Here is a 115,343-nt window from a genome sequence, read left to right on the forward strand (position 1 = left end):
GCCATTCGCGCAAATGTTCACGGTTCTCTTCCACCATTTGATAAAGTTTTACGGCGTGATGCTGTTGAAATAGCTGAAGTTCAATCTCATTATCCACCTTTAATGTAAACATTAGCCTAATCTCCCGATAAAAAATTTTTAGTTCATCATATGCATAACAGGTTGTTAGCGGGAAGATTTATTAATGACAATTAAAAAAATCCCGGCTTTAAATAAAGTGGGATTGGCATTCGTGCTATTATATTCTTGTTTATTAGTTTAAGGAGTTAGGGCTGCAACAGGTAAGAGAATCGAAAATGTAGTTTTATCTGGAGATGAATCACATTCTAAATTTCCCTTGTGTTTTTCAATAATTTCTTTACAGACAAACAAGCCCAGACCTGTACCTAGTTTTTTTGTCGTAAAAAATGGTTCGAAAATGGATTTTCTTAGTTCTGCGGGAATCACAGGACCATTGTTTGAAATATTGATTTTGATGAATTGATCTTCTAGACTGCTATTAATTTCGATTGTTGGATTCGGATTTTCATCATGATTCAATACATCAATCGCATTAAAGATAATATTAATTAAAACCTGCCTAATTTCATCTGCATACCCATTAAGAATAATATCTTCTCGTAGTTCTTTTCTTATTTTTACTTTTCCGTCAAGTATGCTTGGATAAAGGAAGTTTAATACTTCTTCCACTAATGTATTTAAATTGAAGTTATCTTTTTCTTTACCAATTAACTCTTTCTTTGATAAAAGGAGGAATTGCGATATACGAAAATTAAGTTGATCCAATTCACTTGAAATGATATCTAAATATTTCATCTCCGGATAATCGGCTTTCAGCAATTGGATAAATCCTTGAACAGATGTCAAGGGGTTTCTAAACTCATGTATAAAGCTTGAAGTCATCTGCCCAAGTAATGTTAATCGATCCTGATGGGTAGAATCAATGTGCATTGTCTTTTCTTCAATAATTTTATTCTTTGCTTCAGAGTAATGGGAAACTGCATAGTATAAAAATTTGTCGAAACAAAAATTTACTTTGTTTAATGCTTCCTGCAGGGCTGCCCATGGAATACCCGTAGTACTTAATTGACTGTATAAAACTGTTCTGCCAAGATTAACATTATAAACAAAATCACCCAGGTTAATATCAGCCAAAACTCTTTCTTCCGATACTTCAATAGCGAGTTTTTCAATGATATCTAAAAGCTCTTTTTCCGTCATTTTATGCATATTAAGTAAAACTTCGAGTAACGCCTCGCCGTTTTCGTGAATTTTTAATTTAAAAGGATCAGTATTAGTGGTAACAATGGCATTTTCCCAATCTTGAATTAACTTCTGTTTATTTTGATTGAAAAAATCAATTAAATCTGTTTGGTCTTCCGTGAACATGCCGTTTTCCCCCTATGTTATTGACAAAAAACTGCTTATAATATCTATTCGAGGTTAAAATTGAAAATCCTTCTTTATTTTAAAATAAAAGTCTTTTTGCCATTGGTTTTCTGGAATCGTATTCTTCGGTGAATATGCACCCAAGGGACAGCCTGTGGCCATTTACTCACTCCTATATAATGGAACCTTCATGCCGCCAAGCTTCATTATCAGTGCAATCATTATCATCATTGTAATGAGTGCGGTACCAAAGAAATTATTTTCAAAATAAAATTATAAAAAATCGAGAAAGGAAAAGGGCTTTTAGCTCTTTTCCTTTTTTACTATATAGTGCTTGCGGTTGATTCTTATAAATTCTTCAAACTTTAGACAAAATTATTAAGCTTTTTAGCTTAAAATAAGTGTTAAAATACAAGAAAGATAATCATTCTCAATTAGCGAAGATAGGGTGATATACATGTTTGGTTCTTTAAAAGCAGGAGAAAAAGGGAAAATTATTGATATTTCTCTAGTAGGTCACCTAGTTCAAAGACGTTTACTAGACTTAGGGATCACTGAAGGCTCAGAAGTGTGTGTGAAGTGTGTCATGCCATTTGGCGGTCCTGTAATGATTGAATCATGCGGACAATGTGTGGGTATTCGCCGAAGAGAAGCAGATCGAATTGAAGTGGAGAGAATATAATGGAAATCGCCCTAATCGGAAATCCCAATACAGGGAAAACTTCATTGTTTAATAATCTTACCGGTTCTTATGAGTATATTGGTAACTGGAGCGGTGTAACCGTTGAAAAAAAAGTTGGGGTTTTTAAAAATAATTTTGGCCATTTAATTGATTTACCTGGTGTGTATACACTTAATCCGTTATCGAAGGACGAAGGGGTGGTTACATCCTTCTTTCTTAATGAATCAGTGGACCGCCTGCTGAATATATTAGATGCTTCACAATTAGAACGAAATTTACACCTGACCTTACAATTGCTAGAGTTTGAAAAACCAGCACTTATTGGACTTAATATGGTCGATGTAGCAAACAAACGCGGGATTCAGATAGATGGATCTAAACTTTCAAACCTTCTCGGAGTGCCAGTTGTTCCTGTTGTGGCAAGAAGTGGTAAGGGCTGTGATAAATTAGTTGATGTTATATCGACTCAATCAATCCAGCCTGCTAAAAAGAACCTTGTTTACTATGGTAAAGAGGTTGAAGCAGCAATTGTCGCTTTAACGGCTGAGATAAATGGCAAAACCGGCCTTTCTGGACGATTTCTTGCCATTCAGTATTTTGAAGGAAATGAATATGTTAGAAATTATGTAAATAGTATTGTTAACGAGCAAAAGCTTAATGAACTAATTGTTAACTTGGAGTCAACCTTACAAACACTTTACAATGTAAAATCATTAGCAAACTATATTTATCAAAAAAGAAGAGAAGTAATAGAAAAAATCGTCGTCGAAGTGGCTATTAAAAGTAACTTTGACATTCCACTTTCTGAAAAAATTGATATGATCGTTACCAATCGTTTTTTAGGAATGCCCATTTTCTTACTGCTTATGTATGTCATGTTTATGCTGACTTTTGATTGGCTCGGAACACCATTATCTGATGCTTTGGACGGTTTTTTAACAGGGCCGATTACGACAGGATTTGAGTTGGTTTTAACCGCCATTCATGCTTCAAGTTTTATTCATGCATTAATTATTGATGGGTTAGTTGCTGGTGTAGGCGGTGTACTCGTATTTGTTCCGCAAATTTTTATCCTATTTTTCTTTATTTCTTTATTAGAAGATTCCGGGTACATGGCCCGTGTTGCATTGGTAATGGACCGAATTATGGAGTCAGTTGGGTTAAATGGGAAGGCGTTTATCCCTATGATGATTGGCTTCGGCTGTAATGTACCAGGAATAATGGCAGCCAGAACAATAGAGACACCACGGGAAAGGCTGGTAACTATATTGCTTACCCCGTTAATGTCCTGTTCAGCACGATTGCCAGTGTATGCGTTATTTGTAGGAGCTTTTTTTGCAGGAAATAAGGCGTTAGTTGTTCTAAGCCTTTATGTCCTTGGGATTGTAGTTGCATTGGTCTTGGCAAAGATCTTTTCGTCTACATTACTAAAATCGGAGACTTCATTATTTGTTATAGAACTGCCCCCTTACCGTCTTCCACAGTTTCAATCACTGTGGAGGAGTACTTGGGATAAAGGAAAAGGGTTTGTTAGAAAAGCTGGAACATTTATTTTTGCGGGTTCTGTTTTTATCTGGTTATTATCTTATGCTGGCCCCAATGGTTTAAAGGCTGACATGGATGATAGTTATTTAGCCGCGATTGGGAATGTAATCGCCCCAATTTTTGATCCAATTGGATTTGGAACATGGCAGGCATCTGCCTCGTTAATTACAGGGTTCTTGGCAAAAGAGGCCATTATTTCTACCATGAATATTATTTATTTTGTTCCGAATGATGCAAGTTTGCAAGGGTTATTAGCGGACTATTATACTCCGCTTGCTGCCTATAGTTTCATGGTTTTCATTTTGTTATACATCCCATGCCTTGCGACGGTAGCAACTATCTATAAAGAAACAAATTCAAAAAAATGGACAGCTTTTTCTATGATTTATGCATTTGCAATTGCTTATGTGCTTTCTTTGATTATCTATCAAGGCGGCAAATTGTTAGGACTTGTTTAATTCTAGAAAGAGGTGGAGCAAATGATTGCCAATATTTTAATTGGAGCAGCTATTTTTGGATACGCGACATGGGCTTTAGTTAGGTTTATTAATAAATCGAAAAAAGGAAAATGCGGGGCATGCGATTTGAAAAATTCATGTTCTAGCAATTGCGGAATACCGCCTAAATCACTATAAATAATTAAAACTGCTATCAATAAAGGTAGCAGTTTTTTGATGCTAGGATTTGAAGATTTAAGTAAACTAGTGTAAAATTACACTAGTTGTAATTGAAGGAAGGGCTTAATTTGACCAGAGATGAAATTATAATGCAGGTTTCTGAAAAGCTTCGCCTCATACGGACGGAAGTCGGCTATACACAGGATAAAATGGCAGACATTATTGGTGTCTCAAAGAAAACACTTGTTCAAATTGAAAAAGGTAGAGTTTTAGCCAACTGGTCTACTGTAGTTTCGATTTGTGCACTATTTCGTGAAAGTGAAACAGTACAATTTCTATTTGGGAATGAGCCGCTTGAGGTGTTAGAAACGGTTGCCCGCGAAGGAATAGATATTCGGAAGTCAAAAACACTCGGCGGCCGGATATGGTGGAGAGTCGTATCGAAAAAGAACGGGTATATTCTGCAACAAAATATTCTCAGTAAACATTTTCGGATTTTGGATGAAGAAAATTATCGGATTTTTAGCAGCATTGATGAAAAGGTATCGAAACACCGTTTTAAAGAATTGACGAAAAATGAATAAACGACATGAAAAAGATGGGAAACCGCCATCTTTTTTCTTTTTTTTGGAATACTAAATATTGTCATAAAAACTCTCCCTATCTTCGAAAATTAACTGGATGATAGATTACAGATAAAGGATGTTTTTCATTTGGTATTAAAAGAGAAAATTAAGACCATATTCAATAACTTGAAAAAGTGGCACTTGTTCCAAACTATTGTACTTTCTATGTTAATCATCATCTTGTGTTTTTTTGGACTACTTTATTATTTTTCCAAGGATGCTGATATATCAGGACTTAAGAACGAACTGCCACAGGCTACCTTGTTTTATGATGTGAATGGGAATGTAGCAAGTAAAGTATCCGCAAATAAAAATGAAGGTGTCTCTATTAAGCAAGTTCCTGATTCATTGAAAAACGCGATTATTGCTATTGAGGATCGTCGATTTTATCAACATAGCGGTGTAGATTTAATAGGGACATCAAGGGCTCTCATCCGAGACCTAAAAGCTAGAGGAATGGTTGAAGGCGGCAGCACCATAACGCAACAATTGACTAAGAATACACTTCTCACCTCACAAAAAACCTTAAATAGGAAGATGGAGGAGGTTTTTTTAGCACTACAAATTGAACGTGAATATTCAAAACCAGAAATCTTGCAAATGTATCTAAATCAAATTTATTTTGGAAATGGTGCATGGGGGATTAAAACGGCCGCAAGCAAATATTTTGCCAAAGAGGTTAATGACCTAACGATCAGTGAATCTGCATTACTTGCAGGACTGATTAAAGCACCATCTGCCCTGAATCCTTATGAAAATATGGAAAAGGCGACCGAAAGGCGAAATCTAGTATTAGTACAAATGAAGAAGCAAGGGTATATTTCGGATTCTCAGTATGAAAAAGCCATACATGAAAAAGTAATTTTGAATGATAAGGGCGGTGACCCGTTCCGGGGGAAATTTCCATACTATGTTGATCAGGTTTTAGAAGAGGCTATAAACTTATATGGATTAACACAGGATGAATTACTAACAGGCGGCTATCAAATTTTTACAGAACTTGAACCTGAAATGCAAACAGCCATGGAAGAGACCTATCAAAATGACTCCTTATTCCAAGAAGGAAAAGACACCCTAGTGCAGAGCGGTGGTGTCCTCTTAGATCCCAAGACAGGTGGAATTAAGGCAATTGTTGGCGGCAGGGGAAAACATACGTTTAGGGGTTATAATCGAGCCTCGCAATTAAAAGCTCAGCCTGGTTCCTCCTTTAAGCCATTAGCGGTTTATACACCTGCACTGGAAGAAGGTTGGAAGATGACGGATATGTTAAAAGATGAACCAATGACCTTTGGGAGTTATCAACCGAGTAATTACGATAATCAATATGCTGGTCAGGTGCCCATGTATGAAGCTGTAAAAGAATCAAAAAACGTATCTGCTGTTTGGCTGTTAAATGAACTTGGGATTGAAAAAGGATTAGATTCAATTAAGCGGTTTGGAATTTCATTGGACAAAAATGACCGTAATTTATCTCTTGCCTTAGGCGGTTTGCACAATGGTGTCTCTCCTTTGAACATGGCAGAAGCTTTTTCTGTTTTTCCAAATAACGGAGTAAGAATGAAGGCGCATGCAATTAAGAAAATTGTTAATGCTGACGGAAAGGTTGTCGCTGTCTGGAAAGCAAAAAAAGAAAGAGTCACAACAAAAGCCGTAACCAACAATATAACGACCATGCTCCTTGGTGTAGTGGAACAAGGAACGGGTAAGGCTGCACAAATACCTGGCCGAGAAACGGCAGGAAAAACTGGTTCAACTCAGGTTCCAATAGAAGGAATAAATGGCTTGAAGGATCAATGGTTTGTTGGGTACACCCCGCAGCTGGTCGGGGCGATCTGGGTTGGCTACGATAAAACAGATAAGGATCATTATATTACGCCTGTCAGCAATAAAGGTTCAGCAGTTATTTTTCGGGAAGTTATGACGAAAGCATTAACGAATGAGCCTGTTGAAAGCTTTAATGTCCAGCATATCTCCACATTGATTGAAAAGAAAAAGCAAGAAGAGGCTGCTAAGAATCGTTTTAATTTTCAAGAGAATTTTAATAACGAGGTTCAGAAGTGGGAAGAAAAATGGAATAAGCAAAAGGAAAAATGGAGGAAGAGATGGAATGATAAGGGAAAAGGTCATTAATGTTCTCCTATGAGACGAAAACTATTCGAAACAATTCAGAAAAATGAGAATTGACTTTTAAAAGAACTGGTGATAACCTAACAAAGGAAGAAAAAAAAGGAAAGGGAGGGTTACAAAAATGACTACATTCAATCATGTCTCTTTAACAATTGAATATTTGAATGTAACCTGTCCTGAAGAAATTTCCTGTTAATTTATCAATGTGAAATAATTGATTAATGACAAAAACACAGGTTACGTTTTATTTAATACGTGACGTGTGTTTTTTTGTCCCTTTTTTTAAAAGGAGGCATACTGCACTGTTGCGGTATGTCTTTTTTTATAGTTCAAAACAAACTTGAGGGAGGAAATTTGGATGAGATATTTAGAAGGGTCTTGGACAGGAAATACAGCAGGAGCAATAGACGGCGGATAGTAAAACATAAGGGGGAAGTCAGTTATGTTTGCGGTGTTAAAAAAATTAAGTTGGTTCTTTAAAGAAAATTGGCAGCGATATGCCATCGCGATTACCCTATTAATTTTAGTCGGCATATTGGATGTGATTCCGCCTAAATTAATCGGTTTAGCGATTGATGATATTCATGAAGGCAGTATTAGTAATAAGAAAATAATCCAATACCTTGGCATTCTTTTGGCAATCATGGTTTCTTCCTATGCAATAACCTATATATGGATGTACCGACTGTTTGGAGGAGCCTTCCTTATAGAAAGGAAACTTAGGTCCAGTTCGTTGCTCATTTACTAAAAATGACTCCGATATTCTATGAAAAAAATAGGACTGGGGATTTAATGGCGCGTGCCACTAATGATTTAAAGGCCATATCAATCACAGCAGGTTTTGGGATCCTGACACTCGTAGATTCAAGTGTATGGATGCTGACATTACTTTTAACGATGGGAATTTTAATTAGTTGGAAGTTAACGCTGGCGGCAATTATCCCGCTGCCAATTATGGCGATTTTAATGCAAATGTATGGAAAACGAATTCATACTCGCTTCATGGAAGCCCAAGATGCGTTTGGTGAACTGAATGACCGAGTACTTGAATCAGTTGCAGGAGTTAGAGTCATCCGTGCTTTTGTTCAAGAATCTGCAGATAGCAAGCGGTTTCATCAGCTGACAGAGGATGTCTATTACAAGAACATTAACGTTGCAAAAATTGACGCATTATTCGACCCAACAATTAAGGTGCTTGTTGGTATTAGTTACTTAATTGGGCTCGGGTATGGTGCCTATTTAGTTTTCCATCAATCGATCACATTGGGCAATCTTGTTTCGTTTAATGTGTATCTAGGGATGCTGATCTGGCCCATGTTCGCAATTGGTGAGTTAATCAATGTGATGCAGAGGGGGAATGCTTCACTTGACCGTGTAAATGAAACACTGAGCTATCAGGAGGAAGTCGTCAATCCTCTAAGCCCTGTTTCAATTCCACATGCAGATCAAATTGATTATCGAAAGGTAACTTTTCGTTATCCCTCTTCTAAGAATGTTAACCTTCATCAGGTTAATGTTAGGCTTCTCCAAGGACAGACATTGGGTATTGTCGGTAAAACAGGTTCAGGAAAGACCACCTTTATTAAACAGTTATTAAGACAATATCCACTAGGCGATGGAGAGGTATCTATATCAGGGGTATCTTTGGAGAAACAAACCTTAGATCAGGTTCGCGACTGGATTGGTTATGTGCCACAGGATCATGTACTGTTTTCTCGAAGTGTGAAAGAGAATATCCTCTTTGGCAGCAAAGATGCCAGCGAGGAGGAATTAGAAGAGGCCATTGATTTAGCTGCGTTTCGAAAAGATCTGGCCCTCCTTCCAGAGGGATTAAGTACACTCGTTGGGGAGAAGGGTGTGGCCTTATCAGGAGGGCAAAAACAACGGATTTCGATTGCACGCGCACTGATCAAAAATCCAGAAATCCTAATCCTCGATGATTCCTTATCGGCAGTTGATGCCAAAACAGAAAAACGAATCATTGATAATATTAGAAAGGTTAGAAATGACAAGACCACTATCATTACCACACATAGAATGTCCGCTGTCCAACATGCCGACCATATTATTGTTTTAGATGATGGCAAAATTGTCGAAGAAGGGACACATGAACAGCTCCTTGAACATGATGGGTGGTATAGGGAACAATTTATTCGCCAGCAGATTGCAGGGAAGATAGAGGAAGAGGTGCAAGCATGACAACAGGAAAACGATTAGCTAAATACGCCTTGGCGTATAAAAAAATTATTTTCGCAGCATTGATCATGCTGACCATTTCTGTCGGAACCGATCTCGCTGGCCCGTTTATTGCTAAAAATATCATTGATCAGCATATTTTAGGAATTGAATCTGTTTGGTATGAAACATCAAGCGGCAAAAAAGCAGTAAATTATGACGGGAAATTTTATAAAAGAGAAAAGTATGTATCTAGTCGTGAACAAAAGGGAAGGCAGATCCAAATTTTGCAGGTCGGTTCTAAGTTTGTTTTCATCGACGAAAAGCTTGAATTTGACGGAAAGCGGACCTTGAATGCCGGAACATTGGAGATAAAAAATGGTGTTAGAAGGGTTGAATATCAGGCCAAGGTCCTTAGGTTGTCTGAAATCTTAGCCTTTTATCAGCCTGAGATTCTCCCTATCGTTCAACTTTTAGCCATTTATTTTGGACTCTTGGTAGTATCAGCTGTTTTTCAGTACGGTGAACGTTTCTTATTGCAAAAATCTGCAAACCGCATCATTCAAAAAATGCGGGAAGATGTGTATGGGCAAATTCAACGTCTGCCAATAAATTATTTTGATAACCTGCCTGCTGGTAAAGTAGTAGCAAGAATTACGAATGATACGGAGGCAATCCGTGAATTATATGTTACCGTTCTCGCTACCTTTTTTACAAGTTCTATTTATATTACTGGCATATATGTAGCTTTGTTTATTTTAAACGTAAAGCTTGCAGCAATTTGTTTATTGTTATTGCCAATTATTTATGTATGGATGTTGATTTACCGTAAGTATGCTTCAAAATACAACCGTGTGATTCGATCGAAGAATAGCGAAATAAATGCAATGATTAATGAGTCAATCCAAGGGATGAGTATTATCCAAGCGTTCAGTCGAGAAAAAGAAGCAAAAACAGATTTTGAGAAACTTAACCATGAGCATTTTAACTACCAAAATAAATTATTAAGTCTCAATTCATTAACCTCGCACAACCTTGTCGGAGTCCTAAGAAATCTTATTTTTGTAGCATTTATTTGGTATTTTGGCGACCAGGCACTAAATGCTTCTACGATTCTTTCACTAGGAATGCTGTATGCCTTTGTTGATTATATTAATCGGCTTTTCCAACCGGTGCAGGGGATTGTTAATCAATTGGCCAATCTAGAACTTGCTCTTGTGGCGGGAGAACGTGTATTTAAACTGATGGATGAACCTGGGGAAAATGTAAGTAGTGAGCGAATTGCTCGTTTTAAAGGATATGTAATATTTGACCATGTATCATTTGGTTATAAAGACGGGGAATACGTTTTAAAGAATATTGATTTTGAAGCCAAACATGGTGAAACAGTCGCCCTAGTTGGCCACACGGGATCTGGAAAAAGTTCCATTATGAATTTACTTTTCCGGTTTTATGATTGTCAAAAGGGAAAAATTACGATTGATGGAAGAGATATTGAAACGATTCCCCGTCAATCTATCCGTAACCATATGGGAATTGTTTTACAGGATCCCTATTTATTTACCGGAACCATAGCCTCAAATGTAAGTCTTAATGATTCTGCGATAACCAAAGAAAAAGTAGAAAAAGCATTAAAGGATGTAGGGGCTGACAAGGTATTCAAGCATTTAGAAAATGGTTATGATGAGCCAGTACTAGAGAAAGGCAGTACCCTCTCAAGTGGGCAGAGACAGATCATTTCCTTTGCACGAGCGCTGGCATTCGATCCAGCTATACTTATACTTGACGAAGCTACGTCAAGTATTGATACAGAAACGGAAACTGTGATTCAAGAGGCAATGGAAGTTCTGAAAAAGGGGAGGACCACCTTTATCATTGCCCACCGGTTATCAACGATCCGTAACGCTGACCAAATCATTGTCTTAGACCGCGGGATGATTGTTGAAAAGGGCACACATGATCAATTAATGGAGAAAAAAGGGAAGTATTATCAAATGTATGAACTTCAGCAGGGCAACACAGATTTGGCCGGCTAGCAAAAACTTTTCTCGAGTTCGGGAACTTGGGTCTGGTTGTTTCTAAAAGCGACCGAACTCTCTCATTCTTAGGTCTTCATCTTCTTTAAGTATGATGACCTTTTTAAATGGTTATTCGGAAGAATTAGGTCATCATCGCCCTTATGATGACCTTTTTCACTAGTTATTCGGAAGAATTAGGTCATCATCGCCCTTATGACGACCTTTTTCTCTAGTTATTCGGAAGAAAATGGTCATCATCGCTCTTATGACGACCTTTTTCTCAAGTTATTCGAAAAAATTAGGTCATCATCGCCCTTATGACGACCTTTTTCAATGGTTATTCGGAAGAATTTGGTCATCATTTAGTCATGGAGAGTTCAATCGCTTAGACAAGTAACCCCCTTAACCAAGTTAAGGGGGTCTTTTTTAATAAGTAATCCCTACTCGTGAACCGATAAATTCATTGCTAAATAGCTGATTATAGGCAAAATCCGCTGTATCGTAAATAGAGATAGAAGAAGGATCATCAGGAAGGAAATCTTTTTCATATCTGTAATGTCCTATTCTCTCCCCAATAGGAAGGTATGTCGGACATACAACTGTCCATTCGAGCCCTGAATCTCTTAATAATAAAAAGGCGCGTAAATGTTCCTCCGCATCACGGGTGCTTTTCCTTTTCGACTCAGACGATTGAAACCGATATAAATGTGGTGCAGATCGAGCCTGTAGAATTCCAGCAGTTCCAATCGTAATAATCCGGTGTATTCCTTGGGCTTTCATATGTTTAATAATAAAGGGCATCGAGTCAGACAGTACCGTGGTACCCGCTGTATTTAGAGAACTAATCACTACATCCGATCCTGTTAAACTACTCGCAATGTCCGTTTCATTTAGTACATTACCTTCCTTAACAAGAAGGCCATCTCTTTTAATGTTTAGTTTACTGCTATCCCTCACCAGTACTCGGACGGAATGTTGATTGGATAAAGCATTTTCTAATATAACCGACCCAACTCTGCCCGTTGCTCCAAAAAGGGTAATGTTCACAAAAAGTTCACCTCCTGATCAATAAAGTGTAATATTCGTCACTTGCAAACCCGACAGCCTATGATATTTTAAAAATGTTTAAGTATTTACTATTATAGGGGTGGGATGTATATGTCAGAGTATTCAGTTGTGCTTTTGATTGGTAGTTTTTTAATCCTTTCTTATTATATCGGATATACAATCATTAAACATTAATTTGGTAACTGCAGACAAGTGTCTGCAGTTTTTTTTTGATTACCACCCTCATTGCTTTAATAAAATGGATAGGAATGGGTATATATATTGAAGTATATGAATTTGTGAGGTGTGTTGATAAGTGGAGAATTATCGAATTGAAAAGGATACACTTGGTGAGGTTCGTGTGCCCATTGATAAATATTGGGGTGCTCAAACACAACGGAGCAAGGAAAATTTTAAAATTGGCTCAGAGAAGATGCCATTGGAATTAATATATGGTTTGGTCTTTATTAAAAAGGCAGCAGCCATAGTAAATTTCCAATTAGGAAAGCTCAGTGAAAATAAAGTGAAGGCCATCCAAAAAGTATGTGATTCTATTCATGCCGGAGATATGGATGAACATTTTCCACTGGTGGTCTGGCAAACAGGTAGTGGTACTCAATCCAACATGAACGTAAATGAAGTGATAGCCAATAAGGCAAATGAATATTTAAAGGATTGGGGTGCTGCACATGAAAAAATTCATCCAAATGATGATGTCAATATGTCACAAAGTTCTAACGATACCTTTCCAACAGCCATGCATATTGCTGCATATCAAAAGATCGTAGTAGAACTTCTTCCGGCATTATCAGAACTTAAAGATACTCTCCTGCAAAAGGAAAAGGATTTCTCTAAAGTCATTAAAATCGGAAGGACACATTTACAGGATGCAACTCCACTGACATTGGGACAAGAAATCAGCGGATGGCGGTGGATGCTTGAAAAATGTGAAAAGATGATAAAGGAGGCAAGCCAATATCTACTTGATTTAGCGATCGGAGGGACGGCGGTTGGGACAGGAATCAATGCACCCCCTTTGTTTGGTGATAAGGTCGCTGAGCAAATTTCCATATTTACCGGATACCCATTTCGGTCCTCAGAAAATAAATTTCATGCTTTAACAAGTCACGATGAGATTGTCCATGTTCATGGTGCGCTTAAAGCTTTGGCCGCTGATTTAATGAAAATAGCTAATGACATCCGTTGGCTGGCAAGTGGACCGCGTAGTGGGATTGGAGAGATTAGTATCCCGGCGAATGAGCCTGGGAGTTCCATTATGCCCGGAAAGGTAAATCCAACTCAAAGCGAAGCATTGACGATGATAACATGCCAGATATATGGAAATGACGCTGCAATTGCTTTTGCAGCGAGTCAAGGAAATTTCGAGTTAAATGTCTTTAAACCAGTTATTATTAATAATTTTATTCAATCGGTTAGACTCCTCTCAGATGGAATAAGGTCCTTTAATAAAAATTGTGCCGTAGGTCTTCAGGCAAATGACGAGGTTCTTAAAGAACATTTGAATCGCTCATTGATGCTTGTTACAGCATTAAATCCTCATATTGGCTATGAAAAGGCAGCAGAAATTGCCAAATTAGCTTTCAAAGAAAATGGTTCCTTAAAGGAAGCAGCGATAAAATTAGGTTATCTTACTGAAGAGCAGTTTTCCAAATGGGTTAAGCCAGAGAATATGATTTGAAATTGAAAGCCCCTTCCAAATGGAAGGGGCTTAGCCATAATATTTATTTGTATTTACTTGGATTACTTAAAATTAGCGTTGGAATCCGCCAAGTTGAGACTCAGCCATTGCTACTAGACGTTTTGTAATTTCTCCACCAACAGATCCGTTGGCACGTGAAGTAGTGTCTGCACCAAGATTTACACCAAATTCTGAAGCAATTTCATACTTCATTTGACTAAGAGCTTGCTCGACGCCTGGTACTAGAAGTTGATTAGAGTTGTTGTTACTTGCCATAGTTGAATAACACTCCTCTTAATAAGTTTGGGGTCAGTATGGAGTTGAACCATAATGGAGATTAAACCATTGCCGCCTAGGCCTAACCCATGCTATCAATAATACTTTGATAAACTTTCTACAAATTGGAGATACATTCATAAAACTTTGGTTTTGGCTGGATGAGTCGGACTTGCACCGGCTATTACCCTTCTTGGTTTCATCCATCGTGTTGTTGAATGGTTGCTTGCTTTGTAATACTTATTATGATTAAAACGGAAAGACTTATTCGAGAAATTAATTAGTAATTTATTCCATTACATATGGCATGTAAGTTAACACAAACTAAGGTTATCAAATAAACAAAAGGGTGAATGGAATGTCTGAATGCCCAGTATGTAATGGTTTTCGTGAAGCCTATTTATTATGTACAAATTGCGGTGAGCCTATGATGGAAAGTGGTCGTCTAATGGATTTTTATGATGATTATAGTCCATATATGGAGATAGACTTAATGAAAATGGAAGATGGATATCCTGATACAAATTTAGGTCATAAGTGTCCCCATGTGTATCGATGTCCTGCTTGTCATCTTGAAGAAGTATTTTTTATAAAAGAATAAGCCCCGCTAAGAAGCAGGGCTTATTGGTCCATATTCTCTGAATCCAGTTGCAGCGCCCAGCGGCGTTTCCACCTTTAATATATTAAGGGCGGATTCTTGATTCTGTTTCTTCATCAAAGAAATGTGCTTTATTCATGTCAAATGCTAATTCTAATGTATCGCCTGGATGGATATCACCACGAGAATCAACGCGAGCCACAAAATCTTGACCGCCAATGCTTGAATAAATCATTAATTCTGCACCAGTTAACTCGGCAACATCTACCTGAGCTTTAATTTTTGATCCAGCAGATGCATCAATGAAAACTGGTTCATCATGAATATCTTCTGGACGAGTACCTAGGATGATTGATTTTCCAACATATCCTTGTTCGCGTAAATATTTCATTTTTCCTTCTGGAACAGAAAGAGCAGTATTTCCAATTACGAATTTTCCATCCTCTAATTTTCCGTTAAAGAAGTTCATCGCAGGAGATCCGATAAAGCCGCCGACAAAGACATTCTCAGGCTTTTCATAAACTTCTTTAGGCGAACCTACTTGCTGTATAATCCCATCTTTCATAACGACTAGACGTGTTGCCATTGTCATCGCTTCTGTTTGGTCATGAGTAACATAGATTGTAGTAGTATCTAAGCGGCGGTGAAGTTTAGCGATTTCCGCACGCATTTGCACACGAAGCTTTGCATCAAGGTTTGATAATGGTTCATCCATTAAGAATACTTTTGCATCACGTACAATTGCACGGCCTAATGCTACACGCTGGCGTTGTCCACCTGAAAGAGCCTTAGGTTTACGAGTTAAGTAAGATTCTAAACCAAGTATTTTTGCTGCGTCTTTTACCCGACGGTCAATTTCATCTTTTGGGAATTTACGAAGTTTTAAACCAAACGCCATGTTATCATATACAGTCATATGTGGATAAAGGGCATAGTTTTGGAAAACCATCGCAATATCACGATCTTTTGGAGCTACATCGTTTACTCTTTTACCATCAATGTAGAAATCTCCTTTTGAAATATCTTCAAGACCAGCAATCATTCGAAGTGTCGTAGATTTTCCGCACCCTGATGGTCCTACAAAAACGATAAATTCTTTATCTTCAATATGTAAATTGAAGTCTTGTACAGCTGTTACTTTATTATCATAAATTTTATAAATATGATCTAATTTTAACTCTGCCATTCTAATTCCTCCCTTTATCTTGTTAGTAATAGTTTACAAGCGGCAGAAGAAAATAGGTATGGACAGACTGCACAAAGAATGAAAACGCTTTTTTGGGCACTTTGTTACCTTTTTTGACTTTGTTCAAAAAGGAGACAAGCTAAAAAGACTGTAAAGGCTCCATAAAAATCCTTTAATTGGATTCCAGACTTATCGATAAATTTATCAATTCGATATTGAAGTGTATTTCGATGGATGTATAACTTTTTTGCCGTCAAACTGGCATTTAAATTATTCTCAAGAAAAACTTTAATGGTCGAATACATCTCAGGATCATCATTAAAAACTTCGAATATTCCTTGATGAATCTTAGGTTTTAAATCCATCGGCAAGTGAAAAGCCACATATGCAGGAAGAACCCGTTCAAATGTAAAAATATTCATAAGGGAGTCAAGATTGGTCAGACCGAAGGAAAAATATTCCTTTTCAAGCAGGAACTTTGACCGAAGTTGGTCGTTAAAGGAATTGAACTTTCCAATAAAAAAAGCGATTTTGACATAAAAGTCACTTTCTATGGTTTCTGACATGGAAATCAATTCTTCTTCTGTAAGTAAGTCTATGGTGTCCTCTTCAATAATAACGCCTCGTCTTTTGTTCTCCCAGATGATGATGATTCCTTCAGTAAAGAACCCTTTTAATGCTGACTCAATCTCAAGTTGATTCGTATCATCACCGTTAATTTGAAATTGAATGAACCGAAGATTTGACTTAGCATGATAAGTGGGAGGAGGCCCATCATCTAATAAGTACGCATCCCATCCCTTGGTAGCAGAGTTTCGGATTGTTGGTGGATGTTCAACTAATTGATAAATCGTTTGGAGGAGGGTTAATTCCTTTTCAGAAACTTTAGATTTAGGAATGCCAATCCATTCGTTGTCCATCTCGCTAAAAAATATGTAAAACTGTTCCGAAAGTGTCATTGGTTGATCGGGAAATAGAATGGAATTTTCGTAAATAGACAATAATTTTCTTAGCATCATTGATTTCCCCGTTTGAAAAATATTTTTTATAACTTCTAATATTATAACAGTAGTTACTAAACCTAATAAATCAAAAAGGCTAGCCAAGGTTAAATCGGCTAGCCTCTTATTTTGGAAATTCACATCAATCGCATTCATAGGGCGGTTGTTCTTCTTGAAGGTCACGGGCTTCTTCGATATTAGTTGACTCCTCGCGTGAATGCACTGAACCACCAGACATGCCTTCGTTAATCATTCGGTCAACATCCATAAACACCTTATCTCTGCCTTCATATGCAGAACCTGAATCTGTTCCTAAGTTTTTTCCTTTTTCCATAACTAATCATTCCTTTCCCAAAACTATATTTAGTTTTACGGAAAGAGAAAGTTTTCATGCACTCGGGTCATCCAAATTTTAGATTATTCATATACATGATAAAGCATTAGTTCATGGATTTGGCTTGATAATGCCTCGATCTCATCCTGTTCAGGCACATTTGTTGTCCATTCTATTTTCCCTGTTTGGTGGTAAATTCCCGTCACCCGCTGCTTTTTATGATAAAAGGAAAAATTCCAGCCAGGAATATTTTTATTTTCAAATAATGGTTTAAATTGAAAGTGCATGATCATAGTGAAATCCTCCTTTTAATATTCTTACTAATAGCTTAACTGGTTTAGGAGAATATTTAAATATGAATTTTCTGTCAGTTTTCATAATCGGAGAGTTGGAGGAAAATACGGCAAAGTTGCTCCATTTTCTTCTCTTCAATTTCCTCTTCATCAAATCTCATTGGTTTGGAATTTACCTCATAAATATAGTGATGGCCAGTCATACTTACCCCGGCATCAATAGAAAACTCTCCGAAATAGCCATATCGATCAGACAGTGCCATCCCTATTTCAGGAACAATGGCTTCAATAAAATTATCATGCTCGTTAGTTTGCAAAATTTCATATGGCAGGAGTCTGCCGCCGGATGGAATATGGGTTGTAATATCTTGTGTCTGAGATTGCCGAATTCCAACTCCTGTTACAGTGTAACCTTTATCTTCACCGTGGGCGAGGATACGAAAATCGAAGCGATTTCCCTTATACTTTGCCGATTTTATTTCCACTTGTGCTAAGTAGTTTTTTGTCAATAATTCCACGCCGTATTTTTCCCAAAAATGATCAAAGGATTTAAAAAGTTCATGCTGGTGTATCCCGTCTAATTGAAGTTCGGCAGCATCAGTTAACCTTAAGCGAAGTATCCCTTTTCCTTTAGAAGATTGAGTAGGTTTTAAATAAATGCTTTTATGCTCTTTTTGAAATAAGAACAAGTCCTTCTTTCCTTCGATAAGGATGGTTTCTGGCAAGAACGTTTTCAGAAACGAATGTCTTTTAAACAATTCATAGAGCTCAAATTTATCAATAAAACATGGATTGAAATAAGGGATATTCTTCTCATTTAAAATGGTAAAGAATTGTTGGCATTGTTCGCTTTGTTCCGACTTTCGGAAGGGGACCCGGTTATATACAATGTCTGGGTAGCGAAATTTTTCCTTTTTCCAGTGATTTTGTTCAGGTAAAAAAGTATAGCCCATAATATGGTCTATACCTGCATCCTCTGGTATAAAAACAAAACTTTTTCCATCAAGTGAAATAAGCTTTTTTTGCAATGCTATAAACAGGGGGCCATTTCCAGCGATGGAACCATCTGCTTTTCTTGCTGATAGAATTCCAACCAGAGGACCTGGATGATTGGTTTTCATTGGATTAACTCCTCTGGGTGTAATAAGGATTGCTCGGTAAGAAAGACGGCAAATGCGATTGATAATTTTCGGGTTAGCAAATCAAATTCTTTTAATTCAGGATGAGTAAAGATGGTTCTTCCAGGTTTGGAATTTGCTTCAAAGAGCCAAACTTCTCCATTTCGGTCGATACCTAAATCAAAGCCAATCTCACCAATTATTCCTTCTACATGCCGATCCATTGCGCTGCTTAAAAGCAATGCGGCATCGGAGAGTCTCTGGGAATAAAGTGAACATTCCTCATTGGGGAATGTTTCCTCGATTGTCTTAATATCTCCACCGCTTCTTGAATGGGTAGTCACGCTGCCAGGCCCTGCTATCTTCGCAGCAATCGCAGATACATGCCAATTTCCCATGTCATCTTTGTTGGTGTGGACTCTAAAATCAATGGAGCGGGATTCGGTTCGGAGTAGATTAATCCCTTGCTGTACTAGCATTTTTTCAAGGGATTGATTGGCAAATACGTTTCCCATCAAGCTTTCTAAACTAGAAAATTTCCTCAGACGGTTTACATTACTTGTATCTTGGAATCGGCAGTAATATACATCGCTGTGTTTGTCGTAAATAATTTGGTGAACACCTATGCCGAGACTGCCATTTTTAGGTTTGATAAAAACATGGCCATAGGTGGAAAGCATCGTTTCGATTGAGGAAAAGGATGTAAATGGTAATGTATCTGGAAGGAATTTAGACACGGTTTCATCTTGAATAAGCCTTTCATGAATTTCAAGTTTGTTAAAAAATCCAGGATTGTACCAAGGGATAAGATATTCTTTCTGCAATCGCTCTCTCACTTTAATTAACCTTGGGTTATTTTCACTTCTCCGATTCGGAAGCCGATCATAAATAACATTCGGAAAGGGGATTTCAACCGTTTCCCAACTGTTATTATGATAAAAATACCCTTCAATGGTTCCTAGATCCCAATCAATTTGCTGTTCTCCAAACACAAATGGTAAGGCGCCGACCATTTTATTAACAGAAAGGAGTTTCGAGAAAAACTGTGTTCGATCACCAAACGGTTCTAATGGCAAGGAGGTAAATCCTGCTGTAAAAATACCTACAAGTGGACCGATTATTAGACTTTGGTTAGCGCAGAAAACATGAAGTGGAATGTTGAAGCTAGGATATTGAAGTGCTTGTTGAATTTCCCTGCTGATTGAAATCCGATCATCTTGATCAGGATGTGGGATAAAATCGACTTCTATCGACCTTGAACCAAAGGCAATTCGTTTTAACTCTTTTTCTTTTAGTATTGCAGGAGGACAGAATACTACTAATTGATCATTTTGAGCAACTTCAATGAGATAATGTTTTCTCATAATAGCTCTTCCTTTCATTTTGAGCCATTTGACTTAGGTGCTTCCCATAAAGCAAAGGGGCAAGGGTTAAAGTCTCCTTTATGTCTGGCTGTGTATGAAGGAGGACTTTTCGACCAGGCTTTGAATTGATATCTAGAATCCAAATGGAGCCGTTTTTCGCTATTCCAATATCGATGCCAATTTCGAATAATGGTAAAAAAGCATTTTCAAGAATAGGGGGAAGATTAGAGAGAATATATTCTAATTCCTGATTAATGTAATCCCTTTTAGCGGGCAGGAAAGACGAAGACCAATCATCATAATTAGTGATGAAACCACCAGCACTTAAATTGGAAAGGATTCCCCCCGTGCTCCCCACTCGAATACCCCTGCCCATTTCTCCCCATTTCCCATCGATCCCTTTCTGTAAGAGGATTCGAATGTCAAATGGCTGCAGGTCATCATTTGATAATTCTAAATACGGCTGCATAAGGTAGGGACGCTTGCTAATAAGTGGTTGCAGCCAACTATTAAGTTTGGTTTCATTTGGGAAAATTCTTGAGATAATATTCTTGTTTTTTTCTGTTTTAACATGGAAGGATTTGTTGTTTTTTTTCAAATAGTAAATGCCATTTCCTTGAGAGCCATTAATTGGCTTTAAAATCATTCTTTTTTTGGCAGTTAATTCATTTAACACGATGCTAGTATCGGAAACCGACTGAGAAAGGGGCAAGTAAGCTGATAAAACAGTACTTTTTAATACTTCATAGAGTTCCAGTTTATTAGGCAGTCCATAGCCTAAAAAGGTTATTTCGGGTCTGTTCTTCAGCCAGGATACAATCGGAATACACTGCTTGGAATGGTCATCATCCCCGTAAAAACAACGATCATAAATAAGATCTGGAATGGGGAAATCTTTGTCAACCCAGGATTTTGTTTGTGACATGAATTTTTTTCCTTTTACTTGTAATGTAAGTGGATTTACATTGGCAGGGGTGAAGCGAAAACATTCCATCCCACAGGGTTCTGCAAGGTTTGCAATGTCGTTGATATAGGACTGCTCACTGTCAAAATTTATAGTCATTATTCCAAAGGCAATCAATTTACTAGTCCTCCTTTACAAAAGTCGAATCGAATGCAAGTAGTGTACAAAATTGAATAAGTGCCTTCGCAGATGGTCTGATTTTTCCTAATCCATCTTCAAAGTTTTTCGAGGGTTTAGAGTTTACTTCAATAATCCATGGCTTTCCGTCCTGGTCAACTCCAATATCGATGCCAAGTTCACCAGTTATCCCTGTTTGAGAGTTACTAATAATTGATGCTGTTTCCACTGCTAATTCTTTCATATGTGTAAGCACCTCTAAAGCATTTTTAGGTCCAAGACAAGTTCGCAGAACCTTTAACGGTCTAAGCATCTTTCCACCTCTTGCAATGTTGGAAACAAACTCATTCTTTGCAGCTATCCTTGCCACTATTGAGGTTACTTGCCAATGGTTGTTCAGATTTTTGTGACATAATACCCTAAAATCCATGGAACATGAGTCATACGACATTAATTTAATTCCTTGTTGAATTATAAAAAATCGATTATGGAGAATAGGCTTGATTAGGTTGTGTATTACGTCTAAGTGGTAATGAGAGCTAGAGTTTTCGCTAAGTGATGCAATCGAGGTTTGTAAAGTGTAGTGGATTTCATCTTCTTTTTTCAACTTGATTATATTTCTTCCTTGGCTGCCATGAACCGGCTTTATAAATACCGTTTCATATTCGTCGGTAAGTTCATACAGATGCTCTTTCGTGTATATTTTTGTTTTTGGTAAGAAGGGGAGGAGATTTTTTTCTTGAAATAGTTGATTATATACTTCCCATTTTGATAGGAAGCGTTCATTAAACAAAGGAATCATCATGGTTTCAAGTCTTTTACGAAATTGCTTAAAGGGGACAGATTGTTCAAGTTTACGGGAATGGATACGATTGTAAATCACATCCGGTATTGGATGTTCAAAGGATTTCCATTTCCCATTTAAAAGGTAATAGCCTTGATTTAAAAATTCCTCATATGAAAAAACATAGAAAAAGCCACCAGTTTCAGTAATTCCATGATGAAGTTCCTCGCAAAAAGTATGAATAGAACGAAAGTGTGGTTCTTCCTGTTTAGTGGAAGAGAAATCAGTTACTAGTCCAATCACAGGTCCGAGTTCGAGTGTTAGAAGTTCATCCCGAAAGATGGCTTGAAAATTAAAACTCTGGGTAGGCAGGCAAAAATTCTTGAGAATATTTTCAGGAAAAAGCATCAAATTTTGGGGTTCCAGATCTACTGGTTGAACCACTGTTTGTATTGCTTTTTTTCCTAACTTAATATTTAATTGAAGATTATTCTTATTTAATCCCAAACTAGTAAACAAATGGTTGGATATTTGCACCATGCTGTCATTCTTATTTTTAGGTTTTATTGCTTCGATGGTAACCTGAGTTAATGGTAAAGACATAAACATTCCCCAATTTCTATCTAAATTGGAACCATTATTTCTTATGGGCATTAGTTGATATAGTAATGTATGTAACACGAATCTAGATGGTGATTTTAACATTCTCGCATTTTGGTGAATAGTTTGTTATAGTTGATTCGGATTACAAAAGCGTTTGATTAAAAAGGAGTGTTTACCAATGGCAATTAATTTATATGATTCCGCCTATGCGTTAGAAACAGCTATTCGTCAAAGTGATGAATACACACAACTTCAACAGGCCTATAACGAAGTAAATGCGGACCCAGCAGCGAAACAAATGTTTGATCAGTTCCGCAAAATCCAAATGGACTTGCAACAGAAACAGATGATGGGGCAGGATATCTCTGAACAAGAAATAGCGCAAGCACAATCATCTGTAGGACTTGTTCAGCAAAATGAAAAAATTGCTAGGTTAATGCAAGCAGAACAACGGATGAGCATGGTTATTGGCGAGTTAAACAAAGTAATTATGAAACCTCTAGAAGACCTTTACGGAAAAATGTAAATTGAAATACATGCCTTCGGTATAAACCGAAGGCTTTTTCTTTTTTGCTCTGTTCTACAAATGCCTAAAAAATCATAAAAGTTTATAAAGGCTATTTCACCAAGAACAGGGGGCAACGGAATGATTTATCGCTTGCTTGCTTTAAATATTGATGGCACGCTTCTTCAAACAAACGGAAAAATTCATAAATCAACAAAAGAAGCTATTGAATATGTTCAGCAAAAAGGAATTTATGTCACACTTGTCACATCGAGGAGCTTTCCTTCCACAAGAAAAGTAGCCAAGGCTTTAAAAATAAAATCCCCCCTCATTACACATCAAGGGGCATTTATTGCAAGTTCTGAGGACAAACCAATTTATGTGAAAAGGATTAATGAACAAATTACTTATGATACAGTCAGCTTTTTAGAGGCGCTGCCATGTCAAATTCGTCTTGTTCATGAACAATTTTCATTAGCCAATAAGTTCAAATTGAATAATAATTTATTGGCTAAGACAGTTTTTACCTCAGGAGATCCGGTGTTCTATTCACAGCAATTCGTGTCTTCACTAACTGGGTATCTACATGACCAGCCAGTGAGCCCTCCGAAGATAGAAGTTTATTTTGAAGAAGAAAGTGACCTTCAGGATGCAAAAAAGGCACTTCAAAAAATGTATAATGAGATTGAATTAATTCAACTAGATACTTTACGGTTGGATATTGTCCCAACGGGTGTATCAAAATTATCTGGGTTATCATACCTTGCAAGCCAATTAGGGATTCAAAGAAAAGAAATGGTTTATATCGGCGATTGTCTAGATGACATTCCTTTGCTTGAAGCTGTAGGTCTAGGTGTTTCAATGTGGAATGCCGATTTCGAAGTGAAAAAAGCATCAGATTGGGTGACACGATCACAGAACGAACAAGGTGTTGCCTATATGGTAAAAGAACACTTTAGAAAACAACAGCCAATTGAGTTTTTAAGAAGGATGAATATTATTAAAAAGTAACCTAAAAAAGACATCAACAGTAAAGTGCCGTTGATGTCTTTTTTGAATCAACGGGTAGAAAATTCACTATTTTTAAAAAACTTTCATATATTTCTGTCCTCAATTCCATATATAATAGAATTGATTCAAATGGATGGGAGGGTTTCACGTGTCGATAAACTTTATAACAGATAAGGTGAATGTAAAAGTTATAGGGCGTGTGGCGACAATAGAAATGAACAGACCTGAGTCATTAAATGCCATGGACTCAGAAATGATTAGGGGGCTAGTCTGTAAGCTAAAGGAAATTAGTGAATCGGATGAAATCGATATTGTCGTTCTCAGAGGAAAAGGAAGAGCCTTTTCAGCTGGGGGCGATATTAAATCCATGCTTTCAAACATGACCGAAAACGACTTTTATCCTGTTATGGACAGTATTAGCGAACTAATTGTTACTCTTTATAGCATGCCTAAACTAACTATTAGTGCTATTACAGGTGCAGCGGCTGGCTTGGGGTTCAGTTTCGCGCTAGCAACTGACCATATTATTGCTGAAAAAAATAGTAAACTAGCAATGAATTTTATCGGGATCGGTCTGATTCCAGATGGAGGGGCCCATTTCTTTTTAGAGAAAAAATTGGGAGAGTCAAAAGCTAAACAGGTAATCTGGGACGGAAAAATGATGGATGCTGATGAAGCTTTTGCGTTAGGTTTAATCGAAGAAGTAGCGGAAGCTAATCTTCAGGAGGCATTAGATGCTAGAATTTCAGATTGGTTAAGCAGACCGGTTCAGGCGATGATTAAAACGAAAAAGATATTAGCCGATATGCACCGTCCATACTTATTAAAAATCTTAGAATTAGAAAAACATTCACAGCAAAAAATGCGCGAAACCATTGATCACCAAGAAGGAATAAAGGCATTTATCGAAAAAAGACAACCCAAATTTATAGGTAAATAAACAAAGAAGCACGCGGCTTCTTTTTTTTTTTGCTATTTCAAACCTATCCACATTTACAGCGCTTTCATTTTTAAGAATGAAAGAGTAATAGCTTTCCGCTTGGTGAAGAGCATCGATGTGTACGTTCTAATAAGTTTTTTTCTGCCAACAATTTTTGACCTAATTCTTTTGCCGCATCATCATGCTCAGCCTGGAAGGATTCATCTAAAACCTTTTCCCCATTGGATTCAAATGCAGTTAATTTATAAGTCTTCATTTTAACAACCCCCTTAAAAGAATCTAGTTTTTATCTATTTTCACATAATTTATAAAATTGTGCAAAAAGAAAATGAAACCAAAATATGCCAAATTCGTATGAAAGATGGAGAGGAGTGTGTGCAATGGTTCTGAAACTTGAACATGTCACGAAACGGTTCGGAAATTTTATTGCTGTGGATGATTTATCTTTAGTGATTCCTGAAAAAGAAATGTTTGGCTTTTTAGGGGCTAATGGTGCAGGGAAAACAACGACCTTCCGAATGATCTTAGGGCTGCTGGACACTAGTGGTGGTAAGATTACTTGGGACGGGAACCCGATTGACTATTCCACCAGTCATTTGGTCGGCTATCTCCCTGAAGAGAGAGGTTTGTATCCGAAGCTAAAGGTTCGGGACCAAATCGTCTATTTAGCCAGATTAAGAGGGATGCAAAAATCTCAGGCTCTTACGGAATTAAAATCATGGCTTGTGCGCTTCAAAATTCCTGAGTATGAAAATAAAAAAGTTGAGGAGCTTTCCAAAGGGAATCAACAAAAAATCCAATTCATTGCTGCCGTTGTCCATAAACCAAAATTACTAATCTTGGATGAGCCATTTAGCGGTCTTGACCCAGTAAATGTGGAAATGCTAAAAGAGGCTGTGCTATCTCTGAAAGAAGAGGGGGCGACTATCGTTTTCTCAAGTCATAGAATGGAGCATGTCGAGGAAATGTGTGAACATCTTTGTATCTTGCACAAAGGAAGCCCTGTCGTCCATGGTTCATTAAAAGAAATCAAGCGTTCCTTTGGGAAAAAGAACCTTGTAATCCATGCCGATTTTCCATTAGATTTCTTAAAAAATTATCCTGGAGTCGTAAGGTCAAAACCAACTATGGAAGGAATTCATCTGCAAATTGAAGGAGAGTACATAGCTGAAAAAATACTTAAGGAGATAGTCAATCAAGGGTTTATCCGGAAGTTTGCTCTTGAAGAACCATCATTAAATGATATTTTTATTGAAAAAGTAGGTGATTCCTATGAATAATTTTTGGATTATTCTGTTCCACACTTATTTAAACAAATTGAAAACAAAATCCTTTATCATAACAACCCTTTTAACAGTTGTAATTGTCTTGGTCTTAACTAACTTAACTAATATCATTGATGTCTTCGATAAAAATAATGGGAAAGAAAATGTGGCTGTGCTTGATGAAACAGGTCAACTGTTTGATCCATTCAAAAAACAAGTTAGCACAATTAATAAAGATATTAACTTAACACTTTTCCAAGGCAGTGAAGCAGCGGCAGAAAAAGCAATTGAAAAAGGAACTTACCAAGGAATTGTTCTACTAGGTTTAAATGATGAAAAACTTCCGTTGGCTACTTATAAAGCAAAAAGTATTGCTGATTCATCCTTGTATACTGATCTTCAAACGAGTCTTCAGCAAGTCAAAACTATGCTGGCTGCTTCACAAATTCAGTTGACGCCAGTTCAGCTCGAAAAGCTCTATGAACCAGTGTCTTTTAAGAAAATTGCTCTTGAGAAGAATGCAAAAACGGAAGAGGAACTGAATCAGGCACGTGGTCTGGTTTATGTCTTGCTCTTTATCATATATTTTTCAGTAATTATGTACGCTAATATGATTGCGATGGAAGTAGCAACAGAAAAGTCGTCTAGAGTGATGGAAATTTTAATTTCAAGTGTCTCTCCAATTAAACAGATGTTTGCAAAAATAATTGGAATCGGTTTATTAAGTCTGACACAGCTCGCTGTTTTTCTGTCAGTGGGATATTTCTCTCTCAAACAAAATATGGAATCTTTAAATGAAGGGTTTTTCGGTGTTTATGGTTTTAGTGATATTCCACTGGGAACGATTATTTATGCAATTGTTTTCTTTATTCTTGGCTATTTTCTTTATGCCACACTTGCAGCATTTCTCGGGTCACTTGTCAGCAGAATTGAAGATGTGCAACAAATGATTACACCAATGACTATGCTCGTAGTTGCTGGGTTTATGATTGCTATGTTTGGCTTAGGAAAGCCGGATGCTCCGTTCATAACGGTGACATCTTTCATCCCGTTCTTTACACCAATGATCATGTTTCTGCGGGTTGGAATGTTGACAATTCCGGTCTGGGAGGCAATGGTAGGAATTGCTATCTTAGTGGCAACAATTGTTTTCTTAGCAACATTTGGCGCACGAGTTTATCGTGGTGGTGTCTTAATGTATGGACAATCGAATTCCTTTAAAGATATTAAAAAAGCATTACAGCTGACAAAGAACGAATAAGGTAGTAAAAGATAGTGTCCCAAAAGTATAACTTTTAGGGCACCTTTTTTTTATCGTTCTTTTAAATTAGTCTGTTGATTTGCTCTCCAGGCGCTTCGCTTTCCGCGGGCGTGCCGGGGAGCCTCCTCGTCGCTGCGCTCCTGCGGGGTCTCCCCTGCCCCGTACTCCCGCAGGAGTCTTCGCGCCTTCCGCTCCAATCAACAGGTGTAACAATGTAGACCCTTAACACTCAATAAATAATAAAAAAAGTGGTGAATTCAATGTTTAAGCAAAAGACTCAATCCAAAGTGAATATGATTTTTTGTTTCTATTGATTAATGACAGGCTCTACTTAATGCGTCCTGCTAAAATTTAAAAAGGTTTCAACATATTTAGCTAGAGTAGCTAAAGTGTGTGGTAATACTTAGTTGATTTGTCCCCTGTTGATTGGAGTGGAGGGCACCGACTCCTGCGGGATAGAGAGGTCACGGGAGACCCCGCAGGCGCCAAAGCGCCGAGGAGGCTCCAGGACCTCCCCGCGGAAAGCGAGTGCCCGGAGCGGAAATCAACAGGTCCATTAGCAGAAACATTCAATTAAATATAACCCTCCTCGACAATCTGAGTATTTACCAAGCGGTAAATGCTCTTTTTTTTCAATAAATATCTGACAAGAACGTGCATTCGTATTTCTGTGGTGCTACAATGAAGAAAAGAAGTGGAAAGGAATGTCTTATGAAAAGAATATCATTCATTCATGCAGCGGACCTGCACTTGGATAGCCCAATGGTCGGATTAAAGTATTTGCCTCAAGACATCTTTACCCGAGTAAAAGAGAGCACCTTTACGGCTTTAAAAAAGGTTACGGAGGCCGCGATTCATCATCAGGTTGACTTTGTTATTCTAGCAGGCGATTTATTCGACGGAGAGGATCGCAGCCTGCGGGCACAATCCCGGTTTCGGACAGAGATGCTTAAGTTGGCAGAAAACAAGATTCATGTTTATGTAATCCACGGCAATCACGACCATTTAAACGGATCATGGGTACATCTTAATATGCCAGCAAATGTTCATGTGTTTAATAGCAAGGTAGAAACCAAAGTTTTACATACAGAGAACGGTGAGATTGTCCATCTATATGGTTTTAGTTATCCAACACGACATGTCTATGATAGAAAAATAGATGAATATAGGAAGAAAGATGGCGCTGACTTTCATATTGGGATACTCCATGGAAATGAAAGCGGAGGGGTAGATCATGATAACTATGCCCCTTTTTCAGTTAGTGATTTACATAAGAAAGAATTTGATTACTGGGCTTTAGGTCATATTCATAAACGAGCTGTCTTATCAGAATCCCCGCCGATTATTTATCCAGGTAATATTCAAGGCAGGAATAAGAAAGAAAAAGGTATGAAGGGTATCTACCATGTAACATTGACAGATTTTGATAAGAAAATAAATTTTTTAGAAACAGCCGATATTATTTGGGAAGAAACAGTAATTGATGCTGCTTCGGCCAAAAACTTCTATGATGTTTTACAATTATGCCAAACAACCATTAATAGTTTTCGGAGGGAACAAAAAGGAACGTTATTAACACTTTCCTTGAAAAATATTGTACTAGCAGATGAGCGTGAACAAAAAAGCTTGAAGGGCGAACTGTTAGAACTTCTTTTAGAGAATGAAAAAGAAGAGGAATCCTTCGTATGGATTGTTGACTTAACTGTTATTGAAGGGCAGCTAATAGATAAGGAACAGTTGAAAAGAGACGCAAACTTTTATGCTGAACTTTTTGAAACGATTGAAAATTATGCAGATGTCGACCTAGCCTTAGCTCCCCTATTCGAACATCAATTAGGGAGAAAATATATCAACCAGTTATCAACTGCAGATCAAGAAGAGATAATCAACAAAGCAGAGAAATTGCTGCTCGAATTACTTTATCAATCATAGAGGAAGGAGTGAAGAGTTTTGAAAATTCTTGAGCTGCATATATATGGATTTGGCCAATTAGAGAATGTTGAAATTATTGACCTTCACGATTTTCAAGTTTTCTATGGAGAAAATGAAGCTGGGAAGTCTACGATTATGGCCTTTATCCATGCAATTATTTTCGGCTTCCCTACAAAACAACAGACAACCGAACTACGCTATGAGCCAAAACACAGTACTAAATATGGTGGTAAAATCCGAATTTTACATGAAAAACATGGCGGTGCTGTAATCGAACGAGTAAAGGGAAAAGCTGCGGGTGATGTTAAGGTCTTTATGGATAATGGCAAGATGGGTGGCGAAGAACTTCTTAAGGAATTAACAGGAAACTTTGATAAAAGCCTATTTCAATCTATTTTTTCTTTTAATTTGCAGGGATTACAAAATATTCATCAGATGAAAAGCGAAGAGATTGGTAAATTTCTGTTTTCCGCGGGGACATTAGGAACAGAAAGGTTGTCAAAAACCGAAGCTGCTCTACAGAAAGAGCTCGATGCTCGTTTTAAGCCATCTGGGAAGAAACCCTTATTGAATGAAAAGTTACAAGCAATCCATGAAATAAATAAAGAATTGAAAGCAGCAGAAGCAAAAAATAGAGATTATACAATCTTAGTAGAAAAGAAAGAAACGCTCGAAATGGAAATGAAGGCAGTAAACCATTCGTTGCAGGAAATAAGAGAAAAAATAGAAAAACTTAATGAATGGAAAAGAATCGAATCCATAGTCAAAGATGAAAAGTGGACAAAGAATGAACTTAATGAATTAGGTAACATTGAATTCCCTGTACGTGGGATTGAAAGAATCGAAAAGATAAATCAGCTCATCCACCCCTACAAGGCAGAGATTAAAAGCATTTCCGAAAGAATTGAAAATTTGCAAGAAGAAGCAGCGGGGATTCAACCTAATCTTTCGTTTCTAAAAAATGAACCTGCTCTCTTAGCTTTGCTGGATCAAGTTTCTCTCTACGACCAATTAAAGCAGGAAAGACTGCAATGTGAAACAAAACTTTTAGCATTTGAAGAAGAGTTGTCGATTACTAGGGAAAAACTTCATTTAAATATTGATGAAGAAGAAATCTTTGCATTAAATACAAATATTTATATGAAAAATCAGGTTGAAGTAGTATCACAGAAAATACAAAAGCTAAACGAAGTTAAGGAAGAGTTAGAGAATCAGTATCAAGAAGAAAAAGGCAGATTAGAGGAAATAGAAAAAGAGGTTCGGTCTTCAGAGAGACAAGTTCTTACAAAACAGGAACGGCTTGCATTGGAAGAGAAGGTAAATTCGAGCGCTGATAAAGAGAACATAGAAAGGGAATTAAGGACTCTACGTGACAAAATAGACTTTTATCAACAGTTCAATGAACGTGATAAAGCAGCAGTGGAAAGGGAAGGGAAGCAAAAGAAACTTCAGTATTTACTTTTTGAGGTTATTTTAATTGCCTTAACAGTTTATGGGATAGCTACAAAGCAGTGGTTTTTATTCACGATAGGTGTTCTCAGTTGTATATTACTTGTCGTCCTGATGACAAAAAAGAACAAGCTGCCGAAGGATGCTGAGCTAAATCAAACGATAAAAGGCTTAAAAGAAAAGGAAGAGCAGTTAATGCAAAAACTGCAATCAGCCCAATATATTGAAATCTCAAAGCTAGAAGAACAATTAGCCTTGGATAATCAGAGGAGAGCAGAGCTTCAGACAGTAAAAATGAAGTTGAAACATCAACAAACTCAATATGAAAAGATCATTGCTAAATTTGAACAATGGGAGTTGGAGAACGCCCAAACGAATGAAAAGCTTGCTTCCATTAGTCATGAACTACGAATACCTGAGTATATTGCAAAGTCCTTCTTACTAGAAGCATTCAAACTGATTGAACAGTTTAAGTTGATCAGTAGAGAGAAAAAACAATATCAGTTAAGACTTCAACAAATAGAGCAGCACCAGGAAAAAATAGTAAAAGGATTAAACAACTTTTCAAACCTTTATTTAAATGAAAAGGGCTTAGACTTGTATAACGCTGCCTATTTACTGCGTAATAAGTTAAAGGAGGAGCATGGTAAGCAAATCGTGAGTCAGGAGCGAAAGGTGAAACTTAGCGACCTTGAAGCCGATTTAAGGCAAAAAGTACAAGCGTTTAAGCATCTCCAAGCGGAATTTCAAACCCTTATCTCATCAGCAAAAGTGGAAACAGAACAACAATTTTACGAACTTGGTGCAAAAGCAGAAAAGCAGGGACAACTGTTAGAAAGACTTAACTCACTACAGAGTCAACTGCAATACTCTAATCTCTCAGAAGTAGAAAGGGAAAATTTTCTCCAAATGCGTCAAAGCACAGAATTAGTGGCCGAATGTAACCTGCAGGTTCATGAATGGGAAGTTAAACTTAAGGAACTTCAGGAAAAGCATGCTTCCATCAAATACGAGATACAAATATTAGAAGAGGGCGGTATATACTCAGATATACTCCATTACTACAAACAGAAAAAATTTGAACTAGAAGAAGCAGTAAAGGAGTGGTCTGTCTACTGTATCGCGCAAGATATCCTCTCTAATACGATTGAAACGTATAAGAACATACATTTACCTAGAATGATCTCAAAAGCGGAAGAATATTTGTTGTTTCTCACCGATGGAAACTATCAAAGAATCCATTTACAAAATTCTGGTTCAGGATTCTTAGTTGAGAGAAGGGATCATACCATATTTGAAGCAAATGAACTAAGTCAAGCAACAACCGAACAGTTATACGTGGCCATTCGGCTTGCCTTTGCTGTTACAGTATATGAAAAATATCAGTTTCCAATTATTATCGATGATAGTTTTGTTAATTTTGATGCGAAAAGGACGGAAAAGGTGTTAGAACTTCTTAAAGGGCTGAAAAGAAATCAACTATTATTTTTTACTTGTCATAAGCATTTGCTAACCTTTTTTGAAAGGGAAAATGTTCTTTTTTTAGAAAAAGGTGCTGTTCAGATAATTTCATAGAGTAATATTAGGATATGTTATACTCTTACTAATGGGAAGGACGTGAATATAATGGGTAAAGGAATATTAAAGCATGAAATTGGAGAGCAGGTAGAATTATTTCTATTAATAAAGAATTCAACAAAAGGGATTGCAAGCAACGGCAAACCTTTTTTAACACTGATTCTTCAGGATAAAAGCGGGGAAATCGAAGCAAAACTTTGGGATGTTAATGAAGAGGATGGAAAGAGTTATGCTCCACAAAGTATTGTGAAAATACTGGGTGAGGTACAAAATTATCGGGGGAAAAGTCAATTGAAAATTCGTCAAATTCGACGAACAGGTCCATCTGACGGCGTAAAGTTAGATGACTTTTTGGAGACCGCCCCAATTAGCCAGGAAGAAATGGCTGGCAAACTTACACAATATATTTTTGATATGAAAAATCCCAATATCCAAAGAATAACACGCCATTTAATTAAAAAGCATCAGAAGGCTTTTTTAGAGTTTCCTGCAGCAACAAAAAATCACCACGAGTTTGTCTCGGGGCTTGCCTTTCATGTTGTAAGTATGCTTGATTTGGCTAAATCCATTGCCAATCTTTATCCAAGTCTTGATAAGGATTTGCTCTATGCAGGGGTTATATTACACGATATGGGGAAAGTACTGGAACTTTCAGGTCCGATTTCAACTGTATATACCATTGAAGGAAATTTACTGGGGCATATTACGATTATGGTTAACGAAATTGGCAAAGCAGCGGAAGAACTAGGTATATCTGGTGAAGAAGTACTAATCCTCCAACATCTTGTGCTTAGTCATCATGGAAAAGCGGAATGGGGAAGTCCAAAACCTCCAATGATTAAAGAAGCAGAAATCCTTCATTATATCGATAATCTTGATGCGAAAATGAATATGCTTGACCGTGCCTTGGAAAGAGTGAAGCCAGGTGAATTCACAGAAAGAATTTTTGCATTGGAGAATCGTTCCTTTTATAAGCCGGTGTTTCATAAGTAAAATAACCTCCTTTTGAGGTTATTTTTTTTGTGTAACAGTTCATAATTTCCTATTAAACGAATATGATTTAGTAAAAGTGGACAACCACTATGAAGGGAGCAAGATAAATTGACTATTCCTATTTGGGTATATGCAGTTGTGGTTGGTATTGTGATAAGTGCGCTAATGGCGATAAAGACAGGAAGAGAAGAGCGGCAATTAGAGATGGAAAACATTGAGCAGGAAGGCGAAATCTATATGAAACGCCTTGAACGAGAAAAAGAAAAACGGGAAGAAATTGGAGCAACAGGAGAATAAGAAAAGCGGAAGCGCCTCGTTCAGGGGCGACAGGCATAAGTCGAGCCGGCGTGAAGGTTGTTTTTGACCTTCATGACGGATTGGCTTATGACCCCGAGCCCCTAGGCGCTGGAGCTAGACAGTAATCTAAGTTCAAAAACTTATCTTCTTATCATTTAAAAAAGCGGAAGCGCCATTAATGGCGTTTCCGCTTTTTGTTCTAATTACTGTGGAGCAGCTTCTGTTCCGGTTTGAGGAGTAAGCGCATCCTTTAAGTCCTTGTCGCTAACTTTAACATCTGCAGCTTCAAGTTCACGCTTCATAGCTTTATTAATTTCTTCTGTTGTCAATTTTGAAGTTTTTACTTGGGTTTCGATTTCGGCCTTCATTTCAGCATATGGTTTCTTTTCTTTTTTGTCAGTTAATTGAATGATATGATAACCAAATTGCGACTTAACTGGACCGCTAATTTCATTTACTTTTAGAGCATATGCTGCTTTTTCAAAGTCTGGATCCATCTTACCAGTACCAAACCAGCCTAAGTCCCCGCCGTTTGCTTTAGAACCCTCATCTGTTGAATATTTTTTTGCCACATCTTCAAATTTTTCACCTTTATCAAGCTTGCTCTTCACTTCTTTTGCTGTTTTTTCATCGGCAACAAGAATGTGTCGAGCTTTAATTTCTGGCTGGTACGTATCATAGTAATCCTTTAATTCCTTTTCAGTTACCTTAACGCCTTTAAGGGCAGCTTTTTCCTGCATCATGCCTAATTTCATTGTTTTCTTCAAATCATCTTCGCTTTTATAGCCGTACTGTGCGAGGGTAGTTTCAAAATTTGCACCTAGATCTGTTTTTAATTGATCAATTTTTGCATTTAATTCCTTATCTGTCACCTTGTATTTCTTAGATAGAACTTTTTCATATACTAGTTGCTGAAGGGCTTGATCACCATACTTTTCCTTCATTGTATTGTAGAGTTCTTCTTGTGTAACATTACCCACTTTGCTCTCTGCCACTGTATCAGAACCACTTTGGTTACATGCACTTAATGCAAGTACTCCACCGGCTAATGTAAGGGCTAATATCCATTTTTTCATGATGAAATCTCTCCTAAATAGTATATTCTTGTCCACAAACTCTACTATAACATAAATGGTAACTCCTGCAAAAATAATAACTATGTTTATTATTTGAAATTTTCCACAAAAGGTAAATTGAACTTTTCAAAAAAAAATGGGAAGTGCCTAAACGAAATGACCAGTCGTTGAATAGTATATCGTAGAAAATGAAAAAGGAGGTATTACGATGAGCCATGGTTATGGAGCGGGCTTTGCTCTAATTGTAGTACTTTTCATACTATTAATTATTGTTGGAGCTTCTTGGTGTTGGTGTTAATTTCCTCAAAAAAGACCATTAATGAATGGAGGTAAATTTATGTCTGGTGGAGCAGGTTACGGCGCAGGATTTGCGTTAGTGGTAGTTCTATTCATCTTATTAATAATCATCGGCGCTTCTTGGGTTTATTAATAAAGTCACAAACTAAAAGCGATGAGAAATACTCTCATCGCTTCTATGTGTTAATTATACATATCCTTTTTCGCTTGGAGCTCTAGTTGGATTATGTATATAAAATTTCCAAGTATGATGATATCAGAAGAATCGTAATGAGGATATTAATTGTACGAAATACCTTATGTTGGTTTTCTTCAGGGATTTCCTTTTGCATACAAAGTGAATTGGTCATTTTATTTACATAAAACAAGATAAAAATAGCGAAGACAATAAAAATGGAGATCATCAATGATTCCCTCCCTGATGTTCGTATTATGTTTATTACAATATCAAAAATTACAAAAAAAAGATAGTCATAAAGAATGGAAGAGTTTTAGGTTTTAAGGGATTTCCATGAACCCAATTTATTTTTGGAGGATATTTCTTCAAAAAAATTTTTCCTGTTTTAAGTTAAAATGGTTTACCCCATCTTTTAAAAGGTTAATAATAAATATATAAAAATGTAAAAGTTCTGAAAAGAGGCCTAGTGAATGACTGAAAATGAATTGATGGAAAGAATAAACCTTCTTGAATATCATCAAAAGCTATTATTAAAGTTACTCAACAATCCGAAGCTCGAATTATATAAACTTATTATTGAAAATGGAATTACAGAACAGGAAGCAGGACAGTTTTTTTCTTTATGTGACAAAATGAACTTAAAATTAGAAGAACAAAAAGCGGAAGGGTACGTAAACTTCCATCCGCTTTTTCATGAATTATCATCATCATTACCGTCATCTTTAAAGATTAAAGACGTTATCAATGCTTGTTTAAAACAAAAGATTTGCTTGTCCCTTTTTCAAGAGTTGGAAAAATACTTATAATACTGATTAAACCAGCTCTTGCTCAGGATTTTGTGATTTTCTTAGCTTCCCATCTTCTTCAACGAAGCGACTTTCAATATTATGAAAAGAACGCTCGAAGATTTCCATAAAATCTTCACCATAAATATTGCGGACGATCGCCATCATTTCAACAATTTCTGGAAACTTACCATATAATTCACGAAGGGGCAAAGCACCAGAAAAAACCGCATTGCCATTTGGCTCATAGGTTTCCATTAGTTGAAGTAAGATACTTTCTCCTGCTTCAGTTAGCTGAATATACGTATTGCGTTTATCATTTTCCTTTTTAGAAAACTGCAGCAAACCTCGTTCTTCTAACTTTTTCGAAAAATTAAATGCTGTTGAAACGTGCATGACGCCAAACTTAGCCACATCCGAAATGGAAGCACCGTTTAAGTGATAGGCAATCCATAAAATGTGATGTTCGTTAATATTTAAATCAAAAGGCTTAATCCATTGCTGCCAGTCTTTCTCAATCGCTTTCCATAAGGCTTTACTTAGTTGAGCAACTCTCTGAGTAAAGATCATCGCTTCTTTCATTGAATATTGTTTCTCAGTCATCCCCATTTTCACCTACTTTTATATTTCTCTATTTTCATTATGCCAATAAAATAAAAATTAATAAAGAAAAAATTCACAAATTTTTTAAAAATTAGAATAATAATCTATTGGAATTTTAAAAAAAGTGAAATTATTATAATTAAACCATAAAATTTACCTTTTGGTATCCACTGAATAATAACAACTTTTAGAAAATTAAAATTAAAAAAAACGATTGATCTCCCTAATTACATTTATACCTGTTCATAGGAATGGACGGGTAAACATATAAATAGTTACAACGTTCAGTCGAACTTTTGAAACAAAATAGGGGGACAAGGAAGATGAAAATTGCTGCCATCATTTTTTTTATCTTTAGTGCTATCCTTTTATTGGGTGCAATTAAATATTTAATCGGATTAACAAGACCAGGTGTTTATCCACCTAAACAAATTTTAAGAAAAAAAGCTGCTGCTTTATTTGGGGGTGGAGGGATCTTTCTATTAATTGCTTTATTGATCTCTAAACTTATATAGAGGAATATTAAGAAAAGAACCCCGCTGGGTTCTTTTCTTAATTAAGTCCCGTCGTTTATTTTTGAATGACGGAAGGTGTTGTTAATTTAGTTCGTTTCACTATGGATAGGGCTACAGGATACAAAATAATCATAATAACGGTATTTAGTGCGATAGCCGGCAGAACTCCTGCAGCAAATAGTGCAGTGAATGATGCAGGTAAACCAACTAAAAAGAATGCTGCTGTTAAAAAGATTGTTCCTGAAACAAGGGTTCCAATGGCAGTTAAAACGCCAACACTAACAATCGAATTTCGGTATTTTTTTAAAGCTAAAAATAACCCAAGAAAAACTAAAGCAGTGATGGGTTTATCAATGATATTTGGAATTTGTCCGCCAGGAAAACCGGTGGTTAATGCTGACAATACTCCAGTTACAATGGCCAAAAGCATCACACTCTTTAACTCAGGAATTAGGATGATTCCCAAAAACATCATTGCAAGCATCATGTCAGGTTTAATTCCAAGAAAACTAGGCATTACCGTATGCAAAACTACCCCAATCCCAGCTAATAGTGCTAAAACTACAATGTTCTTCGTATTCATTTCTCTTCTCTCCTCTGCTATACTAATCTATTTGATTCTCCTGCAGTGCACTCATTGCCTGCAGCGAAAAACCTGTTTTCATTATAACATAATAATTTAATAATAAAAAAGATATAATTTTCAGATAATTGAAAATTCCGTATAAATTTATACTTGTTTATTTATATTTTCAGCCATTTCCTGTAATAATTCAAAAGAATACTCATTTTGATTACTTTTCCATACGGCCCCAAACCCATCTCCTTTTCCATAACGCGGAATTAAATGCATATGATAATGAAAGACAGATTGCCCCGCATGTTCGCCATTATTATTTACAGTATTTAATCCAATGGGATTAAATTCTCTTTTTAAAGCATTAGCAATGGTAGGAACTACTTCAAAAATATTCCTTGCGATTTCTGGAGTTAATTCAAATACGTTTTCCTTATGTACTTTTGGAATAACCAACGTATGTCCCTTTGTTACTTGGGTAATATCTAAAAAAGCTAAAACATGTTCATTCTCGAAAACCTTGGCAGAAGGAATTTCACCATTAACAATTTTACAAAAAATACAATCGCTCATATACACTGTCCCTTCAATATTGTTTGTATTATTTTACCATACAAACGAAAAAAAGAAAAAGGCAGGATCCGCATGGAATCCTGCCCTCTCGAAGGGGAATTGCTTCAAAAGGTACGTTCATTAGGAGTGTTCTTTGATAAACACCTCATTTTTTATAGAGTGTTTTTATAAAGAAACATTATTGTTCAAGCTGACCATCCCCTATGGTGTTTTTATATGTTTTCCCAACTTATAAAAACAGGTAGCGATCTGCGGTAAACACCTCATTTAATGTTTATTTTTTTAAGATAAACAATTACTTGGTGTTACTAGAACTCAAAATGGTTAAAATGCACGCTGTACAAAACAACCATCCCCTTATCTGAAACGAATTGGAAGCTCACTTATTTGAAATGTTAATTGTCTTTGACAGACACCTCATCTCAAGTTTTAATGAATCACTTCATTGAAGTAAGTTGTTTCCCCTTCGAATATTATGATAACCAATCTGAAAAGTAATATACAAAAAAAGTGATAAAAATTTGAAAACTATTTTTATCAACAACAATTTGTTAAAATAAAAAGATAATCCTGCTTAGGAAGGACGTTGCAAATGTCTTTATTAACGATTGAAAATCTTGTTGGCGGCTATACCAGAAACCCTGTTTTAAAAGATATTTCTTTTGAAGTAAATGAAAAAGAACTGGTCGGTTTGATTGGTTTAAATGGGGCAGGCAAAAGTACAACCATAAAACATATTATTGGATTAATGGAACCGCACAAAGGTGCAGTTAAAATAAAAGGACAAACCTTTACTGAAAATAAAGAAGCCTATCGAAAATTGTTTACGTTTGTTCCAGAAACCCCGGTTTTATATGAAGAATTGACTCTTGAGGAGCACTTAAGACTTTCAGCGATGGCTTATGGCCTTGATGAAACCACCTATAAAGAGCGTGTTAATCCATTACTGAGAGAATTTCGAATGGAAAAGCGTTTAAAGTGGTTTCCTGCCCATTTTTCTAAAGGTATGAAACAAAAAGTAATGATTATGTGTGCCTTTTTAATTCAGCCATCCTTATACATAGTGGATGAACCTTTTGTTGGACTGGATCCACTAGGGATTCAATCCTTGCTTGATTTAATGAAAAAGATGAAAGATAACGGAGCAGGCATCTTAATGTCTACTCATATACTTGCGACAGCTGAAAAATATTGTGATCGATTTGTGATCTTGCATGAGGGGCAAATTCGGGCAAAAGGGACATTAGAAGAGTTGAGGGAGCAGTTCTCAATGCCTGCTGCTTCTTTAGATGATTTGTATATTCAATTAACAAAGGAAGAAAACTATGTTTGATGATAAAAAGCTTTGGAAGGAACGAGCAAGCGGTCGTGTTAAGGATTTAGGAAGGTATTTGCGCTATATTTTTAATGGACATCTTGTTGTTGTCTTATTGTTCTTAATTGGGACAGCTTCATTTTATTACCAACAGTGGATTGAAAATCTGCCTGCTGGCTTTCCAGTTGAAATAGTGATTGCAGTTGTTATTGGATTTTTGCTTACTTACAGCCCAGTGTACAATTTTCTACTTGAAGCAGATCAGGTATTTATCCTACCCCTTGAGGATAAATTAAAAGGGTATTTCCTTCGTTCTGGGATTGCCAGCCTTGTTTTTCAGGGATACCTACTGCTCATGGTTTTAGCTGTCCTAATGCCAATGTATGCACATATTAGTAATCATGGGTTTCGATCATTTTTACCTTTTTTTGTGATTCTCCTCTTTATAAAAGCATGGAACTTAGCAGCAAGCTGGCGGATAGATTATTTTGTCCAGTCAACAGTCCATAGGTGGGACCTGACTGTACGCTATTTTATTAATGCTACTTTTACTTTTTTGTTATTTAAGCAGGCGAGCCTGTTTATGTTGTTAGCCATTGTGGTGGTTTGTGCACTATATTATCGTACTTTTTATGTTCAGACTAAAAACATGGGGCTTAAATGGGATAGACTAATTAATCAAGAAGAGAAAAGAATGGCTTCATTTTACCGACTTGCTAACATGTTTACCGATGTGCCTAAGTTAAGGGATACTGTAAAAAGAAGAAAATGGCTGGATTTATTCCTTAACAGAATTTCATTCTCACGAGAAAATACATATCTTTATTTGTTTTCAAGAGCCTTCTTACGTTCATCCGATTATCTGGGACTCTTTGTACGTTTAACTATCATTGGCGCTCTCGCGATTTATTTTATTTCTTTTGGTATGGGCCAAATTTTACTCGGAATTTTATTCTTATATTTAACAGGCTTTCAACTGCTGCCGCTTTGGAACCATCATCAAAACAAACTATGGGTGGATTTATATCCAGTGGAAAGAAGATTTAAAACAGCAGCCTTTTCCCAATTATTAATGACCATCTTAACTATCCAAACGAGTATCTTTACTTTGCTTATTTTAGTAAAAGGCGAGTTAATGATTTCCGGTTTGAATTTATTTGCTGGCCTTGCATTTACCTTTATTTTTGTTTATTTTTACGCGAAAAATCGAATAAAAGCGTAATCTCCACAATCCCCTTTTGCATGAAAGGGGATTTTTTCTGAAACTATTGGGCGGAAAATTCGTATATATGCATAAAATTATAGTGGGGGTGGCATATGAACGAGTATGAGTTAAAGGTGTATGATGAGATCGAAGAGTGGAAGCGAAAATTAACTAGACGTTCGGGGATGATGAACCGAATATCGAAAAAAGCGCAAGGAAAAATTAATGAATTAATACCTGATAAAGTTCATGAGGTAATGACAGAAAGTATCAAAGCCATGGTCAAGGCCACTTTATTTGGATCACAAATGACCACGAATAAGGACCAGGCGCGAGGGTTAAGTCTAGCAGAAAGAGATGAATTGGCCGTTAAAAAGATTGCTGCTTTTCAGAAGACAGCGATGATTGAAGGCGCAGGGACAGGGGCAGGTGGAATATTGCTTGGACTGGCTGACTTTCCTCTTCTCCTTTCGATTAAGATGAAATTTCTATTTGATGCTGCTTCCATCTATGGTTTTAATACAAAGGAGTATGCCGAGAGACTATTTATCCTTCATGTTTTTCAACTAGCGTTTTCGAGTGAAGATATTCGTAAGAATACATTAGCTGAAATTGAAAATTGGGAAAAACGCAAAGAGACCCTCGTGGAAATGGATTGGCGTAAATTCCAGCAAGAGTACCGGGACTATATCGACCTTGCAAAAATGCTCCAGCTTGTACCGGGGATTGGTGCGTTTGTTGGTGCATATGCCAATAACAACCTCCTCAAGCATCTAGGAGAAACAGCCATGAACGCCTATCGATTAAGATTGCTGCAAAAATCCCCTGACCCAATTTGAGGCCAGGGGATTTCTTATTGTATTGAAAATTATAAAATAATTAATTGTGGATAAATTGAAATAGTTCTCTGAATCCAGCTCCAGCGCCCAGCGGCTAGTGTACTTCGCTCTCCACCCTACGATAAGTCAAGCACGAATGCGCTATCGCTCTTCGTGATGTCTAGCTACAGCGCCTAGGGGCTCGGGGTCATAAGCCAATCCGTCAAGAAGGTTAAAGAGCAACCTTCTCGCCGGCTCGTCTTATGCCTGTCGCCCCTGGGCAAGGCGCTTCCGCTTTTCTGCTTTCCTTTATCTCGGTTGGAGCGCTCCAGTCCATACGCCGCTAAACGGGCGCTTACGCTTTATTCTTCATTTCTATGGACGTTAACTGCTGCGACACCTAATGTTTTAGCTGCAATTAACATTGCTTTTTCATCAATATCGAATTTAGGATGGTGATGTGGGTAGCCAATCTCGGAACTTGTAGGTTTTGCACCGGTAAAGAAGAACGTACCAGGCACATATTGCAAATAATAAGCGAAATCTTCGCCGCCCATTTGCGGCTCAGTTTCTTCAATGTTTATTACTTCAGCTACTTGCTCTGCACAGGCTGCCAAAAATGCTGTTTCATTTGCATGATTGACTACTGCTGGATAGCCACGCTCATAACTAAAATGATAAGAACTTCCAGTCATAGCACACGTGCCTGAAATAATTCTGTCCATTTCATCTTCTATAAATTGGCGGACGTCATCATTGAAGGTACGAACAGTGCCAATAAGTTGGGCTTTGTCCGCGATAATGTTAAAAGCATTTTGAGCAGTGAAAGAGCCGACAGTGACAACAGCAGAATCAATCGGATTCACCCTTCGACTGACAATCTGCTGTAGATTTAAAACAAGCTGGGATGCTATAACGATGGCGTCCTGGGTTTTATGTGGCTGCGCACCGTGCCCGCCTTTACCTTGAATATCAATTTCAAATCGGTCTGCTGCCGCCATGATCGGCCCGGTTCGATATTGTATAGTTCCGGTAGGTTCACTTGCCCATAAATGAGTCCCAAAAATCACATCAACACCCTCTAAGCAGCCATCTTCAATCATTGAAATTGCACCACCTGGGGCGTACTCCTCTGCATGTTGATGGATAAAAACATAAGTGCCCTCTAATTCCTCTTTAAAGTCATTTAGTGTTTTTGCGAGGACTAGGAGTGTCGCTGTATGTCCATCATGGCCACAAGCGTGCATTACCCCTGGAACTAATGATTTATAGGGCACATCCTTCTCGTCCTGAATAGGAAGAGCATCAAAATCTGCCCGTAATGCCACGGTTTTACCTGGTTTTTTTCCATGAATCTTCGCAACAACACCATTTCCGCCAACATTACCCTTGACTTCAATTTGGAGTTTTTCATAAAATGATTGAATGTACTTTGCCGTATTATATTCTTGAAAAGATAATTCCGGATGCTGATGCAAATAACGGCGAATAGCAACCATTTCGTCATAGGAACTTTCAAGTGCAGTAAACAGTTTGTTTAACATCTCTAATCCCCCAAACATTTCAGAAATGAAGAAAGTATTTTCAAACTATTTTAACACTTTTATATTATAAAGTAGATTTTTATATTCTTTTTAATTATACTTTTACTAGAATTTTTATTAGATGAGAAAGAAGAAAGGGTTTGGAGGATGGAACGAAAGAACAAAAGAAGTTTTTCCTATCTATTTATTATTTTTGCTGTTTTATGCGCAGTGTTTATATCTATAAAGGTCGCAATGAGCAGCCACTTTTGGATAGATGAAAAGGTTGCAGGGCTATTTTCACATGTACCTGAGTCAGTCATTCCATTTTTTATTCAAATAACAGAAATGGGAGATAAAAAAGGGATTGGGGTTGTAGCTTTACTTGCGCTTGCCTGGCTTTTATTAAGAAAGAGGAACTATGTTGGTGCCGCTGTCTTGGCTTTATCGGTTGCCATCGGAAATGAAGTAAGTAAATTAATAAAAGATCTTTTTGAGCGCCCTAGGCCAGACCTTGAGCATCTTGTTGATGTGAAAAGTTATAGCTTCCCGAGCGGCCATGCCATGGTGGGATTAATTGTTTATTTTATGATTGCCTATCTTATCATGGAAGATGTAAAATCTAGAGCGGGGAAAATAATTATTGCCGTCATTACTGCCATCTTACTTTTATTGATTGGTGCAAGCCGAATTATTTTACAAGTTCATTATCCTACGGACGTACTGGGCGGCTATGCATTTGGTTATCTCTGGGTAGTTATTTGGATTCTATTATACAATTATTTTAAGAAACGAATAAACTAAGCAAAGAGGCTGGTCAGAGATCAGCCTCTTTGCTTAGATTAAATGAGGAACATTGCAACAATCGTTGTAACAACAAGACCAATCACAACTGGCAGAAGGTTTCGTCTTGCTAGTTCAAAGGGGTCGACATTACAGATGGCGGCTGCTGGGATTAACGCCCAAGGTACGAGTGTACCTCCGCCTATCCAGATGGCAGCAATTTGCCCAAGGGCTGTCAATGTGGCTGCACCTTTGCCGATGGCAACTGCAAAGAGGCTTGCTACCGACCCTGCAAGAGAAATTCCTGAAAAGCCTGAACCATCTAATCCAGTGATGGCCCCAACTGTAGTCAGGGTAATTGCCCCAACTTCTTTACTTAACGGTACAATACTTGCAAGGGACACACCTAAGTCATTAACAATTCCTTGCGATGCTTTAGGTAAAAAGTCGCCAATAATTTTCCCAAATCCGGCATCACCCAAATAGAAGAATGCAGCAATTGGGATAACAGGTCCGAACACTTTAAAACCAAATTGGAATCCTTCAATTAGATACTGGGTTGTTTTCTCTAAGCCCTTATTTTTATGGCTAGTTAAAGTAATTAAAAGGAGAATTAATATTGAGGTACCACCGATTAAAGCGGTTGCATCTCCACCAGCTAAATCAAGGACTGACATAGCGGCAACGTCCGCTGCAAATAAAAGCGGTACTAAAAAAGCAAAGAAACGTTTTTGCCCAATTGATAAAAGCGCAGGTTGATCGGTGGTGGTTCCTTCAGCTGGATGATTCTCACTGACAGAGCTTGTAGTAGTGAGTACACCGCGCTTCATATCTCTTCTCAAGAAGTAGAAGGCAGCAACGGTTGTAACTAGCCCCATGATAAACACTAACGGAATACTGGCATTAATGACATCTTGTATGGGAATACCAGCTGCATCGGAGGTTAGCTTGGGAGCAGCTTGAATGACGAAGTCACCGGATAAAGCGATTCCATGACCAAACAAGTTCATTGCCATGGCAACGCCAAGAGCAGGAAGTCCGGCACGAATCGCAACAGGGAGAAGAACCGCACCTAATAATGCAACAGCAGGGGATGGCCAGAAAAACCAAGAGATTATCATCATTAGAATCCCAATGGTCCAATACGCTAGAGTTGGATTACGTATCAGCTTTCGAAAAGGTGATATCATTACATCATTTATTCCTGTTACGGTTAATGTGTTGCTCATTGCAACAATAATGGAAATAACAAGAATAGTAGATAATAATTCTGTAATAGCATAACTAAAACTGTTGAAAATACTGCTAATTGAATGACTTAACGAGCCTGTTGCTGTAATAGCAATTAGGAAAATACCGACAATACATACAATCGACGTGTCCCTTCTCATGACCATAAATCCAATAATAAGGACAATAAACGTCACATAGATCCAATGAAGTGCAGTAAGCTCGACAATCATATCATTTTCCCTCCTTTCAATCACCCAGGGGGCTATAGCCCTGTTGGATGTAATACAGAATATGAAAATTGCCCCAAGTGGTGAGAGGAAAAAGTGAAAAAATATTGTAAGCAACCTGCCGAATTTAACAATTTTTTTAACGTAAAAACGACTTTTTTTTGACAGTTAATATCGTTAGCTATACACAAATAGGATAAATAGTTATAGTAAATACAGTTTAGAAAGAATCAGTAAGTTTTAAATTCATGATATATATATTAAAATGGACAACAGACACGTCTTTGAAAGGTGGACTATAGTAATGACAAGACCGATTAATGAAACATTTTTAAAAGCAGCAAGGGGCGAGAAAACAGATCATGTACCTGTATGGTATATGCGTCAAGCAGGAAGATCACAGCCAGAGTATAGAGCAATTAAAGAAAAGTACTCTCTTTTTGAAATCACCCACCAGCCTGAGTTATGTGCGTATGTAACGCGCTTGCCTGTTGAGCAATATAACGTTGATGCAGCGATTTTATATAAAGATATCATGACTCCTCTTCCTGCGATTGGCATGGAAGTAGAAATAAAGGGAGGAATTGGGCCCGTAATAGACAATCCCATTCGTTCTTTAGCAGATGTGGAAAAACTAGGTGAAATTAATCCAGAAGAAGATGTTCCTTACGTGTTAGACACCATTAAATTATTAACTCAGGAGCAGTTATCTGTGCCATTAATAGGTTTTTCGGGTGCACCTTTTACACTTGCAAGTTATATGATCGAAGGCGGTCCTTCTAAAAATTATAATAAGACTAAAGCTTTTATGTACACGGATCCAAAGGCCTGGTTTGCATTAATGGACAAACTTGGCGATATGATTATTACATACGTAAAGTCGCAAATCAAAGCCGGTGCAAGGGCAATCCAGATTTTTGATTCATGGGTGGGAGCGTTAAATGTGGAGGATTATCGTTACTTCATTAAGCCTATCATGAACCGTATCTTTACTTCATTAAAAGAGGAAAATGTTCCGTTAATTATGTTCGGTGTGGGTGCGAGTCATCTTGCATTAGAATGGAATGACCTTCCGCTTAATGTGGTTGGGTTAGATTGGCGTTTACCAATTCACAAAGCAAGAGAAATGGGTATTGATAAAACAGTACAAGGTAACCTTGATCCTGCTATTTTGTTAGCCCCATGGGAAGTAATTGAAGAAAGAGCAAAAGCTATTTTAGACCAGGGAATGGCACGGGATGGCTATATCTTTAATTTAGGTCACGGTGTATTCCCTTCTGTAAATCCAGAAACCTTAAAGAAATTAACCTCATTTGTCCATGAGTATTCAGCCTCCCAATTAAGTCGTTAAATTCCCATCATAAGTTTTAAAATTGGTAAGGAGTCCAATTTTTTGGCACAATAAGATGGGTGCTTTAAAATGGGTCATTAAGGGCTTCGGAGCATTTAATGACCTAGCCCAAACATTTTTAATGGGTAAAGGGAACAGATTTAATAAACGAGGTGCGAACATGACAAAAAAGAAAATGGGGTTGCTGGTAATGGCTTATGGAACCCCATATACATTAGATGATTTAGAGGGATACTATACCCACATTCGACATGGCCGGAAGCCCACTCCAGAAATGATCGAAGAACTTCGAAGCCGGTATGAGGCCATTGGAGGGATTTCCCCTTTAGCTAAGATTACCCTTCTGCAAGCAGAAAAGCTCGAGGAACATTTAAATAGTGTTCAACAGGACATAGAATTCAAAATGTATCTTGGTTTAAAACACATTACCCCCTTTATTGAAGATGCAGTGAAACAAATGCATGATGACGGAATCGAAGAAGCTATTAGTATCGTTCTTGCTCCTCATTATTCAACTTTCAGCATAAAATCCTATAATGGAAGAGCAATAGATGAAGCAAAAAAATTAGGTGGTAAGCTAAAAATTAGAGCCATAGACAGTTGGTATCAGGAACCAAAGTTTATTGATTATTGGGTTGACAAGGTAAAGGAAGTATTTACAGGAATGTCTCAAGTTGAGAGGGATCATTCTGTTCTGATTGTTTCCGCACATAGTCTGCCTGAAAAGATTCTCCAGTTCGGCGATCCTTACCCAAGCCAACTTCAAGAAACTGCAGACCTCATTGCAAAACAGGCAGGAATAAAAAATTATGTGGTAGGGTGGCAAAGTGCTGGGCAAACGCCAGAACCATGGCTTGGTCCAGATGTTCAGGATTTAACTAGGGATTTATACAATGACCATCATTATAAAGCGTTTGTATATGCACCAGTAGGGTTTGTATGTGAACACCTTGAAGTGCTGTATGATAATGATTTTGAATGTAGAAAAGTGACGGAAGAATTAGGTGCAAGTTATTATCGCCCAGAAATGCCTAATGCTAAGGAAGAATTTATTGATGCATTATCGACCGTCATCCTTAAATTGACTGCAGAATAGGCTTCAAAATGTGTGTTGAAGGAAGGTGACCACCGTGACGGAAGAAAAACAAAAAATCATTATCATTGGGGGAGGGATTGCTGGGCTTACCTCAGCATTCTATCTTCAAAAAGCGATTCAGGAAGAGAATCTCCCTTTTGAGTTAAAACTTATCGAAGCATCCCATCGTCTCGGCGGCAAAATGCAAACCGTTATCAGGGATGGCTTTACAATTGAGAGAGGGCCGGATTCGTTTTTAGCCCGGAAATTGAGTATAAGCAGGCTTGCAAAGGAAGTAGGGATGGATGATCAATTAGTCCATAATTCCACAGGTAAATCATACGTTTTAGTTAATGAGAAACTTCACTCTATGCCCGGTGGTTCGATTATGGGAATCCCAACCGAAGTTGGACCTTTTCTCACAACTGGTCTTTTTTCCATTCCCGGTAAATTAAGAGCAGCAGCGGATTTCATTCTACCAAGGTCGGAAAGTGGAAAAGACCAATCCTTAGGTGAATTCTTCAGGAGAAGACTTGGAGATGAAGTTGTTGAAAACTTAATTGAACCGTTATTGTCTGGAATTTATGCGGGGGATATTGATCAATTAAGTCTCATGTCTACTTTCCCTCAGTTTTATGAAGTAGAACAGAAATACAGAAGCCTGATCATTGGTATGAAAAAATCCACTCCTTCCCAACCGAAAACTCCTGTTAATAAGGAAAAAGCAAAAGGTGCCTTCTTAACTTTTAAAACAGGATTACAATCGTTCGCTGAAGCCATAGAAGCAAAAATAGATCCCAAAACCATCTTAAAAGGTCATCGAGTTGATAAAATTACTAAGAACGGCAATAAATATGATGTATATCTCAATAATGGAGAAACTTTAGTGGCAGATAGCATTATAGCAGCGACTCCTCATAAGATAACACAGTCGATGTTTGGGGATTATCGCTTTTTTGATCCATTTAAAGAAGTCCCTTCGACATCAGTAGCCACCGTGGCTTTAGCTTTTCCTGAAGAAGCTGTGAAAAATGATATTGAGGGAACTGGGTTCGTCGTTTCTAGAAACAGTGATTATTCAATTACTGCATGTACTTGGACACACAAAAAGTGGGCACATTCAACACCAAAAGGTAAAGTACTTTTACGTTGTTATGTTGGACGAGCAGGAGAAGAAACCATCGTCGACCTCTCTGATGATCGAATTATCAAGATTGTCTTGGATGATTTGAAAAAGACCATGGATATCACAATGAATCCTGATTTTTCAATTATTTCACGTTGGCAAAATTCAATGCCTCAATATACCGTTGGACATAAACAGCGTTTAACGGACATCTTAGACCATATGAATGCTGAACTGCCTGGGGTATTTTTAGCAGGGGCTTCTTATGGCGGTGTTGGACTCCCAGATTGCATTGATCAAGGTGAGGCAGCCGTCCAAAATGTATTAAATTATTTAAAAAAAGAAAATTCCTAAACCGAAGCTGTACATTGCTGGCAGCTTCTTTTTTCTGCTTGCATTCGGTTCAAGGCTTTAAGGCTGTTATATCAAATGGTGACATTTATTTTCGGCTGTTTTTTTTTTATAATAAAGTGATATGGTTTTTTAGCATTGTAGGAACTAACACTATGAAGTGGAGGCGTTATTTTGAAACTTACGATTATTGGTTATTGGGGTGGATATCCTAAGCAAAATGAAGCAAGTTCTGGTTATCTGCTTGAACATGATGGCTTTCAATTATTAATTGATTGTGGAAGCGGGGTACTTTCTAAGTTACAAAATGTTACCAAGCCTGAGGAACTAGATGCGGTAATCCTTTCGCATTACCATCCTGACCATATTGCAGATATTGGCGTCTTACAGCATGCAAGATTAATCCAAGGCTTTTTAGGAAAGAAGACCCGAACATTGCCTCTATATAGTCATGATTTGGATCAATATGAATTTAGCAAATTAACCTATAAAGATATAACAAAAGGAGTTGCCTATAACCCTAGTGAGGTTCTCACCATCGGTCCATTTCATGTTTCTTTTCTGAGAACAGATCACCCGGCCCCGTGCTATGCGATGAGAATAGAAGCAGCTGGAAAAGCAATTGTCTATACTGGTGATAGTTCGTATAAAGAGGAGTTTATTGAGTTCAGTCGAAATGCTGATTTACTGCTTTGTGAATGTAACTTTTATGGACATCAAAATGGAAAATCAGCTGGGCACATGAACAGTATTGACGCTGGAAGGTTTGCACATAAAGCAAAAGTGAAGCAATTAATTCTAACTCATTTGCCTCACTATGGATCATTACCTCAGTTAATTACTGAAGCATCAAGTGAGTTTACTGGTATTATTAGGCTTGCAAAAGAATTTCAATCTATTTCAATATAAGAAGGGGCCATCAACTATGTTATTTATTGATAATAAAGGAGTCACTGATCCACAGATAAATTTGGCAATTGAGGAGTACGCTCTGAAAAATCTTGATATTAATGAAACGTATTTATTATTTTACATAAATGAACCATCGATCATTATTGGGAAGAACCAAAATACAATTGAAGAAATTAATACAGAGTATGTGGAAGGTAACGGCATTAAAGTTGTTCGCAGGCTGTCCGGCGGCGGTGCGGTCTATCATGATCTTGGTAATTTAAACTTTAGTTTTATCACTAAGGATGACGGAGAAAGTTTTCATAATTTCCGTAAATTTACTGAACCTGTTGTGACTGCATTAAAAAAATTAGGGATAAACGCGGAATTAAGCGGCAGAAATGACATTGAGGTTGGAGGCAGAAAGATTTCTGGAAATGCCCAATTTTCAACCAAGGGTAGAATGTTTAGCCATGGGACGTTAATGCTGAATTCAGAAATAGAAAATGTCGTCTCGGCGTTAAAAGTGAAAAAAGATAAAATTGAGTCTAAAGGAATTAAATCTGTCCGCAGCCGGGTTGCTAATATTTCTGAGTTTCTTACTGAAAGGATGGAAATTGGTGAATTCAGATCCTTACTGTTAAAGAATATTTTTGAGGGGCAAGAAGAAATTCCAGAATATATTCTCACGAAGGAGGATTGGGAAAAAATTCACCAACTTTCAAAAGAACGCTACCAAAACTGGGACTGGAACTATGGAAGATCGCCTAAATTTAATTTACAACATTCTCACCGCTTTCCTGTAGGCAGTATTGATGTTCGGTTAGAGGTTAATAAGGGCGTCATTGAAAATTGTAAAATTTATGGCGACTTTTTTGGTGTAGGTGATGTAAGTGAAATAGAGGAGAAGTTAACGGGGACACGTTATGAAAAAAATGAAATCGAAAAGGCACTTGCAGACATTGACACAACCCATTACTTTGGAAATATTTCAAAGGAAGATTTTTTTAATTTATTATATTAAGAGGCGGGGCACAGCGTTTTCAAATGCTGTGCCATTTTTTTATTTGAATTTCCAAGTATTATACTTGAATAGGTTCTTTTCTTTTAATATAATATGTTTAGAAAATTGCTACTATTTTGTGAATGAACGTTCATTCAACTAAGGGGGAGAAATATGAATCTTTTATCAAAGTTTGAAGAATCAGCGAAGAACTTTGCTGCTAAACCAGCCTATTATTTTATGAACCAATCATGTACTTATGCTGAATTAGATGGTGCAATTACTCAATTTGCATCAGGTTTAGAAAAATTAGGGGTAAAACCAGGAGATCATATTGCATTATTGTTGGGGAACTCGCCGCACTTTGTAATAAGCTTATATGGGGCATTACGTTTGGGGGCAACTGTTATTCCCGTGAATCCCATATATACTGCTGATGAGATTGGCTACATATTAAATAATGGTGACGTTAAAGCAGTTATCGGGCTTGACCTGGCGATCCCATTAGTTGAAAAAATACACACCTCCCTTTCCAAAATAGAGCACTATATTATTTGTGAAACCACACCAACTAGCAATGTAGAATCGAAGATTGAGAACCTATCATGCTCTTCGAAAATGAAATCGTTTTCAAAGGTGATTGCTGCTGGAGACTTAACCTTTAAAGGACCTGAGCTCCAAGACGATGATACGGCTGTCATTCTTTATACTTCCGGTACTACAGGCCAACCAAAGGGTGCGATGTTAACCCATAAAAATTTATATAGTAATGCTAAAGATGTTAGTGAGTATTTGAAAATGAATTCCGAAGATAAAGTAGTAACGGTTCTTCCTATGTTCCATGTTTTCTGTTTGACTGTTGCCTTAAATGCACCATTATTAAGTGGCGCAACGCTATTAATAGCCTCAAAATTTAGTCCAAAAGAAATTTTTGAACTAATTAAAGAAAATAAAGCTACGGTCTTTGCGGGTGTCCCAACCATGTATAATTTCCTTCTTCAATATCCAGATGGAAATCCTGAAGACTTAAAATCTTTACGCCTATGTATTTCAGGAGGGGCTTCCTTACCTGTAGCCCTCTTAAAGAATTTTGAACAAAAATTTAGTGTTGTCATTTCTGAAGGCTATGGGTTGTCTGAGGCTTCTCCTGTTACCTGCTTTAATCCGCTTGACCGCCCGCGTAAGCCAGGATCGATCGGTACATCCATCCTCCGTGTTGAAAATAAAATCCTGAATGAGCTTGGTGAAGAAGTCGCTATTGGTGAAGTAGGAGAATTGGTTGTAAGAGGTCCTAATGTCATGAAGGGGTACTATAAAATGCCTGAAGAAACAGCAGCAATTATTAGAAATGGCTGGCTTCATACTGGTGATCTGGCCAGAATGGATGAAGATGGGTATTTTTATATTGTCGATCGGAAAAAGGATCTCATCCTAGTGGGCGGCTATAATGTCTATCCGCGTGAAGTGGAAGAGGCTATTTATACCCATTCAGATATTGTCGAGGTGGCTGTTCTCGGCGTTCCAGACCCGAATCTTGGGGAGGCTGTAAAAGCTTTTGTGGTCAGCAAGAATCCTGAGCTAACAACTGAACAATTACTTGATTATTGTAAGGAGCGTTTAGCCAAATATAAAATTCCATCTTCTATTGAATTCATTGAAGAACTTCCAAAGAATACAACCGGGAAAATCTTAAGACGGGCACTAAAGACACAAGTAGCCCAAACTGTCAGTAACTAGTATTTATTTCGGAGGGCAGGTTGTGTTAACCTGTCTTTTTAAGGGGGAGCATGGTGGAGTCAATTTTGCTGGAATTTAAAAATCATGTGGCAGTTGTCACAATTAATCGGGCCGATTCTCTAAATGCGTTTAATTATGAAACCTTACTGGTCTTACAGAAAAAGGTCGAAGAAATTCGAATAAATCCAGAAGTTCGGGCAGTTCTTTTTATTGGTGCCGGTGAAAGGGCATTTAGTGTGGGGGCTGACTTAAAGGAACGAAAAACATTAACGGATGAACAAGTGAAGCGAAATCTTTATAAAATTAATGAAGTTTTTACAGCGATTGATAGTCTGCCTCAACCGACTATTGCCGCGATAAATGGGTTTGCGTTTGGTGGGGGAATGGAGTTAGCTTTGGCTTGTGATTTCCGCTTTGCAGCTAAAGAAGCACTAATGGGGTTAACGGAAACGAGTCTTGCCATCATTCCTGGTGCAGGGGGGACACAACGTTTACCGCGCTTGATTGGTCAGGCTAAGGCATTAGAACTCATTTTAACTGCACGGCGCTTGTCCGCAGATGAGGCTTTTATCTATGGACTGATAACAAAAGTTGTGGAGCGGAAGGAATTAATGACAGAATGTTTAGCTTTTTGTTCGCAATTACTGGCAAATGGCCCAATTGCCGTGCAACAGGCTAAGTTTGCCATAAAGAATGGGATGAATACGGACCTAAACACAGGATTACAAATTGAACGTAAGGCATACGAGGTAACACTCCCAACAGAAGACCGAATCGAAGCATTGCAGGCCTTCGCTGAAAAAAGAAAGCCTGCCTTTAAAGGGAAATAAAGAAACATGGTGCCTTGGCGCCATGTTTTTTTATTCTATTTTTACTGAAAATTTGCTATTATTTAATTTTAAATGGGTAAGTGCAACAAGGGGGGAATAGAGTTGGCGGATCTAGCATTTAGTAAAGAATCGTCGGAATTTAAAAAAGGGATTCAAGCCGGGATAAGTATCGGAATTGGCTATTTTCCAATTGCGCTGACCTTTGGTCTTCTCGCTAAGACTTCGGGACTATCTCTATATGAAACGGTGTTAATGAGCTTAATTGTATTTGCTGGTGCATCCCAATACATATCACTGAGCCTGATCGCCTATGGTACAGGAATATTTGAAATTATTTTAACAACGTTTATCGTAAATATTCGTCATTTCCTAATGAGTACATCCCTGAATGAAAAGGTAGAAGAGGACCATCTTCTTAATAAGTTGATTTATTCATTTGGGATAACCGATGAAACATTTTCAGTGGTTGCTACAAAAGAAGGACCGGCGGCAACCGGTTTTTTATTCGGTGTTATCTCGGTATCATATTCTAGTTGGGTAGTTTTTTCTGGACTGGGTCATTTGATTGGAGCTAACCTGCCTCAAACCCTACAGGAAAGCATGGGGGTCGCGCTATATGCCATGTTTATTGGACTTCTAGTCCCATCTATGAAAAAGAGCATAAAGGTAGTATTTCTGGCAGTACTAGGTGCGATATTTAATTCGATTTTTACCATTGGAAACCTTATGGCTCAAGGCTGGGCCATTGTTAGCGCCACCCTTTTATCAGCCATCATTATCGAATCAGTTGAAGTAATTAAAAGAAATCGGAGTGTAAGACATGAAAACTGAAATCGTTTGGATGATTCTTGGAATGGGTTTGGTTACATATATTCCACGTATGATGCCTTTTGTTTTATTCAAAGGAAAAGAACTGCCTCCCTTTATTCAAGGAGTATTAAAAAATGTTCCGTATGCCACACTGGGGGCACTAATTTTCCCTGCAATAATTTTTATCCAAAAGGATGATATCTGGTATGGGGTATTAGGGGCTGCCGCTGCTTTTATTGCTGCTTTTTTAGGAGCTAATGTTATTTTAGTAGTGCTTGGTTCTATCGCTGTCCTATCCATTTATTCGTATCTTATGTAAGTCGGTATTTAAATACCGGCTTTTTTTATTGTATAGGAAATTATAAAATAATCTATTGTGGATAAATTCAAATGGCTCTCTGAATCCAGCTCCAGCGCCCAGCGGCTAGTGTACTTCGCTCTCCGCCCTACGATAAGTCAAGCACGAATGCGCTCCGCTCTTCGTGTTTTCCTTTATCTCGGTTGGAGCGCTCCAGTCCATACGCCGCAAAACGGGCGCTTAAGCTTTTTGTTCTTGTCTAGGCTCAAGCACGGAGGCACTTGCATTTTAATTGTTCTAATTTGTCCTTTTTTAACTAAACTAAGTATAGAGAGTTTGTACAAGAAGGGGGACAAATCATGGCGAGAAAAATGGGAGTCTATGCGGTTGTGGGCTACATTCTATATGGATTGTTTTTTTATTGGTATTTATTTTATTTTGCTGACTCAAGCCTTCCTTTCGAATATGAAGGATCGAAGGCTGACCCGGCCACCTTTTTGAATGGCAGGGAACTTATGCTGAGTGAGGAGTACTCTAAAATAAGAAATTTATTATTTTTCTTATCTACTCCCTTAGAATGGCTTATTTACTTCTTAATATTATTATTCGGCTTATCTAAAGCAATTAAGAATTGGGCTGAAAACTCCTCTAGGTATAAACTGCTCCAAACAGCCATTTATCTGCTTTGGTTATCTGTTTTCGCTTATTTGGCGACATTTCCATTAAGCTATATTAGTTTTAAATTATCAAAAACGTATCATATTTCGACCCAGTCGTTTGCTTCTTGGATGAAAGATGAGTTAATAGATTTTTGGATTAATTATGGGACGTGGCTGATCATTGTCCCGGTATTATACTGGTTGATGAAGAAAAGTCAGAAACGCTGGTGGCTGTATGGGTGGCTTTTATCCATTCCATTTACATTATTTATGATGTTTCTCCAGCCAGTTGTGATTGACCCGCTTTATAATGACTTTTATCCTTTAAAAAATAAAGCATTGGAAACAAAAATCTTGACCTTGGCCGAAAAGGCTCAAATTCCAGCTACTCATGTATTTGAAGTGAATAAGTCAGAAGAAACGAATGCTTTAAATGCCTATGTTACGGGGATTGGTTCTAATGCTCGGATTGTCCTGTGGGATACTACCTTAAATAAACTATCGGATAATCAAATCTTATTTATAATGGCTCATGAAATGTGCCATTATGTTGAAAAACATATTTATTTTGGAATAGCTGGCTACTTGCTAATATCACTGCTCGGTTTGTATTTGACCTATAGGATTATGAATTGGGCAACTAGACGATGGGGTAACGAATTGAAAATCTCCGATGTAAGAGATATCCGTTCACTGCCATTATTTTTTATGATTCTTTCGATGCTTCTGTTTGCTGCCAGTCCATTTACCAATTTTACTTCTCGTTATCAGGAAACTCGGGCTGACAAATATGCGATTGAAATGACAAAAAATCCAGAAGCAGCAATTACATCTTTTCAGGAATTAACTCGTTCCGGTTTAAGTCAAGTAAATCCGCCGTTATTAGTAAAAATCTTCAGGTATACCCATCCTTCCATGCTTGACCGGATATCGGCGCTTGAAGAGTACGAATTGAAGCATAGAAATAAATAGGCACAAACCTAAAATGGGCACAGACATCGTTAGACGTCTGCAGCCTTTTTTTTGGGTGGAAAATAAAAAAGCCGTCAGTCATGACGGCAGTTAAAAGTAATTACGTTCCAAACTTTTTGTTGATTTCCTTAAGTTTACCGGATAACTGGAGAAATGACTTTTTGTCTCGAGAATCAATGGCGGCATCGATTTTTTGCAGTAATTTTTCTCTTTCGACTGTTAGCTGAATTTCGGACAGCAGCATTTCGATGTATAAATCCTGGACAAAGTTCTCTTTCAAGCGAGTGCGTTTCATGGCACCAAGTTTCATTAATTCCGTGTATGATTTTTCATTCATGAAAATCACCTCTGATACTTTTTAAAATTATATGGATTTTTTTGAAGAATATCATTGGTTTTTATAATTTTCAGATAAATATTTATTTAGCCTAAATTTTGTGAATAATTTAGGAACAGTTCAGAAAAGTAAGGGAATAAAAAACAAGGAGTGTTAAGATATGATGGATAAGATGAAAAAGGAGTTGAATGGATTGAAGCAAACCGAGATCGAAGATTATGAAATCAATTCACGTACGATGTTTGTAGAACCAGTGGTATATGGTAGTAAAATTTACTCGCGTGTAGTGGAAGTAGAAGATGAATTCTTGTTACCCTTTAAACCCTTGGATCTAATTAAAAAAAGTTGCAATTATTATGGTGTCGATTACGAAAGCAGGAAAAGAGGAACACGGCAACTAATTGGTTATTTCCGAAAACTCTCAATCATCATTGAACCAACTTACCACATCTATTTTTTTCCTACAGTTTCGCCGCTTAAACCTGAGTGTATATGGATAGCATTTGAACATGTGGAATGTTATCGCCGCGTAGCCGCACAAAAGACAATGATCACTTTCCGTAACAAAAAATCACATATACTTCAAGTTCCAGTAAGTACAATAGAAGTACAGATGTTAAGAACTTCATTATTAAAAACAAAGCTCATGCAAAGAATAGAAAGTAATGGGAGAAAGTTCTTTAATAAGGCAAATGGACCCCAGTTGATAAATGCATCGGAAAGCTCCCTAGAATACGATGCCTATTCGAAGGATCCAAAGTAAGGTTGCTTATTTCTAACAATTAACGGGACAGATGTTTTTTTAATAAATAGGCATCCATTATTTCTTGGACCTTATTTCGTATCCTTGGGTTAAAGTAATTATGGTTTTCTTCGTAGCCTTTATAGATAAACCTGTATAAAGTAAAAGCATCGTCCCGTTTTGTTTCAATTACCTGAAGTTTATTTTTTTTCATATAATGTTTTACTTCCGTCAATTCCTTCTGTATTTCCTTCATCGTTTCCTCAATCAAATCTAAATAGGGTTGTTTTAATTTAAAAGGGCTGTTTTCGACAACGGTTAAATCCCGGTTTAAGATAATTAGAACCATTGGCAAATACATTGCCTTCTCCATTATGTCTCGATCATCTTCGGGGATTCTGGTCATTTTTTTAGTCACACCTTTCATAGTAATGAGAACAAACGTTCTTCTTCATTTTACAAAAAAGGAACATTAAAAGCAATAGGACTTAACATAAACAAAACTCGTCATTTGGCGAGCTTTTTTTATTGAAATAATCAGTTATTATATGAGAAAGTTTTTATTAATAGAAGGATATCTGATAGGGGAAAATGAATTAAATGAAGAAACCCCTAAAGAGAAAAAACGGTCATATAAATAGGAGCATAAAAAACATGGATGAATAGGTGATAATCAATGAGATCTGATAAACATCAAGTGAAGAAAAAGAGACGATGGCCATCCGTTTTACTAGTATTCCTACTGCTAATTGGGGCGGTAGCGGGCTATGCTTATTATCAATACAAGCAAGGAGTTAACCAATCACTAAAAAAAATTGATAAAAAGGCTTCAAATGTTGTCTATACTTTCGAAGGGCAAAAGGATCAGTATGGGGGAACGAATATCCTTTTGCTTGGAAGTGATGCAAGAGGGAAAGAAAAGTCTCGAGCAGATACAATCATGATTGTTCATTATAATGAAGACAAAGGAACCTTTAAACTAACTTCAATTATGAGGGACAGTTACCTTGAGCTTCCAGGACATGGTAAACATAAGGTTAATTCAGCATTTGCACGCGGTGGACCAGAATTAATGAGGCAAACGATTAAGCAAAATTTTGATATTGACCTTCAATACTATGTCATTGTCGATTTTCAAGGCTTTGTGCAACTTATTGATGAAGCATTCCCTAATGGGGTAGAGATCGATGTAGAGAAAAAAATGTCAAAAAATATTGATGTAACTTTAGAGCCAGGTCTGCAAAAATTAAATGGAGAGGAAATGCTTGGTTATGTCCGTTACCGTCATGATGCTATTGGGGATTTTGGAAGGGTAGAACGTCAACAAAAGGCGGTTAAGGCTATCGGGGATCAATTGATGGGACTGCAAACGATTCCAAAGCTCCCTAAACTGATTGGAGTGGTGACGCCTTACGTAAATACAAATATGAAAACTTCAGACATAACATTTATGGCAAAGGATTTCTTTTCAAGTGATCGTGGAAATATTGATACGTTACGAATTCCTGTTGAAAATAGCTATTCGGATGCGCGTATAGCTGGGGAAGGAGCCGTATTAGATATCAATGTTGAAAAGAATAAAGAGGCACTTCATCAATTTATCACAAAGTAATCATTGGCATTGCTAATTCGTAAAAATAATGAGGAGAAATAGGATGGACATTGAATCATTAAGAGCTTGGTTTACGCTTGAACATATAATGAATCTAATTCGGGAATATCGAGCCCTTGGCCCCATACCTGGCATAATGCTTATTGTCATTGAAGCATTTTTGCCATTTCTCCCATTGTTTTTATTTGTAATGGCTAATGCCAGTGCTTTTGGACTTTGGTTTGGATTTTTATATTCATGGCTAGGAGCCTGTATTGGGGCGATACTCGTATTTTTACTAGTCAGAAGGTATGGGCAGCAAAGGTTATTATCTTTTTTGCCAAAGCACCCGCAGGTTCGTAAATTGATGGATTGGCTGGATTGTCATGGATTCGGCCCCCTCTTTTTATTGCTATGTTTTCCATTTACCCCCTCAGCTGTAGTGAACATAGTTGCAGGTCTTTCTAAAATTCGTCTTGCCCAATACATGTTAGCTGTGTGTATCGGGAAGATGGTGATGATATTCACAATTAGTTTTGTGGGCTATGATATCCAGTCATTGCTGACGAAGCCTCTTCGGACTGTTGTAGTATTGCTTATTATATTCATTCTTTGGTTTGTTGGTAAAAGAATTGAAGGCCGAATGAATAAGAGCACGGAAACTGACCATAATGGTGAAATAGATAGAAACTATAAGCAGGAGAAACGGAGGAGCGTTAATGAAGATTGAATGGAAAAAGGAAGGCATGGAGTGGGCTAAGGCTTTTGCGATTGGAATCATTATTTTTGCTTTTATTCGTACATTTTTCTTTTCAAATTATGTAGTCGAAGGCGAATCAATGATGCCAACGCTCCAGGATGGAAATAAGCTGGTAGTTAATAAGCTGGGTTATCAAGTGGGGGAATTGAATCGATTCGATGTGATTGTTTTTCATGCCAATGAAAAAGAGGATTTTGTAAAACGGATCATCGGCCTGCCGGGAGACAAGATTGAATATCGAGATGACCTATTGTATATTAATGGGCATAAGTATGATGAACCATTTTTAAATGTGTACAAACAAAAATCCCCTGGAATAAGGATTACTGGTGATTTCAGTTTAAAAGAAATTACCGGTGAAAATACTGTCCCTGACGGAAAGTTATTTGTCCTTGGTGATAATCGATTAGGAAGTTGGGACAGCCGACAATTTGGTTTTATATCGGCAAGTCAAGTCGTTGGTAAAGTTGATTTACGCTACTGGCCATTAAATGAAATGGACGTCCATTTTTAAATATTGAGATGAAGGCACTTACACGATGAAGAATCGTGTTTTTTTTTGTTTTAGGCTGTGTTAAACTTGTCTGTTAATTTCCGTTCCAGGCACTTCGCTTTCCGCGGGCGTGCCGGGGAGCCTCCTCGTCGCTTTGCTCCTGCGGGGTCTCCCCTGACCCGTACTCCCGCAGGAGTCTTCGTGCCTTCCACTGCAATCAACAGAGTGCCAAAATCAACATTAACCTTTAACACAGCCTTGTCTTAAAACCGTAGAATTTACCAATTATGGCTTGAATCTGTACATGGGTATTCCAAACGTTTGTGCTTATTTTATGATAGAATGGGAGATATAAAATTTAAGAGTGGTTGTGGAAAGCGAGGTTTTTACATGTCATTAAGAATGGTAATCGGGCGTTCAGGAAGCGGAAAGACAGCAATGTTTATAGAAGAAATAAAGGAGCGGCTTCTGGAAAAACCAGAAGGCACACCGATCATTTACATCGTTCCTGAACAGATGACTTTTTTATCTGAATATCGCTTGGCAACAGACCCAGCAATCGGCGGAATGATCCGCGCTCAAGTATATAGTTTTTCACGACTAGCGTGGCGGATCTTGCAAGAAACAGGCGGGATTAGCCGAATCCATTTAAGCAGTGTAGGGATGAGCATGCTCATTCGCAAAATTATTGAAGAGCAAAAGGAGCAGCTAGGGCTTTTTCAGCGTGCTGCCGATAAGACTGGATTTATCAAACAGCTTGAGCAAATGATCACTGAATTTAAACGATATTGTATTAGACCAGAGGAGTTAATTCAAAGCGCATTCCAATCTAATGGTGATGCAACAGCGGCCAATGCCTTAAATGATAAAATTAAAGATTTAGAAATTATTTATAAAAGGTTTGAGGATGAAATTTTTGGTAAATATATCGATTCAGAGGATTACTTTACACTCTTAGCGGAGAAAGTGTCCCATTCAACCTATTTAAAAGATGCAGAAATATATATTGATGGTTTTGATAGTTTTTCACCACAGGAATATCGGGTAATGGTGGAATTAATGAAACATTGCCAAACTGTTTCAATTGCACTAACAACCGATCACTTATCATTTGATACAGCCCCTGATGAACTTGATTTGTTCCGTTTGGCTGGTGGAGCATGCTTTTCTATTTATGATATAGCCAAAGCAAATGGGATCAAGATGGAATTGTCAGTCATTTTAAAAGAGCAAAAAAAATGGGCTGAGCCATCATTGCGTCATCTGGAAGAAAAATTTGATACGCGGCCAGTAGTACCATATTTGAATAATTCCCAAATTAATATTTGCCAAGCAGTAAACCGTAGAGCAGAGATTGAAGGGATTGCCAGAGAGATTCGTGATTTTGTCAGAACAAAGGGTTTCAGGTACCGGGATATCGCATTGTTAATCAGAAATGGGGGGGACTACCATGAGATTGTTGAACCAGTTTTCAACGATTATCAGATTCCCTATTTTATTGACCAAAAAAGGACGATGCTTAACCATCCTTTAATTGAATTAATTCGATCCAGTCTTGAGGTGATTAATTCTTACTGGCGCTATGAACCGGTATTTAGAGTGATTAAGACAGAATTATTATTCCCCCTTCAGGAAAATACCGCTAAAATGCGCGAGAGAATGGACAAACTAGAAAATTATTGTCTAGCATACGGAATAAACGGAAGTAAATGGACGAAAAAAGATCGTTGGAGCTATCGACGCATTAGAGGGCTGGAATTAGAGGTTAACTCTCAAACCGATGCGGAAAAAGAGATGGAACAAGAGTTAAATGAATTAAAACTGATGATTACTGCGCCGTTATTACGTCTATCAAGAAGGTTGAAAAAAGCCGATTCAGGACGAAAACTCTGCGAAGCCATCTATTTATTGCTAGAAGAATTGGATGTCCCAGCCAAGCTTGAAAAGTGGAAGGCAGATGCCGAGGAAAAGGGTAATTTGGTAAATATGCGTGAGCACGAACAAGTCTGGAATGCTGTCATCGATCTTCTCGATCAATATGTTGAAATACTTGGGGATGAGCCAGTCCCATTAAAGGCATTTGCGGCGGTGTTAGAGTCAGGTTTTGAATCCTTACATTTTTCACTTATTCCACCTGCACTTGACCAGGTTTTGGTTGGGGATTTAGAAAAATCAAGGCTGAATGAAATAAAAATTGTCTTTGTGGTGGGTGTCACTGAAGGAATATTGCCTGCAAAAATATCGGATGAAGGGATCCTCTCGGATGAAGACAGGGAAATGCTTTTGGCAGCTGGGGTCAATATCGCACCAAGCAGCAGGACACGCTTGCTCGATGAAAACTATCTAGCCTATAAAGCTTTTACTGCACCATCTGAAGTCCTTTTTGTGTGTTATCCACTTGCGAATGATGAAGGAAAAGCGCTAATTCCTTCTTCGTATATTAAGAGACTAAAAGATATGTTTCCAGAGGCAAATGAGCTTTTCTACGTTTCAGATCCATCACAAGTTTCGGAACGGAGTCAACTAAGTTTTATTTCAAATTTTACAACTACGTTGTCTTACCTCAATTCCCAACTGCAATGGAAAAAACGAGGTTACCCTATTTCTGATCTTTGGTGGGATGTTTATAACTACTATCTTGAGAGTTCAGGGAAGGACAAGGCCCAAAAAGTGTTTTCTAGCCTGTTTTATACGAACCCAACGGTAAAACTTTCTAAAGAGACAGCAGATGAATTATATGGCGAAGCAATTCAAGCTAGTGTTTCCAGAATGGAACTATATAACTCCTGTGCTTTTTCTCATTTTGCCGGGCATGGTTTAAAGCTCCGGGATCGCCAAGTATATCGGTTAGAGGCTCCTGATATCGGAGAGTTGTTTCATGCTGCCCTAAAACAGATTGCGGATATTGTCAATGAACAAAACCTTTCATGGGCTGAGCTTTCAAGGAAACAATGTGAAGAGCTTTCGAAAGAAGCCGTCATGACATTAGCTCCTAAACTGCAAAACGAAATATTATTAAGCTCAGAGCGACATCATTATATTAAAAGGAAATTAGAACAAATTATTACCCGTGCTTCTGTTGTTTTAAGTGAGCATGCTAAAGTGAGTGGTTTTTCACCGATTGGTTTGGAATTAGGATTTGGACCAAATGGAAAACTGCCGCCATTATCATTCTCATTGAAAAATGGGAAACGTATGGAGTTAGCTGGTAGAATTGATCGAGTCGATCAGGCAAAAGCAGCAGATGATAGCGTCTTTTTACGAGTAATTGATTACAAGTCAAGTGAAAAGGATGTCAATTTTAGTGAAGTGTATTATGGTCTTGCGCTGCAAATGTTAACATATCTTGATATTGTCATGACACATTCAAATGAATTGGTAGAGATGAAAGCCAGTCCCGCAGGTGTTCTCTATTTCCATGTTCATAATCCTTTTATTAATACAACCAAAATGTTGACGATCGATGAAATCGAAAAGGAAATGATGAAAAAATTTAAGATGAATGGATTAATGGTAAGTGATCAAAATGTAATCCGGCTTATGGACAAAACACTTGAATCGGGTGATTCACAAATTATTGCGGCTGGCATAAAAAAAGATGGGAATTTATCTAAAAAATCAAAAGTTGCCAGTCTATCAGAGTTTGATGACCTGAAAACTTATGTCCGTAAAATATATCTAAAAACAGGTAACGCTATAATTGATGGTCAGATTGATATAGCACCATATAAATTAAAGGATAAAACACCTTGTACATTTTGTTCTTATAAATCAGTTTGTCAATTTGACGAGGCCATTGAAACTAATCAATTCCGTGTTCTCACACCACACTCGAAGGAAGATGTACTAGAGTTGATTAGAAAGGAGGTTCGAGAATCATGAGTAAGATTGCTATTCCGCCCAAGCCAGAAAATGTAACATGGACTGATGACCAATGGAAGGCAATAATGGCAAAAGATAGAGACATACTCGTCGCGGCAGCGGCTGGTTCCGGAAAGACGGCTGTCCTCGTGGAAAGAATCATTCAAAAAATTCTTTCAAAGGAAGATCCGATTGATGTTGATGAATTATTAGTAGTGACCTTTACGAATGCATCGGCAGCTGAGATGCGGCATCGAATAGGGGAGGCGCTAGAAAAAGCTATTGATGCGGACCCAAGTTCTCGCCATTTAAGAAAACAGCTCAGCTTATTAAACAAAGCATCTATTTCAACTCTTCACTCCTTTTGTATGGAAGTCATCCGAAAATATTATTACTTAATCGACGTAGACCCAGGGTTTCGAATTGCTGATGAAACAGAGGCGCAATTAATCCGAGATGAAGTGATGGACGAGTTATTTGAAGAAGAATATAGCCAAAAAGATAATGAAACCTTTTTTAACCTGGTGGATTCATTCACTAATGACCGCAGCGATGCTGCTTTAATGGATATTGTTCGGTCTATTTACGATTTTGCTAGCTCAAATCCAGAGCCAGATCAATATTTACGGTCAATAATAAATATGTATGATGTTTCATCGATTCATAATATAGAGGACCTTCCCTTTATACAGGACCTGCTTTTTGATATTGAACTACAATTAGAAGCGGCTAGAGAAATGATAAACCGGGGGCTGGAAGTAACGAAGCTCCCAGGCGGACCAGCTCCAAGAGCCGAAAATTTTCTAGATGATTTAATGGTAATTGATACTCTTCTACTTGCGAAAAAGGACTCTTGGGAAACACTTTATCAAGCATTAATGACCTGGTCTTTTTCACGGGCAAAACAAGTGAAAGGTGATCACTTTGATAAAGAACTAACGGAGAAGGCCCAAAAACTCCGCGATAAAGCAAAGAAAAAAATTCAAGATATAAAAGGGGAATTATTCTCTCGAAAACCTGAGAGCTTTTTACGTGATATGGAAGAGATGCGGCCATTAATAGAAACATTGGTTCATCTTGTGAAGGAATTTTCCCAGCGGTTTGCAAAGGTGAAAAGAGAAAAAGGACTTGTCGATTATGCAGATTTAGAACATTACTGCCTTGGCATTTTGACAAAGGAAATCTCAACCGAGGGTGAATTTCTTCCATCGGAAGCGGCTCTCGCATACCAAAGGCATTTTAAAGAAGTCTATTGTGATGAATATCAAGACACAAATATGGTGCAGGAAACCATCCTGAAACTTGTAACGAAGAAAGAAGAGCACAATGGAAATATGTTTATGGTCGGAGATGTTAAACAGTCCATTTACCGCTTTCGATTGGCCGAGCCAAACCTTTTCTTAGGCAAGTATACCCGCTTTAAAGTTGACGGAGAGTCAACGGGATTACGTATTGATTTAGCACGAAATTTCCGAAGCAGAAGTGAAGTACTCGATGCTACCAATTATTTATTTAAACAAATTATGGGTGTCAAGGTTGGTGAAATCGAATATGACGAGGCGGCAGAGTTACGTGCAGGTGCACCCTATCCCGAAGATGAACCCTTTCCGGTTGAACTTCTGCTTATTAACCAAAACGTTGAAGAAAGGGAATCATCAACTGAGACATCTGAAAGTGAGGCAGGTGCACAGGAGGAACTGGAAGAATTTGATGCAGTTGGACTGGAACAATCCCAACTCGAAGCAAGGGTTATTGCATCTAAAATTAAGGAATTAGTAGCTACTGGAGCACCAGTATATAATCCAAAAACGAAATCTACTCGGCCGCTCATGTATCGGGATACAGTTATACTGCTCCGTTCGATGACATGGGCGCCGCAGATCATTGAAGAATTTAAGCAGCAAGGGATTCCCGTATATGCCAGCCTCTCAACGGGGTACTTTAACGCAACGGAAGTAGCCATTATGATTTCACTCCTGCGTGTTATTGATAATCCATTCCAAGACATCCCCCTTGCGGCTGTATTACGGTCCCCCATCGTTGGGTTGAACGAGGAGGAACTATCAATAATCCGCATTCATCAGAAACGAGGCTCATTTTGGGAAGCAGTTTCTGCATTTTGTAAGAGTAAACAAGCTGAAAATACGGCTGGATTTTACGAAAAACTGCGCCGCTTTTATGACTTTTTAACAGAATGGCGCTCTATGGCAAGACAGGGATCTTTGTCTGAGTTAATTTGGCAGTTATACAGAGATACCCAGTTTTATGATTTTGTCGGAGGCTTACCGGGAGGAAAGCAGCGACAGGCAAACCTGCGTGCACTATATGATAGAGCACGGCAATATGAACATACTTCTTTCCGTGGTCTGTTCCGGTTCCTACGGTTTATTGAACGAATGATGGAAAGAGGAGACGATCTCGGGGCTGCAAGGTCACTTGGAGAGCAAGAGGACGTTGTCCGAATTATGACTATTCATAGCAGCAAAGGGCTTGAATTTCCCGTCGTATTCATGGCAGGAATGGCTCGAACCTTTAATATGGCTGATATACGTAAACCATATATGTTGGATAAAGAATATGGATTTGCTTCTAAGTATGTAAATGCAGAAAAAAGAATTTCGTACCCTTCCTTACCACAAATTGCTTTTAAGCGAAAAAAGAAAATGGAAATGCTCGCCGAAGAAATGCGTGTCTTATATGTAGCGATGACTAGGGCTAAGGAAAAACTTTACCTAACCGCAACATTAAAAGATGCGCTGAAAAAAATTGATCAATGGAATGATGTTGCAGCTAATACAGAATGGCTGTTGAAAGATTACGAACGGGCAGCAGTTTCAAGCTATATTGATTGGATTGGTCCTGCCCTTGTTCGCCATCAAAACAGTAACGAATTAAGGGTTAATGAAACAATAAATCCCCTTATACCTGAGGAAATCACAAATCACCCTTCCGTATGGAAAATTTCTTTGCTAAGTGCTGAAGAGGTGAAGCAGAATGAAACAGAAAAAGATATAGAAGAAAATCAACTACTTGAACGTGTGCAAAAAGGTGAACTTGTCGAGACTACGTCACCATTCGCTGAAGAAATTAAGTCCCGCTTAGATTGGGAATATTCTTTTACGAATGCAGCAAGCCATCGTTCGAAACAATCGGTTTCTGAAATAAAGCGCCAAAGGGAAATGGCAGATGAACAAAGTGGGACCGACCTTGTAAACCATTTAAAAAAATCAATCGTAAAACGACCTAAATTTATGCAGGAAAAGCAATTAAGCCCGGCCGAACGAGGCTCTGCTATGCATATGGTCATGCAACACGTTGATTTAACTAAACCAGTGAATCAGGAATCGCTTCAGGAACAATTAACATGGATGATCAATAATGAATTATTAACCCCCGAACAGGCTGCAGTAATCGATAAAAATTTGATTATTCAATTTTTTGATTCCAATTTGGGGCAAAGGTACTTTACTGCTAAAACAATCAACAGAGAAGTTCCATTTACACTTTCCATGCATGCTCGTGATGTGTATCCTAATTGGAACGAGGAAGATGAATCTGTGTTTGTCCAAGGGATTATTGACTGCATCTTAGAGGATGAAGATGGGCTGGTTTTGGTGGATTATAAGTCAGATCGGATAACTGATCGCTATAAAGGCGGGTTTGAACAAGCTAAGATAATTCTTGAAAACCGCTACAAGATGCAAATTAACTTATATACCCGTGCAATTGAACAAATCTGGAAAAGAAAGGTCAATGAGAGGTATTTGTTTTTCTTTGACGGGGCTCATATTTTGAAGGTTGAGAAGGATTAATTCAATAAAAAATGACATAGACCATCTTGTGGTTTATGTCATTTTTTTAATTATTACCCACAATTGGCTGATCGACTACTTTCGTATCAAGTACATTTGTACCACTTAATCCCGAATTCGTCACGATGAATCCACCGGTATTAAATGCACCTGAGCCTGCATTTGCCTTAGAGGCACTCTTTGGAGAGATATACACCGTATCGCCAAATTGCACAATACCGCCACCTACGTTAACAATTTGGACGGGACCGATAATCGCTGGCATACCAAACATCCTTTTTAGTAAACTTAGTTATATCCTTAAGAGTAACTTATGCATTTATTGTTGTCCTTGTTCTCCTTCGTCTTCTTCATTTCTAGGACTTGGACCTAACTGTCGAATATGCTTAATTCTAGCTTCCATGGAAACATGACGGCTGCTCCCAACGTGCAAGAGGGAAGATGAAGATATCCCCGTAATATCAATTCGGCCAACCTTAATTAAAGGGTTTGGATTTTGACGGGAGTATGTGAAAGATTCATTAATAGGAAGAAAAGGTATTGGTTCAGAATAGACTCTGTAAGGGGATAAATTCCCTTCATTTCCATAGAACACTTCTTCCTCCCTTTGGACCGCGAGTGCTCTAGAAAGACTATTTATAATACAGGAATCCCCTAACTGTACCGTAGAGGAAAAAGAGACGATTTTAATATTAATCGTGTCTACACAAGAGGTTCTCTGCAGCATGTTGTTCACTCCACTGATAGCGGAACAAAAGGACCAATAATTAATGATTCCGCAGGGGTATCAAAAGTAGAGGCTAACTGGATTGTCTCTGTATCGCCTACCATTACTAACGAGGAACTTGACACCCCAGTGATTTTTATGTTTTGGACAAAGAGTTCGCGGTTATAAACTACAAAGTTCATTCCGTATGCATCCCTTTCAGGTTATCAGGTAAATTACTAAAAAAAACCATTACCCCATTTTGAATTTCCTTCTTTAATGCTTCAATAATTAAATCATCTGACGGGGCATCTTCAATCGTGCGATTGTCCGAGGATTTGGTGTTTAAATGATGTTCGATCCTACTCGGAAGCTGTTTAATGATGTCTTGTTTTATGAATGCTAAATACTCGTCATTTGGTAGAACGTTCAATTCTCTCTGAGTAGCTTCCACGATCGGTGGTAAATCCGATTCTAAATATCTATAAATGGCTTCCTCAATTTTCATTGATCTTTGCATTTGATGTTTTGGTGAGATTGGGGTGGATAAGGATTGATTTTGGACCGCAAAATCTTCAATTCCTGCTAATTCGGATGGATTTAGACCAATGTTTAACGTTCCTTCAAGTGTCTCTACCTTTAGTTGATCAAATTTATATTCAATTTTGTCTACATGGATGGCCTGTTTTTCACATAATTGTTTGATTTCTGCTTGCATTTTTTGGAGAGTGCTCTCTAAAGATAGAATTCTCTGCTCCTGAGCTTGAATACACATCTGTAGCCATTGAAGATATTGGGAATAATCCTGATACATGTAATCACCTCACAATTATTTCGCCAATAAACGTATCGATTTTCATAAGATAGGCGGCTTATTTATCCGGTTTTCTTACCGAGGCTTGTAGGGGGACTGCTGGTGTCCCTAATAAAGAGCCCGAAGATTTGATTGTTTGTGGTGCAGGTCCAGTAAATCCGCCAGTATTATATAAATGAGCCGTAGGTTTAATAATCCCAGCACTGCCTATTTGTAAGACTGAGGAATTGGTAATCCCGCCAATTTTAATGAAATTAATCTGAATGGACTGCTGGATATAAAAGTTCATTTAAAATCACCCATTCATTAAGCATTTAGTGCAATCCCTTGATCGTAAACATCTGAATCAGTTGTGTTGGTGGAACTTACATTATTTTGAAGCTGTAAGCTATCCCCAGTGTTAAAGGAACCAGCGCCAGAAAATGTTTTTGCGGTAGAAAATGGCATGATTTTATATACATCGCCAATATGGAAAACAGAACTGCTGCCAAGTGTAATGACCTGCGCAACTCCAACAATTGCTGGCATTTTCAACACCCTTTTTTTCATAGTATCTTCTACATCCTATGTATAGGCAAAGGTAATGTGATTGATTCGCCTAAATAAATTGAAATCAGTAGTTATTTATTTTGTAAGAAAATAAGCGAAAATAGTTATAAATAACTATTACTTTCGTCAAAAAATGATATATTGGTAGGATTTTCGATAATTGAAAAAGGGACTATTATAGGATTAAGAGATCAGTCGGAAATAAACACTGTTTCTCGATAAAGGCAAACCTGATGAAAATCAGTGACGCAAAGCTAAAGGGGCTAAGGTGCATGTGCACTAAGCCAGCCAGTTACCGAAAGATTAGGGTGTTTCATAATGGTTATTCTATGTGTGCATAGGTGTTCTATGTATCTATGGATAATCTATGAATTTTATCCCCCCTTTGGTAAAGGCGGGGCTATTTCTATTTCGCGGAGGTGAAGACTAATCGACTGCTTAACCTGTTTTGGACCCATAAATCCCCTTATTTTAGATGAAGATGTTTCAGAGGTTATGGTAAATGGACCTAACCAGGTGTACTGTGAACGAAAAGGGAAATTGGTATTAACATCAGTACAATTCCGTGACAATGAACATGTCATGGCTATGATCGACAGAATTCTTACCCCGCTTGGATGGAGAATCGATGAAAGTTCGCCAATGGTAGATGCTAGGCTGCCTGATGGCTTACGTGTTAATGCAATCATTCCTCCCCTTGCATTAAATGGACCAGCCGTTACTATCAGGAAGCTTTCAAAGTATCCCTACCAAATTGAAGATTTAATCAACTTTGGGACAGTGACAGAGGAAATGGCATTTTTTCTAGATGCATGCGTGAAAGCCCGGTTGAATATGTTTGTTAGCGGTGGCCCGGGGTCTGGTAAAACAACCACTCTGAATGCCCTTTCTAATTTTATTCCAGATGAAGAAAAGATCGTAACCGTTGAGGATGCAGCCGAGATTCAGTTGGGACAGGAGCATGTAATATCACTAGAGCTACGACCTTCCGAAATAAAAGGTAAAAGAGCCATTTCGATTCGGGAGCTTCTCAAGAGATCGTTACGAATGAGACCTGACCGTGTTATTCTCGGAGAAGTCCGTGGTGGAGAAGCGCTTGATATGCTTCAGGCAATGAATTCTGGCCATGATGGTTCACTTGCTACAGGGCACTCATATAGTCCAAGGGATATGATTAGCCGTTTGGAAACAATGGTCCTTTTAGCAGGAATGGATAATTCGATTAAAGCCATACGAGAGCAAATTGCCGGTGCAATCGATGTGATTATACAGCAAACCCGTTTAATGGATGGAACAAGGAAAATTATCAATATTACTGAAGTTCAAGGAATGGAAGGAGACAATATCGTTCTGCAAGACATCTTTTCCTTTAAACAAAAAGGACTTAATTCTGAGGGGAAAATTATTGGACAACTTATACCGACTGGTGTCCGCCCAAAATTTTATGATCGCCTAGAGGCATCAGGGATTCATATTCCGGCGTCATTGTTTAAAGAAAATAAAGTGCAATGGCATTAATTTATGAATACTTAAGGGCTGAATTCCTATTGGATATAGGGTTCAGCCTTTTTTAATAAAGTTAAATCCATAATTGATAGATTGTGTTCCTATGTTTGTTACTATATTTGACTTACTTTTTTTCGTGTTTATTAACTGTTTATGGTATGATAAGGTTCGAATTAAATGAAATTTCATACATAAGGAGGAACTATATTGATTCACGGTCATATTACGGCATGGCTTTTAGCATTAATTCTATTTGTTGTGGCACTTTTTTTACATAAGGGTGGAAAAGAAAAAGGTGCAAAAGTTGTTAAAATGATTTTACGAGTATTATATTTGCTTATTATTGCAACAGGTGCAGGGCTTTTATTTTCGGTTTACAAAATTGATGTTTGGTATGTTTTAAAAGCGGTTGTCGGACTTTGGGTAATCGGATTATTCGAAATGATTCTTAGCCGTGTGGCTAATAACAGAAGAACTTCTGTATTTTGGATTCAGTTTGTTGTTGCATGGGTTCTTGTTTTATATCTAGGTGGAAGATTGCCAATGTCATTTTTACACCCATAATTTTAATGTTATCTTGTAAAGGCTGTCGAACAATTCGACAGTCTTTTATATTCGCAAGAATAATAAACAACGTGACAACTGCTAAGTTTGGTTTTAATATTGAAATTAGTAGAGAGGAGAGGGATCCATATGCTTGTAAAAGTGTTTGCTAATCTCCGGCAAATTTGTGGTGGAGTAACGGTTGATGTTCAGCCTGATGGTGAAAGAGTAATAGATGTACTGGATAAAATGATAGAGATGTTTCCGTCTTTAAGAGATGAAATCTTTACAGCAGAAAAGGAACTGCTTCCATTTGTTCATGTCTATGTAAATGGGAGAAATATTATCCATCTCGACGACTTAGAAACGAAAGTGGATGAGAAGGATCAATTTGCTCTATTTCCGCCAGTAGCTGGTGGGTAATATGGAAATAAGAGATTTAGAATTTCGTGGGATAAAGATTGAACATCTAGGTATGTATTTTGAAGAATTAGGTGCCAAACAAGTGACTGACAAGTTCCCTTACATTTATGAAGCGGAAAACTGGAGGGGATATATACTTTCGGAAGAGGAAATTTCATTTACTTCAATTTTTAAAGTTAATACAGTCAAAGTTCGTTTTTGTGCAAATGAAGCTCAAACTCTTGATGAATTAATCAAAAATTACCGCTATAAAACAACGAGAATAGGGGGGTAACCTCTATCAACAAAGCTTCTGCGCCTTTATGGGCAGAAGCTTTATTAATATTTTTCTTAGACTGTTTGCTTTACTTCAGGATCGATAATACCCAATTCACGAAGTTTCTCATCTGTGACGAGGCCGTCTTTCCAGCCGCGGACTTGGTAATATTCTTCAAGCATGATATCCATTCGGCTTACATGACCTGCACTGTTTCCAGATGCTGGTTCTTCCGTAAAACGTTTTGGTAGGAAGTCGTCCTCGCGTTTATTAAATCCAGCTAGGTTATTGTAATACCGTTCAAGATTATAGATTCTCTCCCCAGCCTTCATTACATCCTCAGCAGTAAGCTGATTTCCTGTCATTGCACTATATTGCTCAGCATAATGCTCTGCGTTTTCTGAGAAGGAGGAGAACTTACAAATATTCATTGAATCGGAGAATGCTAGCATGTCTTGGAATACCTTTAATAATTCGCCTTTTCCTTCTGGCTTTAAGCGGTCAGTTGGTTCAGGGATACCGGCAATTTCACTGGCAACTGTGTATCCGCGCAGATGGCAGGCACCGCGGTTACTTGTTGCATAACCAAGTCCAATACCTTGAATTCCACGTGGGTCATATGCAGGGATTGACTGACCTTTAACAGACATGGACAGTTCAGGTTTTCCCCAAGATGCTGCTGCACGTGCTGGTCCTTCAGCAAGAATCCCTCCGAAGCCTTCACGGTGTGCAATCTTCTTGGTTAATTCAATCATAGAATCGGCATCACCCCAGACTAATTCCTCTGAAATGATTCCTTTCTCATAAGCTTCCATTGTAACAGAGAAGCAGTGACCCAGTTCAATTGTATCTAGACCATACTCATTACAACGGTCGATCATATATGAAATCGCTTCCGCATCACTTAGTAAACAGTTCGAACCAAGTGACCAGGCAGATTCAAATTCAATACTTTCTACACGAGTTTTGTATTTGCCATCTTTTACTTCTACTTCGATTTTACAGCCAACTGGGCAGGCATGGCAGGTATTATTGGCTACACGTAAATTCGTGTTATAATATTCACCGCTATGTTTCTCTGCTTCATCCCAGTGTGTTAGTTGGGAATTCTTAGTTGGAAGCGCTCCCACCTCATTGATTAAGTTAGTTAATACATTTGTTCCATAGACGGATAAACCACCTTTATTAGGTGCAGTTAAGCCCCCATCAAGGATTGCTTTGACGGCTTTTTTATTGGCATCTTTGTAATCAGTATCCAATTTTGGCTGCGGCATATTGCCTTTTTGAGGAGCTTTAATAACAATCGCTTTTAACTTTTTAAAGCCTGCAACTGCAGCAGTACCACCGCGGCCAGCTGCCCGGTCATGTTCATTAATAAATGAGGCAAAGCGTACAGTGTTTTCACCCGCTTGACCAATAGTCATTACACTTAGATCTGATTCTCCATGTTCATCTTTCATTGCTTGGATAAAAGCTCTAGTGCTAGTTCCCCATAAGTTAGATGCATCCCGAAGCACTGCTTTGCCATCTTCAATAAATAGGTATACGGGCTTGTCGCTTTTTCCTGAAAAAATAATATTATCCACTCCAGCCCACTTTAGACGTGCTGCTGTCCATCCACCAATGTGAGAATCTGTAACTGTACCAGTTAAAGGTGATTTTGTGACAACACAAAGGCGTCCGCTCATGGAAGAACGTGATCCTGTGACAGGACCTGTCATGATACATAGGATGTTTTCCGCAGATAATGGCTCGACTTCAGGGCCGTTATCTAACACATACTTAACTCCAAGGCCGCGGCCGCCTATGTATTTTTTTGCATCTTCTTCATTGATGGCCCGATAATTTATTACCCCATTTGTTAAATCGACCAAGACTTCTTTGTTTTTAAAACCGCCTAGATTCAAATTTTTCCCCTCCACTTCTAATTTTAAGGAATAGATATGCATCTCTTATAATATTAGAAAATGATATAAGAGATTCCTTCCAAAATTATACTTAAACCTATTTTTATTATATAACTTTTTGAATACTTTTAAAATTAGTAAATTATAAACAACACAAATTAATAATTTGGTAAAATAATAGTAGTTTGGAAAAGAGGTGTAATATGAGTGAAATTGAACGCTATTCAAGACAGATTCTTTTTCAACAGATAGGGAAGACAGGTCAAATAAAATTATTGAATAGCAAAGTGGCCATTGTGGGAGTAGGAGCACTTGGTACGGTGATTGCTAACCATCTTGTCCGTTCAGGGGTGGGCTATATCCGTTTAATTGATCGGGATTTGGTTGAACTTTCAAATCTGCAGCGTCAGACGCTCTTTGATGAAGAGGATGCAAGCTTACAGCTTCCAAAAGTCATCGCTGCCCAAAAAAGGTTAAATAAAATTAATTCATCTGTTACCATTGATGCACATATCGCTGATATAAACCTTGATAATGCAGAAGAATTATTAACAGGTATGGATTGCATCGTAGATGGTACCGATAATTTTATGACACGCTTCTTAATCAATGATGTGGCTGTTAAGTATCGAGTTCCCTGGGTTCATGGGGCAGCTGTAAGCTCTAGAGGGATGTTTACTTCCATAATACCAGGAAAAACACCTTGTTATCGCTGTCTCTTTCCTAATGTTCCAACTGGGACAGGGGAAACCTGCGATACCGTTGGTGTATTGTCACCGTTAACAGATATTATTGGATCATTTCAAGCCCTCGAGGCAATCAAAATATTAATTGGGGAAAAGACTACACCTAATTTAGAACAAATTGATATTTGGGATTATTCCACCTTGCAAATGGATATTTCCGAGGGGAGAAATCCTAATTGTCCAACATGTGTGAACCATCAATTTGATTTTCTCGATCGATCTTCAGAACAGCAGATAGCTTATACAACACTTTGCGGGCGTAATACGATCCAAATTAATCCACGAAATAAACGCGAATTGGATGTAAGAAAGTTAGCCGAGAATCTTAAGAAAAGTGGCAGTGTGTCGGGAAATGACTATTTGCTCCGCTTTTCTCCAGATGTAGATACTTCAATTGTTGTGTTTAAAGATGCACGTGTATTGATTCATGGAACTAATGATGTGGTCAAAGCAAAGTTGCTTTATTCCAAATACATTGGGAACTAAATGGATTCAAATGAAAAAGGCGTGGATGCCCATGCCTTTTTTTCTATGAGATCATTTTCTCTATCACTAATCGTTTTCCCGTATTTAATGTAAATTCAAACCGATCATTCACCTTTTCGTAATAACAAAAATGGTGTTGGACATTACAAATTTGTTCCTGATTATCGAAGACTAAAAAATTTACCCCATCCTTACGATTTTCATCCGATAAGAAGGATAAATGATTATAACAGTAGATGCAATCGTAAATAGAAAAGTTTAAGGAGTTTAAAGTGGTAACAAATTGAAAAAAAGCATCATCATTTATCCCATCTAAAAGCCTTTCAAGTGAATAAACTAAATGTTTCCTAATCCTGACTAAATCATGATTACGAAGCATGGTTGCTTCGTTTCCAATTCGGATTTTTCCTGTTTCGTACAATTTACCTCTCTTCCAACGGTTCATCCGGAAGACTTCAATTTCTTGCTGAAGGTAATCATCTAACATTTCAGCTTCTTCCGTTTCCTCATCAAAGAAGATCCATTGTTCATTAATTTGTTCAACAGTTCCTTCTGTGTAGGCTCTTTCCTGAAAATCGTATAGTCTCATTCGTTGTTGTCGATTCATTATTAACCTCCGTGCCAGATGATATCATATTCTTTTTAGACATCTTCATGAAATTTTATAACAGAAAGGTAAAGTATTATTTTTTTAACTTAAAAATCTGACTACCTTACACAGCCTTCCGCTTTTCTTTTTGGACAATTAACCAATTCCTATGGGCTGAATACTATAAAACATGATTCATGTACAGTAGTTCTGTTAATGAGGAGTGTGAAAGAAAATGTGTGGCATTACAGGCTGGATTAATTATGATAGGTCACTCAAAAACGAGGTAGAAACACTGACCAAAATGACAAATACTCTGGCAAAAAGAGGCCCGGATGAAACAAACATCTGGTCTGATGCAAATATTGCTTTTGGTCATAAAAGACTGATTGTTGTTGACCCTGAAGGGGGAAGACAGCCAATGTCCAAACTAAAAGACGGATATAAATACACCATTTGCTATAATGGGGAATTGTATAATACAGAAGATATCCGCAAAGTTCTCCATACTAAAGGATATTCATTTAAGGGTCATTCTGATACAGAAGTTCTATTATCTGCCTATATAGAATGGGCGGAAGAGTGTGTAAATTATTTGAACGGAATTTATGCATTTGCTGTTTGGGATAGCAAAAAGGAGCAGCTCTTTATAGGCCGAGATCGCTTAGGAGTAAAACCATTATTCTTCAGGGAACATGAGAAAGGTCTTTTATTTGCTTCTGAAACCAAGGCTATATTAGCCCATCCAGAAGTGAAAACTGAAATCAATCAAGAAGGTCTTGCTGAAATCTTTGGAATTGGGCCATCTAGATCGCCAGGTTCCGGGATCTTTAAAGGAATAAATGAACTAAGACCGGCACATGCTCTAACATTTTCAAAGAATGGTCTAAAAATTTGGCGTTATTGGAATGTAAAAAGTGAAGAACATAAGGACAGCGTGGAAGAAACCGCTGAGAAGGTCCGCTATTTAGTAACAGATGCTGTAACGAGGCAGCTTGTTTCGGATGTTCCATTAAGTACCTTTTTGTCTGGCGGTTTAGATTCAAGCATCATTACGGCGATAGCTGCAAAAGGTTTTCAGGACCAAAACAAAGGGCAGCTCCATACCTACTCCATTGATTATGAAGGTAATGACAAATATTTTTCCTCAACAGAATTCCAACCAGATGCTGATGGGAAATTTATTCAAATGATTACGGATAAATTTAAGACCATTCACCATAACAAAATAATTACTCAGGAGCAATTGGTAAATGATTTGGTCGAAGCGACCCATGTAAGGGACCTTCCAGGGATGGCAGATGTTGACTCCTCATTACTTTGGTTTTGTAAAGAAATCAAACAGGATTTTGTTGTTAGCCTGTCAGGGGAATGTGCAGATGAAATATTCGGCGGGTACCCTTGGTTCCATCGAAAACAAGACTTAGAACGTCCAGGATTTCCATGGATGCGGTCATTAGCAGAACGACAAAATTTGTTGAAATCACATTGGCAGGATAAACTTAAATTGAATGATTACGTAATGGAAAAGTATAATCAGGCGATTGCCGAAACGCCAAGATTAGATGGTGAAAGCGGGGAAGAAGCTAAGCGGAGAGAATTATTTTATATTAATATGATTAGCTTTATGACTACCTTGCTTGATCGGAAAGATCGGATGAGCATGGGTGCAAGTCTCGAAGTCAGGGTTCCATTTGCCGATCACCGCCTTGTTGAATATGTGTGGAATATCCCGTGGGAAATTAAAATGTATCGTGGGAGAGAAAAAGGAATTCTTCGAAAAGCATTTGAGGGTATTTTACCAGAGGAAGTATTGTATCGTAAAAAAAGCCCGTATCCAAAGACACACAATCCTGCCTACACGATTGCCGTCCAAAAACAGGTGGAGAATATTTTACAGGATAAATCCTCCGCATTACATGAATTTTTTAATAAAGAGCAACTTGAAAATATCGTGAAGTCTGGTGGGAATTCCTTTCAAGAACCATGGTTTGGCCAGTTGATGACAGGACCTCAATTATTGGCGTACCTTGTGCAACTGCACACATGGTTTAAGGATTATAATATTAACATAGTGAATTAATTAGGTTTGATTTCTAGCAAATCGAAGAATTTAAATTTGGAATAAAAACTTGATTAGATTAAAATAGTGTAGGGAAGAGGATATCCTCTTCCCTTTTTTAGAGGAGGATTTAACTATATGAAAAAAATCACAATTATTTTAATCTTGTTATTACTGAACTCATCGCTTTCTGCACATGCGGCCGTTGAAAAGAAAGAACGCTTATGGCAGGATGAATCGGTTTATTCCATTATGATTGATCGTTTCAACGATGGAAATCGGAAAAATGATATTGATGTAAATGCTAAAGATCCTTTGGTATATAATGGCGGAGATATCCAGGGAATTATTGATAAGTTAGATTACATACATGATATGGGGTTTACTGCGATTCGATTAAGTCCTATTTTTGATAACACAAAAAATGGCTACCATGGTTTTTGGGTAAAGGATTTTTATAAAGTTGATGAGCATTTTGGCACGATGAAGTCTTTCCAATCGTTAGTAAAAGAAGCTCACAAACGAAAAATGAGGGTAATCATCGATTTTGTGACGAATAATGTAGCGGCGGATCATCCTTGGCTAAGTGATTCCGGCAAGCAGGATTGGTTTCATGCAAAACATGAGACAGCATCTGGAGATGAAAAACAGAAGGAACTTGAGCAAGATTGGATTGATGGATTGCCCGATCTTAATCAGGATAATCCAGAAGTGAAAAAATACTTAATTGATACTGCAAAATGGTGGATCAATAAAACAGATATTGATGGGATGAGCTTACCGGAAGTAAACTATGTTCCAATTAGCTTTTGGTCTGATTTTTCAACTGAACTTAAGAAGACAAAAAAAGACTTTTTTCTGTTAGGGGTCATTTCAAAAAATAATCCTATAGATATGCAAACATATACAGGTGCTGGGATAGACAGTGTCGTTACGTATCAATATAGTGAAAAATTAAGAAAGACTTTTGCAAGTACAGATCAGTCCTTTAGTACACTATACTCAGATGTGGATAAAAATCAGCAATCATTTTTAAGACCTAATTTTTTGGATAACGAATATACAACAAGATTTACGAGTGATATTGTGGCAAAGAAACAATTCCCAGGCTCACGCTGGAAAACAGCAATGTTGTACCTTTATACCACTCCAGGCATTCCAATCATTTATTATGGGACAGAAATTGCTTTAAATGGTGGAGGAATTCCTGATAACCGCGGGCAAATGAGCTTTAGGGCTGAAAAGGAATTGATTGATTATATCACCAAGGTGGGAGAATTAAGGAACCAACTTCCTTCATTAACAAGAGGAACAATGGAGATGCTCTATGATCAAAATGGTATGGTTGTTTATAAACGTGTATATAAAGGGGAAACCTCAATCATTGCAATCAATAATTCAAGCAAATCTCAAAGTGTAACGTTAACAAACGACCAGATTGAGGATGGGAAAGAACTGAGGGGACTCCTGGGAGGAGATAAAGTAACAAATAATGATAATAAATATATGATCATTCTAGATCGGGATAATTCAGAGGTATATGTTGCAGCGGAGAAAAGCGGCATTAATTTTCCATTGATTGCCGGGTTAGTGGTTGTTTACCTGTTGTTTTTCTTATTTTTAATGAAATTAAGAAAAAATAAACGTTAAAATGTCGGGGAGCTTTCCCCGACAATTTTTTTAGCCGTTAATAATTTCTCCGCCATTTACATGAATCATTTGCCCACTGACATAGGAGGAGTCATCTGAGGCAAGAAAAACATAACTGGCTGCTAGTTCATATGGCTGTCCTGCTCTACCCATTGCCGTATTTGAACCAAACGTAGCAACTTGGTCTTCTGTGAAAGTCGATGGGATCAGAGGTGTCCAGATTGGACCTGGGGCAACGCCGTTAACGCGAATCCCTTGAGGTGCGAGGGACAATGCTAGAGAGCGGGTAAAGGAAACGATTGCCCCTTTGGTTGCGGAATAGTCCAATAATTGTTCATGACCCTTGTAAGCTGTTATGGAAGCCGTATTTATAATTGATGCCCCCTGTTTTAAAAAGGGAAGAACCATTTTTGTCATATAGAAAAAGGAGAAAATATTTGTACGGAATGTTTTTTCCAATTGTTGAGAGGTGATTGATAATAAACTTTTTTGCGGGTGTTGTTCCGCTGCGTTATTGACAAGTATATCTAACCTCCCAAATTCGGAATGAATCTTATTCACGGTTTCTTTGCAAAATTCTTCACTGCCTATGTCCCCAGAATAAAGCAGGCATCTTCGCCCTTCCGCTTCAATTAATTTCTTTGTTTCTTCTGCATCTTGATGCTCTTCTAAATAAATAATTGCTACGTCTGCCCCTTCTTTGGCAAAATAAATGGCGGCAGATTTTCCGATCCCACTGTCACCACCAGTAATAATTGCTGTTTTGCCTGTTAATTTTCCACTTGGCTGATAATTGGGATCAACCGAAATGGGCAGAGGATTCATTTCACTTTCGATGCCGGGCTGATGATTTTGATGCTGTGCTGGAAAGGTCTTCTTTTGTTGATTTTGATTGTTGCTCATTACTTAATACCTCCAAGTGTTTACTCCTTATTAGTTTTTGATAAATAGGTCAAATTATGAAAAAAATGATGATAAAAAAAGCGAAAGGATTTATCAATCCTTCCGCCGTTTTTATTATCGGTAATTTATAAACTGGACATCCACTGTTAGGTCAGCCTCACGCACAAGGGAGATGATCTTTTGTAAATCATCCCGATTTTTACCACTAACACGGACTTGGTCGTCCTGAACCTGACTTTTCACCTTGACGCCGCTATTTTTAATAATGGTATTAATTTTTTTTGCATTTTCTTTATCAATACCTTGAACCATTTTAGCACGTTGACGTACTGTTCCGCCGGACGCTTTTTCGACTTTTCCATAGTCAAGATTCCGAACTGGAACTCCTCGTTTTATTAACTTGCTAAATAGAACATCCTTTAGTTGGTCCATTTTATATTCATCATCGGAAACAAGCACCAGTTCTTCTTTTTCTTTATCAAGTGAGACTTCACTTTTGCTGCCCTTAAAATCATAGCGTGTGCCAATTTCTTTCATTGTTTGGGCGATCGCATTTGATACTTCTGATAAGTCAACCTGAGATACAATATCAAATGAGCTATCTTTTGACATAACAAAACCTCCATTTTATTAACAATATCTTAAAACCATCTCTGAAGAAAGTTTCCCTTTATGGGTACATTATAGTAAAATATAGCAGTTCAAACAACTATTTGAAGAGGAAGCGTCCTTTCCGTACATATGGATTGGAGTGCTTGGAATGAACTTAACTAATTCTCCGTGAGTAGAAAAGAGGAGCTATATATGTCTTTAAATGAATTAATCGGTCAAACCACCACATTAACTGTAGCTAGGAAAGCTTCGTTTGGGTATTTTTTAACAGATGGTAATGAAGATGTATTACTTCATTTTAATCAAGCCCATCAAGAATTTGAAGAAGATGATCAGGTTGAGGTTTTTCTGTATGTTGACTCAGAAGGTCGAATCTCTGCTTCCACCAATATTCCAGACGTAGCGGTTGGACATTATGCTTGGGTGAAGGTTACAGACTCAAATCCAAGAATTGGTGTGTTTTTAAATATCGGACTTCCAAAGGATATTTTGTTAGGTATTGATGATTTGCCTGTACATAAATCCGTCTGGCCCCAGCCTGGAGACTTAGTCTATATTACTTTAAAACTAAGCAGTAATTATCTTCTATACGCAAAGCTGGCCACGGACCCAGTGATTGAATCTATTTCTGTAAAAGCAACAAGAGCCAATTTTAATAAAAATGTACAAGGACATATTTACCGAACAGCCAAAGTCGGAAGTTGGATTTACACTATCGAAGGTTTTAAAGGATTCATTCATGAGTCACAAAGACAGCAAGAGCCACGGATTGGAGAAAAGGTTGAAGGTCGGATTATTGATGTAAAAGAAGATGGTACAATCAATGTTTCCTTGCTGGCAAGAAAAGAGGAAACGCAAGATGTTGATGCGGAACGAATTTATGAGTATTTGATGAGCAGAAATGGTGCCATGCCATATAACGATAAAAGCATGCCTGAAGATATTAAAGATCGATTCAACTTAAGTAAAGGTGCCTTTAAACGTGCGCTTGGTAAACTTATGAAAGAGGGCAGAGTATACCAAGAGGGCAACTGGACCTACGTGAAGAAAGATTAATGTTTTTACATACTCTTTTCAAATTGACAGAAACTAAGTGTGAATCTATTTGAAAGGGGTAAGGTTATGCCGCATACTTCAGACAACGATAAAAAAGCGAAAGACAACAATGCCCTTCGCCATGAAAAGAATATGATGCGCGAAAAAAATCGTCAAGCAGGAAAAAATCAATACTCCAAGAAGACAGATCATAAATAGAGGAATGAAAAATGAGTGAGGTGTTTATACCCCACTCATTTTTTAATTTGATGAAGGTAGTTCATTTAAGAAGAAAATGGAGATGGTACCAGCACCTGTATGGGACCCGATAGCCGAACCGATTGAAGTCATAAAAACTTCGACCGGATGGAATTCATCTTCAATCATTGCTTTCATTTCTATAGCGTTATCTTCACAATCCGCGTGGCTAATTCCAATGACTTGGTTATCCATATCAGCGCCGCGGTCCTTCATAATTTCAATGATGCGCCGCATCACTTTTTTCTTACCTCGTATTTTTTCGATTGGGACAAGTTTCCCGTCCTCTACATTGAGGATAGGCTTAATATTCAATAATCCTCCAAGAAAAGCAGAGGCTTTGGATACACGCCCTCCCTTTGCTAAATAATCTAAATCTTCCACTGTAAAAAGATGTTCCATATGAGTGCTTCTAAATTGCACATCTTCTAATATTTTTTCTTTTTCAATATTTTTAGCAGCAAGAACCGCAGCTTCTCGAACCACTAGACCAATTCCAAGCGAAGCACATTTGGTATCAACAATTGTTAAATTAAAATTTGGATATTTTTCCTTCACTTGGTCAAGAATCATAACAGCAGTAGAATATGTACCAGATAATTCTGAAGAAAAGGCTATGTATATCCCGTCTTCACCTTTTTCTGCCATTTCGGTAAATACTTCCTCGAACAAAAGAGGGGAGACTTGGGATGTTTTGGGAACAATTCCACTTCGAATTGCTTCGTATACGGTGTACGGATCAATTGATTTTACATCTTCATATTCTTTGCCATTAATCTCAACTTTTAAAGGAAATAAAGTCACATGGTGCTCTTCATAAAAACTTTTTGGTAAATCGCATGCGCTATCAGCTAGTATTCGTACCTGCACATAGCTCACCTGCTTTCAAACTATTTATAGTTTCAGTTTATCGGTTTCACATTAAAAATACAATTATCTATCACAGAAAACGTTTCAACAGATACATATTCTCTCAGGTAAAGGGGTAATAGATATGATTTGGCTCCAGATAAAGAAGCTAGGAGTGGTTGCAGCGGGTTCCTTGTTAGGCGCCTTAGCGATGAATTTATTTTTGGTACCTGCAAATATTTACTCAAGTGGATTTACGGGAATAGCCCAATTACTTTCAAAGGTGTTAAGTGACTACACACCAATACATGTGTCGCTAGGATTTTTATTATTATTACTGAATATTCCTGTGGCTATTTTAGGATGGAAAAAGGTAGGAAAGTCTTTTACAGTTTACAGCTTTATTAGCGTTGCGTTGTCTTCGTTATTTTTGATACTCATCCCGATTAAACAGGTTTCAAATGATATCCTTCTAAATGCAGTTTTTGGTGGAGTCATCCAAGCCGTTGGCGTTGGGATTACGTTAAAATGGGGAGCATCAACGGGAGGTGTAGATATCATTGCAATGGTTTTATCGAGAATGAAAGACAAGCCGATTGGACCCTATATGTTGGTCATAAATGGAGTGATTATTTTAACAGCAGGATTTTTGTATGGCTGGGAAAAAGCTCTTTATACGCTTGTAACTTTATATACTTCGACTAGGGTGATTGACGCCATCCATACTAGGCATGCAAAACTCACTGCAATAATTATTACCAAAAAGGCAGATGTAATGAAAAAAGCCATACAAGAAAAACTTGTAAGAGGAATTACGATTCTCCCTGCCAAAGGGGCATTTTCAAACGAAGCTAGAGAAATGTTAATGGTTGTCATTACACGATACGAACTTTTTGATTTGGAAAGAATCCTTAAGGAAGTGGATCCAAATGCATTTACTAATATTATCCAAACGACTAATATCTATGGATTTTTTCGCAAAGAGTAAAAAGAAAAGCGGAAGCGCACTGGCGCTTCCGCTTTTCTTTTTTTCTAGCTACAGCGCCTAGGGGCTCGGGGTCATAAGTCAATCAGTCATGAAGGTTAAAAAGCAACCTTCAGGCCTGCTTGTCTTATGCCTGTCGCCCCTGTGCAAGGCGCTTCCGCTTTTCTTTTTACAGTTGATCAAGCTCTTGTTGCATTTGTTGGAGCTGTGCTTGCTCTGCTACGGTGGAATTTGCATAAGCAGAACTTAATGCATTTTTTGCTTTCGCCACAGCAGAATCAAGTTCAGCAGGGTTGGCCGATTTCGCCATTTCAACAAATCTTCGTGCTTCTTGGAACAATTGGTTTCCCATTTTATATTCCTCCAAGCGAGGATTCTTGCACATTGGCCATTTTCTGAGCTTCCGCTTCAGCATAGGTCATGTGGTAGGGAATACGTTCGGCATGTTTACTGACCGTATCCACTCCTTGCTGGACAAAGCGTTTTGATTTGTTTCGTTTACCCATTCGAATCCCTCCAATATGCTCAAGGCTCATTTTGAAGCAGTATTGCTGCTTCAGAATATAGTATGTACAAAAATGAAGACGTTCATTTAGGTAAACAATGGCGAAAGGATGTTATAATTTTATATTTAACAAATTTGCCAAATATTGACCCACTCCATCTTCTTCGTTACTTAAAGTAACGTCATTCGCAATGTTTTTAACTTTATCAATGGCATTTCCCATGGCAATCCCATGACCAGCATATTCAAGCATTTCTAGATCGTTGTCTTCGTCGCCAAACGCAATTACTCTTTCGGCAGGGATACCATAATAATCAGAAGCTTTTTTCAATCCAACAGCCTTATTTAAGCCAGACTTAATAATTTCAACCACATGCCATGGTGCTGCCCAACTGCGATGGTCAATTACTTCCGCATGGACTGCAGATAAATGATCACGTATTAAATTTAATTGATCTTCCTCTGTATGAACTAACAAACTTGTAGGTGAATCCTTTAAATAATCGGCTAAATCTCCTGTTGTGATGTTAGGATTTCCAAAATTAAAAATGTCTAAAAGCTTTTCATCATGATAGTGGAAATAGACATCATCGATTACTTCCGCGATAATATTATGAAAATGAAAGCTTCTACACGCTTCAACTATTTCGTGCGCAACCTTAATATCAAGTGGTTCGTGATAACCCCAGCCGGGCTTTCCGGGAAAATGCACAAACGCTCCATTAAAATTGACAATTGGTGTGTCTAAATTTAATTCACGGTAATACATTTCACAGGAACGAAAAGGCCTGCCCGTTGCAATCATGACGATATGGCCTAATTCTCTTGCCTTTTTAATAATTTCTTTTGTTTTTAAAGATATCGTCTTATCATCTTTCAATAAAGTTCCATCTAAATCTAATGCAATTAAGTGTCTATTTGCCATAAGAACTCCTTCTAATAATAATTTCATCACGAATAATGATGGTTGCTTTAGGAAAAAAATTATATTCGTGATACACTCTAATATAAATATAGCTGTTTCTTGTAACTTTAATTATTTCTATATTAACTATGTTAACAATTTTATAACGAAACTGTAAAAAAATGCACACCAATAAGTATAAAAAAACTATATACTTTTTTTGTGAAGTCTCAATTATAAGGAAAACAAAGTTATTTGCTATAATAAATTTAGGACAAAGACATTTGAGGAGTGGAATAAAAATGAATGAAGAGTTAAAAGAAAATATATTAGGCGCGTTAGAGTTAGTTATTGACCCGGAACTTGGAGTGGACATCGTAAATTTAGGGTTAGTATATGATACGGAAATGGATGATGAAGGGAATGTAACCATAACGATGACATTAACATCAATGGGCTGCCCGCTTGCTGGTACGATTGTGGACCAAGTTAAACGAGCATTGGCTGATATTCCAGAAATCAAAGAGGTAGAAGTAAATATTGTTTTCAATCCTCCTTGGAATAAAGAGATGATGTCACGCTATGCGAAAATTGCCTTAGGAATTCGCTAAAAACAGCAGAACTTTTCTGCTGTTTTTTTTATCCTTCACTTTTCTGACATATATATTTGCTAGGAATGTGAGATAGTTCACTTTTTTCGAACATAAACACCTTTATAATACAGGTTAATAAGGCTATTTGATTTAAAAGCCAGTATTAGGAGGCACATTCAATATGAATTTTAGCCGAGATTTTAATAAAGACCCATTTATCGTTATATGGGAACTTACTAGAGCTTGCCAATTAAAGTGCCTGCACTGCCGTGCGGATGCCCAGTATAGAAGAGATCCACATGAATTATCGTTTGAAGAAGGAAAAAATTTAATTGATCAAATATATGAAATGAACAATCCAATGCTTGTTTTTACAGGCGGAGACCCGTTGATGAGAGAAGATATTTTTGAAATTGCAAAATATGCAGTTGAAAAAGGTGTACGGGTATCAATGACGCCAAGTGCGACACCGAATGTAACCAAAGAAGCTATTGAAAAGGCAAAAGAAGTAGGTCTAGCACGTTGGGCATTTAGTATTGATGGTCCCAAAGCCGAGATTCATGATCATTTTAGAGGAACGGCAGGTTCCTTCGACCTTACCATGGAAAAAATAAAATATTTGCATGAGGTTGGGTTACCTATTCAAATAAATACGGTAATTTCCCGTTACAATATTGACTATCTCGATGAAATGGCAAAAATGGTAGAGGATTTAGGCTGCGTGTTATGGAGTGTCTTTTTCCTAGTTCCAACTGGAAGAGGTCAAGAATCGGATATGATTTCTCCTGTTCAACATGAAAAAGTTTTCAGATGGTTATATGATTTAAGTAAGCGGGTTTCTTTTGATATCAAAACGACAGAAGCAATGCACTACCGTCGGGTTGTGATTCAACAAAAAATGCGTGAAGCAAAAGAAACAACCGATGAAATCGAATATTTAAGTGCATTAACAGAAAAAGGATTAACCGGCTCCATTGATGGATTGGGACGTGCTCCAAAAGGTGTTAATGATGGTAATGGATTTGTGTTTATCTCCCATATTGGGGATGTTTATCCAAGTGGACTACTACCAGTTAAAGCGGGTAATATTCGTGAAACCCCATTAGCAGAAATTTACCGTGAATCACCCATATTTAAATCATTAAGGAACCCTGATCTCTTTAAAGGAAAATGCGGTGTATGTGAATTCCGTCATGTTTGCGGAGGATCCAGGTCCAGAGCCTATGCGATGACTGGAGATTATCTGGAAAGCGAGCCATTCTGTGTTTATATCCCCAAAGCTTTAAGAGAAAAGCAAGTACAGAAAAATTAGAAAAATAGTTCAAGGCTGCCTCATTTTTGTGAGACAGCCTTGTCAGAGTCGTTACTTAAGGAAAATAAAAAATAGGATGGCTTTCCATCCTATTCAATGTTGCAATAGACTGCAGAACAATTTTCACAATCTATTTCATTTTTTAAGTATTGTAAATCCAAAATGGATATTTTTCCTTTTTTAACAGAAATAATTTTATCTTTTTTTAATTCGCTTAAAATTCGGTTGGTACTTTCACGAGATGTACCGCAGAAATTAGCCAGTTCTTGGTTTGTAAGCGGAAGGTCAATGAGGATTCCATTATCTATTTGAATACCATAACTATTTGACATACGGATAAGAGTTGAAAATAGTGCCCCGCGTTTTCCATTTAGGACAAGATCGCGAAACTTTGTTTGCGTTTTACGGAAATGATCACTCATCCATTTCATGAATTCAAAGGCAAGTTTACTATTTTGAAAAATTTCGCTTTCAATTACATCTTTCTTTATTGCAACAACTTCTCCTTCTTCAAGAACCATTGCACTTAATAAATACCTAGGATTATCCGTAAAAAGGGTTAATTCTCCGCAAATATCATTTTCTCCACAAATTCTTAATGAAAGTTCACGACCATCCGATGTGATTTTACTAATTTGAATTTTTCCAGAAATGATAATGTAAAGTTCTTCGGCAACCATTCCTTCTTGAAATAAAAAGCTTCCTTTTTCACTTTTAAATTTCCGATCTGCAAATCTAAGTAATTCTTTTATTTCAATGGAATGAGTTGGTTTCATTGGTATTGTCATCGAATTCACCTCTAGGCATCTTTTTAATAACCATTTATTTTCTAATCTTCATGATTTGTTTGTTAGTAATATTTTATCTTATTAGAAGTCATAAAATAGAAGTAAACAATGACAATATAGTGAAAACTTATACGGACCTAAAAGTATTTCTTGATTGGCAAACTTCTGCTAAGATAAGACTTAAAGTAATAAGTATTGTAATAGTGAATAATGTAACAGTCTTTTCTACGAATTACTGATACACTTAAAATAGGTTCCTTAAAAATAATGGAGTTGAGATTAATGGAAAAAACCATTATTAAAGATAAATTAAATAGACCCTTGCATGACTTAAGAATTTCTGTAATCGATCGGTGCAATTTCCGCTGCCAGTATTGTATGCCAGCAGATCAATTCGGGCCTGATTTTGAATTTCTTCCAAAAAGCGCCTTGCTATCATACGAGGAGATTGAACGCCTTGCGAAAATTTTTGTTAGTTTGGGTGTGGAAAAAATTCGGCTAACTGGGGGAGAGCCTCTTCTTCGTAAGGATTTGCCTATTCTTGTTAAAAAACTTTCAGTTATTGAGGATTTACCTGATATCGGATTAACGACTAACGGTGTACTCCTCCCGAAATTAGCAAAAGAGTTAAAGGAAGCTGGTCTTAAACGCGTTAATGTCAGCCTTGATACCTTGAACGATGAACTCTTTGGGGAGATTAACGGTCGAGGAGTAGGCACTGGACCTGTATTGGAGGGCATTGAAGCCGCCAAACAAGCTGGGCTTGGGGTCAAAATTAATATGGTTGTAAAAAAGGGTCTAAATGATACTGAAATCATTCCAATGGCAGAATATTGCAAAGAAAATGGACTGGAGTTGCGTTATATCGAATTTATGGATGTTGGCTCTACAAATGGCTGGAAAATGGATGATGTCATTACAAAAAAACAGATCTATTATCTATTAAAAGAGCGATTTGAGCTCGAGCCAGTCGACCCTGCCTATTATGGGGAAGTGGCAAAACTGTATCGTTATAAGGATAAAGATGTGAATGTTGGGTTCATTACATCTGTATCTGAGTCGTTTTGCACAAGCTGTACACGTTCACGTTTATCAGCCAATGGTCAGATTTTTACTTGTTTATTTAATGGGAATGGGCATGATATTCGGAACTTTATGAGAAATGGTGCCACTGATGAAGAGATCCGGGCAAGAGTGACTGCAATTTGGAATGGTCGAGATGATCGGTATTCAGACGAAAGAACTGCAGAAACGTACAAAAATCGAAAAAAAATAGAAATGTCTTATATCGGCGGTTAACCTCTCTTCATGAGAAGAGAGGTTTGTTTTTTATATGGAAAAACAGCCTGGTTTATCAGGCTGTTGTAATTATTATATATATCTTGGAAATAGAATGTTGTTTTCAAGATGCACATGCATAAAAGTTAATCCTTCTAAGGCCTCTAAACGTGCATAAACTAGACGATACGTACCACAAGCATCTAAAGGGAGAGTAAAGTCAGATGTAACAGCACGAATTTTCCTTAAAATTTCTCCAGCATGGTCATGTTCCTTTTCTAATTCAACAATCATTGCAATAGCTTCTTCACGGTTCTCGACAGTACCATCTGCCAGCTGCTTAATTAAAGGAAAAACCACTGCTTCCTCGTTTGCCATATGTTCCATCAATTCTTTTTTGAATTCATAAAAGAGTTCATTCACCTGTAATAATTCTGGGTGGCTATCACCGTGGACACGTGATACTTTTGTTACATATGGACTAAGCATCGTTAATTCTTCTTCTGATACACGATGGTAATTGGAGATGACATGATTAATAATCGTAGTTGAATCAGAGTTAGTCCAAACTTCAACGTCTTTTTCGGCATTTTCATATGTTTCAAATACTTCCTTTAATTCCTCTAATAAAGTATCAAGGTTAAGATTATTTTGAGTGACAGCAGTTGCTAATGGAATGTTACCTCCACAGCAAAAATCAATCCTGTTCTTTTTAAAAACATCACTTGTTTTTGGTAATTCATTTACAATATCTTTAACTAATGAATCTGCAGTAATAGTGAAACTCATCGTATATTTCCTCCTTAAAAAAATCCTATTAAGTAAATCTACGTTAATCATAATTTATAAAAGCAAAAAATTAGGTGACCTGAATCACACATTCGATATGATTTACATTTTTATGTCTGAATTCCTTTAAATTGTGACATTTGATATGTTGTTATGTTTCTAATAAGCTTATAATGAAGGTTATTCAATGATTAATGGTATATATCAAAAACAGGTATATGTTTATAGCAGGAGTTGATGATTTTGTTTGAAAGAAGAAAACCAATACAAATTGGGGAAGCTGTCCAAAAAATTATGGAATATCAATTACCGGGTGTGACCGAAAAGGTTTCAATAAATGAAAGTTATGGCCGCTTTTTATCAGAGGATTTAATTGCAACAAGCGATGTTCCTCATTTTGATCGGGCTCCCTATGATGGCTTCGCGGTAAGGTCAATTGATACCCGTGATGCCGCACAAACGAATAAAGTTGAGTTTGAAGTTATCGATCATATTGGTGCTGGAATGGTTTCAAAAAAAGTAATTGGTGCGTTCCAAGCTGTAAGAATTATGACTGGAGCAATGATGCCTGAGGGTACAGACGCAGTGGTTATGTTCGAACTTGCACAGGGATACGAAAAGAATGGAATTCCCTATATGTCAATTAAACGCAGTTTTAAAAAAGGTGATAATGTTTCATTTAGTGGAGAGGATGCCAAGCAAGGTGAAGTCTTGGTAAGAAAAGGGACGTTAATCAATCCTGGGATACAAGCCATGCTTGCGACATTTGGTTATGAACATGTAGCCGTAGCAAAAAAACCTATTGTAGGTTTATTTGCTACAGGGACAGAACTGTTAGAGGTGAACGAGCCACTAGTTCCTGGGAAAATTCGTAACAGTAATTCCCATATGATTGCAGCGCAAATAGAAAGAGCCGGAGGGATTGTCCGCTATTTAGGCAAGCTTCCGGATGAGTTTGATACCTGTTTTGAAGCAGTGAAGAATGCTTTAAACGATGTTGACTTGTTAATTACAACCGGCGGGGTTTCAGTGGGTGATTTTGATTATCTGCCGGCTATTTATAAAAAGCTTGGTGCGGAGGTTTTCTTTAATAAAGTTGCCATGCGTCCTGGAAGTGTGACGACAGTGGCACAGTATAATCGCAAGCTTCTATTTGGGCTTTCGGGAAATCCATCAGCATGTTATGTAGGGTTTGAATTGTTTGCCCGCCCAATCATCCGAAGAATGCTTTTTTCAGAAAAACCGCATCTTCGTATTGAAAAAGCTCTATTAGAGGTGGATTTTCCTAAAGCAAATCCATTCACTAGGTTTGTTCGAAGTTCAACGTTTATTGATGCGGGAAGACTAATGGCCACACCGAGTGGACTCGACAAGTCTAACATCATTATGAGCCTTTCTGGGGCTAATTCACTGATGATTCTTCCAGGCGGTACTAGAGGCTATGCAGCTGGCAGTGAAATCGATGTCCTGCTGCTTGAAGATCAAGTTGGTAGTGAATGGCCTTGGTAACTCCTGTCATCTTTCAAGTGGTCGGTTATCAAAATAGTGGAAAGACAACAATCACTTCAAAGTTGATTAACCTGTTAGCAGAAAAAGGGGTAAAAACAGTTACCATAAAGCATCACGGACATGGTGGCAGACCAGAATATCTACCATTGAAAGATACAGAAAAACATGTAAAGGCAGGAGCACTTGCATCAATCGTCGAAGGAAATGGGAGTTTACTCCTCCAAGCCGAAAACCATTATTATTCACTTGAAGACCAGATTGAATTGATGACATTTTTTCAGCCAGACGTGATTTTAATAGAAGGCTACAAACTAGAGTCTTTTCCAAAGTTGCTGTTATTAAGAGATGAAAATGACCTTTCTTTATTAAAACGCGTGTCCAATATTGCTGCTATTGTATACTGGAAAGACAAAATGGATAAGGTAATCAAGTTGAAAACCGATATTCCTTGTTTTCATATTGATGATAAAAGGGCGATAACATGGACTCTGAAATTACTTCAAGAGCTTGTTCATAAAATGGATCAAAAAAGTTAAGAAGATGTCACAAAGAGAAGGCGAAGGCCTTCTTTTTTATGGAATTATGTGATGTGTTTCACTTATATTTTTGCTAAGCTAGCTTATATTTAGGCTAGTCAGGAAAAAGGAGTGAAAATAATGAAGTTATTTTTACCGAAGCAACATGGTGCATGGGCAATGCTAATCATCCCTTTTTGGCTTGGTGTCATTAAGGGAGGATTTATTTGGCAGCATATCCCATTTTTCATCGGCTGGCTCTTGTTATACTTGGCAACCTACCCGATGCTCCTCTTATTTAAAAGAAAAAAAATCTCTTTTTATACAACATGGACTCTTTTATATATGATTCCATCGTTACTATTTTTACTTTTTCCTCTGTTGGAAAGACCATCAATTATATATTTTGGCCTTCTGATGCTGCCGTTTTTTATGATAAATGCTTTTTATACTTCAAAGAATCAAGACCGGGCGTTTATGAATGATCTCAGTGCCGTTTTTGCCTTTTCAATAGCTGGATTAGCAAGCAGTTATTTAACAAATGGGGAAATAAACTTCGAAACAATTGTTTTCACCTTTTTAACATCGGTACTATTTTTTGTTGGCTGTACCTTTTATGTAAAAACAATGATTAGGGAAAAGAAGAACAACCAATTTAAATGGATTTCATGGATTTACCATATCATCTTAGTATTTTCTTGCTTCAGTTTTGGTGTTTGGATTGTTGCCTTAGCATTTATCCCTAGTTTACTAAGAGCGATTGTTTTTTATGGCAGGTCTTTATCCCCGAAACAAATTGGTATTTACGAAATCATTAATTCCGCGATATTCTTTACGATATCAGCTATACAAATAGGATTATTAACATAAAAAAATCGGTCAAATGACCGATACAGATTGTGGAGAAAGGGATCTTTTCCCGGCAATTTTTTTCTTTATTTAAAACAATCTTTTGATATTGTCCCTGCTATTGGGCCTGTTGATTTCCACTCCGGGCACCCGCTTTCCGCGGGGAGGTCCTGGAGCCTCCTCGGCGCATTGGCGCCTGCGGGTCTCCAGTGACCTCTCTATCCCGCAGGAGTCGAGTGCCCCTCCGCTCCAATCAACAGGGTGTCAAATCAACCTAAGCATTGCCACACAATTTTGCTACCCTAGCTAAATTTGTTGCAATCTTTATTATATTTTTGCAGGCTACAATAAGGAGAAATGTTCATTCATCCTTAAGAACATATTCATTTTCACTTTGGTTAGATTCTATTAGCTTAAACATTGAATTCTTATTATTAATTGAGTTGCAAATCTTTATTAATACACCTGTTGATTGGAGCGGAAGATGCGAAGACTCCTGCGGGAGTACGGGTCAGGGAAGACCCCGCAGAAGCGCAGCGACGAGGAGGCTTCCCGGCACGCCCGCGGAAAGCGAAGCATCTGGAGCGCAAATCAACAGACTTGTCGCAAAGCCAAAATATTAAAATAAAAAGGCTATCGAAAGTTTCGATAACCTGAAAATCGGTCAAATGACCGATTTTTTTCACTTAAAGAATATCTAATCCACTTTACAGATTTCTACTGGACAGTCCTCGCAATCGATTTCCCGTTTTAAATAGTCCAAATCATGAATGGTAATCGTGCCCTTATCGATGGATACAATTCCGTTCTTGCGTAAATCGCTTAACAAACGATTTACAACTTCGCGTGAAGTACCGCAAAAATTTGCTAACTCCTGATTGGTTAATGGCAGCTCGATTAATATTCCATTATTGGTTTTTATTCCATAACTATTGGTAATTCGAATAAGTGTAGAGTATAAAGCTCCTTTTTTACCATGAAGAACCAAATCACGAAACTTAGTTTGAGTTTTTCGATATTGCTGGCTCATCCACTTGATGAATTCGAAAGATAGTGATATATTTTGCGAAAGTTTTTCTTCGAGAGTATCTTTCATAATTACTGCTACCTCTCCACTTTCAATAACACGAGCACTTAATAAATATCGTGAAGATGGGGAGAATAAGTTTAATTCACCGACAAAATCACCACGCGAGCACATTCTTAATGTGAGTTCTCTCCCATCAGGAATGATTTTGCTGATTTGAAGAATTCCACTTTGAACTATGTACAATTCATCAGCTGTAGATCCTTCCTGAAATAGAAAAGTACCTTTTTCAACTTTCTTTATATGGTGAACTGTATCAAAAAGATGGGACAGTGTTACCGGCATTTCTCTTACTGACTGCATACTCATAACCACCTTTAAAGGTACAAAAATTTGATTTAAAAAATTGACAGTCAAGGTTAGATTTACAAGATAATACTATAATTATATTGTTAACAAAGAATAATTAGCAATAAATGAGCAATAAGTTCATACAATCGTCATAACTTCGTGCCGACTTTGTTTATTTCTTAGGAAATAATGTCGAATAGTATAGGAATTTGTAAGAAATGCCAATAATGACAGAGCCTGAAATGGAAATAATAACATTGTGAAGAAAAGGAGGGAAAAAGAATGGGTCAAAATCGCCAGTTTAAATCTGGGAGTAAAGCACCTAATAATGGTGTATATATTGAAGTGGGAGATACGGGAAGCAATGTCAATAATCCGAAAAAAATCAAGTTAAAAGCAGGGGATGCATTCCCTGAGACTTCCAATGATGAACGAGTTTGGACATATCAGCGAAAACCATAAGTTTAATACAGAAAAGGTCATCCATTGGGTGGCTTTTTCTTTTGTCTAAACTCTCGACTATAGACTATATTTCTAAATGAGAAAATTTTCTTTTTAGACGCGATTGTTTTATAATAAAGAAAAAGGTCAAAAATGGTCAAAGAGGGTGTTGAAAAATGGATATGAACCGAATGACAGAACGGTTACAGAAAGGATTGATGGATGCCCAATCGTTAGCCGTTAAGCAAAATCATCAAGAGATTGATGAACCTCATTTATTTATATCGTTAATGGAGCAAGAAGATAGTCTTATTTCTGCCATATTAGAAAGGTCAGGAGTCTCTTCTGTAAGAACGAAAAAGAATCTTATGGAATCTCTGTCTAAAAAACCAGTGGTTACCGGCAGTGGAGTAGAACAAGGAAAACTATATATTACCGCAAAGCTGCAGAAGTTACTTGTAAAAGCTGAAGAATATAAGCAAAAATTTTCTGATGAGTATTTATCTGTCGAGCATATTCTATTAGCTGCGGTTTATTCAGATGACTCAGAAATGCGAAAGATATTACGAGCTTTAGGAAAACAGCCAGACCATGTTTTACAAGCCATAAAAGATATAAGGGGGAATCAAAGAGTGACATCACAAAATCCCGAAGCAGGATACGATGCCTTAAAAAAATATGGACGGGATCTTGTTGCGGAGGTTAGAGCAGGAAAAATGGATCCTGTTATCGGACGTGATACTGAAATCCGAAATGTCATCCGGATTTTATCAAGAAAAACAAAGAATAATCCGGTGTTAATAGGTGAACCTGGTGTAGGAAAAACAGCAATTGTAGAAGGGTTAGCACAGAGGATTGTTCGAAAAGATGTTCCAGAGGGTTTAAAGGATAAAACCATTTTTTCATTAGATATGAGTGCGTTAATTGCAGGTGCAAAATTTAGGGGTGAATTTGAAGAACGATTAAAGGCCGTATTAAATGAGGTTAAAAAGAGTGAAGGCAAAATCTTATTATTTATCGATGAGATTCATACCATTGTTGGCGCAGGGAAAACGGAAGGTGCAATGGATGCAGGAAATATGTTAAAACCGATGCTTGCACGTGGTGAACTTCATTGCATTGGAGCAACAACGCTTGATGAACATAGAAAATATATTGAAAAAGATCCTGCACTTGAACGAAGATTTCAGCAGGTACTTGTCCAAGAACCAAACGTTGAAGACACCATTTCAATTTTAAGAGGCTTAAAAGAGCGGTATGAGGTACACCATGGTGTTAAAATCCATGATCATGCTTTGGTAGCAGCGGCAACATTATCAGACCGTTATATTACGGATCGGTTCTTGCCCGATAAAGCCATTGATCTTGTTGACGAAGCTTGTGCGTTAATCCGGACTGAAATAGATTCCATGCCAACAGAGTTAGATGAAGTAACCCGCAGAGTTATGCAATTAGAAATTGAAGAAGCAGCTTTAAGTAAAGAGGTGGATGAAGGAAGCAAGTTACGACTTGAAGCACTTCTAAAGGAACTTGCGGACCTTAAAGAGACAGCCAATGAAATGAAGGCAAAATGGCTGCAAGAGAAACAAAGTATTCAAAAATTGCAGGAGAAAAGGGAGCGACTGGAGAAACTACGCAGGGAACTTCAACAGGCAGAGGATCAATACGATTTAAATCGTGCAGCAGAACTTCGACACGGTCAAATTCCTTTAGCAGAAAAGGAACTGAAAGAACTCGAAACCGTAACTTCTAAAGATGAAAGATTACTTCGTGAAGAAGTGACAGGAGAAGAAATTTCGAACATTGTATCTAGGTGGACTGGTATTCCTCTTTCTAAATTAGTCGAAGGCGAGAGAGAGAAGCTGCTCCGATTAGAATCGATTCTGCATGAAAGAGTAATTGGCCAGAATGAAGCTGTAAATTTAGTGGCAGATGCAGTCCTAAGGGCTCGTGCTGGAATTAAAGACCCTAACCGGCCAATCGGATCATTTTTATTCTTAGGTCCAACTGGGGTTGGGAAAACAGAGTTAGCAAAAGCCTTAGCGGAGTCTTTATTCGATAGTGAAGATCATATTATCCGGATTGACATGTCAGAGTATATGGAGAAGCATGCCGTTTCCCGCTTGATTGGTGCACCTCCTGGATATGTGGGCTACGAAGAAGGCGGACAATTAACTGAAGCAGTAAGGAGAAGGCCATACTCTGTTATCTTAATGGATGAAATTGAAAAAGCCCATCCTGAGGTCTTTAACATTCTCCTTCAAGCGCTTGATGACGGAAGAATTACAGACTCGCAGGGGCGTGTAGTTGATTTTAAAAATACAGTAATAATTATGACATCCAATATTGGCTCACAATTTTTGTTAGAACGAAGTGAAATTGAAAGTGAAATCCCCGACGAGGTTCGAGAAAAAGTGATGAGTCAATTGAGGGGGCATTTCCGTCCAGAGTTTTTAAATCGCATAGACGAGACGATTCTCTTTAAGCCACTATCACTAGAGGAGATAAAGAATATTGTTGCAAAAATGATGAGAGAATTGCAAAATCGCTTAAAACATCAACAAATAGATATTCTCATCAATGAGGAAGCAAAAGAATTTATAGCTGTAAATGGTTTTGATCCAATATATGGTGCTAGACCGTTAAAACGTTTTATCCAAAGAAATATCGAGACTAAACTAGCTCGTGAAATAATTGCTGGAAAGTTACATGATCATTCCAAAGTGGAGATCGGTATCAGCAATGGAGAAATTTCATTAGCGGTTAAATAGAGATCCATATAAAAAAGGTCATCCGCTTGGATGACCTTTTTTTAATGTTTTGAAACTGGCTCGTTTGGAATCAATGCAGTTACTGCGTAAATTAGAATAGTTACACCAATTGCAGCAACAGTACCAGTAACGAAATCATATTTTGCTCCTGCAGTCATTGAGCTAACTACATATGTAAGCATTTGCACTAATAGAAATGACCAGAAAAGGGTCCAAAAAAATCGCATTATTCTTCACCTCTAACAACCTATTTTACATCTTTAATTATATTATCATATGATTCAGAAATGATAAAGCGAAACTTCCTCTCAAGGTAAGTTGTCCTATATTGGTTTACATTGCTCTTTTCCTTTATTTCCTACTTGAATTCTACATGTGCATGTAAAAATAGGCAAATCCCCTTTCATCTTTAATAAGGCGGCATACAATACTGTGAGGAAATATGGAAAAGGAGATTTATCGATGGAGAATCGCAATTTTCAGATGGATACCCAATGGAATATTATTCATTACCCAGAGAAGCCTACAGGATTTGGGATCTTAGTACTTGGAGATGAAAGGCATTTTGTCGATGACTGTAAATGCTTTTGGACACAAAATGAAGGTAAGTTGGCAATTATCAACCAGCTAAAAGAAAAAGGGTACACCATTTTTTCCTCGAATCTTTATGGGCGAAACTGGGGGAGCGAAAATGCTGTTGAACTCGCAGAGAGGTTATACCAGCATGTGATCCGAAGCGAGATTCTAAATAACAAAATTCATATTTTGGCAGAAGGTATGGGGGCATTGGTTGCATTGAAATTAATGGAAAAGATGAAGCACAGGATTAGGTCGATCATTTTACTTAATCCGATTCTATCCTTAAAACATCATCTTGAACAAGAAAAGGAACATAAATTTTTTTACAAAAAGTTACTGAGAGAATTATCATTAGCGCATCAAATAGAACAGAATTTACTCGAAAACACTATTCTTAACAAGGAAGAAACCATTAAACAACCATTTGACTGTCCAGTTAAAATAATTCATGTCCTGTCTGGGGCAAAATCCTATAACCAGTCTAAATTGTACCAACAATTAATTAGTGTATCAGAAATAAATCCAACATTTATTCTTCCAGAAAAAAAACAACAACTAGCGATCATTATGATAAAGTTCTTCAACAGCCATGAATCGGTCTTATAAACTTCATCCTCCCCGCAAGAAATAATTCCTTAACGATGCGCATAGGATTCATTAAGGTTAGTGTGGGGAGGAAAAATATATGGACAAGGCAATTCTTTTTGGGATGTTTGACTTTGTGAATTTTCATATTTGCAAGAGTTTGTTAAATAAAGGGATAGAGGTAGATGGTATTCATCTAGAAGAGACGGATTATATGGAATTTATAGAAGAAAAAAGGCTTGAAGTGGGCCGAAATGCAAACTTGGTTGAACAATCATTATCCGAGTGGGAGCGTGAGCCAGTAAAACCCACACCTAATACTAGTCTGATCATTTCAATATATGATCTTTATATGAGTAAAAAAGAAAAAATTTTACAGGATAAAAATGTAACTAAGCATATGATTCAATATCTAGCGGTTAATAAGAACGATGTTAATAATGTACTAATTCTCCCCGTACAAATGCTGGCGAGTACATTTAGGGGCAAGGAAATAGAGGGATTTCTGGATTTAATAAAAGAAACAGGAAAGAATACGCAGTTTATTTACTTACCCGCAGTTTATGGTCCATGGCAAACGTCTACTTTTTTATTTCAGAAAGTATTAATTTCAAAATATCAAGAAATAAAGATTACTACTGATGAACGGGAATGGTCTAATGATGTCCTTTTTATAAATGATGCACTAGAGGCGATCTTAGATATAATGGAAACAGGAAAGGCAGGCAGTTATATACTTGAAAGTGGCAAGCAGAATCAATGGTTGAGATGTGCCGACTATCTAAATATCACTGAAAATCATCGGGTGGAAAATGGTTTTGAATCATTGGATTTGAATTCTGACATTGTAAAAGTCTCCATAAAAAAAAGAACTCCATTAAAAACATCCATTCAAGAGCAAATGGATCATGTCCAGAGATTGCATGCAAATCAGTTGTAAAGTGTCCTGAGTTTTGTATAGAATATGTTTGAAATAGGGATGATGAAAGAAAGGATTCATTTCGCTAATAATAAGTTAGAAGGAGATAATATGATAAGTCAGGATAAATCTCTAGAATTTATGCAGATCGCGATGAAATACTTACCCGAAGCTAAAGAACAATTGGACAAGGCAGGCGTTGAATTATCAATGGATTTAATCCAGCCGTTCATGAACCTTTTTACAAAGGTTATGCAAGAGGCATACGAACTCGGGTTAGCTGAAGGACGTAAAGAAATGTAAAAAGAAATAAGCTCTCAAACGCGGGAGCTTATTTCTTTTTCAATATTTACCCTAAACAGTTGCTTAAATTAGACTTTATTTGATAAAATTAGTACCAAGTCATAATAATTGATATTAAACAGTAGAATATAGAATCTTGTCATAAATAAAGGAGATGGACCGTGTGAGAGCAGGGATTGTAGGTATCGGTAGATATTTACCAGAGAAAATTGTTACCAATAAGGATTTAGAAAAAATTATGGATACATCTGATGAATGGATTCGTACAATGACAGGAATCGAAGAGAGGAGAATCGCAGCCGATGATGTTGAGACTTCGGACATGGCATTTGAAGCGGCCCAAAAGGCGATTCAAGATGCAGGGATTACTGCCGAAGAGATTGATTTAATATTGGTAGCTACGGTTACTCCTGATACTCCTTTTCCTTCGGTTGCATGCAGAATTCAAGAAAGGCTGGGAGCAAAGAAGGCAGCAGCAATGGATGTCAGTGCTGCTTGTGCTGGTTTTATGTACGGTATTGTGACTGGTAAACAATTCGTGGAAACCGAAGTTTATAAATATGTTCTAGTCGTTGGAGTGGAAAAACTTTCGAAAATTACAGACTGGTCTGATCGCAATACAGCAGTTTTATTTGGGGACGGTGCTGGAGCGACAATTATCGGACCTGTTTCAGAAGACCGAGGAATTCTTTCCTTCGAACTTGGGGCTGATGGGACAGGATCTAAGCATCTGTACCAGGATGAATATATTATTATGAACGGTAGAGAAGTTTTCAAATTTGCTGTTAGGCAAATGGGGGAAAGCTGTATTAATGTTCTCGAAAAAGCAGGTTTATCAAAAGATGATGTCGATTTCCTGATTCCTCATCAGGCAAATATTCGTATTATGGAAGCGTCTAGACAAAGATTAGAATTACCAGTTGAAAAAATGTCAAAAACCATTAATAAATACGGAAACACTTCTGCAGCGTCGATTCCCATTTCACTTGTAGAAGATTTGGAAGAGGGAAGAATTAAGGATGATGACATTATTGTCATGGTAGGTTTCGGCGGAGGCCTAACTTGGGGTGCGATTGCGATTAAATGGGGAAGATAATGAACAGAATGAGCAAAAAGATAAGAAATGAAGGAGATAGATAATATGGAAAAGCGCAGGGTTGTAGTAACAGGCATAGGTGCAGTAACGCCGCTTGGAAATGATGCCGAAACTACTTGGAAAAATATATTAGAAGGGAAATCTGGGATTGGGCCGCTGACAAGAGTTAATGCAGATGAATATCCAGCAAAAGTTGCTGCAGAATCAACTGATTTTAATCCTGAAGCATTTATGGATAGAAAAGATGCACGCAAAATGGATCGTTTTACACAATTTGCGGTTGCCTCGGCAATCATGGCAGTGAAAGATGCTAATTTAACCATTAATGAAGAAAACTCCCATCGTGTTGGAGTATGGATTGGTTCTGGAATTGGCGGAATGGAAACCTTTGAACAGCAATTTGAAATATTTCAAAATAGAGGATATAAGCGTGTTAGTCCATTTTTTGTTCCAATGTTAATTCCAGATATGGCAACAGGACAAGTTTCCATTACATTAGGTGCGAGAGGCTTCAATTCATGTACGGTAACCGCCTGTGCAACTGGAACAAATTCGATTGGTGATGCCTTTAAAGTCATTCAACGCGGTGACGCAGATGCAATGGTTACAGGCGGAGCAGAAGCACCGATTACAAAAATGTCAGTCGCAGGGTTCTGTGCGAATACTGCTTTGTCCACCAATCCAGACCCAAAAACAGCTAGCAGACCATTTGATAAAAATCGTGATGGATTTGTCATTGGCGAAGGTGCAGGGATTATTGTCTTGGAAGAACTTGAACATGCCTTAGCGCGTGGTGCCAAAATCTATGCTGAAATTGTCGGCTATGGGGCAACTGGTGATGCCTACCATATTACAGCACCGGCACCAGGTGGTGAAGGCGGCGCCCGTGCTATGAAAATGGCCATTAATGATGGTGGGTTAAAGCCGGATGAAATTGATTATGTTAACGCCCATGGGACTAGTACAGAATATAATGACAAGTTTGAAACCCTTGCAATGAAAGAGGTATTTGGTGAGCACGCCTATAACTTAGCAATTAGTTCAACGAAATCTATGACTGGGCATCTTCTTGGTGCTGCAGGCGGTGTAGAAGCGATTTTTACGGTATTAGCGATAAGAGACAGTATACTGCCACCTACCATTAACTATGAAACACCAGATCCAGAATGTGATTTAGATTATGTACCAAATAAAGCACGTCAAAAGGAAATTAAAGCAGCCATGAGTAATTCATTAGGATTTGGCGGACACAACGCTACGATTGTATTTAAAAAATACGAATAAACATCTACGAACGACCAGACAAATATGTCTGGTCGTTTTTTTAACCATTTTACCTATGAACCTCTTTCGATAACCTTCATAAACTGTTCAGAGAGGCTAGGTAAATGGGGTGTAAAAATGGGAATCATTCGAACAGATTATTGGATGGAAAAGGAGTTTGACAGACCTGTAAAGTTGTGTGAGAAACTAGAGCCATTTTTTATTAAACAAACGCCAAAGGAAATATATACTCAATTATTGAATTTTGGTATGTACCGTCCCTCCAGATCCGCTCGAATTATTATTGACCGAATGAAAGAACAAAAGGCTTGGACTCAAGTGGAACAACTCTTTCATCACTATAAAGAGAAATGGAATGGTCCTGACATACCAGTATTTCTTTTTCCCGTAGCACAAGCAGGCGGGTTCTTTCTTAGAGAAGCTAAAAGTAAAGCTGGTGTCTCATTTCCTGATAAAATGTTCCTTTTTCTCTCGCATTTTGAGGATCCGAAAGAAATAGAGGCACTAATGGTCCATGAATATCATCACGTCTGCCGGCTAAGAAAGTTGAATAAAAGAATGGAAGACTATACTTTACTTGATTCAATAATTATAGAAGGACTTGCTGAATATGCTGTTTTAAAAAATTGTGGTTCGGAATATTTAGCCACATGGTGCCGTATGTATAATAAAAAAGAGTTACTAAAATTTTGGGATAAATATATAAAAAAACAACTTGGTACGAAGAAAAATGAAAGAGGACACGATGAACTACTATATGGAGAGGGAAGGCTGCCAAGACTTCTCGGTTACGCAATTGGATATGATATTGTTGAACATTTTTACAAAACCAATCCTTATTCTACGAAACTATCATTTTCCATTCCCGCAATAGAGTACCTAGAAAACTATAAGAATTACATCGAAAAAAGCCAATAAAACTAGACTTAAAAAAAATCAAATGACTTAATTTAGAGAATTCAAATAAATCTTGCAATTGTAACAATTTCGTAATAAAATTTCAAGTAAATAGTTTGAATAAACAGAATAATTTAAAAAGTTAGAAGGTGTACTATGAGCACAAAAAAATCGTTGCACAAAGAGGCACCATTGCTCGAGGTGAGAAACTTAAAGACTGCATTTGATATTGACGGAACTGATTATAATGCAGTAGATAATGTTTCATTTAATGTTAAGCCGGGACAAATTGTTGGAATTGTTGGAGAGTCTGGTTGTGGCAAATCCGTTATGAGCCTTTCCATTATGAAGCTTTTACCTAAGGGAAGCGGAAAAATAAAAACAGGTGAGGTTATTTTTGATGGAATAAATCTTGAGAAAATGTCCGAATCTCAAATCAATAAAATTCGTGGGAAAGACGTCTCGATGATTTTCCAAGAGCCGATGACTTCATTAAATCCAGTTTTTACAATAGGCTATCAACTACAGGAAGTCCTTTTTAATCATTTAAAAATTACAAAGAAAGAAGCCAGGCTAAAATCAATCGCCCTATTAAAAAGTGTCGGAATCTCACGACCTGAAAAACTGGTTGATGAGTATCCACATCAACTATCCGGCGGGATGAGACAAAGAGTGATGATCGCTATTGCCATTGCTTGTCAGCCTAAATTATTAATTGCAGATGAACCAACGACTGCTCTGGATGTTACTGTTCAAGCTCAGATATTAGAACTTCTAAAGGAAATTCAGGCAGTAAATGACATGTCTATAATTTTAATAACACATGATTTAGGTGTGATAGCGGAAATGTGTGATGAAGTTATGGTGATGTATGCCGGAAGGATTGTTGAACGTACGGATGTTGATACGCTTTTCCATAATCCAAAACATCCATATACTAGTCTACTATTGGGGGCAATCCCGAAAATGGATGGACAAGAAGAACGGTTAAGTTCGATTAAAGGTATCGTGCCATCGCTTATTCATATGCCAAAAGTGGGCTGCCGTTTTGCGAATCGATGTCCAAAGGCAATGCCTGAATGCACGACAATCACCCCTTTACTTGAAGATGTTGAACATGGCCACGAAGTTGCATGTTTACTCTATGAAACAAGTAAACCAATTGAAGGGGTGAGATCATGAAGACCGTTTCAGTACATAAACAGGGTGACCATTCTCCCTTACAATCAGAAAATCTATTAGAGATTAAAAATCTTAAAACCTATTACCCTGTTAAAGGCGGATTTTTAAAACGCACAATTGGAAATGTAAAAGCAGTGGATAATATCTCTTTTGAGATTAAAAAAGGGGAAACCCTTGGGCTAGTTGGTGAATCTGGATGTGGTAAATCAACTGCAGGCAGAACAATCCTTCGACTATTAAAACCAACAGAGGGCCAAATTCTCTTTAATGGTAAAGACATTACCAAAGTATCAGGCAAATCACTTCGCGAGATTCGAAAAGATATGCAAATGGTGTTTCAGGACCCTTATGCTTCTTTGAATCCGATGCAAATGGTTGGGGACATTATCGCTGAGCCTATTTATAACTTTTCTAAAAAAAGTAAGGATGAATTAAAACAGGAAGTCATGGATTTGTTAAATAAAGTAGGGTTACCGCCAGATGCCTATTACAAGTATGCACATGAATTTTCTGGGGGCCAGCGTCAAAGAATCGGAATTGCTAGAGCGTTAGCATTAAAGCCGAAATTAATTATTGCCGACGAACCTGTTTCAGCACTCGATGTCTCAGTCCAATCTCAGGTTTTAAATTTGTTAAAAGATTTGCAAGAAGAATTTAACCTTACTTTTCTTTTTATAGCACATGATTTAAGTGTTGTTAAACACATGAGTGACCGAATCGGTGTTATGTATCTAGGTAATTTGGTTGAGGTTGCAGATAAAGAAGATTTATATGCTGAGCCTCTCCATCCATATACACAAGCATTAATTTCAGCAATTCCATCTCCTGACCCCAGGGTGAAAAAAGAGCGGATTATCTTAAAAGGTGATGTGCCAAGCCCAATTAATCCTCCAATGGGATGCTCATTCCATCCGCGCTGCCCCATGGCAATGGAGCAATGTTCTAAAATTTTGCCGGTATTAAAGGAGGTGAAGCCATCTCATCGAGTAGCTTGCCACCTTTACTAGAAAAGCGAAAGCTCATGAACGCTTTCACTAGACAGTAGCGAAAGAAAAATAAAAACTATAGGGGGGAAACAAATGAAGAAGAGAAGTATGCTGATGCTAGCGGCATTGATGCTGGTTCTATCCGTATTTTTAGCGGCCTGCAGCGGCGGAGAAAAAACGGGGACAAGCAAAAACGAAGATGATGGTAAGACTGGAGAAACTGCTGGAAAACCACAAGATGGCGGGACACTAGTTTATGCACTTGATTCTGCGCCAGAGGGTAAATTTAACTATTCATTTTATGGAAATGCAAGCGATCAGTATGTTATTGATTTCTTTGATGAAAACCTAATTGATTATGATGAAAATCTAAAGGCACAGCCTCATATCGCCTCATGGAAAACAACAGACAATAAAGTTTTCGATTTCGAAATCAAACAAGGTGTAAAGTGGCACAATGGCGACGAATTATCAGTTAAAGACTGGGAATTTGCATTGAAGGTTATCGCTGATAAGGATTATGATGGTCCACGTTTTGATAACGTAAGAAACATTGTGGGTGCACAAGATTATCATGATGGAAAAGCGAAAGAAATCGCTGGTATTAAAGTAGTGGATGATTATCACATCCAAATCACTTTTGATAAAGCTCGTGTAAACAACTTGGATAATCTTTGGACATACCCGATGAATCGTACGGAATTTAAAGGACTGGCAGTAAAAGATATGATGGCATCCGAACAAGTTCGGACCAAGCCTGTTGGTTTAGGACCATTTAAAGTAACGAAAGTAATTCCAGGTGAATCTATAGAAATGGAACGCTTTGATGATTACTTTGGCGGCAAACCGCATATAGAAAAAGTAGTTATTAAAGTGATCGATCCATCTCTTTCTGTTGGAGAACTAAAAAACGGAACACTTGATATGACTTCTTTCCATCCAAGTATTATTGATCAAGTGAAAGCACTTGATAATGTAAATGCTGTAACCTATCCTGGCGTAAGCTATTACTATGTTGGTTTCAGATTAGGTACTTGGGATGGCGAGAAAAACATCATGAACGAACCTAAATATCAAGAGAAAAAGCTTCGTGAAGCAATGTATTATGCAATCAATCGTGAAGAATGGGTTAAGGCGTTTTTCTTTGGTGTAGGTAAGCCAGTAAACCGTCCAATTCCAACAAACCATTGGATTGCAGCCCCTAATGAAGAATTAGAACAATACAAATATGATCCTGAAAAGGCTAAGGCATTATTAGATGAAGCAGGATACAAAGATGTTGATGGCGATGGCTTCCGTGAAGATCCAAATGGGAAGAAGTTTGTTGTTAATTTCAGCCACTATGCAACTGATAACCCTACATTTGAATCGCGCGCTAAGGCAATGACTCAATATTGGGAAGCAGTTGGCTTGAAGACGAAATTAACAATGACAGATGTAAACCTTTATTATGAAATGCTTGATAAAGCTGATAAATCAATGGAAGTATTCTTCGGCGGCTGGTCAACTGGTTCAGATCCAGATCCGACTCCACTTTGGGGATCAAAAGCTGTTTGGAACTATCCACGCTGGGTAAATGCTGACAGTGATAAATTGTTAGATCAAGCACTTGATATCAATGTTGTAGGAACAGATAACGACAAACGTAAGGATCTTTATGTCCAATGGCAAAAGCTATTCATGCAAGATCTACCAGCTTTACCAATTGCTGAACTAGAAGAAACAATGGCAGTCAGCAAGCGAGTGCAAGACGTTAAATTTGATGTATCTGGTATGAATCGTCCAAACGAATGGTGGATTAAGCAATAGGTTTCTAAAAAATACTAACTCAATTTTAAACTTCAAATGGGAGATGGGTATACTTCTCCCATTTGAATAAGCTGGTATTGATTTACATGCTCGTGTGTACCAAAGCTTATTTAGACAAGGAGAATGCACATGCTGAAATATGCATTTCGAAGAATATTGGGAATGATTCCAATGTTACTCCTTACCTCCATTGTAGTATTTACATTGGCAAAATTAATGCCGGGCGATTCGCTAAGTGGAGAAATAGATCCTAGAAATACAAATCCAGAGTATATCGCAGAAATGCGTGAGAAATTGGGTTATAATGACCCACTTCCTCAGCAGTATTTCCGTTGGATTAGTGGATTCGTTGAGGGGGATTTTGGAAAATCAACACGTTTCAAAATAGAGGTATCTGAGGTTATTGGTGAGCGTCTCCCTAATACAATACTTTTAGGTTTTTCATCAATTTTAATAACCTATATTCTCGCATTTATAATGGGTTCCTATGCAGGACGAAAGCCATATACCTTAACAGATAATCTAATTGGAGGATTAAACTACATAGGGTTGGCCATTCCATCCTTTATTGCTGGGGTATTCGCCATCTTCTTCTTTTCTTTTACGCTGGGCTGGTTCCCATCAAATGGTTCAGTCGATATTAGTGTTACCGATGGAACCATTGAATGGTGGTTAAGCCGATTACATCATGTCTTTTTGCCTGCAGTCGTACTTGGATTATTAAGTACAGCTAGTTATACCCAATTTTTACGTAACGATATTATAGAAAATAGCCGTAAGGACTATGTCCGCACAGCACGTGCAAAAGGGACGCCGGAACGAAAGATTTATAATGTTCATATTTTAAGAAACTCAATTATTCCACTTATAACCTTTTTAGGATTTGATATTGTCGCCATAATTAGTGGTGCGATTATTACTGAGACAATTTTTACCTATCCAGGTTTGGGACAACTATTCCTACAATCAGTTGGGACGAGGGATTATCCAGTATTATTGACGTTGACTATGTTATTCTCCTTCTTAACACTGATCGGCAATTTAATAGCTGATGTCTTATATGGTGTTGTAGATCCGAGAATTAGGCTAGATTAAGGGGGAGAAAAAATGCAAATAGCAACGCAAAATGAGAAAAAGATTTTAGTTACACCCCCGAAAAAAAGTTTATCTCCTTTTGCAATAGCACGAAAGAAATTTGTGAAAAATAAATTGGCAATGATTAGTCTTTTCTTTTTACTGATAGTTACTATTGTTTCTATCCTCGCACCCTATATCACTACGGCAGATATTACGAGAATCAACATTGGGCAAATGTCGTTAGAGCCAAGCAGTGAACATTGGCTGGGAACAGATAAATCCGGACGGGATGTATTTACAAGATTACTCTATGGCGGGCGTATATCGTTGTTAGTAGGAATCAGTTGTACATTATTTGTTATTTTACTGGGAACATTAATTGGCTCAATCTCAGGGTATTTCGGCGGAACCGTTGATAGCTTATTAATGAGATTTACTGATTTTATCTTAAACTTTCCATTCCTTGTATTTGTCATTGTTTTAAATGCCATTCTTTTTGGAAAAGTTAACGGATTATGGGTCTTAATTGGGACAATTAGCTTGCTAAGCTGGGGGGGGATTGCCCGAATTGTCCGTAGTAAGATCCTCGCTGAAAAAGAAAATGAATACATTACAGCGGCCATTTCTATTGGCTGCTCACCAGCAAAAGTTATTGTGAAGCATCTGCTTCCAAACATTTTATCTACCATAATTGTTCAAGCGACGATTACATTTGCAACGATGATCGTTGCTGAAACAGGTCTAAGTTTTCTTGGCTTTGGGGTTCCGCAAGAAATTCCAAGTTGGGGAAATATGTTGAATTCAGCAAATGAGCCGGATGTTCTCCAATTCAAACTTTGGATTTGGGTCCCGCCAGCATTAATCATCACAATAACCATCTTATCAATTAACTTCATCGGTGAAGGTCTAAAGGATGCTTTTAATCCAAAATCTAAACGTTAAAGATCTGCCATAAACTGGTGGATTTTTTTTGCGTGTTAACGGTCATTGTTTATTGAAGTTCATAAATGTAATTGGAGCAAAATATATATAAAGGAATAATTTAACTAAGGTCTGCCCATACTGATTTACAAACAGTTTCTTGAAGTGAGGGGTTGTACAATGTTGTATCTTCATGATGTATGGGTAAATTGGTTTGAAGGGGAAGAAAACGGTTATAATGTATGCCACTTCCATGAATGGCGTAAGGATGATGGAGTAGAGTTATTAGACCAGGTGCCATTGATGAAAGTGGAACCGATTTTGTTTAATTACATTGAAAATGATTTGTCAGAATTACCTCAACAGCTCTTAGATGATATCTTTCAGAAAGCCTATTTGAGGAAGAATCATGAAAGAGTGCAACTTGACTATTGCTTTGTAGTCACAGATGGAACTGGAATATTAGCCATTGATACCATTGGCTATAATATTCCGATCCGTAAAAGCCGGTTAATTCCAAGACAAGAGCAGTTAGTTTACGAGATGATAAGTCAACATGAGGCTAATAAATACCACTTTTATGAGCAGCCAAAGTTAAAGGACTATCACATTCTCTCACCTGAACCGGAATTGATGAGAGGGTTAACAAGAAAAGAACGTCAATTAAAACAACTATTATTTATGGCACTTGACCAATTACTCTCTTCGAGTAATGAAGCAGAAGTAAGGTATTGGTACACTGAATGGTGTCCGGAGAATTATTCAACAATTCAAGCTTTAAATTTTGAAGCTGCATGGGAACAGTTATTTGAGGAAACAAAGTATGGATGGTCGAAAAGGCATGAAACATTTTGTGAAAATCTAATAAAAGGGCAGCCGTTTTTTGAAAAACTTTGGGAAATGGAACATGGTCCGAAAGTAAATTAAAAGCCTGACCCAAAAGATATACACAACATATCTTTTGGGCTCAGGCTTTTTTTAATTAATAAGAAAGGATAAGTTTCTGAACTTAGACTACTGTCTAGCTCCAGCGCCTAGGGGCTCGGGGTCATAAGCCAATCTGTCATGAAGGTCAAAAAACAACCTTCACGCCTGCTCGTCTTATGCCTGTCGCCCCTGAACAGGGCGCTTGCGCTTTTCTTATTGCTATCTCCTCTTACGACCTAACCCCATAGCATTTTCCATTTTCTTCAAAGTCTTATTAGCCACTAAATTTGCTTTTTCTGCACCCTCATCCAATATACGATCAAGTTCGGGTGAGTCAAGTAATTCATAGTATCTTTCTTGTATTGGTGTAAAGAAATTGACAACAACATCCGCTAGGTCACTTTTAAAATCACCGTAGCCTTTCCCTTCGTACATTCCTTCAATTTCAGAAATAGTTTTTCCACCCAAGATAGAGTAAATTGATAATAGGTTTGATATGCCAGGTTTGTTTTCTTTATCGAATTTAACAATCCCTTCGGAATCTGTCACAGCACTCTTAATTTTTTTCACCATTTGCTTTGGATCATCTAAAGGTGTGATATTAGCTTTTTGGTTTGGATCAGATTTGCTCATTTTTTTCGTTGGTTCTTGCAGAGACATAATTCTTGCACCAACCTTAGGAATACTTATTTCAGGAATGGTTAAAATGTCTCTGTATTTTTTATTAAATCTTTCTGCTAAGTCACGAGTTAATTCCATATGCTGCTTCTGATCTTCGCCAACAGGTACTAAATCCGTATTATATAGAAGAATATCGGCTGCCATAAGAGGTGGATAAGTTAATAAACTTGCCTGTACTGCCTCTTTCCCGGTGGATTTATCTTTGAATTGAGTCATTCTTTCTAATTCACCGATGTAGGCTACACACTGCATCAACCATCCCGCTTGAGCATGAGCAGGAACCTCTGACTGAACAAACAATGTGGCTTTGTTTGGATCAATTCCAACTGCTAGATACAATGCAGCTAAACTTCGGATATTTTTCCGCAGTATTACCGGGTCCTGAGGAACCGTAATGGCATGCTGGTCCACGATACAAAAAAAGCAATTGTATTCGTTCTGCATTTCTACAAACTGTTTCAACGCTCCGATATAGTTACCAAGTGTAATCGTTCCACTTGGCTGAATACCAGAAAAAATTGTTTTCATAAAATTTCCTCCTAAAAAATATATAAAAAAAACCATTCATCCCCTAAAAACGAATAGGGACGAATGGTTCGCGGTACCACCCTAAATTACTCAAATAAAGAGTCACTCAATGCCAAATCCATCATGAAGACAATTTAGCCACCTTTTAACGCAAGGTTACGTCTAATCCTACTTTTTATAAAACATAAAAATAATTTGTTCAGACAGAGGCTCCAAAGTCCATTCTGTATTTATTCGTGTTTGTTTCCACCACCCACAAACTCTCTGAACCGAATGTAAATACGTACTACTCTTTATCATCGCCTTTTAAGCAACTATACAATTGTACTTATTATAATGAAACGAATAATTATTTTCAAGTCAGTTAAAAATAATATATGACAAGGGCAATAAGCATAAACAGCGCATTAATAAGTCCGTAAAAAACTAAGGGTTTTTGGTTGAATGTAACAAGTTCTGATAAAGGAGGTATTTCATCAAAGCGTCTTTTATTCTGGCCTCTTTGAAACGCATAACTAAAGGATCTTGAAATGACGTCATAGAATCCTGAATGAATAGTAAAAACAAGCAAAGAGGTAAGCAGGAGTCCTGCTGAGAAATAAAAAGATATATTGATATAGCTTAACAAAGAAACTTTGTGATAATTAAGGAACGAAATTAAAATAATCACTAGTTGTGTGAATACTAAAATTAAGAGTCTTTTCTTAAGTTGATAATTCACTAAATAACCTCCAAAAGATTGATTTAATAGGGGTTCACTTAAGTATATTATATTAAAAATCTGTATAAGTCTAAATTATAACACAGGGAAATGTAATGATAACGTAAAGATTGTTTCTATAATGTAAATAAAGTTCAAAAAAATAATGTACAATTTGTAGAAAATATGTATAATAGAGAATGTAGTAATTTTTCAGAATAATAGAAAAGGGAGGTCTACTAGTGAAGAAATCAAAACTTTCACTACTATTAGTACTATCACTAGTTCTTAGCATGTTCCTTGCAGCATGTTCGGGCGGAAACAAGAATGAAGGTACGTCCAAAAATGAAGGCGAAAACAAAGCCGGCACTGAAGAAACTCAATTGGCAGATGAGCAAGTTCTAAATGTTCTTGAGTCTGCAGAAATTCCTTCAATGGACAGCGTAATGTCTCAAGACGTATTGAGCTTCACAATGTTAAATGCTACAAATGAAGGACTATATCGTTTAGATCCAGACCAAAAAGTTATTCCTGGAGTTGCTGAAGCAGCACCAACATATAATGATGATAAATCTGTTATTACAATTAAATTAAAACAAGATACAAAATGGTCAAATGGTGACCCTGTAACTGCGCATGACTTTGTTTTTGCATGGCAACGTGCAATTGATCCGAAAGTTGCTGCTCCATACGGTGCATACTTCATGGAAGGCAAAATCAAAAATGCATCTGAAATTGTTGCTGGTAAAGCAAAACTTGATGATTTAGGGATTAAAGCTCTAGATGATTATACTTTGGAAATTAGCTTAGTAAGACCACTTCCATACATCGAATCTTACTTAACTTTCCCATTGTTCTTCCCGCAAAACAAAAAGTTTGTTGAAGCGGAAGGCGATAACTATGCGAAAGATGCAACACACCTACTTTACAATGGTCCGTTTAAAATGACTAAATGGGATGGTCCTACTGGTACTGAGTGGGTATTAGAAAAGAATGCTGATTATGTAAATGCAAAGGACGTTACTTTAGAGAAAATTAACTTTAACGTTTCTAAAGATCCACAAGCATCTGCAAACGCATATACTGCTGGTGAAGCTGATATCACACCAAAACTTGCACAAGCTGCAATCCTTTCACAATTTGAAGGACAAAAAGATTTACTTCGCTATCAAGAACCATCAATCTGGTGGTTAAAAATGAACGAAAAGAACCCAGCATTAAAGAATGTTAATATCCGTAAAGCAATTGCTTTAACTGTTGACAAAAAAGCTTTAACAGAGGATGTATTAGCAAACGGATCAATCCCTGCTGATTTCCTTGTACCAAAAGGTTTCTCATTCTTAGACAATAAAGATTTCCGTGATACTGCAGGAACTTACTTAAGCACTAACAAAGAAGAAGCTAAAAAGCTTTGGGAACAAGGTCTTAAAGAAACAGGACTTAAAGAAGTTAAGTTTACTTATGTAGGTCAAGATACTGAAACTTCAAAAGTAACTGATGCATTCGTTAAAGATCAGTTAGAGAAAAACTTACCAGGATTAAAAATTACAATCGAAGCAGTTCCTTTCAAAATTCGTATTGCTCGTGAAGATGCTGAAGATTATGATTTATTAATGGGTGGTTGGGGACCTGACTACGCTGACCCAATGACATATATGGATTTATGGGTTACTAACGGCGGTCAAAACCACATGAGCTATAGCAATCCTGAATTTGATAAGTTAATCAAATCAGCTAGTGAAGAACTTGTAGCTAAGCCACAAGATCGTTGGAAAGCTCTTCAAGATGCAGAAAAAATCTTGTTAGAAGATGATGCGGCAATCGCACCACTTTACCAACGTTCCGTGAACCTACTAATCAATCCTAAGGTTCAAGGTTTTGCTCACCATGCATTTGGTCCTGACTATAGTTACCAGTGGATTAAAATCACAAAATAGTAACTATAACTAATCAAATAAAAAGAGAGTATATTTACAAATATACTCTCTTTTTACCTGTGTGAGAATTGTCGTAAGATGTCGAAAATTCAAATTAATTAGGAGGTGTAGGCATGGTCAAATATATACTAAAACGTGTTGGCTATATGATTATTACACTTTTTATCGTAACATCGCTTACCTTTTTCCTCATGAAGCTAATTCCAGGTAGTCCCTTTAAT

General features: G+C 37.5%; 115 protein-coding genes, 2 pseudogenes, 1 riboswitch and 1 other annotated feature (2 of these 119 running past the window's edge). Of the genes and pseudogenes, 75 read left to right on the plus strand and 42 right to left on the minus strand.

Translation table 11 applies throughout. From position 1 onward, the window contains the following. Together QNH17_RS06390 and QNH17_RS06395 are read right to left on the minus strand one after the other, a co-directional pair. Positions 1 to 112: the start of a GNAT family N-acetyltransferase gene (locus QNH17_RS06390; protein WP_283877921.1), read on the minus strand. It extends 449 nt beyond the left edge of the window; the window shows 112 of its 561 coding nt (coding positions 1-112); the start codon lies at positions 110 to 112; its stop codon lies beyond the left edge, outside the window. A 146-nt stretch (positions 113 to 258) separates the two neighbouring features. Further along, positions 259 to 1,389 carry a histidine kinase N-terminal domain-containing protein gene (locus tag QNH17_RS06395; RefSeq protein WP_283877922.1) on the minus strand — a complete coding sequence of 377 codons (1,131 nt, stop codon included), beginning with the start codon at positions 1,387 to 1,389 and terminating at the stop codon, positions 259 to 261. A gap of 106 nt (positions 1,390 to 1,495) precedes the next feature. Here QNH17_RS06395 and QNH17_RS06400 point away from each other — a divergent pair. From QNH17_RS06400 to QNH17_RS06435, 8 genes and pseudogenes are all read left to right on the plus strand, one after another. Next, positions 1,496 to 1,660: pseudogene (locus tag QNH17_RS06400) on the plus strand (energy-coupled thiamine transporter ThiT); the annotation flags it as partial. 186 nt (positions 1,661 to 1,846) lie between these two features. Then, positions 1,847 to 2,071 carry a FeoA family protein gene (locus QNH17_RS06405; RefSeq protein ID WP_283877923.1) on the plus strand — a complete coding sequence of 75 codons (225 nt, stop codon included), beginning with the start codon at positions 1,847 to 1,849 and terminating at the stop codon, positions 2,069 to 2,071. Further along, entirely contained in the window at positions 2,071 to 4,074 is a 2,004-nt protein-coding gene (gene feoB, locus QNH17_RS06410) for a ferrous iron transport protein B (RefSeq protein ID WP_283877924.1), read from the plus strand. The genes QNH17_RS06405 and feoB overlap by 1 nt, the downstream gene beginning before the upstream one ends. A gap of 21 nt (positions 4,075 to 4,095) precedes the next feature. Beyond that, a complete protein-coding gene (locus tag QNH17_RS06415) occupies positions 4,096 to 4,251 on the plus strand; it encodes a FeoB-associated Cys-rich membrane protein (RefSeq protein ID WP_283877925.1) in 156 nt (51 codons plus the stop codon). A 110-nt stretch (positions 4,252 to 4,361) separates the two neighbouring features. Beyond that, on the plus strand, positions 4,362 to 4,817 hold the full coding sequence (locus tag QNH17_RS06420; protein ID WP_283877926.1) for a helix-turn-helix transcriptional regulator: 456 nt from the start codon (positions 4,362 to 4,364) through the stop codon (positions 4,815 to 4,817). A gap of 129 nt (positions 4,818 to 4,946) precedes the next feature. Beyond that, complete coding sequence (locus tag QNH17_RS06425) at positions 4,947 to 6,989, plus strand: transglycosylase domain-containing protein (protein ID WP_283877927.1); 2,043 nt, start codon at positions 4,947 to 4,949, stop codon at positions 6,987 to 6,989. 439 nt (positions 6,990 to 7,428) lie between these two features. After that, a pseudogene (locus QNH17_RS06430) lies at positions 7,429 to 9,185 on the plus strand (ABC transporter ATP-binding protein). Then, complete coding sequence (locus QNH17_RS06435; protein WP_283877928.1) at positions 9,182 to 11,197, plus strand: ABC transporter ATP-binding protein; 2,016 nt, start codon at positions 9,182 to 9,184, stop codon at positions 11,195 to 11,197. Before QNH17_RS06430 ends, QNH17_RS06435 begins: the two are co-directional and overlap by 4 nt. 408 nt (positions 11,198 to 11,605) lie before the next feature. Here QNH17_RS06435 and QNH17_RS06440 read toward each other — a convergent pair whose 3' ends face one another. After that, positions 11,606 to 12,226 (minus strand): NAD(P)-dependent oxidoreductase, encoded by a 621-nt coding sequence (locus QNH17_RS06440; RefSeq protein ID WP_283877929.1) that lies wholly within the window; start codon positions 12,224 to 12,226, stop codon positions 11,606 to 11,608. A 316-nt stretch (positions 12,227 to 12,542) separates the two neighbouring features. On the opposite strand from QNH17_RS06440, the gene fumC reads away from it, so the two are divergent. After that, positions 12,543 to 13,925 (plus strand): class II fumarate hydratase, encoded by a 1,383-nt coding sequence (gene fumC, locus QNH17_RS06445; protein ID WP_283877930.1) that lies wholly within the window; start codon positions 12,543 to 12,545, stop codon positions 13,923 to 13,925. Between the two features lie 72 nt (positions 13,926 to 13,997). Here fumC and QNH17_RS06450 read toward each other — a convergent pair whose 3' ends face one another. Continuing rightward, positions 13,998 to 14,201 (minus strand): alpha/beta-type small acid-soluble spore protein, encoded by a 204-nt coding sequence (locus QNH17_RS06450; protein ID WP_026566044.1) that lies wholly within the window; start codon positions 14,199 to 14,201, stop codon positions 13,998 to 14,000. 358 nt (positions 14,202 to 14,559) lie between these two features. On the opposite strand from QNH17_RS06450, the gene QNH17_RS06455 reads away from it, so the two are divergent. After that, positions 14,560 to 14,802 (plus strand): hypothetical protein, encoded by a 243-nt coding sequence (locus tag QNH17_RS06455; RefSeq protein WP_283877931.1) that lies wholly within the window; start codon positions 14,560 to 14,562, stop codon positions 14,800 to 14,802. An 82-nt stretch (positions 14,803 to 14,884) separates the two neighbouring features. Here QNH17_RS06455 and QNH17_RS06460 read toward each other — a convergent pair whose 3' ends face one another. The 8 genes from QNH17_RS06460 to QNH17_RS06495 all read right to left on the minus strand — a co-directional run bounded on the left by QNH17_RS06460 (position 14,885) and on the right by QNH17_RS06495 (position 22,563). Continuing rightward, entirely contained in the window at positions 14,885 to 15,985 is a 1,101-nt protein-coding gene (locus QNH17_RS06460; protein WP_283877932.1) for an ABC transporter ATP-binding protein, read from the minus strand. A 104-nt stretch (positions 15,986 to 16,089) separates the two neighbouring features. Next, positions 16,090 to 17,004, minus strand: a complete 915-nt coding sequence (locus tag QNH17_RS06465) for a helix-turn-helix domain-containing protein (protein WP_283877933.1) — start codon at positions 17,002 to 17,004, stop codon at positions 16,090 to 16,092. A 124-nt stretch (positions 17,005 to 17,128) separates the two neighbouring features. Beyond that, entirely contained in the window at positions 17,129 to 17,320 is a 192-nt protein-coding gene (locus tag QNH17_RS06470; RefSeq protein ID WP_283877934.1) for a hypothetical protein, read from the minus strand. A gap of 83 nt (positions 17,321 to 17,403) precedes the next feature. Further along, positions 17,404 to 17,613 (minus strand): YheE family protein, encoded by a 210-nt coding sequence (locus QNH17_RS06475; RefSeq protein ID WP_144554802.1) that lies wholly within the window; start codon positions 17,611 to 17,613, stop codon positions 17,404 to 17,406. A gap of 74 nt (positions 17,614 to 17,687) precedes the next feature. Then, positions 17,688 to 18,734, minus strand: a complete 1,047-nt coding sequence (locus QNH17_RS06480) for a YheC/YheD family endospore coat-associated protein (RefSeq protein ID WP_283877935.1) — start codon at positions 18,732 to 18,734, stop codon at positions 17,688 to 17,690. Then, on the minus strand, positions 18,731 to 20,095 hold the full coding sequence (locus tag QNH17_RS06485; protein ID WP_283877936.1) for a YheC/YheD family endospore coat-associated protein: 1,365 nt from the start codon (positions 20,093 to 20,095) through the stop codon (positions 18,731 to 18,733). Before QNH17_RS06485 ends, QNH17_RS06480 begins: the two co-directional genes overlap by 4 nt. Then, complete coding sequence (locus QNH17_RS06490) at positions 20,073 to 21,176, minus strand: YheC/YheD family endospore coat-associated protein (protein WP_283877937.1); 1,104 nt, start codon at positions 21,174 to 21,176, stop codon at positions 20,073 to 20,075. Before QNH17_RS06490 ends, QNH17_RS06485 begins: the two co-directional genes overlap by 23 nt. Positions 21,177 to 21,180: 4 nt before the next feature. Further along, positions 21,181 to 22,563: a YheC/YheD family endospore coat-associated protein gene (locus QNH17_RS06495; protein WP_283877938.1), complete on the minus strand. Its 1,383-nt coding sequence runs from the start codon at positions 22,561 to 22,563 to the stop codon at positions 21,181 to 21,183. Positions 22,564 to 22,741: 178 nt separating this feature from the next. On the opposite strand from QNH17_RS06495, the gene QNH17_RS06500 reads away from it, so the two are divergent. The 3 genes from QNH17_RS06500 (at position 22,742) to QNH17_RS06510 (ending at position 25,019) form a co-directional block, all read left to right on the plus strand. Beyond that, positions 22,742 to 23,089 (plus strand): YlbF/YmcA family competence regulator, encoded by a 348-nt coding sequence (locus QNH17_RS06500; RefSeq protein ID WP_283877939.1) that lies wholly within the window; start codon positions 22,742 to 22,744, stop codon positions 23,087 to 23,089. Positions 23,090 to 23,209: 120 nt separating this feature from the next. Beyond that, positions 23,210 to 24,079: a Cof-type HAD-IIB family hydrolase gene (locus QNH17_RS06505; RefSeq protein WP_283877940.1), complete on the plus strand. Its 870-nt coding sequence runs from the start codon at positions 23,210 to 23,212 to the stop codon at positions 24,077 to 24,079. Between the two features lie 133 nt (positions 24,080 to 24,212). Further along, on the plus strand, positions 24,213 to 25,019 hold the full coding sequence (locus tag QNH17_RS06510) for an enoyl-CoA hydratase (protein ID WP_481858576.1): 807 nt from the start codon (positions 24,213 to 24,215) through the stop codon (positions 25,017 to 25,019). 70 nt (positions 25,020 to 25,089) lie between these two features. Here the strand turns inward: QNH17_RS06510 and QNH17_RS06515 are convergent, their stop codons facing one another. Beyond that, complete coding sequence (locus tag QNH17_RS06515) at positions 25,090 to 25,275, minus strand: YhzD family protein (protein ID WP_283877942.1); 186 nt, start codon at positions 25,273 to 25,275, stop codon at positions 25,090 to 25,092. A 124-nt stretch (positions 25,276 to 25,399) separates the two neighbouring features. On the opposite strand from QNH17_RS06515, the gene QNH17_RS06520 reads away from it, so the two are divergent. The 6 genes from QNH17_RS06520 (at position 25,400) to QNH17_RS06545 (ending at position 33,794) form a co-directional block, all read left to right on the plus strand. Then, positions 25,400 to 26,299 carry an ABC transporter ATP-binding protein gene (locus tag QNH17_RS06520; RefSeq protein WP_283877943.1) on the plus strand — a complete coding sequence of 300 codons (900 nt, stop codon included), beginning with the start codon at positions 25,400 to 25,402 and terminating at the stop codon, positions 26,297 to 26,299. Continuing rightward, the gene (locus QNH17_RS06525) at positions 26,292 to 27,545 is read left to right on the plus strand and encodes an ABC transporter permease (protein WP_283877944.1); all 1,254 of its coding nucleotides are present in this window, start codon (positions 26,292 to 26,294) and stop codon (positions 27,543 to 27,545) included. Before QNH17_RS06520 ends, QNH17_RS06525 begins: the two co-directional genes overlap by 8 nt. A gap of 711 nt (positions 27,546 to 28,256) precedes the next feature. Beyond that, a complete protein-coding gene (locus QNH17_RS06530) occupies positions 28,257 to 29,477 on the plus strand; it encodes a metallophosphoesterase family protein (protein ID WP_283877945.1) in 1,221 nt (406 codons plus the stop codon). 18 nt (positions 29,478 to 29,495) lie between these two features. Then, complete coding sequence (locus QNH17_RS06535; protein ID WP_283877946.1) at positions 29,496 to 32,501, plus strand: AAA family ATPase; 3,006 nt, start codon at positions 29,496 to 29,498, stop codon at positions 32,499 to 32,501. Between the two features lie 51 nt (positions 32,502 to 32,552). Continuing rightward, positions 32,553 to 33,497: a 3'-5' exoribonuclease YhaM gene (gene yhaM / locus QNH17_RS06540; RefSeq protein WP_283877947.1), complete on the plus strand. Its 945-nt coding sequence runs from the start codon at positions 32,553 to 32,555 to the stop codon at positions 33,495 to 33,497. A 108-nt stretch (positions 33,498 to 33,605) separates the two neighbouring features. Next, a complete protein-coding gene (locus QNH17_RS06545) occupies positions 33,606 to 33,794 on the plus strand; it encodes a sporulation YhaL family protein (protein WP_283877948.1) in 189 nt (62 codons plus the stop codon). Between the two features lie 203 nt (positions 33,795 to 33,997). Here the strand turns inward: QNH17_RS06545 and QNH17_RS06550 are convergent, their stop codons facing one another. Beyond that, positions 33,998 to 34,870 carry a peptidylprolyl isomerase gene (locus tag QNH17_RS06550; protein ID WP_283877949.1) on the minus strand — a complete coding sequence of 291 codons (873 nt, stop codon included), beginning with the start codon at positions 34,868 to 34,870 and terminating at the stop codon, positions 33,998 to 34,000. A 208-nt stretch (positions 34,871 to 35,078) separates the two neighbouring features. Here QNH17_RS06550 and QNH17_RS06555 point away from each other — a divergent pair, with 208 nt between their 5' ends. Beyond that, complete coding sequence (locus QNH17_RS06555; RefSeq protein ID WP_035445724.1) at positions 35,079 to 35,168, plus strand: YjcZ family sporulation protein; 90 nt, start codon at positions 35,079 to 35,081, stop codon at positions 35,166 to 35,168. Between the two features lie 39 nt (positions 35,169 to 35,207). Next, positions 35,208 to 35,300: a YjcZ family sporulation protein gene (locus QNH17_RS06560; protein WP_026566064.1), complete on the plus strand. Its 93-nt coding sequence runs from the start codon at positions 35,208 to 35,210 to the stop codon at positions 35,298 to 35,300. Between the two features lie 91 nt (positions 35,301 to 35,391). Here QNH17_RS06560 and QNH17_RS06565 read toward each other — a convergent pair whose 3' ends face one another. Then, the gene (locus QNH17_RS06565; protein ID WP_026566065.1) at positions 35,392 to 35,571 is read right to left on the minus strand and encodes a hypothetical protein; all 180 of its coding nucleotides are present in this window, start codon (positions 35,569 to 35,571) and stop codon (positions 35,392 to 35,394) included. Between the two features lie 244 nt (positions 35,572 to 35,815). Between QNH17_RS06565 and QNH17_RS06570 the strand changes: the two genes are divergently transcribed. After that, positions 35,816 to 36,151, plus strand: a complete 336-nt coding sequence (locus QNH17_RS06570; protein WP_283877950.1) for a DUF1878 family protein — start codon at positions 35,816 to 35,818, stop codon at positions 36,149 to 36,151. A gap of 6 nt (positions 36,152 to 36,157) precedes the next feature. On the opposite strand, the gene QNH17_RS06575 is transcribed toward QNH17_RS06570, so the two are convergent. Beyond that, positions 36,158 to 36,733, minus strand: coding sequence for an HTH-type transcriptional regulator Hpr (locus tag QNH17_RS06575; protein ID WP_144554819.1), 576 nt, complete (start codon positions 36,731 to 36,733; stop codon positions 36,158 to 36,160). A 323-nt stretch (positions 36,734 to 37,056) separates the two neighbouring features. On the opposite strand from QNH17_RS06575, the gene yhzF reads away from it, so the two are divergent. Then, positions 37,057 to 37,248: a membrane protein YhzF gene (gene yhzF, locus QNH17_RS06580; RefSeq protein WP_283877951.1), complete on the plus strand. Its 192-nt coding sequence runs from the start codon at positions 37,057 to 37,059 to the stop codon at positions 37,246 to 37,248. 55 nt (positions 37,249 to 37,303) lie between these two features. Here the strand turns inward: yhzF and QNH17_RS06585 are convergent, their stop codons facing one another. Both QNH17_RS06585 and QNH17_RS06590 read right to left on the minus strand, forming a co-directional pair. Next, entirely contained in the window at positions 37,304 to 37,831 is a 528-nt protein-coding gene (locus tag QNH17_RS06585; protein ID WP_098572175.1) for a tryptophan transporter, read from the minus strand. A 147-nt stretch (positions 37,832 to 37,978) separates the two neighbouring features. Beyond that, entirely contained in the window at positions 37,979 to 38,398 is a 420-nt protein-coding gene (locus QNH17_RS06590) for an HIT family protein (protein ID WP_283877952.1), read from the minus strand. A gap of 592 nt (positions 38,399 to 38,990) precedes the next feature. Between QNH17_RS06590 and QNH17_RS06595 the strand changes: the two genes are divergently transcribed. From QNH17_RS06595 to QNH17_RS06605, 3 genes are all read left to right on the plus strand, one after another. Next, the gene (locus tag QNH17_RS06595) at positions 38,991 to 39,731 is read left to right on the plus strand and encodes an ABC transporter ATP-binding protein (protein WP_283877953.1); all 741 of its coding nucleotides are present in this window, start codon (positions 38,991 to 38,993) and stop codon (positions 39,729 to 39,731) included. After that, complete coding sequence (locus QNH17_RS06600; protein WP_283877954.1) at positions 39,724 to 40,935, plus strand: ABC transporter permease; 1,212 nt, start codon at positions 39,724 to 39,726, stop codon at positions 40,933 to 40,935. Before QNH17_RS06595 ends, QNH17_RS06600 begins: the two co-directional genes overlap by 8 nt. Positions 40,936 to 41,030: 95 nt before the next feature. After that, positions 41,031 to 41,756, plus strand: a complete 726-nt coding sequence (locus QNH17_RS06605) for an EcsC family protein (RefSeq protein ID WP_283877955.1) — start codon at positions 41,031 to 41,033, stop codon at positions 41,754 to 41,756. 341 nt (positions 41,757 to 42,097) lie between these two features. Here the strand turns inward: QNH17_RS06605 and QNH17_RS06610 are convergent, their stop codons facing one another. Next, positions 42,098 to 43,279, minus strand: coding sequence for a M20 family metallopeptidase (locus QNH17_RS06610; RefSeq protein WP_283877956.1), 1,182 nt, complete (start codon positions 43,277 to 43,279; stop codon positions 42,098 to 42,100). Positions 43,280 to 43,426: 147 nt separating this feature from the next. Here QNH17_RS06610 and QNH17_RS06615 point away from each other — a divergent pair, with 147 nt between their 5' ends. Then, on the plus strand, positions 43,427 to 44,062 hold the full coding sequence (locus tag QNH17_RS06615) for a phosphatase PAP2 family protein (protein WP_283877957.1): 636 nt from the start codon (positions 43,427 to 43,429) through the stop codon (positions 44,060 to 44,062). Between the two features lie 38 nt (positions 44,063 to 44,100). Here the strand turns inward: QNH17_RS06615 and QNH17_RS06620 are convergent, their stop codons facing one another. Next, positions 44,101 to 45,504 (minus strand): hypothetical protein, encoded by a 1,404-nt coding sequence (locus QNH17_RS06620; protein WP_283877958.1) that lies wholly within the window; start codon positions 45,502 to 45,504, stop codon positions 44,101 to 44,103. A 301-nt stretch (positions 45,505 to 45,805) separates the two neighbouring features. On the opposite strand from QNH17_RS06620, the gene hemE reads away from it, so the two are divergent. From hemE to QNH17_RS06670, 10 genes are all read left to right on the plus strand, one after another. Further along, positions 45,806 to 46,852 carry a uroporphyrinogen decarboxylase gene (hemE, locus tag QNH17_RS06625; protein WP_283877959.1) on the plus strand — a complete coding sequence of 349 codons (1,047 nt, stop codon included), beginning with the start codon at positions 45,806 to 45,808 and terminating at the stop codon, positions 46,850 to 46,852. Positions 46,853 to 47,012: 160 nt separating this feature from the next. Further along, positions 47,013 to 47,948, plus strand: a complete 936-nt coding sequence (hemH, locus tag QNH17_RS06630; protein ID WP_283877960.1) for a ferrochelatase — start codon at positions 47,013 to 47,015, stop codon at positions 47,946 to 47,948. A 34-nt stretch (positions 47,949 to 47,982) separates the two neighbouring features. Beyond that, positions 47,983 to 49,407, plus strand: coding sequence for a protoporphyrinogen oxidase (hemY, locus tag QNH17_RS06635; protein WP_283877961.1), 1,425 nt, complete (start codon positions 47,983 to 47,985; stop codon positions 49,405 to 49,407). A gap of 171 nt (positions 49,408 to 49,578) precedes the next feature. After that, complete coding sequence (locus QNH17_RS06640; protein WP_283877962.1) at positions 49,579 to 50,313, plus strand: MBL fold metallo-hydrolase; 735 nt, start codon at positions 49,579 to 49,581, stop codon at positions 50,311 to 50,313. A gap of 16 nt (positions 50,314 to 50,329) precedes the next feature. Continuing rightward, positions 50,330 to 51,319, plus strand: a complete 990-nt coding sequence (lplA, locus tag QNH17_RS06645) for a lipoate--protein ligase (RefSeq protein WP_283877963.1) — start codon at positions 50,330 to 50,332, stop codon at positions 51,317 to 51,319. A gap of 153 nt (positions 51,320 to 51,472) precedes the next feature. Continuing rightward, positions 51,473 to 53,035 carry a fatty acid--CoA ligase family protein gene (locus QNH17_RS06650; RefSeq protein ID WP_283877964.1) on the plus strand — a complete coding sequence of 521 codons (1,563 nt, stop codon included), beginning with the start codon at positions 51,473 to 51,475 and terminating at the stop codon, positions 53,033 to 53,035. Positions 53,036 to 53,088: 53 nt separating this feature from the next. Next, positions 53,089 to 53,865 (plus strand): enoyl-CoA hydratase-related protein, encoded by a 777-nt coding sequence (locus tag QNH17_RS06655; protein WP_283877965.1) that lies wholly within the window; start codon positions 53,089 to 53,091, stop codon positions 53,863 to 53,865. Positions 53,866 to 53,967: 102 nt separating this feature from the next. Beyond that, positions 53,968 to 54,696, plus strand: coding sequence for an AzlC family ABC transporter permease (locus QNH17_RS06660; RefSeq protein ID WP_283877967.1), 729 nt, complete (start codon positions 53,968 to 53,970; stop codon positions 54,694 to 54,696). Beyond that, a complete protein-coding gene (locus QNH17_RS06665; RefSeq protein ID WP_283877968.1) occupies positions 54,686 to 54,994 on the plus strand; it encodes an AzlD domain-containing protein in 309 nt (102 codons plus the stop codon). The genes QNH17_RS06660 and QNH17_RS06665 overlap by 11 nt, the downstream gene beginning before the upstream one ends. A gap of 338 nt (positions 54,995 to 55,332) precedes the next feature. Next, positions 55,333 to 56,604: a M48 family metallopeptidase gene (locus QNH17_RS06670; protein WP_283877969.1), complete on the plus strand. Its 1,272-nt coding sequence runs from the start codon at positions 55,333 to 55,335 to the stop codon at positions 56,602 to 56,604. 100 nt (positions 56,605 to 56,704) lie between these two features. Here the strand turns inward: QNH17_RS06670 and QNH17_RS06675 are convergent, their stop codons facing one another. Beyond that, positions 56,705 to 56,941: an IDEAL domain-containing protein gene (locus QNH17_RS06675; RefSeq protein ID WP_283877970.1), complete on the minus strand. Its 237-nt coding sequence runs from the start codon at positions 56,939 to 56,941 to the stop codon at positions 56,705 to 56,707. A gap of 160 nt (positions 56,942 to 57,101) precedes the next feature. Between QNH17_RS06675 and QNH17_RS06680 the strand changes: the two genes are divergently transcribed. Then, positions 57,102 to 57,704 carry a competence protein ComK gene (locus QNH17_RS06680; RefSeq protein WP_283877971.1) on the plus strand — a complete coding sequence of 201 codons (603 nt, stop codon included), beginning with the start codon at positions 57,102 to 57,104 and terminating at the stop codon, positions 57,702 to 57,704. A gap of 19 nt (positions 57,705 to 57,723) precedes the next feature. On the opposite strand, the gene QNH17_RS06685 is transcribed toward QNH17_RS06680, so the two are convergent. Further along, positions 57,724 to 58,089, minus strand: a complete 366-nt coding sequence (locus QNH17_RS06685; protein WP_283877972.1) for a YhjD family protein — start codon at positions 58,087 to 58,089, stop codon at positions 57,724 to 57,726. Positions 58,090 to 58,359: 270 nt separating this feature from the next. Between QNH17_RS06685 and QNH17_RS06690 the strand changes: the two genes are divergently transcribed. The 5 genes from QNH17_RS06690 (at position 58,360) to addA (ending at position 68,200) form a co-directional block, all read left to right on the plus strand. After that, positions 58,360 to 59,295, plus strand: coding sequence for an LCP family protein (locus QNH17_RS06690; protein WP_283877973.1), 936 nt, complete (start codon positions 58,360 to 58,362; stop codon positions 59,293 to 59,295). Between the two features lie 43 nt (positions 59,296 to 59,338). After that, a complete protein-coding gene (locus QNH17_RS06695) occupies positions 59,339 to 60,004 on the plus strand; it encodes a TVP38/TMEM64 family protein (protein WP_283877974.1) in 666 nt (221 codons plus the stop codon). Further along, complete coding sequence (gene lepB, locus QNH17_RS06700) at positions 59,994 to 60,548, plus strand: signal peptidase I (RefSeq protein WP_144553548.1); 555 nt, start codon at positions 59,994 to 59,996, stop codon at positions 60,546 to 60,548. Before QNH17_RS06695 ends, lepB begins: the two co-directional genes overlap by 11 nt. Before the next feature lie 369 nt (positions 60,549 to 60,917). Continuing rightward, positions 60,918 to 64,409: a helicase-exonuclease AddAB subunit AddB gene (gene addB / locus QNH17_RS06705; protein WP_283877975.1), complete on the plus strand. Its 3,492-nt coding sequence runs from the start codon at positions 60,918 to 60,920 to the stop codon at positions 64,407 to 64,409. Beyond that, the gene (addA, locus tag QNH17_RS06710) at positions 64,406 to 68,200 is read left to right on the plus strand and encodes a helicase-exonuclease AddAB subunit AddA (protein WP_283877976.1); all 3,795 of its coding nucleotides are present in this window, start codon (positions 64,406 to 64,408) and stop codon (positions 68,198 to 68,200) included. The genes addB and addA overlap by 4 nt, the downstream gene beginning before the upstream one ends. Positions 68,201 to 68,246: 46 nt before the next feature. On the opposite strand, the gene QNH17_RS06715 is transcribed toward addA, so the two are convergent. Genes QNH17_RS06715 through QNH17_RS06740 form a run of 6 tightly spaced genes read right to left on the minus strand, consistent with a single transcriptional unit; the run spans position 68,247 to position 70,248 of the window. Further along, on the minus strand, positions 68,247 to 68,465 hold the full coding sequence (locus tag QNH17_RS06715) for a spore germination protein (protein ID WP_144553554.1): 219 nt from the start codon (positions 68,463 to 68,465) through the stop codon (positions 68,247 to 68,249). A 54-nt stretch (positions 68,466 to 68,519) separates the two neighbouring features. Further along, complete coding sequence (locus tag QNH17_RS06720) at positions 68,520 to 68,927, minus strand: spore germination protein GerPE (RefSeq protein ID WP_283877977.1); 408 nt, start codon at positions 68,925 to 68,927, stop codon at positions 68,520 to 68,522. Between the two features lie 5 nt (positions 68,928 to 68,932). Next, positions 68,933 to 69,109 (minus strand): spore gernimation protein GerPD, encoded by a 177-nt coding sequence (locus QNH17_RS06725; protein ID WP_144553558.1) that lies wholly within the window; start codon positions 69,107 to 69,109, stop codon positions 68,933 to 68,935. After that, a complete protein-coding gene (gene gerPC, locus QNH17_RS06730) occupies positions 69,106 to 69,720 on the minus strand; it encodes a spore germination protein GerPC (protein ID WP_283877978.1) in 615 nt (204 codons plus the stop codon). Before gerPC ends, QNH17_RS06725 begins: the two co-directional genes overlap by 4 nt. Positions 69,721 to 69,778: 58 nt before the next feature. Then, positions 69,779 to 70,009: a spore germination protein GerPB gene (locus QNH17_RS06735; protein WP_283877979.1), complete on the minus strand. Its 231-nt coding sequence runs from the start codon at positions 70,007 to 70,009 to the stop codon at positions 69,779 to 69,781. Positions 70,010 to 70,026: 17 nt separating this feature from the next. Next, positions 70,027 to 70,248 carry a spore germination protein gene (locus tag QNH17_RS06740; protein ID WP_283877980.1) on the minus strand — a complete coding sequence of 74 codons (222 nt, stop codon included), beginning with the start codon at positions 70,246 to 70,248 and terminating at the stop codon, positions 70,027 to 70,029. 234 nt (positions 70,249 to 70,482) lie between these two features. Beyond that, positions 70,483 to 70,569: riboswitch (cyclic di-GMP riboswitch) on the plus strand. Positions 70,570 to 70,725: 156 nt separating this feature from the next. On the opposite strand from QNH17_RS06740, the gene QNH17_RS06745 reads away from it, so the two are divergent. From QNH17_RS06745 to QNH17_RS06760, 4 genes are all read left to right on the plus strand, one after another. Further along, positions 70,726 to 71,787 carry a TadA family conjugal transfer-associated ATPase gene (locus QNH17_RS06745; RefSeq protein ID WP_481858615.1) on the plus strand — a complete coding sequence of 354 codons (1,062 nt, stop codon included), beginning with the start codon at positions 70,726 to 70,728 and terminating at the stop codon, positions 71,785 to 71,787. A gap of 195 nt (positions 71,788 to 71,982) precedes the next feature. After that, the gene (locus QNH17_RS06750) at positions 71,983 to 72,339 is read left to right on the plus strand and encodes a YisL family protein (protein WP_283877981.1); all 357 of its coding nucleotides are present in this window, start codon (positions 71,983 to 71,985) and stop codon (positions 72,337 to 72,339) included. A gap of 129 nt (positions 72,340 to 72,468) precedes the next feature. Continuing rightward, positions 72,469 to 72,741: a ubiquitin-like small modifier protein 1 gene (locus QNH17_RS06755; RefSeq protein ID WP_283877982.1), complete on the plus strand. Its 273-nt coding sequence runs from the start codon at positions 72,469 to 72,471 to the stop codon at positions 72,739 to 72,741. Position 72,742: 1 nt separating this feature from the next. Then, the gene (locus tag QNH17_RS06760) at positions 72,743 to 73,015 is read left to right on the plus strand and encodes a MoaD-like domain-containing protein (protein ID WP_283877983.1); all 273 of its coding nucleotides are present in this window, start codon (positions 72,743 to 72,745) and stop codon (positions 73,013 to 73,015) included. Positions 73,016 to 73,071: 56 nt separating this feature from the next. On the opposite strand, the gene QNH17_RS06765 is transcribed toward QNH17_RS06760, so the two are convergent. Further along, entirely contained in the window at positions 73,072 to 74,904 is a 1,833-nt protein-coding gene (locus tag QNH17_RS06765) for an aldehyde ferredoxin oxidoreductase family protein (protein WP_283877984.1), read from the minus strand. 203 nt (positions 74,905 to 75,107) lie between these two features. On the opposite strand from QNH17_RS06765, the gene QNH17_RS06770 reads away from it, so the two are divergent. Continuing rightward, positions 75,108 to 76,136, plus strand: coding sequence for a ThiF family adenylyltransferase (locus QNH17_RS06770; protein WP_283877985.1), 1,029 nt, complete (start codon positions 75,108 to 75,110; stop codon positions 76,134 to 76,136). Positions 76,137 to 76,179: 43 nt separating this feature from the next. Here the strand turns inward: QNH17_RS06770 and QNH17_RS06775 are convergent, their stop codons facing one another. Continuing rightward, positions 76,180 to 76,743: a DUF2777 domain-containing protein gene (locus QNH17_RS06775; protein ID WP_144553579.1), complete on the minus strand. Its 564-nt coding sequence runs from the start codon at positions 76,741 to 76,743 to the stop codon at positions 76,180 to 76,182. A gap of 217 nt (positions 76,744 to 76,960) precedes the next feature. Here QNH17_RS06775 and asnB point away from each other — a divergent pair, with 217 nt between their 5' ends. Beyond that, positions 76,961 to 78,808 carry an asparagine synthase (glutamine-hydrolyzing) gene (gene asnB, locus QNH17_RS06780; RefSeq protein WP_283877986.1) on the plus strand — a complete coding sequence of 616 codons (1,848 nt, stop codon included), beginning with the start codon at positions 76,961 to 76,963 and terminating at the stop codon, positions 78,806 to 78,808. A gap of 117 nt (positions 78,809 to 78,925) precedes the next feature. Then, a complete protein-coding gene (locus QNH17_RS06785) occupies positions 78,926 to 80,437 on the plus strand; it encodes an alpha-amylase family glycosyl hydrolase (protein WP_283877987.1) in 1,512 nt (503 codons plus the stop codon). A gap of 30 nt (positions 80,438 to 80,467) precedes the next feature. On the opposite strand, the gene QNH17_RS06790 is transcribed toward QNH17_RS06785, so the two are convergent. Continuing rightward, positions 80,468 to 81,340 (minus strand): SDR family oxidoreductase, encoded by an 873-nt coding sequence (locus QNH17_RS06790; RefSeq protein ID WP_283877989.1) that lies wholly within the window; start codon positions 81,338 to 81,340, stop codon positions 80,468 to 80,470. 114 nt (positions 81,341 to 81,454) lie between these two features. Next, the gene (locus tag QNH17_RS06795; RefSeq protein ID WP_283877990.1) at positions 81,455 to 81,952 is read right to left on the minus strand and encodes a YajQ family cyclic di-GMP-binding protein; all 498 of its coding nucleotides are present in this window, start codon (positions 81,950 to 81,952) and stop codon (positions 81,455 to 81,457) included. A 192-nt stretch (positions 81,953 to 82,144) separates the two neighbouring features. Between QNH17_RS06795 and QNH17_RS06800 the strand changes: the two genes are divergently transcribed. Both QNH17_RS06800 and QNH17_RS06805 read left to right on the plus strand, forming a co-directional pair. Continuing rightward, the gene (locus tag QNH17_RS06800) at positions 82,145 to 83,008 is read left to right on the plus strand and encodes a CvfB family protein (protein WP_283877991.1); all 864 of its coding nucleotides are present in this window, start codon (positions 82,145 to 82,147) and stop codon (positions 83,006 to 83,008) included. A gap of 66 nt (positions 83,009 to 83,074) precedes the next feature. Then, entirely contained in the window at positions 83,075 to 83,206 is a 132-nt protein-coding gene (locus QNH17_RS06805; protein ID WP_081825501.1) for a DUF3941 domain-containing protein, read from the plus strand. Between the two features lie 42 nt (positions 83,207 to 83,248). On the opposite strand, the gene QNH17_RS06810 is transcribed toward QNH17_RS06805, so the two are convergent. Further along, a complete protein-coding gene (locus tag QNH17_RS06810) occupies positions 83,249 to 84,115 on the minus strand; it encodes a DegV family protein (protein ID WP_283877993.1) in 867 nt (288 codons plus the stop codon). A gap of 124 nt (positions 84,116 to 84,239) precedes the next feature. Between QNH17_RS06810 and QNH17_RS06815 the strand changes: the two genes are divergently transcribed. Further along, positions 84,240 to 85,082, plus strand: coding sequence for a YitT family protein (locus tag QNH17_RS06815; protein ID WP_283877994.1), 843 nt, complete (start codon positions 84,240 to 84,242; stop codon positions 85,080 to 85,082). A gap of 166 nt (positions 85,083 to 85,248) precedes the next feature. Here QNH17_RS06815 and QNH17_RS06820 read toward each other — a convergent pair whose 3' ends face one another. From QNH17_RS06820 to QNH17_RS06830, 3 genes are all read right to left on the minus strand, one after another. Then, a complete protein-coding gene (locus QNH17_RS06820) occupies positions 85,249 to 85,431 on the minus strand; it encodes a DUF3813 domain-containing protein (protein WP_283877995.1) in 183 nt (60 codons plus the stop codon). Between the two features lies 1 nt (position 85,432). Then, positions 85,433 to 85,585, minus strand: a complete 153-nt coding sequence (locus QNH17_RS06825) for a hypothetical protein (protein WP_166258563.1) — start codon at positions 85,583 to 85,585, stop codon at positions 85,433 to 85,435. 111 nt (positions 85,586 to 85,696) lie between these two features. After that, the gene (locus QNH17_RS06830; protein WP_283877996.1) at positions 85,697 to 86,509 is read right to left on the minus strand and encodes a Cof-type HAD-IIB family hydrolase; all 813 of its coding nucleotides are present in this window, start codon (positions 86,507 to 86,509) and stop codon (positions 85,697 to 85,699) included. 281 nt (positions 86,510 to 86,790) lie between these two features. On the opposite strand from QNH17_RS06830, the gene QNH17_RS06835 reads away from it, so the two are divergent. Together QNH17_RS06835 and QNH17_RS06840 are read left to right on the plus strand one after the other, a co-directional pair. After that, entirely contained in the window at positions 86,791 to 87,099 is a 309-nt protein-coding gene (locus QNH17_RS06835; protein ID WP_283877997.1) for a metal-sulfur cluster assembly factor, read from the plus strand. Between the two features lie 163 nt (positions 87,100 to 87,262). Beyond that, a complete protein-coding gene (locus tag QNH17_RS06840) occupies positions 87,263 to 88,393 on the plus strand; it encodes a TIGR04053 family radical SAM/SPASM domain-containing protein (protein ID WP_283877998.1) in 1,131 nt (376 codons plus the stop codon). A gap of 89 nt (positions 88,394 to 88,482) precedes the next feature. Here QNH17_RS06840 and QNH17_RS06845 read toward each other — a convergent pair whose 3' ends face one another. Further along, the gene (locus tag QNH17_RS06845; RefSeq protein WP_283877999.1) at positions 88,483 to 89,181 is read right to left on the minus strand and encodes a Crp/Fnr family transcriptional regulator; all 699 of its coding nucleotides are present in this window, start codon (positions 89,179 to 89,181) and stop codon (positions 88,483 to 88,485) included. A gap of 282 nt (positions 89,182 to 89,463) precedes the next feature. Here QNH17_RS06845 and moaA point away from each other — a divergent pair, with 282 nt between their 5' ends. Then, on the plus strand, positions 89,464 to 90,480 hold the full coding sequence (moaA, locus tag QNH17_RS06850; RefSeq protein ID WP_283878000.1) for a GTP 3',8-cyclase MoaA: 1,017 nt from the start codon (positions 89,464 to 89,466) through the stop codon (positions 90,478 to 90,480). A 72-nt stretch (positions 90,481 to 90,552) separates the two neighbouring features. On the opposite strand, the gene ric is transcribed toward moaA, so the two are convergent. Beyond that, entirely contained in the window at positions 90,553 to 91,248 is a 696-nt protein-coding gene (gene ric, locus QNH17_RS06855) for an iron-sulfur cluster repair di-iron protein (RefSeq protein ID WP_283878001.1), read from the minus strand. A 243-nt stretch (positions 91,249 to 91,491) separates the two neighbouring features. Between ric and QNH17_RS06860 the strand changes: the two genes are divergently transcribed. From QNH17_RS06860 to QNH17_RS06870, 3 genes are all read left to right on the plus strand, one after another. Further along, positions 91,492 to 92,757 carry a molybdopterin molybdotransferase MoeA gene (locus QNH17_RS06860; RefSeq protein WP_283878002.1) on the plus strand — a complete coding sequence of 422 codons (1,266 nt, stop codon included), beginning with the start codon at positions 91,492 to 91,494 and terminating at the stop codon, positions 92,755 to 92,757. Beyond that, positions 92,745 to 93,293: a molybdopterin-guanine dinucleotide biosynthesis protein B gene (gene mobB / locus QNH17_RS06865; protein WP_283878003.1), complete on the plus strand. Its 549-nt coding sequence runs from the start codon at positions 92,745 to 92,747 to the stop codon at positions 93,291 to 93,293. The genes QNH17_RS06860 and mobB overlap by 13 nt, the downstream gene beginning before the upstream one ends. 120 nt (positions 93,294 to 93,413) lie before the next feature. Further along, a complete protein-coding gene (locus tag QNH17_RS06870) occupies positions 93,414 to 94,142 on the plus strand; it encodes a YwiC-like family protein (protein ID WP_283878004.1) in 729 nt (242 codons plus the stop codon). Positions 94,143 to 94,818: 676 nt separating this feature from the next. On the opposite strand, the gene QNH17_RS06875 is transcribed toward QNH17_RS06870, so the two are convergent. Then, complete coding sequence (locus tag QNH17_RS06875; RefSeq protein WP_481858577.1) at positions 94,819 to 95,511, minus strand: Crp/Fnr family transcriptional regulator; 693 nt, start codon at positions 95,509 to 95,511, stop codon at positions 94,819 to 94,821. A 270-nt stretch (positions 95,512 to 95,781) separates the two neighbouring features. Between QNH17_RS06875 and QNH17_RS06880 the strand changes: the two genes are divergently transcribed. Together QNH17_RS06880 and clpB are read left to right on the plus strand one after the other, a co-directional pair. After that, entirely contained in the window at positions 95,782 to 95,961 is a 180-nt protein-coding gene (locus QNH17_RS06880) for a YjzC family protein (RefSeq protein WP_026566122.1), read from the plus strand. Positions 95,962 to 96,116: 155 nt separating this feature from the next. Continuing rightward, the gene (gene clpB, locus QNH17_RS06885) at positions 96,117 to 98,711 is read left to right on the plus strand and encodes an ATP-dependent chaperone ClpB (RefSeq protein ID WP_283878005.1); all 2,595 of its coding nucleotides are present in this window, start codon (positions 96,117 to 96,119) and stop codon (positions 98,709 to 98,711) included. Positions 98,712 to 98,752: 41 nt separating this feature from the next. Here the strand turns inward: clpB and QNH17_RS06890 are convergent, their stop codons facing one another. Further along, a complete protein-coding gene (locus QNH17_RS06890; protein WP_283878006.1) occupies positions 98,753 to 98,938 on the minus strand; it encodes a YjzD family protein in 186 nt (61 codons plus the stop codon). Positions 98,939 to 99,173: 235 nt separating this feature from the next. Between QNH17_RS06890 and QNH17_RS06895 the strand changes: the two genes are divergently transcribed. The 12 genes from QNH17_RS06895 to QNH17_RS06950 all read left to right on the plus strand — a co-directional run bounded on the left by QNH17_RS06895 (position 99,174) and on the right by QNH17_RS06950 (position 111,276). Then, positions 99,174 to 99,896, plus strand: coding sequence for an alpha/beta fold hydrolase (locus QNH17_RS06895; RefSeq protein ID WP_283878007.1), 723 nt, complete (start codon positions 99,174 to 99,176; stop codon positions 99,894 to 99,896). Positions 99,897 to 99,975: 79 nt separating this feature from the next. Beyond that, positions 99,976 to 100,815 (plus strand): hypothetical protein, encoded by an 840-nt coding sequence (locus tag QNH17_RS06900; protein ID WP_283878008.1) that lies wholly within the window; start codon positions 99,976 to 99,978, stop codon positions 100,813 to 100,815. 93 nt (positions 100,816 to 100,908) lie between these two features. Then, entirely contained in the window at positions 100,909 to 101,097 is a 189-nt protein-coding gene (locus tag QNH17_RS06905; protein WP_283879448.1) for a ComZ family protein, read from the plus strand. A gap of 163 nt (positions 101,098 to 101,260) precedes the next feature. After that, positions 101,261 to 102,193: a beta-ketoacyl-ACP synthase III gene (locus QNH17_RS06910; protein ID WP_144553626.1), complete on the plus strand. Its 933-nt coding sequence runs from the start codon at positions 101,261 to 101,263 to the stop codon at positions 102,191 to 102,193. A gap of 45 nt (positions 102,194 to 102,238) precedes the next feature. Further along, on the plus strand, positions 102,239 to 103,477 hold the full coding sequence (gene fabF, locus QNH17_RS06915; RefSeq protein ID WP_144553628.1) for a beta-ketoacyl-ACP synthase II: 1,239 nt from the start codon (positions 102,239 to 102,241) through the stop codon (positions 103,475 to 103,477). Between the two features lie 117 nt (positions 103,478 to 103,594). Beyond that, positions 103,595 to 104,395, plus strand: a complete 801-nt coding sequence (locus QNH17_RS06920; protein WP_283878009.1) for a DUF2268 domain-containing putative Zn-dependent protease — start codon at positions 103,595 to 103,597, stop codon at positions 104,393 to 104,395. A 135-nt stretch (positions 104,396 to 104,530) separates the two neighbouring features. Further along, on the plus strand, positions 104,531 to 105,556 hold the full coding sequence (locus QNH17_RS06925; protein ID WP_283878010.1) for an ABC transporter ATP-binding protein: 1,026 nt from the start codon (positions 104,531 to 104,533) through the stop codon (positions 105,554 to 105,556). Then, positions 105,553 to 106,563: an ABC transporter ATP-binding protein gene (locus QNH17_RS06930; RefSeq protein ID WP_283878011.1), complete on the plus strand. Its 1,011-nt coding sequence runs from the start codon at positions 105,553 to 105,555 to the stop codon at positions 106,561 to 106,563. Before QNH17_RS06925 ends, QNH17_RS06930 begins: the two co-directional genes overlap by 4 nt. 72 nt (positions 106,564 to 106,635) lie before the next feature. Then, positions 106,636 to 108,351, plus strand: coding sequence for an oligopeptide ABC transporter substrate-binding protein (gene opp4A, locus QNH17_RS06935; RefSeq protein ID WP_283878012.1), 1,716 nt, complete (start codon positions 106,636 to 106,638; stop codon positions 108,349 to 108,351). Between the two features lie 129 nt (positions 108,352 to 108,480). Then, entirely contained in the window at positions 108,481 to 109,446 is a 966-nt protein-coding gene (gene opp4B, locus QNH17_RS06940; protein ID WP_144553639.1) for an oligopeptide ABC transporter permease, read from the plus strand. Positions 109,447 to 109,458: 12 nt separating this feature from the next. Then, positions 109,459 to 110,370, plus strand: a complete 912-nt coding sequence (gene opp4C, locus QNH17_RS06945; RefSeq protein ID WP_283878013.1) for an oligopeptide ABC transporter permease — start codon at positions 109,459 to 109,461, stop codon at positions 110,368 to 110,370. A 159-nt stretch (positions 110,371 to 110,529) separates the two neighbouring features. Beyond that, positions 110,530 to 111,276 carry a YjbA family protein gene (locus tag QNH17_RS06950; RefSeq protein ID WP_283878014.1) on the plus strand — a complete coding sequence of 249 codons (747 nt, stop codon included), beginning with the start codon at positions 110,530 to 110,532 and terminating at the stop codon, positions 111,274 to 111,276. 219 nt (positions 111,277 to 111,495) lie between these two features. Here the strand turns inward: QNH17_RS06950 and trpS are convergent, their stop codons facing one another. After that, a complete protein-coding gene (trpS, locus tag QNH17_RS06955) occupies positions 111,496 to 112,485 on the minus strand; it encodes a tryptophan--tRNA ligase (RefSeq protein WP_283878015.1) in 990 nt (329 codons plus the stop codon). A 52-nt stretch (positions 112,486 to 112,537) separates the two neighbouring features. Further along, positions 112,538 to 112,794 (minus strand) — a binding site (T-box leader). Positions 112,795 to 112,849: 55 nt separating this feature from the next. Then, positions 112,850 to 113,206, minus strand: coding sequence for a DUF3899 domain-containing protein (locus QNH17_RS06960; RefSeq protein ID WP_283878017.1), 357 nt, complete (start codon positions 113,204 to 113,206; stop codon positions 112,850 to 112,852). A 221-nt stretch (positions 113,207 to 113,427) separates the two neighbouring features. On the opposite strand from QNH17_RS06960, the gene QNH17_RS06965 reads away from it, so the two are divergent. Further along, complete coding sequence (locus tag QNH17_RS06965; RefSeq protein ID WP_283878018.1) at positions 113,428 to 115,122, plus strand: peptide ABC transporter substrate-binding protein; 1,695 nt, start codon at positions 113,428 to 113,430, stop codon at positions 115,120 to 115,122. A 113-nt stretch (positions 115,123 to 115,235) separates the two neighbouring features. Next, a protein-coding gene (gene opp3b / locus QNH17_RS06970) for an oligopeptide ABC transporter permease (RefSeq protein WP_144553652.1) crosses the window boundary here: on the plus strand, positions 115,236 to 115,343 show its 5' end (the start). 825 nt of this gene lie beyond the right edge of the window; the window shows 108 of its 933 coding nt (coding positions 1-108); its start codon is at positions 115,236 to 115,238; its stop codon lies off the right edge, out of view.

Source organism: Neobacillus sp. SuZ13 (assembly GCF_030123365.1).
Lineage (GTDB): Bacteria > Bacillota > Bacilli > Bacillales > Cytobacillaceae > Neobacillus.

Bases quoted from the DNA above. Each gene is read 5' to 3' on its own strand.
- QNH17_RS06395 (WP_283877922.1), bottom strand. From the start codon at position 1,389: ATGTTCACGGAAGACCAAACAGATTTAATTGATTTTTTCAATCAAAAT.
- QNH17_RS06405 (WP_283877923.1), top strand. From the start codon at position 1,847: ATGTTTGGTTCTTTAAAAGCAGGAGAAAAAGGGAAAATTATTGATATT.
- feoB (WP_283877924.1), top strand. From the start codon at position 2,071: ATGGAAATCGCCCTAATCGGAAATCCCAATACAGGGAAAACTTCATTG.
- QNH17_RS06415 (WP_283877925.1), top strand. From the start codon at position 4,096: ATGATTGCCAATATTTTAATTGGAGCAGCTATTTTTGGATACGCGACA.
- QNH17_RS06435 (WP_283877928.1), top strand. From the start codon at position 9,182: ATGACAACAGGAAAACGATTAGCTAAATACGCCTTGGCGTATAAAAAA.
- QNH17_RS06450 (WP_026566044.1), bottom strand. From the start codon at position 14,201: ATGGCAAGTAACAACAACTCTAATCAACTTCTAGTACCAGGCGTCGAG.
- QNH17_RS06455 (WP_283877931.1), top strand. From the start codon at position 14,560: ATGTCTGAATGCCCAGTATGTAATGGTTTTCGTGAAGCCTATTTATTA.
- QNH17_RS06460 (WP_283877932.1), bottom strand. From the start codon at position 15,985: ATGGCAGAGTTAAAATTAGATCATATTTATAAAATTTATGATAATAAA.
- QNH17_RS06465 (WP_283877933.1), bottom strand. From the start codon at position 17,004: ATGATGCTAAGAAAATTATTGTCTATTTACGAAAATTCCATTCTATTT.
- QNH17_RS06470 (WP_283877934.1), bottom strand. From the start codon at position 17,320: ATGGAAAAAGGAAAAAACTTAGGAACAGATTCAGGTTCTGCATATGAA.
- QNH17_RS06475 (WP_144554802.1), bottom strand. From the start codon at position 17,613: ATGATCATGCACTTTCAATTTAAACCATTATTTGAAAATAAAAATATT.
- QNH17_RS06480 (WP_283877935.1), bottom strand. From the start codon at position 18,734: ATGAAAACCAATCATCCAGGTCCTCTGGTTGGAATTCTATCAGCAAGA.
- QNH17_RS06485 (WP_283877936.1), bottom strand. From the start codon at position 20,095: ATGAGAAAACATTATCTCATTGAAGTTGCTCAAAATGATCAATTAGTA.
- QNH17_RS06495 (WP_283877938.1), bottom strand. From the start codon at position 22,563: ATGTCTTTACCATTAACTCAGGTTACCATCGAAGCAATAAAACCTAAA.
- QNH17_RS06500 (WP_283877939.1), top strand. From the start codon at position 22,742: ATGGCAATTAATTTATATGATTCCGCCTATGCGTTAGAAACAGCTATT.
- QNH17_RS06505 (WP_283877940.1), top strand. From the start codon at position 23,210: ATGATTTATCGCTTGCTTGCTTTAAATATTGATGGCACGCTTCTTCAA.
- QNH17_RS06510 (WP_481858576.1), top strand. From the start codon at position 24,213: ATGGGAGGGTTTCACGTGTCGATAAACTTTATAACAGATAAGGTGAAT.
- QNH17_RS06515 (WP_283877942.1), bottom strand. From the start codon at position 25,275: ATGAAGACTTATAAATTAACTGCATTTGAATCCAATGGGGAAAAGGTT.
- QNH17_RS06520 (WP_283877943.1), top strand. From the start codon at position 25,400: ATGGTTCTGAAACTTGAACATGTCACGAAACGGTTCGGAAATTTTATT.
- QNH17_RS06525 (WP_283877944.1), top strand. From the start codon at position 26,292: ATGAATAATTTTTGGATTATTCTGTTCCACACTTATTTAAACAAATTG.
- QNH17_RS06530 (WP_283877945.1), top strand. From the start codon at position 28,257: ATGAAAAGAATATCATTCATTCATGCAGCGGACCTGCACTTGGATAGC.
- yhaM (WP_283877947.1), top strand. From the start codon at position 32,553: ATGGGTAAAGGAATATTAAAGCATGAAATTGGAGAGCAGGTAGAATTA.
- QNH17_RS06550 (WP_283877949.1), bottom strand. From the start codon at position 34,870: ATGAAAAAATGGATATTAGCCCTTACATTAGCCGGTGGAGTACTTGCA.
- QNH17_RS06555 (WP_035445724.1), top strand. From the start codon at position 35,079: ATGAGCCATGGTTATGGAGCGGGCTTTGCTCTAATTGTAGTACTTTTC.
- QNH17_RS06560 (WP_026566064.1), top strand. From the start codon at position 35,208: ATGTCTGGTGGAGCAGGTTACGGCGCAGGATTTGCGTTAGTGGTAGTT.
- QNH17_RS06565 (WP_026566065.1), bottom strand. From the start codon at position 35,571: ATGATCTCCATTTTTATTGTCTTCGCTATTTTTATCTTGTTTTATGTA.
- QNH17_RS06570 (WP_283877950.1), top strand. From the start codon at position 35,816: ATGACTGAAAATGAATTGATGGAAAGAATAAACCTTCTTGAATATCAT.
- QNH17_RS06575 (WP_144554819.1), bottom strand. From the start codon at position 36,733: ATGACTGAGAAACAATATTCAATGAAAGAAGCGATGATCTTTACTCAG.
- yhzF (WP_283877951.1), top strand. From the start codon at position 37,057: ATGAAAATTGCTGCCATCATTTTTTTTATCTTTAGTGCTATCCTTTTA.
- QNH17_RS06585 (WP_098572175.1), bottom strand. From the start codon at position 37,831: ATGAATACGAAGAACATTGTAGTTTTAGCACTATTAGCTGGGATTGGG.
- QNH17_RS06590 (WP_283877952.1), bottom strand. From the start codon at position 38,398: ATGAGCGATTGTATTTTTTGTAAAATTGTTAATGGTGAAATTCCTTCT.
- QNH17_RS06595 (WP_283877953.1), top strand. From the start codon at position 38,991: ATGTCTTTATTAACGATTGAAAATCTTGTTGGCGGCTATACCAGAAAC.
- QNH17_RS06600 (WP_283877954.1), top strand. From the start codon at position 39,724: ATGTTTGATGATAAAAAGCTTTGGAAGGAACGAGCAAGCGGTCGTGTT.
- QNH17_RS06605 (WP_283877955.1), top strand. From the start codon at position 41,031: ATGAACGAGTATGAGTTAAAGGTGTATGATGAGATCGAAGAGTGGAAG.
- QNH17_RS06610 (WP_283877956.1), bottom strand. From the start codon at position 43,279: ATGTTAAACAAACTGTTTACTGCACTTGAAAGTTCCTATGACGAAATG.
- QNH17_RS06615 (WP_283877957.1), top strand. From the start codon at position 43,427: ATGGAACGAAAGAACAAAAGAAGTTTTTCCTATCTATTTATTATTTTT.
- QNH17_RS06620 (WP_283877958.1), bottom strand. From the start codon at position 45,504: ATGATTGTCGAGCTTACTGCACTTCATTGGATCTATGTGACGTTTATT.
- hemE (WP_283877959.1), top strand. From the start codon at position 45,806: ATGACAAGACCGATTAATGAAACATTTTTAAAAGCAGCAAGGGGCGAG.
- hemH (WP_283877960.1), top strand. From the start codon at position 47,013: ATGACAAAAAAGAAAATGGGGTTGCTGGTAATGGCTTATGGAACCCCA.
- lplA (WP_283877963.1), top strand. From the start codon at position 50,330: ATGTTATTTATTGATAATAAAGGAGTCACTGATCCACAGATAAATTTG.
- QNH17_RS06650 (WP_283877964.1), top strand. From the start codon at position 51,473: ATGAATCTTTTATCAAAGTTTGAAGAATCAGCGAAGAACTTTGCTGCT.
- QNH17_RS06665 (WP_283877968.1), top strand. From the start codon at position 54,686: ATGAAAACTGAAATCGTTTGGATGATTCTTGGAATGGGTTTGGTTACA.
- QNH17_RS06670 (WP_283877969.1), top strand. From the start codon at position 55,333: ATGGCGAGAAAAATGGGAGTCTATGCGGTTGTGGGCTACATTCTATAT.
- QNH17_RS06675 (WP_283877970.1), bottom strand. From the start codon at position 56,941: ATGAATGAAAAATCATACACGGAATTAATGAAACTTGGTGCCATGAAA.
- QNH17_RS06680 (WP_283877971.1), top strand. From the start codon at position 57,102: ATGATGGATAAGATGAAAAAGGAGTTGAATGGATTGAAGCAAACCGAG.
- QNH17_RS06685 (WP_283877972.1), bottom strand. From the start codon at position 58,089: ATGACCAGAATCCCCGAAGATGATCGAGACATAATGGAGAAGGCAATG.
- QNH17_RS06690 (WP_283877973.1), top strand. From the start codon at position 58,360: ATGAGATCTGATAAACATCAAGTGAAGAAAAAGAGACGATGGCCATCC.
- QNH17_RS06695 (WP_283877974.1), top strand. From the start codon at position 59,339: ATGGACATTGAATCATTAAGAGCTTGGTTTACGCTTGAACATATAATG.
- lepB (WP_144553548.1), top strand. From the start codon at position 59,994: ATGAAGATTGAATGGAAAAAGGAAGGCATGGAGTGGGCTAAGGCTTTT.
- addB (WP_283877975.1), top strand. From the start codon at position 60,918: ATGTCATTAAGAATGGTAATCGGGCGTTCAGGAAGCGGAAAGACAGCA.
- addA (WP_283877976.1), top strand. From the start codon at position 64,406: ATGAGTAAGATTGCTATTCCGCCCAAGCCAGAAAATGTAACATGGACT.
- QNH17_RS06715 (WP_144553554.1), bottom strand. From the start codon at position 68,465: ATGCCAGCGATTATCGGTCCCGTCCAAATTGTTAACGTAGGTGGCGGT.
- QNH17_RS06720 (WP_283877977.1), bottom strand. From the start codon at position 68,927: ATGCTGCAGAGAACCTCTTGTGTAGACACGATTAATATTAAAATCGTC.
- QNH17_RS06725 (WP_144553558.1), bottom strand. From the start codon at position 69,109: ATGAACTTTGTAGTTTATAACCGCGAACTCTTTGTCCAAAACATAAAA.
- gerPC (WP_283877978.1), bottom strand. From the start codon at position 69,720: ATGTATCAGGATTATTCCCAATATCTTCAATGGCTACAGATGTGTATT.
- QNH17_RS06735 (WP_283877979.1), bottom strand. From the start codon at position 70,009: ATGAACTTTTATATCCAGCAGTCCATTCAGATTAATTTCATTAAAATT.
- QNH17_RS06740 (WP_283877980.1), bottom strand. From the start codon at position 70,248: ATGCCAGCAATTGTTGGAGTTGCGCAGGTCATTACACTTGGCAGCAGT.
- QNH17_RS06755 (WP_283877982.1), top strand. From the start codon at position 72,469: ATGCTTGTAAAAGTGTTTGCTAATCTCCGGCAAATTTGTGGTGGAGTA.
- QNH17_RS06760 (WP_283877983.1), top strand. From the start codon at position 72,743: ATGGAAATAAGAGATTTAGAATTTCGTGGGATAAAGATTGAACATCTA.
- QNH17_RS06770 (WP_283877985.1), top strand. From the start codon at position 75,108: ATGAGTGAAATTGAACGCTATTCAAGACAGATTCTTTTTCAACAGATA.
- QNH17_RS06775 (WP_144553579.1), bottom strand. From the start codon at position 76,743: ATGAATCGACAACAACGAATGAGACTATACGATTTTCAGGAAAGAGCC.
- asnB (WP_283877986.1), top strand. From the start codon at position 76,961: ATGTGTGGCATTACAGGCTGGATTAATTATGATAGGTCACTCAAAAAC.
- QNH17_RS06785 (WP_283877987.1), top strand. From the start codon at position 78,926: ATGAAAAAAATCACAATTATTTTAATCTTGTTATTACTGAACTCATCG.
- QNH17_RS06790 (WP_283877989.1), bottom strand. From the start codon at position 81,340: ATGAGCAACAATCAAAATCAACAAAAGAAGACCTTTCCAGCACAGCAT.
- QNH17_RS06795 (WP_283877990.1), bottom strand. From the start codon at position 81,952: ATGTCAAAAGATAGCTCATTTGATATTGTATCTCAGGTTGACTTATCA.
- QNH17_RS06800 (WP_283877991.1), top strand. From the start codon at position 82,145: ATGTCTTTAAATGAATTAATCGGTCAAACCACCACATTAACTGTAGCT.
- QNH17_RS06805 (WP_081825501.1), top strand. From the start codon at position 83,075: ATGCCGCATACTTCAGACAACGATAAAAAAGCGAAAGACAACAATGCC.
- QNH17_RS06815 (WP_283877994.1), top strand. From the start codon at position 84,240: ATGATTTGGCTCCAGATAAAGAAGCTAGGAGTGGTTGCAGCGGGTTCC.
- QNH17_RS06820 (WP_283877995.1), bottom strand. From the start codon at position 85,431: ATGGGAAACCAATTGTTCCAAGAAGCACGAAGATTTGTTGAAATGGCG.
- QNH17_RS06825 (WP_166258563.1), bottom strand. From the start codon at position 85,585: ATGGGTAAACGAAACAAATCAAAACGCTTTGTCCAGCAAGGAGTGGAT.
- QNH17_RS06830 (WP_283877996.1), bottom strand. From the start codon at position 86,509: ATGGCAAATAGACACTTAATTGCATTAGATTTAGATGGAACTTTATTG.
- QNH17_RS06835 (WP_283877997.1), top strand. From the start codon at position 86,791: ATGAATGAAGAGTTAAAAGAAAATATATTAGGCGCGTTAGAGTTAGTT.
- QNH17_RS06840 (WP_283877998.1), top strand. From the start codon at position 87,263: ATGAATTTTAGCCGAGATTTTAATAAAGACCCATTTATCGTTATATGG.
- QNH17_RS06845 (WP_283877999.1), bottom strand. From the start codon at position 89,181: ATGACAATACCAATGAAACCAACTCATTCCATTGAAATAAAAGAATTA.
- moaA (WP_283878000.1), top strand. From the start codon at position 89,464: ATGGAAAAAACCATTATTAAAGATAAATTAAATAGACCCTTGCATGAC.
- ric (WP_283878001.1), bottom strand. From the start codon at position 91,248: ATGAGTTTCACTATTACTGCAGATTCATTAGTTAAAGATATTGTAAAT.
- mobB (WP_283878003.1), top strand. From the start codon at position 92,745: ATGGCCTTGGTAACTCCTGTCATCTTTCAAGTGGTCGGTTATCAAAAT.
- QNH17_RS06870 (WP_283878004.1), top strand. From the start codon at position 93,414: ATGAAGTTATTTTTACCGAAGCAACATGGTGCATGGGCAATGCTAATC.
- QNH17_RS06875 (WP_481858577.1), bottom strand. From the start codon at position 95,511: ATGCAGTCAGTAAGAGAAATGCCGGTAACACTGTCCCATCTTTTTGAT.
- QNH17_RS06880 (WP_026566122.1), top strand. From the start codon at position 95,782: ATGGGTCAAAATCGCCAGTTTAAATCTGGGAGTAAAGCACCTAATAAT.
- clpB (WP_283878005.1), top strand. From the start codon at position 96,117: ATGGATATGAACCGAATGACAGAACGGTTACAGAAAGGATTGATGGAT.
- QNH17_RS06890 (WP_283878006.1), bottom strand. From the start codon at position 98,938: ATGCGATTTTTTTGGACCCTTTTCTGGTCATTTCTATTAGTGCAAATG.
- QNH17_RS06895 (WP_283878007.1), top strand. From the start codon at position 99,174: ATGGAGAATCGCAATTTTCAGATGGATACCCAATGGAATATTATTCAT.
- QNH17_RS06900 (WP_283878008.1), top strand. From the start codon at position 99,976: ATGGACAAGGCAATTCTTTTTGGGATGTTTGACTTTGTGAATTTTCAT.
- fabF (WP_144553628.1), top strand. From the start codon at position 102,239: ATGGAAAAGCGCAGGGTTGTAGTAACAGGCATAGGTGCAGTAACGCCG.
- QNH17_RS06920 (WP_283878009.1), top strand. From the start codon at position 103,595: ATGGGAATCATTCGAACAGATTATTGGATGGAAAAGGAGTTTGACAGA.
- QNH17_RS06925 (WP_283878010.1), top strand. From the start codon at position 104,531: ATGAGCACAAAAAAATCGTTGCACAAAGAGGCACCATTGCTCGAGGTG.
- QNH17_RS06930 (WP_283878011.1), top strand. From the start codon at position 105,553: ATGAAGACCGTTTCAGTACATAAACAGGGTGACCATTCTCCCTTACAA.
- opp4A (WP_283878012.1), top strand. From the start codon at position 106,636: ATGAAGAAGAGAAGTATGCTGATGCTAGCGGCATTGATGCTGGTTCTA.
- opp4B (WP_144553639.1), top strand. From the start codon at position 108,481: ATGCTGAAATATGCATTTCGAAGAATATTGGGAATGATTCCAATGTTA.
- opp4C (WP_283878013.1), top strand. From the start codon at position 109,459: ATGCAAATAGCAACGCAAAATGAGAAAAAGATTTTAGTTACACCCCCG.
- QNH17_RS06950 (WP_283878014.1), top strand. From the start codon at position 110,530: ATGTTGTATCTTCATGATGTATGGGTAAATTGGTTTGAAGGGGAAGAA.
- trpS (WP_283878015.1), bottom strand. From the start codon at position 112,485: ATGAAAACAATTTTTTCTGGTATTCAGCCAAGTGGAACGATTACACTT.